The sequence below is a fragment of the Romboutsia lituseburensis DSM 797 genome (genome assembly GCF_900103615.1).
GTDB classification, from domain to species: Bacteria; Bacillota; Clostridia; order Peptostreptococcales; family Peptostreptococcaceae; genus Romboutsia_F; species Romboutsia_F lituseburensis.
The window spans coordinates 1-115,343 of record NZ_FNGW01000003.1 but is presented as its reverse complement, the minus strand read 5'-3'; the positions used below and the strand labels follow the sequence as shown (position 1 = coordinate 115,343).

Sequence of the window (115,343 nt, the reverse complement as noted above, 5' to 3'; positions counted from 1 at the left end):
GTTGCTTGTGGTGGTATGGCTGTAAATATTGGAGAGAAAAATAATGATGCTAAAAATAAAAATCCTGTTGTAACAGCTGTAAGCCCTGTTCTTCCACCTTCTGCTATACCTGCTGAACTTTCAACATAACAAGTTATTGTGGATGTACCTAACATAGCTCCTGCTGTTGTTGCTATTGCATCTGAAAGTAAAGCATCTTTAGCTCTAGGTAATGTTCCATCTTCATTTAATAAATTACCCTTAGATGCAACACCCACTAGACATCCTACTGTATCAAACAAATCAACAAATAAGAATGTAAATACTACAACTACCATATCTAAACTAAATATTTCTGATTTAGGAACTGTGAATGCCTTTAAAAATATTGGATCTAAAGATGGTATACTTGATACTATAGCTTTTGGAAATTCTACTAATCCACAAAACATACCTATAGCAGCTGTTACTATCATAGATAATAAAAATGCTCCTTTTACATTTTTGCACATTAATACTGATGCCAATATAAGTCCTGCTATAGATAATAATACTAATGGAGTTTGCATACTTCCTAGAGTCAAGATAGCTCCACCTGGCTCTACTATACCTGTATTAACTAACCCTATAAATGTTATAAAAAGACCTATACCTACTGTAACTGCATGCTTTAAAAGAGGTGGTATGCAATTTATAATTTCTTCACGAACATTTGTAAGTGTTAAAAGTATAAATACTAAACCTTCAATAAAAACTGCACATAATGCAAATTGCCATGTATGCCCCATCGCTATAACTACAGTATAAGTAAAAAATGCATTTAATCCCATACCTGGAGCCAATCCTATTGGATAATTAGCAAGCAATCCCATAATCATTGAGCCTATAAAAGCTGCTATAGCAGTCGCTACGAATACCGCTCCTTTATCCATACCCGCATCTCCTAAAATATTAGCATTTACAACTAAAATATATGCCATAGTCATAAAAGTTGTAATTCCAGCTAATACTTCAGTTTTAACATTGGTATTGTGTTCTTTGAGTTTAAATTTTTTCTCTAAAAACTCCATATATGCACAACCTCCCTTTAAATTTATCCTAAAAGGCTTTTATCTTATATTTTAAAGATATAGGCCTAAACTAGGGCAAGCTCTATAGCTTCAATGTTAAAAAATTTTCGTCATTTATTTAATTTTAACTGATCCTTAATCTGAAAATTCAAGTTGACTCGTTTTGTACTATAAATTATATGATTAGATTTTTATAAACTTAACTAGATGGCTTGTACTTTGTTTTGAATTTTGCGAATTTTTTTTATATTTTTATGAACTCAAATTTAACTACATCAAACAACCCTCTATCAGTTAACTTTATTTGAGGTATAACTGGAAGTGCTAGAAATGATAATGTCATAAATGGATCTATTTCTTTATTTACATTAAGCTCATTGTAAGCTAAATTTAACATTTTGTTTAATTTATCATTAACAAATTCAATACTTTTATCACTTACTATTCCACCTATTGGAAGTGATAAACTATCTAATATTTTTCCATTAGATGAAATAGATATACCTCCGCCTATTCTTTTAACTTCTTCTATCGCATTTAATATATCTTCATCATTGTCTCCAATTACTATTATATTGTGTGAATCATGTGCTATAGTTGATGCTATTGATCCATTTTTTAATTTGAAATTTTCAACAAGTCCAAGTCCAATATTCCCTGTGTTTTTGTGTCTTTCTATAACTACTAATTTTAATAAGTCTAATTTTTCATTATATTTAAATTCATTATTTTTAATATCAACCTTTCTAACCACTTTTTCTGTTACTAAATTATGAGGAAGCAATCTAATAACATTTACTATATCATTTTCTAAAATAATTTTTAAATTTTCTTTATTAACTTTGCCTATATTGACAGTATCAATAACTTTAGATGTATCAACTAACCTAGTTTCAAATAAAGCTTTTTTATGTTTACCTACTAATTTTCCATTTTTATAAACTTCCTCAATATTAAAATCCTTTAAGTTATCAACTATTAATAAATCAGCCTTATATCCTGGAGATATTGCTCCTACAGATTTTAAATTATAACAATTTGCTGCATTTATTGTTGCTATTTGTATTGCTGTTATTGGATCTATTCCATTTTTAATTGCCAATCTCACATTATTGTCAATATGACCACTGTTTAAAGTATCTTGTGGGTGTCTATCGTCTGTGCAAAATAGACATCTTTGATAATTAAAATTGTTTATACCTCGAACTAATTCTTCTAAATTTCTAGCTGCTGAGCCTTCTCTTATCATTACATACATCCCAAGTCTAATTCTATCTAGCATTTCTTCAACAGTTGAACATTCATGTTCAGTGCACACTCCACTCACTACATAAGCATTTAACTTTTCATCTTTTATATCTGGACCATGTCCATCTATTATTTTATTGCTTTTGTGAGCTAAGTTTAATTTATTTATAACATCGTCTTCTTTATATATAACCCCTGGATAATTCATCATTTCACCAAGACCTAAAACTTTAGGATGATTTATAAATTTTGCTAATTCATCTGAGCTTAATACTGCTCCTGCATTTTCAAAGTTTGTAGCTGGAACACAAGATGGAAGCATAATATAAACATCTAATGGTAATTTTTCACTAGAATTTAACATATATTCTATACCATCTAATCCACAAACATTAGCTATTTCATGTGGGTCTGCAATTACAGTAGTAGTACCTCTTGGAACTACTGCCTTTGCAAATTCTTGGGGTGTTACCATAGCTGATTCTATATGCAAATGTGAATCTATAAGGCCTGGAACTATAAATTTTCCTTCTAAATCAATATTTTCTATTCCATCGTAGCTTCCTACTCCAACTATAACTCCACTATCTATAGCTACATCAGAATTTACAATTTCATGTGAAAATACATTTACTATTTTCGCATTTTTTAACACTAACTCAGCCTTTTTATTTTTCATAGCTAAGTCTATTAAATTTTTAGTGTTCATATATTCCTCCTTATATGAATTTAGCTATTTATAAGATTTATTATTTTATTAGGCGTTAATGGTATTTCATAAGCTCTTTTATCTAACTTACTTGCAACAGCATTTAATATAGCAGGTGCTACATATACTATAACCGGCTCTCCTATTCCCTTAGCTCCAAATGGTGCACTACTTTCTTCATCCTCTACTATTATTTTTTTAAAATCTATTGTATCTAAAGAAGTTGGTATTAAATACTTAGACAACTTATTATTTTTTATATATCCATTTATAACATTTAGATCTTCAAATAAAGTATATCCAACTCCCATAGCAAATCCTCCATCTATTTGACCTTCTATTAGTTGTGGATTTATAGCTTTGCCTACATCTTGAGCTACTACTGCTTTTAATAATTCAACTTCTCCTGTTTTTTCATTTATATCTACTTCAATACCACATGCTCCAAAAGTATATGGCCAATAAGGATCTCCTATTCCTGTTTCTTCATCCATAGTAGTTGTATAAGCAGTAAATGATGCATGCTTAACAAGTTTATCGTCATCCATATTTTTGTATACTTCTTTTAAATCATATTTCTTTATATCGTATTCTTTAGCTATTTCATCTCTTAATTTTTCACATGCTATCTTTATTGCATTACCTGTATTATAAGTTTGACGGCTAGCTGCAGCAGTTCCTGAGTCTGGAGTTATAGATGTATCTTCATTTATAAAAATTACATCTTCTATATTTATTTTTAAGACTTCAGCTCCAATTTGACTCATTATTGTTTTAGCCCCTTGACCTACTTCTGTTGCACCCACATATATTTCTAATTTTCCATATTTATTTATTTTTACGGTTGCATTTGAAATATCTGGAAATCCATTTCCATAACCCGTTCCATAAAACATAATCCCTATACCACAGCCTTTTTTATTTATGTCTATGTGTTTTTTAACTTCTTTTATACATCTTTCTAGAGGAACGCTTTCCTTTAGCATTTGATTGGTAGCTGTTTTACTTCCTTTTCTAAAAATATTATTAAGTCTAAATTCAATAGGATCCATATTTAACTTTTGTGCTAATATATCCATTTGTTGTTCATAAGCAATCGGTACTTGAGTTGCTCCAAATCCTCTCATAGCTCCACTAAATGGATTATTTGTATAAACTGCATAGCTATCGACCCAAACATTTTCTATTTCATAAGGTCCAGTTGCATGCACACCAGCTTTTCTAAGTACATTTATAGCCCAAGACGCATAAGCACCTGTATCACCTATTATAGTTACTTTTATCGCTTTTAGCTTACCATCCTTAGTAACCCCTGTTTTATATTTCATTATCATAGAATGCCTCTTTGAGTGTGCTAAAAATGATTCTTCTCTAGTGTAAACTGTTTTTATTGGCCTTTTTAATTCTTTAGCTGCTAGTGCTAAATGTATTTGCATCATTATGTCTTCTCTCCCACCAAATGCTCCACCAACTGTACAATTTATAATTTTAACCTTATTTGATTCTATTCCAAGTGCTTCAGATACTTCAATTACATCATAATGAGGATATTGCGTTGATATGTATAAAGTTATATTTCCATCTTCATCAATAGTAGAAACACCACTTTCTGGTTGTAAAAATACGTGATCTACTTGCGGTACTTTATATTCATTTTCAACTATAATATCACATTCTTCAAACCCTTTATCAATATCTCCATTTCTAATCTTAAAATGATGAACTATATTACTTTCATTATCATGAACTTTTACTGAGTCGTTTTTCATTGCAATTTCTGGGTCAAACACACATTCAATTTCTTCATAGTCTATCCTTATATATTCTAATGCCATATTTGCAACTTCTTTAGATATTGCTACCACAAATGCAATTGGATCTCCAACTCTTCTAACTTTATTTTCACAAAATACTTGATGATCTTTTAATACAACTCCATGATAGTTATTTTTTATATCTTTTGCCGTAAATATTTTTATGACGCCTTCTAACTCTAAGGCTTTGCTAATATCAACTTTTATATATGCATGTGGCTTGGTTGATCTTAAAGTTGCTCCATAAAGCATATTATCTATATATATATCTTGTGGATATATCGCTTTTCCACTTACTTTATCATAGGCATCTACTCTTTTTACACTTTTACCTACTACATCCACTACTTATCTCCCCTTATCTTCGATGCGTTATATATTGCATCTATAATCTTATTGTAACCTGTACATCTGCACAAGTTTCCAGATATACTTTCCCTTATTTGTTCTTTTGTAGGATTTTGATTTTGGTCTAATATTACTTTTCCACTTAGTATCATACCTGGAGTACAAAAACCGCATTGTACTGCTCCAACATCTATAAAAGATTGTTTTAAATATTCATCTTTTACACCTTCTATAGTTGTTATTTTTTTATCTTGTACTTGAAATGCCATTACTAAGCAAGAGTTCACTATTTCTCCATCTATAATTACAGAACAAGCTCCACACTCTCCCTCTCCACAGCCTTCTTTAGTTCCTGTTAGCTTTAATTTATCTCTAAGTACATCTATTAATCGATCATTTTCATTTATGCTCACATTGTACAAAGTATTATTAATATTTAAATTAATATTTTTCAACACTTCACCCTCTTATATTCAATTTTATACATTCACTTATAGCACTTTCTACTATACCTTTAACTGCATGAGATTTAAATTCAGCGCTTTCTCTTCCTCGTAATTCTTTTTTTACATTATTTTCTATCATATCTATTGCATTATTTATATACTCATCTTTTACTTCTTTTCCAATTAAATAGTTTTCTACATTATACGCTCTTCTAGCTATATTACTTAATGCACCTAAAGATATTCTAACCATGCTAAATTTATTATCTTTTATATCTAAAAAAACACCAGCAGATACTTTTGCAATTGCTAGTGATTTCCTAAAACCTAATTTTGAAAAAGTTACTATTTGGTTTTTCTTAGGTTTTTCAAACTCTATATAGGTTAATATTTCATTTTCTTTAATATCTACTTCGTTTTTATCTAATAATAAATCTTTTAAATAAACTTTTCTTTCATATGATTTTGTTTGTATTCTAACTGCTGCGTCTAACGCTAATAAAGGTACTATAAAATCTGCACTCGGAGAATTATTGCATATATTACCTCCAATAGTTCCTCTACTTCGTATTTGTGGTGATCCTACTGACATAGCAGCTTTTTTTAATCCATATAAATTACTATTTAGTATCTCATTATGTATTATTTGGTTAAACGTTGTACATGCGCCTATTTTTATAATGCCTTTGTCTTCTGATATTTTTTTTAATTCTTCTACATCCGAAATATCAATTAAAGTCTTTTTTTCAACTCTTTTATTCCTCATTTGAACAATTATATCTGTTCCTCCTGCAATAATCATCGAGCTACTTTTAGAATCTAATAATTTTAATGTTTCGTCTAAAGTCTTCACCTTATATACTTCTTCAATCATAAATTCCTCCATAAAAAATTTAGTTTTTATAAATAATTTTAGCCTGAGTGTCTTTTATCTAGTTTAAATAATTTTAAATTCAAAATATAATTCTAAAAATCACATTGAAAACATATTATAAATGTTAAAATATCTTTCTTAAAACATATGAGCATTTTAAGAATTATAGTACTTTTTTATTTGAATTAATTATATTTTTGTAAAAGAATGTTGTATTATCAATTTTAAAATTTGTTCGCAAAATTACGTACATTAAAATTCAACTTTTATTTTTCATAATCCAAAGTTTTATTTTATATTAATTTGTTGATTTTAAAACAATATTCTTGAATATTTTCGAATAAATTTTAATATATATTATTTATATAAAATTAATATTATTGATGTTAGTATAATTTTTTAAAGTAACACGAATTTTTTATTAAGAGGTGTTTTATGAGGATTATTAAAGGAAATATAATTTTCACCCCTACATATCATAAATTTGAAGTTATAGAAGATGGGTATATAGTTTTATCTAACAACACTGTTTTAGATGTATGCAAAAAATTGCCTGAGAAATATAAACATTATGAATTAATTGATTACAAAGATAAGCTTATAATTCCTGGGATGAATGATTTACACTGTCATGCTCCTCAATTTAGAAACCTTGGTATTGCTATGGATAAAGAATTACTTCCTTGGCTTAATGATTATACATTCCCTGAGGAATCTAAGTATGTTGATGTAAATTATGGAGAAAAAATGTACTCTAGATTTGTAAATGAAGTTTATAAAAATGGCACTACTAGGGTAGCTGCATTTGCTACTATACACAAAGATTCTACTTTAAAACTAATAGATTTATTTAAACAATCTGGTATTGGCGCATATATTGGTAAAGTTAATATGGATAGAAACTCTTGTGATACTTTATGTGAAAATACTTATGATTCTATAAATGATACTATTGATATTATAAGTCAAACATTTAATAAGTCAGAACTAGTTAATCCTATCATAACGCCTAGATTTGTTCCTACATGTAGTGAAACTTTACTTAAAGAGTTAGGAGCTATAGCGGTGAAATATAATATTCCTGTTCAGTCTCATTTATCAGAAAATATTGGTGAGATAAACTGGGTAAGAGAGCTTCATCCAGATTCAAAGTTCTACGGAGATGTGTATAATAAATTCAATTTATTTGGTGATACGCCCACATTAATGGCACATTGTATACATTTAACAGATGATGAAATTGACCTTATGAAAAATAAAAATGTTTATGCAGTTCACTGCCCTACCTCTAATGCTAATTTAGCCAGTGGAATAATGCCAATAAGAAAACTACTAGATAATAATGTTAAAATAGGATTCGGAAGCGATGTAAGTGGAGGTCATAGTTTTTCTATTTTTAAAACTATGGTTTATGCTATTGAATTTTCAAAGCTTACTTGGGCTCAAAATAAGGAATATGATTTCTTAAGTTTTAGCGAGGCATTTTATATAGCCACTAAAGGTGGTGGATCCTTCTTTGGAAATGTTGGTAGTTTTGAAAAAGGTTATGATTTTGATGCACTAATTATTGATGATCATGATCTTAACTTTGACAATTATAATTTAATAGAGCGCTTAGAAAGGTTTGTCTATTTAGGAGATGATAGACAAATTTATCATAGATATGTTAAAGGTTCATTAATATAAAAACTTAACTTATTTTTATTTATTAAATTAATTAATGTTCTTTTCATAAAAAAATTCTTGGATTATTTAAATAATCCAAGAATTTATTTATTTATATTTATTTAAATTTTTATATTTTTTCATCCACCATCTTTCTTTAGTATCATTTATATATAGTTCCTTTTCTAAATGTCTCATATGATATGCATATATAGCAAATTCACCTAACTTATCAACTAATTTATTGTTTACATACGCACCTACAAATGCTCCAATACCAGGCGCTAACTGCAACAATTTAGCTAGATCTATATAATCTCTATATTCTTGCTGAAATGACCTCCAATTAAAATCATTTATATCATCTGATAAAGTTTCTTTATATTCATCCCAATGCTCCATCTTTTCAAATATGTAGTTTACATGATTTTGACTTGAAAATGCTAATTGAAATATATTTAATATATATATCCTCTCTCTATAATCATTAACGTCAAATCCATATATACTAGCCAGTTCATATAAAAGTTTTATTTTTATACTCAGTAGTAATGGTAAGTCTGCTAAGCCTATTAATATACCACCTGCTCCTGTTCCTGCCCCTTCTAAAACTGCTGTTGTTTTATAATTTTTAATTTTTTCTTTAGCTAATATATCTCTTTCTTCTAAATCTAAATTTTGTATTGGTGGCTTAGTTGTGTATTTTGATCCTAACAAAACAACTTTTGTCATGTTTTTAATTGCAGTTGTTATTACTTCATGATATTTATCTGGTAAGATAGAGTTTAGTTTGTTTTGGGTACCTTTTGATGCTTTATTTATTATAGATGGTCTTTTCCTCATTTTATTCTGCCATTTAATTAATTCTTTAACTTGTATACTATTATATTCTTTCATTTAATCACCTTTTATCTATTTAGTATATTTATTATATCTCATTTTACGGTCCTAATCACCTACAGTCTTCAATTTATTAATATTATGAAATAAAAATAAGGTTAGAATAACTTATTTATCTAACCTTATTATTTATTTTTATTATTTTTTATATTTTATTACCTACATACATAAGTATTTCCGTCTACAGATTGAACCATCTGTATATTTTGTGCATCCCCAACTATATACAATGTATATATTCTTTCTACTTTATATTCAAATTTTCCTGTTGACATAACATTACCCGTTGTTCCATCTTTTACTGAAATATTGTATATTCCTGGAGGTATGAATACATATGGTGTTTCATCTCGATATGCAACATTATTTAATGATGGTACATCATTAAGTAGCAGATCTATAAATTCTATATTAGGGCATAAATTTACAGTTCTACCTACTGCATCTTGCTTAGAAGGTTGTTGCTCTATATCCTCGTCCACAGCTAACAAAGTTTCTTCTCCTTGATTTCCTGTGAGCGCTATTGTAAAAATTTGGTCTGTAGGTAATCTAAGTGATGTTCTTATTATTGGATTAGATTTAGTACCAGCTTTATAAATATCAACCTTATGAGTACCTATAGGCACATAAAAATAAGATGTAAAATCTTTATATTTTAATTCTGAAAATATGAGTATTCCGTCTCCATATACGTCCACTGGTATATTTATTGGTAGTGCATTGAATACTCTAACTAAAGTTTTTGTTGGTTTAACTTTGAAACAATCCATCTTTTATCCCTCCCTTAAAGTTCTTCTTGATAATAAGATATGTTAACTATTTGGCTTTTGTTCTTTTTATAATTTATATACAAACTATAGATATTATCTATTTCGAAATGTTAGTTTATATTTTTTTTCTATATTATTTTACTAATATCATTTACTTTGTTAATATAATCTAACTTAAATAATTATTTAAATAGAAAGGAAATTCTAATGAAACTTAAATTAAAAACTACATTAACTTTAAGTATTGCTGCACTACTTAGCATATCATTATTATCTGGCTGTGCTAAAAAAGCTGATACTACTCAAGAATCTAATGTCAAAACAATATCAACTAGTGATTTAGAGAAAAAATTAGATGATAAATCTTGGGTAATAGTCGATACTCGTATAAACGATGCTTATAATGGTTGGGCCTTAGATGGTATAAAAAGAGGTGGACACATAAAAGGAGCAGTCGATTTTTCAGCAAATTGGCTAAATGTTGACGCTAAAAATAAAGAAAAAACCTTAGAAAAAGCATTAGAAACTAAAGGAATAGATAAAGATAAGAATATAGTACTATATGATTCTAATGAAAAAGACTCTAAGGAAGTATATGACTACTTAAAAAACAAAGGGTATGATAATTTATATACATATAATGTAAATGAATGGGCTAATGATAAAAATTTACCTATGGTTCAATATAGTAATTATGAAATGATAGTTCCAGCTCAAGCTGTTAAAGAATTGTTAGATGGAAAAACACCTGAAACATTTAAAAATTCTAAAAATGTAAAAATAGTTGAAGCTAGCTGGGGTGAAGAAAAAGAAGCTTATTTAAAAGGACATGTTCCTACTAGTGTTCATATAAATACTGACACTATAGAACCACCACCTAGTTGGATGATGGCTAGTGACAAAGAACTAACTAAATTTGCCAATGACTACGGATTTACTAAAAATGATACTGTAATAGTTACTGGACCTGATGTAATGGCATCTTATAGAGTTGCTGTTGTTCTTAGATATATTGGTATAAACGATGTTAGAGTTTTAAATGGCGGAAATGATGCATGGGTAAGTGCTGGGTATGAACTTGAGACTAAAAGCAACCCTAAAATATCAGGAAATGATTTCGGAGCTACAATACCACAAAATCCTGACTTAATAGTTACTATACCAGAACTTAAAGAACAATTAAAAAATTCTAAATTTACTTTAGTAGACATACGTAGTTGGGATGAGCATATAGGTAAAAAAAGTGGCTATAGCTACCATAACAAAAAGGGCCGTATACCAGGATCTATTTATGGCTATGCTGGAACAAGTTCAACTACACTTGAGGACTATCGTAATATAGATAATACAATGAGAAACGCAGATGAAATTCAAAATTTATGGAAATCACAAAATATAAATACTAATAACCATCTTGCATTTATGTGTGGAAGTGGATGGAGAGCAGCTGAAGTTCTAACTTATGCTAATGTTATGGGATTTGACAATACATCTTTATATAGTGATGGATGGATTGGCTGGAGCAACGACCCTTCAAATCCAACAGAAACAGGAGAACCTAAATAATTTTTAACATGAAAAAAATTAATTTTAAAAATATCTTCTGTGCTTTTGCAACGGTTGTTCAATTAATTTTATTTATAGGTGTTTTTATTTTACAATACTTAACTAATAAAAGTGCTGGTGTAATGCATCATGTATATTATAAAAGGTATCAGTTTGAAAATACAATTTTTTCAAATTCTAACTTAAAAATAAAGAGTTATTTTGTAATTTTTATATCAGCATTGTTTTTGCTTTTACTAGTATGCTCTGTCTTAAAAAATAAAAATCTTAATTTAAAATTGAAAATAATTTTAGGTTTTATACTTTCAGTAGCTCTATATATAATTATGATGAGCGGATTATTTAGTTCACTATTAGCTTTTCATTATTTTATATTTTCATTTGCAGCAATTGTATTTATTCAATTAATTGTTGTTTTAATTAATTTTAAAAAAAACAGTTAACCTTCTTAGGTTAACTGTTTTTTATTTAAATTTTTTGTATACCTTTAAAATAATTTTATATATAGTATCATTTTTAATTAAAATACGCTCAATTATATGCAAGTTTTTACTTGTTTATTTAATGTGCTTTATTAAATATATTTAGTATGAATTATTACTATTTTCATATTACTTATATTGTGGTATATTCATACAGGGAGGAAATCATCATGACAAAATTTTACGCAAAATATTTAACTCTTTTTATTGGTTTGGGTGCTTATAATACATTTTTACCAGTATATTTAGAAAAAACATTAGGATTTAGTTCATCTCAAGTTGGGATGATTGTATCAATACCTTCTATAATTGGTATTGTGTTTGTTCCTATATGGGGCCTTATAAGTGATTTACTAAAAAAACAAAAATCTGTCCTTTGGATTAATATATTGATGTCACTTTTATTTACAGTACTTTATATTATTACAGATTCGTTTATTCCAGTACTAGTAGTTACTACATTCCTTGAAATGTTTAGAAACTCTATACTACCTTTAACAGACTCTATAACTACATCATTTTGTAAAGAAAATAATAAAAATTATGGTAGCATAAGGGTAATTGGCTCTATGTCATTTGCTATTTCATCATTTTTATGTGGTCAGCTTATAAAAGCAACAAATAGCAATATAATGTTTTTATATGTCTTTATAGTTAGTATGATTGGATGTTTATTAATAGCTCCTATATTAGATACTACTAATAAAGTGGAGCATAAGGAAAAATTAAACTTGAAAGAAGATTTACCAAAATTATTTAGAAATAAATCGTATATATTAATATTAGTTTGTGGAGTTTGTGTAGCTTCATTAACAGAAGCTATGATGTCTTACCAAGGAATTCATTTAATGAGTCTTGGTGCTGGTGCTGAACTTGTTGGTCTTCTTACTGTATTTATGGTTATTCCTGAATTATTCTTTATGGTAAAAAGCAAAGATTTAGTTGAAAAATATGGAATGGTCAAAATGATAGGATTTGCAAGTTGTGCTCTACTAATTAGATGGACTGTTTATGCATTAACATCTAACCCTTGGTTATTTATGATTGCTACATCTATGCACGGTATCGCTATTTCTATTATGATAATTTGCGCCTTTGATTTTATAGGAAAAGTAGTTGATAAAAAACTCTATACTACATCTATGACTGTTTATACTTTTACAATCGGTGTTTCTTATTCTCTTATGAAGCTGTTATATGGAACTATGATAGACTTATTTGGAATAAATTCAATATTTATTTTTTCTATAGGTGTTTCATTATTTAGCTTTATTGTTTTAAAATGGATAAGTAATTTAGATATTGTTAAGTCTAAAATGTCAGAAGCTGCATAAAAAAAGTCATAAAATAACTTATTAAAGTTGTTTTATGACTTTTAATATTTAATCTATAAAGGAGGTAATTTTATGCCATTTACACTGACACACCCTGCTTTAGTAGTTTTTAATAAAAATAATAATTTAAATTTATTAGGATTAATTTTAGGATCTATGGCCCCTGATTTTATATATTTTATACTTTTTAACCCAAGCAGTAACTTAGGACATACTTTAAATGGTTTTATTTTTTTTAATTTACCTTTATGTTTTTTATTGGCTTATATAATAACTACGATTATAAAATATCCTTTTATATCAAATTTACCATTTGGTCTATCTAAGTATTATACTTATTTATTAGATGACAAAAATAAATCTATAAGTTTAAAGAATGTTATAGTATTTACCTATTCTAGCTTAATTGGAATGCTGACACATGTATTTTGGGATTCCTTTACTCATAAGACAGGATTTTTTGTTAACAATATAAAGTTTTTAACAGAAAGCTTTAATATATTATCATTTAAAATACCTATCTATAAAATATTGCAGCACGGAAGCACAATTATAGGTTTTTTTATAATCTTAGCTTTTCTTTATAGTATAAAAAAAATTTCTTATAAAAAATTTTATTGTAATAAAGTTAAATATCATTTAATTGCTTTAATTTTTTTAATACTAACTTTAATTTTAGGTTATATATTATTTCATAATTTTGGTATAGGTAGATTTGTTGTTACCACTGTAAATGGACTATTTATTGGATATTTTATATCATCGCTTATACTTATAGGAAAATACTAGATAAAATTTTTAATATCATTGACATAATAATGCTATAATAATAAACTCTAATTAAAATAATAATTAGGAGTTTAATTTATGATCAGCTTAAATTTCAATAAAGATAACAACAAAATCAACTTAAAAGCAAATATATGTTCAAATGATATTTTAAAAAACTATATGGACTTTGATTATTTCACGGGTCTTTGCAAGGATGGCTGCCCTCATTATAATCTAAGCTATACTTGCCCTCCAAATAGTCCTAAATTTACTTATTATACTAAAGACTATGATTACTCTTTAGTTATAGCTATGTACATGGAGATAGATAAAGATCAAACTATCAATGATATTCATCCTTACTTAAGAAGAGTTTTATCTGATCTTCTAATTCCTCTTGAGAAAGAGGTCAATGGTTTATTAACAGATGGAGGTCGATGTCGATACTGTGAATCATGTACATATATAGATAACCTACCTTGTAGATATCCAGACAAAATAAGATTTAGTATGGAGGCTATGGGAATAGATTTGGATAAAGTCTGCAAAGATATACTTAATCATTCTATTGTATGGGATAATAATGAAAATAGCTATTGCACAGTACTTGGTTCAGTTAATTTTAATGATTTATCTTATGATAAAATAGAAAAAATTCTATTAAGTTTAGTTAATTGTATATAATATTTTTTTAATAATATTAATAAATTCTACTTTTGCATATTATAGTAAGGTAGAATTTATTTTTTTAACATTTATGTGCTATTATATTTTTTCTACTTGGCATATAATAAACCTATAATAATTTAACCTTTTTATTACGATTAAATTATTTTATTATTTTTTAATTGTAGAGGTGGAAAATATGATTTCTAAAGATTTAAAATACTTTTTTATAACATTAGTATTTTTATGTATAATCGGATTTTCAGTTACCATATATACTACTAATCAAAATATCTTAACTTATGGTTCACCCATTTTTATGATATTTTATGGTATCTCTGGATACTCCCCTGCTTTAGCTGCTTTAATTACAATAAAAATATTTTCGTCTAATTATAGTTTTATTAATTTTATAAAAAATATTACTAATATAAGAAAAAGTTTTAAAGAATACTTCTATGTTTTAATTGTAACTTTAATTTTATGGACAATTCCATTTATTGTTGTTGAATTTCATAGAGGTAAAAGCATTTTACTTAATGAACCATTAATCTCATTAGTTTGGATAACACCTATTATGATATTTGGTGGAGGATTAGAAGAAATTGGTTGGAGAGGATATTTGCTTCCTAAGCTATTAAAGAAATACTCTGATTTTACAAGTTCTTTGATAGTAGGGTCTATTTGGTCATTATGGCATTTACCTCTTTGGTTTGTAGTTGGAACTCCTCAACAGGGCACTAATTTTATACCTTTTACACTTACATGTATTGCGTCATCTTTTATACTCACTTACATATATACTGAAACAAATAGTATTTGGCTTTGTATCTTATTCCATGCATTAGATAATGCTTGCTCTTATGTATTTAAATATGATGTTGGCATGCATATAGTTGTATCTATAGCTACTTGTACTGCTGGATTTTTTATATTTTATTTTTCTAAAAAATATATTAGACTAAAATCTATTTAAATTGTTAAATAAAGCAAAAAACTCATTTGTAGCGCTTATTATATTTATTACTACAAATGAGTTTTATTTTAATTTTTTTATTTTAAATTTTTTCTTTATATCCCATTAATACCTTTTGGGGAGTTATTGGAAGTGTATTTATTCTTACTCCTATTCCATTATAAATAGCATCTGCAATGGCTGGACAAGGATTATTTATGACAACCTCTCCTATAGATTTTGCACCAAATGGACCTGTCGGTTCATAGCTTTCTTCAAAGTCCACTATAATATTTCCTATATCCTTTCTTGATGGTATTTTATATTGCATAAATGTATTTGTAATCATTCTTCCTTTGTTATCATATATAACATCTTCATATAAAGCCATTCCTATCCCCTGCACAATTCCACCCTCTGCTTGTATTCTTGCTAAGTTCCTATTTATAACTGTTCCACAATCTATTACTGATACAAAATTTACCACTTTTGTTTTTCCCGTTTCTATATCAATCTCAACTTCTGCAAACCCTGCAACAAATGGTGGTGGAGAATCCTCACTACCATATGACCCAAATCCTATTAAACGTTCACTTTTATATCCTACAACTGATTTATTAGCTATTTCACATAAGCTAATAAATTTATTTTCATTATTTTTATCTTTTAAATATTTGCCATCAAATAATACATCACTAGTATCTAAATCTAAATATCTTGCACCTTCTTTTATTATTTTTTCTTTTAAGTCCTTTGCACTTTTTATAACTGCCATCCCAGTCACATATGTTGTAGATGATGCATAAGATCCTGTATCATATGGTGATATATCTGTATCTCCTGAATGAACTACCATATTATCCATAGTTGTTCTTAATTCCTCAGCTGCAATCTGTGCAAGTATTGTATCACTTCCGGTTCCCATATCAGCTGAACCTGTATAAAGTGTGTAGTGTCCACTATCATTTAGCTTTATTTCAACAGATGCACAATCTAACTTTGCAACGCCAGATCCTTGCATCGCAACAGCCATACCTACACTTCTTATTATGCTATCGGATACCTTTACAAATGGATATTTTTCATCCCAATTTATTATTTTTTTCCCTTTTTCTATGCATCTATCAAGAGTTGCACTTCTTAGAGGTTTATTGTATGCTACTGAAATATCTCCTTCTTTTACTATGTTTAAAAGCCTTAATTCAGTCGGATCCATGTTTAATTGACTAGCTAACTTATTCACTGTTGATTCTACAGCAAAAGTACCTTGAGTTGCGCCAAATCCTCTAAGCGCGCCTCCAGGCATCTTATTAGTATACACTACCTGCCCTCTAAACCTTGCGGCCTCTATCCTTGAGTATATCGGTAATGTCTTCTCTCCTGCCAAGTTAAATGTAGTCGATCCATGTTCTCCATGAGCTCCTGAATCTGACAATCCATATATATCTATTGCTTTTATTTTTCCTTTTTTATCTGCTCCAATTTTTACATCTAACTTCATTGAATGTCTACTACTGCTACAACTAAATGTCTCTTTTCTATCATATACTATTTTAGATGCCTTCTTAGTTTTTAATGTAACTAAAGCTGTAAACATTTCTACGCATCCATTTTGTTTTCCTCCAAAGCCTCCACCTATTCTAGGCTTTATAACTCTAACATTTCGAATTGGGATTTCTAATGCTTGTGATAATTGTCTTCTTACATGAAATGGTATCTGAGTTGATGTTGTTACTACTAATCTGTTATGTTGATCTATATAACTAAATGCTCTATATGTTTCCATCATAGCGTGCGCTTGTGCTTGCGTATAATATGAATCTTCAACAACTATATCACATTGTTTGAAAATCCCTTCTATATCTTCTCCAAATGATTTATCATAATCCACTACTATATTTCTATGCCTTTGCATACCAAAATCCACATTATTGTGTAAATGCTCTTTATGCACTATAGTTTCATTATCTATTGCTTCTTCCATATTTAATATGGGATTAAACACTTCATATTGTACTTTTATAAGTTTCATTGCTTTTTTTATAGAATCTTCATTACTTCCAGCTATTATTGCGACTTCTTGCCCTGCATATCTTATATTTTTATCAAGTATTAATCTGTCATATGGAGATGCTTCTGGGTAACTTTGACCTGCTAATGTAAATTTGGTAGTTCCAACATCTTTATACGTCAATACACATTCTATATTTTCTATTTTTAAGGCTTTCGATATTTCAATATTTTTTATAACTGCACTTGCATAAGGGCTTCTAAGTATTTTTATAATTAGTGCATCTGTGGGAACTAAATCGTCTGTATATACTGGTTTTGCCATTGTTATCCCCATTCCATCTATTTTAGGTATGCCCTTTCCGACTATATTCATTGATTCACTTCCTCACTTTTTAAATACTTTTTTATGGCCCTTAATTGTCCTACGTACCCTGTACATCTGCAAAGATTTCCTGCTAAATAATGTTTTATATCTTCATCACTTGGATTTTCTAATTCTTTTTTCATAGCTATAACACTAAGTATAAATCCAGGTGAGCAAAACCCACATTGATCAGCACCTTCTCCTGTTAAAAATGTTGCAAATTTACTAGCTTCTTCTTGTAAACCTTCTATAGTAGTTATTTTTTTGCCATCTGATCTTATAGACAACATTGAACATGATAGTACTGGTTTATCATCTATTAATACACTACATAATCCACAGCATGAAGTATCACACCCTCGTCTTACACTATAGTTTCCTAACCTTCTTAGTGTATCAACTAAGTATTCACCAGGTGTTATTTCAATAGTTGTTTTTTTATTATTTATTGTAGTTGTTATTAGCACTTTTCTACCTCCAATATAGCTCTTTTTACAAGTACCTTTGCAACTTCTATACGATATTCACGACTTGCTCTTATATTGCTTCCAAATTCCAGTTCTTTTGATGCAATTTGTGATGCTTTTATTATATTTTCAATTGTCTTTGGATTGCATGATAAAAATTCACTTGCACTTTTAGCTATCATAGCTCGTTTTGGTCTAGCACCTATACAGATTTTAATTTGTTCACCTTGCTTTGATACACTTACATTTAATATTGGGTAATCACTATTTTCATTCCTCATAGATATGTATTTTGACTTGGTATTATCTTTTTTTATATATATTTGAGTTAATAAATCCTTTTTATATTTTCTTTTTAAAAATTCTTCTAATTTAATTATGCCACCATCAAATAATTTTACATAAGTATCATATGATAAAAGAGAGACTATTACATCTGAAAATCCATATTTTGAAAATACACTAGCTCCTATAGTTGCTATATTTCTAAATTGAACTCCTATAATATCTTTTACTGATTCTGATATAGATTTAAAATTTTTCAAAATTAAGTCATTAATTTCTAACTCTCTAAGAGTTGTCATTGCTCCTATTTCAATATATTCATCGTATTCTTTTACATAATCGAGATTCAAACTAGATAAATCTATTCCTTTATTTATTCTTTTATTGCCCATTCTTAAAAATAAAGTTCCACCTAGTATTGTATTATTTTTTTGAGATATTAGCATATTGTAAGCATCTTCTATAGAAGTTGGCTTATAAATTTCTTTTATAATAAACAATTTTTACCTCCTAAATTAATTTTTAATATATTCATATTTTTAATGATTATATCTGTATGCTACATTTCTGCAAATTGTAAAGTCAATCATTTTGCCTGTATAATATTCAGTATTATACATTGCAACCGCTCCATCTCTTGTATACTCTAATACATCAAATGTTATTAAAGGTGTATTTACATTTAAGTTAAATAGTTTTGCTAATTCTTCATCACATGAAAATGGAATAATTTTAACAACATCATGAGTTATGCTTAAATCACATATTTTTTCTACAATAGGAAATATCGTTGGTTCAAAATATTCCTTATTAAATTCACAATCTGTTTTTAAGTTTTTTGCTGGTATTCTATCTATATATAATGCCACAGGCTCATCACTTGCATAAAGAACCTTTTCTATAACTAAAATCTCATCATTATTACTTTCTTCAATTTGCATTTGAAGCTTTTCGTATTCATTTGCAGTCTTATAATATAAATTAACTACACTAAATCTCACTTCATGACCATGTCTTCTTAATGCACCTTCTACATCACTCCCAGAATCAATTCTATTATCTAGTTTAGTTACAAATGAATTTATTAAAGTTCCTTTACCTTGTATTCTAGATACTAATCCTTCTTTCTCAAGTATAGTTATAGATTCTCTTAATGTAAGTCTACTTACGCCTAAAGCGTTTGCGATTTCATCTTCAGATGGCAATACGCTTATATTACTCTCATCTATGTATTTTCTTAAATTTTCTAAAGCCTTTTGAACAGCACTCACCTTGTTGACCTTTTTTATTTTTTTATTCATATTTATCCCCCATAAATTTAATCTCTACTGTAATCAGGTCATCAGATGACTTAATCTTTTGATTAATATAATTATAATTTTTTTATATAAAACATTTCAACACATTCTATTAGTCATCTTCTAACTAGAATCCCTTTTTTTCTTCATTTTAATTATTTGTATAAAATATGCTTATATAAATATTTATATGTGGCTTGTACCTGTTAAATTTCAAATTTTTTTGCATTTTAAATTATTAACTTGAATATCTATATAAAAAGTCCTCAGATGATTAGACAAAAGGTTTAAAAATTATTTTAGGAGGAATATTACTTGAAAAAAAATATTCAAAATTCATCTATCTTTGAGTTTTACTCTAGGCCGCCATTGTCTAAAGCATTGCCATTATCACTTCAACATATTTTAGCTATGATAGTTGGAACTGTAACTGTCCCAATTATTGTTTGTGGAGTTGTTGATGCTTCATTAGAACAAAAAATGACCTTAATTCAATGTGCATTAATATTTTCTGGAATCTCAACTTTGTTACAACTTTATTCTATTGGCAAAATAGGAGCTAAACTACCTGTTATATTTGGAGTTGGTTTTGCTTATGTTCCAACACTTACAGCAATAGGAGCTAAATATGGAATCAGCGGTATCCTTGGAGCTCAATTGATTGGTGGAATTTCTATGATTATAGTAGGAATGTTTATAAAAAAAATAAGAAGATTATTTCCACCTGTTGTTGCAGGTACTGTTGTTCTCGTTATAGGTCTTTCTCTATATGACATTGCTATAAACTATATGGCTGGAGGAATAGGATCTATTAATTATGGTTCTACTAAAAATTGGCTAATCGGATTTATAACTCTTTTAGTTGTATTGATTGTTAGCCAATTTTGTAAAGGTTATTTAAAATTAGCTTCTATATTTTGTGGAATTTTAGTCGGATATTTAATTTCAATTTTATTTGGAATTGTTGATTTTTCTCCAATTAAAGAAGCTAGTTGGTTTGCTTTTGCTAAACCTTTCGAATTTGGAATGGATTTTAATGCTTCTGCCATAATTTCCATGGTAATAATTTGTGTTGTAAATTCAGTACAAACAATTGGTGATTTATCTGCTACTACTATGGCTGGTTTAAATAGAGAAATAACTGATGATGAATTATCTGGAGGACTTATAGGAAACGGTGTTTGTACTTTAATAAGTTCTATATTTGGAGCATTTCCAACATCTTCATTTAGTCAAAATGTTGGTATTGTGGCTATGACAAAAGTTATAAGTAGATATATTTTAGGCTTAGCTGCACTATTTCTGCTTTTGGCTGGATTTATCCCTAAATTTGGTGCCATTATGACTACTATTCCTTACTGTGTTCTTGGTGGTGCTACTATAACTGTATTTGGTATGATAACATTAACAGGTATTAAATTAATAATTAAGGATGAGCTCTCTACTAGAAACACAACTATTGTAAGCTTGGCATTAGCTCTTAGTATGGGAATATATTTAGTGCCAAACTCTATATCTCAATTTCCTAATTGGTTAATATCTATAATAGGTGATTCGCCTGTAATATTAGCAGCTATTATTGCATTTACACTTAATATAATACTACCTAATAAATCTTTAAAAGATGAAGATAATGAAAGAGAGAATATAGATAAATAATCTATAAAGATAAAACCACCGAATATTATAATATTTGGTGGTTTTGTCTTTACAAACTATTAATTTTATTTCTTAACTCATCTCTTAACTTTACTAATTCTTTATATTTATAAAAAAATCTTATTTTTTCATCTTTTACACTTTTTCCCGTTGGTTTATCTTCTAATACAAAATAACTAAAGGTTTCCGCTATATCTTCACTTGGATCTGTTGATGCATATTCATCTACAAAACTATTTTTATGCCTTTCATAAAAATATAAATTATCATTATTTGAATTTCTGTCATCAATTATATCAGTCCAGAAACTTTTATAAAATTCATTTATATATGAGTTTTTCTTAGATGATATTCCTTCTTCACAGTAATTGCTTGTATCATAATCATAAGTATAAGTAACTTGATTGCTATTTAAACTCATATAATGAAAATATTCATGAATTATAGTTTCATAAAAATAATTTTTATTTTCCTCGTTCAATACATCTTTAGGATCTATATTAAGTATCCATCTGCTTCCGTCTTCATTGTTAGGCATTACATAAGCTAACTCATTATCTTTTCCATCTGTTGAAAAATATATCTCATCAAAGCTTTTAAGCCCCGAATCAGGTAATATATATTTTATATTATTCCAAATGCTTTTATATTCAGTAATATTTGAATTTGACAATTTATCAGGTGTTATATTTTTTATATTTTCATACTTAAGTTCTAGATTTTTATTTATTTTGAAAAATGCCTCTAACTCTAAATTGCTGCCTTCTGTTAGATATGATATTAATATATCTGTATGTTTTAAGCTATAATCTTCAAGTACCCACTCTATATTTTCTAACGACTCATATGATTCGTAGTCTCCATATTCATAAAGTTCTATTTGCTCTTTTAAATAATTATAATCACTTTTACTGACTACTGATTTTAATTTTTCTAGTGTTTTGTTTTGCAAATTATATTCATCATCTATATATTCAAATTCATATCCATTAAGTAGGTATGTTATTGTGTAATCATTTAACTTATCATTTATAATTTTGGATAAATTAAATTCTAATAAATTAGGGTCTATTTGATTTTGATTTAATCCAAGTTCTGATAAATATGTTTTTAATGTTAGCAACATTTTAATTTCATTCTTTTCTCTTGACGTTATTTTATTATTTAACAAACCTAAATTTTCTTCTGTTATTTGGCCTATATCATTGCTAGAATACACATTATATATATCTTTAGTAATTATTAATAATCCTACCATGATTATAAGCACAATAAAAATTGATGTCTTATTACATTTTGTCATACGTCTTTCCTCCATATATTATTAAATACAAAAAACTGCTTTAAAACGTAGTTTTAAGGCAGCTATATTTAGACTAGTTAAAATTTTTGTTTCTAATTTTTTTTAGTTTTTATATTCTTACATTGCATTTTTCTGTTATCAAATATAAATCTAGATATTTCATTTTTTTGTTTATTGCTTAGACCTTCAAATTTAACATGATAAAAATATTTTCCATTAGAAAAATTTTCTCTCTTTTTAACTATATAACTTTTTATTTCATATATTTTATCTTCTATATCAACTTTTAATTTAATATTTTTAGTTTGATATATATTTTCATATGTTTCCATAAGCATTCCTCCAACACTTATGTCTAGCGTACTTCCTTCATATTCAGTAATTTCTTTGGGTAATAATGTATAGGTTAAGTCTAATGAGATTGGCAATCTATAATTATCTCTTCGTTGTTTTTTTTCTATGGGTTGAGTAATTTCACCTTTATAATATGTAATATCCTCTTTTATAATTTTTTCTACTATTGTTACTCTAGTTGTATATAACCCTGTATAACTTACAAAATCTATTTTTATATTGTTTCCATTTTTAAATCTTACATGATCATATTCATTTATAGGACATCTAAAAACTACCTCTCTACTATTTATACTCTCTACATCTGTTGTATACGTCTTTCTATTGTAAATCATACGTACCATCAAATTTATGTCTTCCTCTAAAGTCTTGCTATATTCATCAATTGACCTATCTATAGCTTTTTCTGCGGACTTTTGAGTCATTTTTGAAAATAAATCAAATATCACTTTATCACATCTCTCCTAATTTTATTTAATTGTCTATATTTTAAGTATAATAAATTTTTTATTTTTTGTATATATTCTTTTGTACTACAAATAATTACTTATTTCTACATTTCATTACATTTCAAAATATTTTATTTTTTTAATATTTAAGTCTATTTTTTCTTTAAAATAAAAAGAAACTATATAAATATAGCTTCTTTTTATAATCTAAGTAACATAATCTAAACTATAGGATCTAATATTTCAAAATTGTTAACGTCTATAAGACCTTTATCTGTTATTTTCCACTTTGGACTAGTTGATAGTGCTAAGAAAGATAGATGCATAAATGGAGCATGTAATCTTCCACCTAAATCTTTCTCTACTATCTTTTCTAACTTAGATATTTTTTCACTTACTTCAGTTCCTGTAAGTTCATCTGTTATAAGTCCTCCTACTGGCAACCTAAGTTCTTCTAGTACTTTGCCATTATTGACAACTGCTAACCCTCCGCCCATTTCTATAACTTTATTAACAGCAACTACCATATCTCCTATATTAGTTCCAACAACAGTTATATTATGAGTATCATGAGCTACGCTTTCTGCAAAAGCACCTTTTTTAAGTCCGAATCCTTTAACAAATGCCTTTCCTATATTATTATTTCTACCATATCGTTCTACACAAGCTATATATAATAAATCATTAGCTACATCGCTTTGAACTACACCATTTCTAACCGCAGTTTCCTCTTCTATGCATTCAGTTAAATTTTGATCTGGTATTGCCCTTATACATCTAACTGTAACATTATTTTTTTCACTTCTTATTTCTAAATCCGCATCTATTAACATTTCTCTTTTAACTGAATTTTTTACACAATTTGGATAAGTATATTTAGGTAAATCTACTATTAACTCACCTTCAGCTGCAACTAATTTTCCATCTATAAATACAGCTTCTACATCCATTTCATTTAAATCATTTATAATAGCAATGTCAGCTACTTTAGATGGAGATAATACACCTCTATCTTCTAGACCAAAATATGTAGCAGGGTTTATAGTAACCATTTGTATAGCTTCAATTGGATTTACACCTTGATTAATAGTTCTTTTAACTATTTCATTCATATGGCCTAGTTTTTCAAGATCTTTTGCTACCATATCATCGGTTGCTAATATACATCTTCTAGAATCTAATCCTTCTTCTGTAACAGCTCTTATACACTGCGCCATATTTTTTTGAGTTGATCCTTCTCTCATAAACACATATACACCTTGTCTTAATTTTTCTATACACTCTTCTTTTGTCGTAGTTTCATGGCAAGAGCATTTGCCTCCAGTACATATTATATGAGCTGCTAACTCCTCTCCAAATAATTCAGGAGCGTTTCCATCAACTACTTTTCCTATACTTTTTGCATATGTAGTTGATGCAAGCAAATCTGTTATTATTTCAGGAGTATTTCTATATACATGTTTTGCATTACTAAAACCTTGTAACTCTCCTATTCCTATAATGTTTTTATAGTTTAGCAAGTCTTGCATATCTTTAGAGCTTACATCTACACCTGCAGTTTCTAAACTTGGACAATCTGGAGTTAACGCTGGCACTACAAGTCTAACATGATTTACAACCTTACTTGCTTCATCCGCCATAGCTTTCATACCAATAGGACCTAATGCGTTTCCTATTTCATGTGGATCTGCTATTAATGTTGTGGTTCCTGATGGTATAGAAAGTCTTGAGAATTCAGTTATAGTCAGCATACTACTTTCAAAATGCATATGAGAATCTATGAACCCAGGAGATAAATACTTGCCTTCAACATCTACTACAATAGTATTTTCTCCTATTAAACTTTCGCAATTTCCAACCATTAATATATATTTGCCTTTTATAGCAATATCTGCTTTATATACTTCTCGTGTTAATACATTTACAACTCTCCCACCATACAAAACAATATCTGCATGGTGTTTATCACTCATAAGAGTATCTATTAACTCTTTATATTCCATTGCTTGTTTTATATATTTCAAAATTAATCCTCCCATACGTCTATATTATCAACTATACCTACTATTGCAGCATTTATTGATGAATCATATTTTTTAGCTGCATTTCTAGCAGCTGTTCCTTCTGTAAAAATAACTAACTCACCTATTCCCGCTCCAACTGTATCTACCGCAATTAATGGTTTTCCATCAAATTCACTCTTAAAATTTAAAGGTTGAGTTATCATTAATTTACTTCCAACTAAAGAGTCATCTTTTCTAGTTGCAACTACTGTACCTATCACCTTACCTATTTGCATTATTTCATCCCCTACTTTTATTTAGTAAAAATAACCTCTATTTTCTTTTGTTTTATGTAGTCATTAGCTAATGGAGTTATTATAGAATTTTTAGGTATTATAATTCTTTCTTTTCCAAAATTATTTAAAATATCATTTAATGTTATTATTAATCTTATACTTGATTCCGAGTTTTCTTGTTTATAGTCTTCTGAGTTTATATTATTTTTAACACTAGTATCTATCATTTTCGTTTCTAAATTATTTGCTTTACTTTTATTATCATTTAAAATTTTTATTACTTCATTTGCTTTAGGATGATTTATAGGAACCATTATAAATGAATTTAAATTAAGCTTAACATCATTGTTATCTTTTTTAGCTTCTAAAGGATTTCTGATTTTATTTCCTATATTACTTAAGATACTTTGAGTTAAGCTTTTTTTATTTTCCATATATATTATTCTCTATTAAGTATTACTCTTTCTACTTCTGAATGTGGTCTTGGTATTACATGAACTGAATGAAGTTCTCCTACATTTCTTGCTGCATCTGCTCCTGCATCAACTGCAGCTTTTACTGCTCCTACATCACCACTTACCATAACTGTTACAAGTCCAAATCCTATTTTTTCATACCCCATTAGCGTTACATTAGCTGACTTCACCATTGCATCTGCAGCTTCTACAGCTCCTACTAATCCTTTAGTTTCTATCATTCCTAGTGCTTGCCCCATAAACTTATACCTCCTAAATTTGAATATCTTTCTTTTTATTTAAACTATTACTCTTTATTTTCCTCTTTTTTCTTAGAGTTTTTCTTCTCTTCTTTTTTAGATTTTTTTTCTTTTAAATTACTTTTAAATTCATTTATTAAAAAATCAATTTCTTCATGTGGTCTAGCTATTGTTTTACTTGAAACTATTGTTCCAACCTTATTTCCAGCTTCAACACCCGCTTCAATAGCTGCATTTACTGCCGCTACTTCTCCTGCAATATGTATAGTAACACTAACTGATTTTGCTACCCCTATTACTTTATCGTATCCAACTAGTGTAATATCTGCTGCTTTACTGGCTGCATCTAATGCTGCTATTGCAGTTGTTAAACCTACTGCTTCTATCATACCTAGGGCTTTTCTCATAGTACTCCCCCTTATTTAGCTAAATCTCTTAAGCTAGTTATTTTTTTTATTTGTTTTTCTGATGTATGTTTTGTTATATTTTCTTCACACTTACTATTTAAATTTAAACTTTTAAGACTTTGAGTTTTTATTTTAGGTTTAGTTTTACTAAGAGATTCATTAGTTTTGTTATTAGATTTATTTAGTAAATCATCTATGCTATTTTTTTGAAGTGATTTTTCTTGAATCCTAATATTTGAATTAATATTCTTTTTACTTTCTTTTATACTATTTAAAGAATTTAAACTTACTTTATTTTTATATAATATATTTCTTAAAATATTTTTTTCTTTTTCATTTATATTTTTTACACACTCACCATTAGTAGTTTTTTGTAAATTTCCCTCTATTTTTTTATTTTCTGATTTCTTAGATATATTATTCATTATGGTTCTAGCTAGTGGGTTTGCCATTTATTTCACCACCTATAATATTTTGCTTACCTCATCATGTGGTCTTGCTATTACATTTGTCGATATTATTTCTGCAATTTTTGATGCACTTTCTTCTCCATTTTCTACAGCTGCATTAACTGCTGCAACGTCTCCTTTTACTATAGCCGCAACTATTCCAGATCCTACTAAGTTTATATCAACTAAATCAACATCTGCTGATTTTAACATAGTATCTGCAGCTTGTATTGCACCTATCATACTCTTCACTTCTACAATTCCTAATGCTTTCAAAATTTTCACCTCTCTTAAGGTTGCTTTTAATACTTATTAAACGTCTTTTTTATGTATTTTTATTAAAAATAATTAGTTATATCAATGTCTTCATATTCAGGTATTATAGCTCTTTTAAAGCTTTCTTCATTTAATGGCTTGGTTGCATCTATACCTATTTTGTCACTAAAGCCTTTATATACATGAGATGCTTCAAGTGCACTTCCTAGCGCATTTTTTATTACAACAATGTCATCACTAGCTTGTACTCTAGATGCTAGTGCAAATTCAACATCTTTATATGAGTATATGTCAACATCACTATCAACTATTACTACATGTTTTAAATCCTTACTACTTCCTAGTGATGACAATATTGCACTTTTTCCATCGCCTTCATTTTTTTTATCTATACTAACTATAGCGTGTAATCTACATCCTCCCCCTATAGTTACATTTACATCTTTAATATCTACTACACTACTTAATGCACTAAATATTTCAACTTCTCTTATAAGTCCATTTGATAAATGTTCTTCTCTGCAAGGAAACGCATGCTGAAATATCGGATTATCTCTATGCATTATACATTTTATCTCCATTACAGGGTTCGGTGCTACCTCACCATAATATCCCATTAATTCTCCAAATGGCCCTTCTATTACCTTTTTATTAGGAACAATTTCACCTTCTAATACTATTTCACAATACGCAGGAACTTCTATATCGACGCTATGACATTTTACAACTTCTAATGCTTCACCTTTCAATGCACTGTAGACTTTATGCTTATCTAGCCCATACTTTGATGAACTTATCTGAGATGCTATCAAATATTCAGCATCATATCCTAAAACCACTGCACATTCTACAGGCTTATTACTTTCTTCGCTTTTTCTAACTATTTCTCTCAAATGAGGTGATGCACCTGATATAAGAGTACTTATATTAGTTTTAGAATTTACCTGAAATCTTCTAACTGCCATATGAGTATCTCCTGTTTCAGGGTCTTTAACTAAAAGCATACCTGCAGTTATAAAACTAGAAGAATCTTTCTCATGTGAAGTAGGCGTTGGGAGTAATTTCGTTATATCTATATTTTTAGTTATTATATTTTCTTTGATAGGTCCTGTATAAATTAGTTTTGTTTCTTGTGGATTTGCTATAGCATCCATAAACTTAAAAATTCTATTTTCTTTGTTCGTATTCATAAGGTCATAAAATATTTGTCTATTTCCATAAAGCCCACCAACTAATTGCATATCATAACCTTTGACATTTTTAAATATAATTGGTACTTCATTATCAAAATATTTAAGCACAGCTCCTAACTCAAACTTAGGATCAACTTTTTTACTACAAACTTTTGTGTATCCTAAATTATTTAGCTTATCTAAGGTATATCTTAACATTTGAGTTTCCATCTACTCACCCCATCTTTTAAGTAAATTATGATCTATATCTAACTGATCTAAGCTTCTTCCAACTATAGAAGTTACAATATCACTTAAATCTTGAGGATGATTATAAAAACCAGGTGTAGGGGGCATAATAGTTACGCCTAAATTAGAAAGTTTTAACATATTCTCTAAATGAATAGAGCTAAGCGGTGTCTCTCTTGGTAAAATCACCAGCTTTCTTCTATCTTTTATACAAACATCTGCAGCTCTTGTAAGCAAACTATCACTATATCCATATGCTATAGCAGATAAAGTTTTCATAGAACAAGGAACTATAATCATTCCATCTGTCTTAAATGATCCACTCGCTATAGGCGCTGCTAAGTTATAGTTTTCATGATAAAAATCTGCCATATCTTTAAGCTCGTCTAAATCAACTCCGCACTCATGATTTACTACATACTCACCCATATTAGATACTACTAAATGCGTTTCTATATTAAGGCTTTTCAATGCTTTTAATATTCCTAGCGCATAAATTGCACCGCTTCCTCCAGATATTCCTACTATAATTTTCATATAGTTTTCTCCCATCTTTAATTTACCTGTACTAATATAAATTTTAAGTAAGAAGCTTAGCACAAGCTCCTTACTTAAAATTTATTTACCCTTATTCTACTTTGTTTTCTTTATCTCCACCACCTTGCCATGGATCAATACCTTTCTCCCAAGCATCTATATAATCATCTATTGTCATAATTTTAGTAAATATGCTTAAATCTCTAAGTCCTGCTTCATGCATTTCATCATTTTTAGAATGCACTCCATCACTTAAAGTTATAACTTTATATGCATTATATAAAGCATCACTTGCTGTGCTTCTCACACATACATTAGTCCAAACTCCTGTTACAACAACGGTATCTAAGTTTTCCTCTCTTAAATATAAATCTAAATCAGTATGTGCAAATGCACTATGTCTTCTCTTAGGTATAGTATATTCCTCGCCCTGTGGATATAACTCTTTTATAAAATCAGAACCCCAAGTTCCTTTTACAGCATGAACTGGTCTCACTCTAAAATCAGCATCATTTTTTCTATGTGCTTCTTGTATGTGTATTAACTGAATATCATCAAGACCTCTTGCATTTCTTTCTCTTACCCATGCAAATAATTTTTGTAGATTTGGTATGATTTTTTCTCCTCCTGGACATCTAAGTGGAGCTTTCTCTCCAACAAAATCATTTAACATATCTATAACAACAATACCGTGTCTAGGCATAAATTAAATCCTCCTATAAATTTATATAATTAATTTGTAAATTAAGCCGTGCACTAATTAAAGATTGTATCCGTGCATAGCATAAAAACTGTTAACATAATTTTATTATCTATCTAAAATTTTATTTTTTTATCTAATTTCATTATTTGTTGTCTCTTAGTAAACTTACCAAATCCTGGTTTAACCATTATACCTTTTATATTTTTAACATGGTTTAATATAACTTCAGGATGTTCTTTTCTATAACTTACTTTATATTCTCCACTTGTTAATTCTTCTGGATTATTAAATACTACATCATAGTTATCTAAACTACCTAATGTACCGTTTTCTCCATCTTGATATACTAAATTTCCTCTAACTACAGTTTTAAAAACTTTTCCTTTTAGTTTCATTCCTTCAAGTGGAGTATATCCACACATAGATACCATAGTTTTAGGATCTATCGTCCATTCTTTTTCTAAATCTATTATAGTAAAGTCTGCATCTGAACCTATATTTAAAGCTCCTTTTTTAGGATATAATCCGTAATGTTTAGCTGCATTTGTGCTTAATATATCAACTAATTTACTTAAAGATATTCTACCTTTGTTATAGCCTTCGCTTACAACAACTGGAACCATAGTTTCAACACCTGGTATTCCTGGGAATGAAGTCCATATATTCATTCCTTCTTTGTGTTTTTCACTTTCTATTTCATAAGGAGCGTGGTCTGTAGCTATAAAGTCTATACTTCCATCATTTATTCCTTGCCAATGCTCTTCATTATCTTTTTTAGTTCTAAGAGGTGGAGCTATTTTTGCAAGTGGACCATATTTACTCATAGATTCTTGATAGTTTAATGTTAAGTAATGAGGGCAAGATTCACTTGTTATATCTAAGCCTCTCATCTTAGCATCTTTGACTAATTTAGCTCCTATACCTGTACTCATGTGAACTATATGAAGTCTAGCTCCACTAGCTTCTGCAAAGCTTATTCCTAATTCTATTGCAACTTTTTCAGCAAGTTCCATTCTAGCCTCAGCCCATGCTGGTCCATCAAGTCTACCTTCATTTTTAAATTTGTTAACATAAAAATCACACATTGCAAAATTTTCAGCATGAATTCCTATTGGAAGCCCTGTTTTTGAAACTGCTTTAAAGCATTCATACATCTCAGGGTCTGTTACCCTTGGATATGTTGGAACTGATGGAGTCATATATACTTTAAATGCTACTACACCATAATCTGCTTGTTCTTTAACATTGTGCATCCAACCTTCTCTAACATCTTCACCTGTAACACCACCCCACATAGCATAATCTACTACTGCTTGTGGTCCACATAGGCTTAATTTAGTTTCAAGTTGCTCTATGCTTCTAACAGAAGGAACTGAGCAACATGGCATATCTATTATAGTTGTGACACCACCTGTTGCAGCTGCTGCTGTTCCTGTTAAAAAGTTTTCTCTATGTGGGAATCCTTGATACATAAAGTGAGTATGTGAATCAATACATCCTGGAATCGTTAAATTTTCATTTGCATCTATTACCTCTTTAGCATCTATCATACTTATATCATCAACAAAACCTGCTATTTTTTCATTTTTAACTAATATATTAGTAACTATTGTATTATCACCTTGCGGTATTCTCGCATTTTTTATAATTACATCAACCATAATATTACCCCTCCTACATATCCATTAAATGAGTTTCTAGTACTTGCTCTTTTCTAAATCCTTCTAATCTAAAGAAATACTCAAAACTATCTAATATATAATCTAATTTTATTGGACCTACAAGTTCTGTACCTGTAACCATAACACCGTATCTTTCAGCTTCTCTTTTTACAAACTCAAAAGCTCTATGCATTGGGGTTTTAGAACAGTCTAATAAGTTCATTGAAACAACTACGCCTTCTCTTTCTGGAAATTTTATTCCAACAGCTCTTACTGTAGAGAATCCTCCAGTAGGACCTCTTAATCCTTTAGCTATTTCTTTAGCTATTTGAATATTTTCAGTACCTAAAAATATATTATAAGCAGTAAGCCCATCTGTCTCTGCACTACAAATAGTAGCTCCTGCAGTATCACTTATTAAGCCATCTACACTTAAATCTGGCTTTCTATTTTCATACTCTTGCTTTCTTTCCTCATTATTTTTGCATTCTTTTAATAAATCTCTTACACCTTCATATTGACCAGCTCTTATATAAGCAAATGCCTTTCTTTCTTCATTTCTTGCTGCTTCTCCAGCAAAATATATCGGTATTTTAGTTTTATTATGTAATTCATTTCCTATTTCTTTAGCTAAATCAACACATTCTTCTATAGTTATATCTTTAAATGGGAATATTGGAAGGGTATCTTGAGCACCTATTCTTGGATGTGTACCTTTGTGCTCTCTCATATCTATAAGCTCACAAGCTTTTGCTGCCATATTTACTAGAGCTTCTTTTACAGGCTGTGGTTGACCTATAAACGTAACCACAGTTCTATTAAAGTCATGTTCAGGTTCATAACTCACTAATTTAACTCCACTAACTTTTCTAACTTCATTAACAACAGCTTCAATAACATCATGATCTCTACCATTGCTAAAATTCGGAACAGCTAATACATATTGTTTTTTTTCCATTTCACTTATCTCCTTATCTTTAAAATTTAATTATTAAATAAGTAGATAAATTATTAAAACAAGCAAATCTTCATTTATCTTAACCTCATAAAAACCATGTAAACTAAGGTTTTTTAACACAATTAGAACTAATCTATGTGTTGTAAAAATTAATTAGGCTTTATTTAAATTTTTATTATTTTAAAAGCCCTATAAAAAATTTAAATAAACAAAATGTTCCTTAGGTCTTATTTTATCTAAGTATTCTTTTGTTTAAATATATAGATATCCCTATATAATATACAAAATTTATCTAAGCAGTATGTATTAAGTTCATACTTTACCCAAATAATAGCTTCACTTCTATTACAAGTAAGGTTGGAAGTTAATAAAATTTTTAAAGTGTAGCTATAAACTTTTTATTTTGTGCTTGTTTAATAAATTATATTTTTAAATAACATAATTATTACTAAATTTTTTAACTTTTGAAATTTAATTAATAATTTTATATTTAAAGTTATAGTTATAGTGCTTGTAATTTGATTATATTTTTTTTAGTTTATGAATATGTATTATCAACAACACTTTTAGGAGGAATTTTTATGAGTTTAAAAGTAATTGATTTGTCTCAAGAAATATTTCAAGGTATGTCCGTATTTCCAATGCATCAACCAACATTTATTATGACTAACATGACGCATGAAGAAAATATGGAAAAGACAGGTAGCAAGACACTAGGTTTTTCTGCTAGAAACTTACTTATAAGTGAACATGGTGGAACTCATTGTGATGCTGTTTGGGAGTACAAGCCTAGCGGTAAAACTATTGATTTTATGCCTCTTGATTATTTCTTTGGTAGCGCTATATGTATAGATTTATCACATATTGAGCCTGATAGATACATAGAAGTTGATGATATAAAAAAGGCTGTTAAAAAATGCAAAGAAGAATTGAATAAAGGTGATATAGTTTTAATGTATACAGGCCATTATGATAGAAATTTTGGAACTGAAAAATGGCAAACCGAATATAGTGGACTTAGTTACAATGCCGCTAAATATTTAGCTGAATGTGGAGTTGTAAATATAGGCGTGGATGCTCCTGCTATTGATCATCCTAATGATTTAGATTTTTCAGGCCATCTAGTATGCGGTGAATATGATATCACTAATACAGAAAATCTATGCAACCTAGATAAGGTTGTCAATAAAAGATTCTTGTACTTTGGGCTACCCCTAAAAATAAGAGCTGGTTCAGGTTCACCAATAAGAGCTATAGCTCTTATCGAAGATTAATAAATAAAAAAGCTTAACTATAAAATCATTTGTGATTCTTAGTTAAGCTTTTTTTGTATACATATATACATATGATGTATACATAAAACTTGTTTAAAATGTGTCATTAAAATAAACTTATCACTCTATACTTTAATATCACTAAAAATATATCACTAGCAAAATTAAATATTGAGGAGGAGTATTAATGAATAAAACAGATTCTTCTCAAATGATAAAAGAAGCAAAAAATTCTGGCCTGCTTTATCAAATTGACGATAGACCAGAACTAAAACTTTCTGTGCTTCTAGGTTTTCAACATATTGTTGCTGCTTTTGGTGGTATAGTTGCAGTTCCATTAGTTGTAAGTAGCGCTATTGGATTTGATATCCAGTCTACTGCTATGATGGTAAGCGCTGCGATATTTGTAGCTGGTATTGCAACAGTTATTCAAGCTAGAGGATTAGGAAAAGTAGGTTCTAAATTACCATGCATAATGGGAACAGACTTTACATTTGTAGGTCCATCTATTGCTGTTGGCACCTCAATGGGTCTAGCAGGAATTCTTGGTGCCACAATACTTGGATCATTTATTGAAATGATCCTTAGCCGATTTATAAAACCACTTATGAAATTTTTTCCTCCAGTTGTAACAGGTACTGTAGTTACTCTAATTGGACTTACATTGGTTCCAGTTGCTATGGACTGGTGTGCTGGAGGTGTTGGATCTCCTACATATGGCAGTATGACTAATATTGGTGTTGCTTTAATAGTCATGATAATAGTTATTCTTCTTAATAGATATGGTAAGGGTGTTTTTAGCAGTGCCTCTATACTTATTGGTATGACTTTAGGATATTTATTATGTATACCTCTAGGCCTTGTTGACTTTAATCCTATAAAAGAAGCATCTATTATTGGAGTTCCTGGTATTCCACTAGTTTTGAAATATGGAATTAAATTTAGTTTAGCTGGTTTAGTACCTTTTATAATCGCTTACTTAGTAACTACAATAGAAACTGTTGGATGTCTGATAGCTGTTGGTGAAGCATCTCAAAGAGAACCTAACAGCGATGACTTGAGCCGTGGTGTTTTAGCTGATGGTATAGGAAGCTTTATAGCAGGTTTTTTAGGTGCTGGGCCAAATACATCATTTAGTCAAAATGTAGGACTTATACCTATGACTAGGGTGGCTAGCCGACATGTTGTTGTTATGGCAGGTATAATAATGATGCTTCTTGGCATTTTCCCAAAATTAGGATCTATTGTTGCATCTATACCTAATCCCGTTTTAGGCGGTGCTGGTGTAGTAATGTTTGGTGTTGTAGCTGCTAGTGGTATGAAAACTTTAAGTAGAGTAAAAATGAACAATAGAAATCTTTTAATTATAGCAGTTTCTATTGCACTAGGTCTTGGTATTACAACTAGACCCGATTTATTAAGCAATTTACCTCAATCTCTTCAAATGTTATTTGCATCTGGTATAAGTACAGGAACAATTGCAGCTTTAACTCTTAATATTTGCTTAAAAGACGAAGATTAAGTTTTATTTTAAACAGTAAAAGATGTGTATAAAAGTACACATCTTTTGTTATTTTAAATTTTTTCAAATATATATTAAAGATTAACAATCTTTTATTTTATAAATATTCCCTATAATACTCTATATAATATATGTTTATTATTACTTTGTATTCTGTTCTATGTTTAAATTTTTAAGAAAGTTTTTATTATCATTTATTTTTTCCCAATGACTTTCTAATAAAGCTATTTCTTTATCCTCTTTATCAATTATTTGGTGCATTGCTACAATGTTATCTTCTGATTTTTCAATCTGTGTTTGAACTCTTATTTTTTCACCATATTTTATTTCTTTTTCATATTTTATTTTGATATGATTATTTCTATAATTAGTCATGACTTCAAATGGTATAGTTTCCATAATCCATTTTACATATTGAACATTACCAACATGTAGATTTAAATCAATATCTCCATATCTGATTTCAAATTCTTTTTCATGAGTGATTTTTTCAGGTGCCTTTAGTTTTAATTTTTTAATTGGTTCTTTATTGTCTTCTTCCACACAATATAATTCATAATAATACTTAGGTATAATGCATGGTCTAACTTTTATCATATCTATAAAAAATGCTAATGTTTCTCCTTCTACTATTAAAGTATTACTTTCATCGTATATTTCAAATATTCTAATAGCATAAAATTTTTTAAACCGCTTAACATATGTGACTACATTTAGTTTATCTCTATAGTTTGCATACTTATGTATTTTTATTTTATAATCATAAATCACCCAAGTATGATTGCTCTCTATTAAGTCTGATATAGAAAGTCCTAAAGTAGCTTCTTGACAAAATGCTGCATCTACCATAAATTCCATATACGCTGATAAGTTACATTCTTGCCTTACATTTGTATCTCTATATGTAACTTCATACTTTTTTTCAAATATATGAACCATTTTTTCATCCCCTTAATACTCAGTTAATATACTACCATCCTAGTAACTTATCAATTTCATATGTAGGTTGGTATTTTCCAATATCTAAATCTATATCTAGTTTTTGATCTGCATCTATTATACATTCTAATAATTTTGTGTATAATGGCAAAATATGATCTTCTTTATATCCAAACAACTTTACATTTTCAATTATATCTTCTATCATGTCCAGTTTATCATTATTATATATGGATATCATATCTAATATATATTGAACCTGTTCTTTTTTACTTTCTCGTAGTATCCCATCTCTTAACATTTGATTATACAGATATTGTATTGTATCATTTAGCCTGTATCTATCATTCATTAGTAACTCCCCCCTCATTCTATTTTGTTAAATTTGTTAAATTCTACAAAATATATTAAAATCCTTTTTGTTGAATTTGTCAACTTTTCTACTTTATATATTTCACATCCTAAAAAATAATAAAATAAATTAAAAGGCTTAATACAAATAAGTATTAAGCCTTTATTATAAACCTTTAAGATTCTCTTATATTTAATATGCATCTCTTTCCATGTGTAGTATAACATTTGTTGCAAGATACACATTTTGGCTTTTTATTATCTCCATTTATCCACCTGTTTATTAAGTCTGGCTCAGCTGTTAAAGGTCTCGATAATGAAAAATATTGTATATTAGAATTATTTAATATATCTTCCATGACATCTAAATGTCTATTTCCCCCTATTAAAATAACGGGTATATCAACAATCTTAGATAGCTTAGTTGCATAACTTTTGAAATATGATTCTTTTTCTTTTGATATTACTATTTTAGTTCTAGCTGCTCCCATGTTACTATCTACAACTTCCTTTATAGATTCATTTCCTCCTGTAACTTCTATAGCATTTATGCCTAAATTAGCTAATTTTTTTGCAACATATAAACTGTCTATTTCTGTTAATCCACCTTCTTTAACATAATCATATGAATTTAGTTTTATAAGTATTGGAAAATCATTCCCTACACATTTTCTCATTGCATTGAATATTTCAAATATAATTCTTGACCTATTTTCAATATTTCCTCCATATTCATCTTTCCTTTTATTGTAATACGGTGATAAAAATTGACTTAATAAGTAGCCATGACCTGCATGAATTTCCACTCCATCAAACCCAGATTCTTTTACTCTTTTTGCAGCTTGTCCATATGCATCTACTAGATACTTTATTTCTTCTTTTCTCATTTCTTTAGACCAGGTGCCTATGACTTCATTTTTCATTGTTGATGGTCCCCATATTGTTCTGATTTTTGTATTGTAATCTGTCATAAATCCACCATAAACTATTTGCATTATTATATTTGATCCAATTTTGTGTATCTTGTCAGTAAATTCTTTATATTCAGGTATAAATCTATTTTTCATATTCATATTTAATATTTTTGTTTTATCAAATAAAGTTTTCATATTATGAATCCTACCTTTTCTAAATTAGTAAGATTAGTATAATACTATACAAAATTTTTTTAAAGTACGCACTTTTTAGTAAGTATAATATTCAAATAAATAAAAACTAAAAGTAATATTACTTTTAGTTTTTATTTAAAATTATAATATCTCTCTACATACGCACTAACATCATCTGATAAATTTAAATGATAGTATGAATGAAATAAATATTCAGAATAAAACAAATCACTTCCCACAGGTTCATCAGCTTTTATAATATCTAATAATAAAACTAATTGTTCTATACTCATTTTTAAACTTTCACATATAATCATTAGTTCTCTTCCACATACTTGATCTGGCATTGAATTGTACTGTTCTTTTTTAATTTTCTCAATTTCTATTTCTATAGAGTTTAATTGAGTAACAAAAAAATTTACTTCTCTTTGTATTTTATTTGAACTATTTTTAGCAGTAGATTGATTTACCTTTATTAACGTAATATTGTTTCTTATATCTTCTATTCTGTTGAAAACTTCATTATACTCTGCGTATGCTTTTAGCTCTCTTAAAGATGGGGGCGCTGCGTATATATTCTTAGAAAATATAGAAAATATAAATATTATAGCAATCATACTAAATACTATTTTTTTATTCATAGCAATCTCCTTTTAAATCATTATATTTCTATTTTAATTTTTAAATTTTTTTATAATTTTAATATCTGTTTTAAAAGATGCTTTTATTCATTATAAGTATTAATGAACTTTTATAAAATTTGTATTTTTTGTATTTTTTTTCCTTATTTAACAATAAAAAGTAGGCTAATATTAACTTAGTCTACTTTTTATCATTAAATAATTTAAGGGATATTTTATTTTTAGTCTAATATATATTAATTTTTTTATTACAATTTAGCTATCTGTTCACCATATCTGATACACAATTGTTTATCGTCTCCTTCTGGCATTTCATTTACTATAACTGGTTCAATCGGTATTTCAAAACCATATAGTTTCATTTGTTCTTCCCAGTTTCTCATCCATTCTCCATCGCCCCATCCATAAGATCCAAATAATAATGCTTTTTTACCTTGTCCAAAATGTTCTAATCCTTGTATAAATGGTTCAAATTCACTTTCTTCTAGCATCTCAGCTCCCATTGAAGGGCATCCTAGTATTAAAATATTTTCATTCTTTACATCATCTATATTAACTTTATCTACACTTAATACTTCAGCTTCTTTTCCGCTATTTAAAACACCTTTTGCTATTAAGTTTGCCATAGCCTCCGTATTACCTGTTCCACTCCAATATATTATTTTCATAAACATACCTCCTTATCGCAAATGATTATCTTTATCAGTAATCTTATTTAAATGATAACATTTATCATTTAAATCGTCAACAATTTTTATCCTTTAAATTTATTTTTTCTTTATACAAAAATAGAGCCCAATAGACTCTATTTTATATAACTGATTTCTCTTCTAGATACTTTATTATTTTTGTATCTAAATTTTTAAGTTTAATTAAATCTCCAGTATTATTTGAGCATACATCTATATTATAATCATATACATCCTTTTTCTTTTGAAATATACTTTGTTTGTATCCGATTGATTGTATTTTTTCATCGGGTATAATAGTGCTATACTTATTTATGCTACCACTACTTATTTCTATTTTTCCTTTACCAATTTTTATACTAGTATTTTTATAAAGCCTATATCCACTGATAGTTTGAATTATTAATATCATAGATAATATGGTGTACATTATCCATGAGTACATATCTACATAATAAAATACTGGTAATAATATTATCAGACTGATTAGATATATTTTTATTAGAAACCTGCTTATAGAATGTTTTGGAGGATTTATTTTTTCTCCACAACATTCAAACTCATACACTATATGTTTTATTATTTCCTCTTTTAATGCTTTATTAGCTAATGGATATAATAACGCTTGTGATGCCATGTCATCATCTTGATAGCCTATTACGCTTATATTTATATTACATAAATTCAATAATTGACATGCTAAATTTTGATCAAACGTTATAGAATTAATTTGTTCGATCTTAAAACTAAAGCTCTTTTTGCTAATAAGACCATAATCTATAAATATATTATTATCTATTCTCTGTAATGTAAAATTGTAATACTTTACATAATGATATATAAAACAAATTAAAGTACATAATATGTAAATAAATATTAAAAATGAAATTACTATAAAAATCAATATTGCTATATTACTCTTTGATATATTTTCATATAAATATTCTAAATTTTTGCTATAATCATCTATATATTTACTTACTTTATCTGTTCCGATTAAATCATCTAATATGCTATACAAAAAACTAACCATTAAAATAACATAAATTTTACTTTTAGTTATTGTATATAAACATATATCCTTAAATGTCATTTTGTATAAATTCTCTTTGGATCTATAATCTTCTTCCTTAACTATTAATTCTTGTTTGCATAAAATATTTGTATTATTTGAAACTATTTCTTTTATACATTCTATTTGATATTTTTTTAAAGTAAATGAAAATTCTATATCTCCTGAATTATTTATTGCACCTGTATTTATATTTAACCTTGATGTGTTTAGTAATGTATTTAAAATATTCGTTTTTGTATCTAAAGTAGTTATTTTCTCTATTGGTATTTCTTTTTTTGTTTTTTTAAATATTCCATTTTCTACAAATATAGTATTTTCTTTAACATAGAAAAGGTTGCATCTCCATTTTATTATAATTATTGTTAAATAAAATAATATAAATCCTAGTAAAATAAATACTGCCCCTTCTTTTATCATTTTTAACCCAAGAATTATATAAACAATTGAATTAACTATATTTTCAAAAGTCATAAAAAGCATTTCTGACCAGTGATTTCTAGTTACAGGTATCATTTTCATTTTCCACCTTCGCACTTATTTTAGCTCTTAAATACTCACTAATTTCTTTTGCATCTTTTAATTCTAAGTTTGGTATTGTATGTACGCCTCCGGCTGTATGTATATCTATACTTGCAAGAGAAAATATTCTATTAATAAACCCTTCATTAATTACAATGTGTTGAATCCTAATCATTGGAATTATAGTTCTTTTTACAGAAAATATGCCTTCCTTAAAATCAACTTTATCTTCACTTATCATATACTCCCATTGTTTATACTCTATTATAGGATAAACAAAAGTATTTAATAATAATAGTAATAGTATAATAATTATTATTACATTTATTGGAGTTTTAAACATTAATGTAAATTCCCACTCTAATTTATAATTTACAATCCATACTCCCCCAACTAATAAAATTCCTACTATTATAGTAGCTACTAGCCTCGATAAAAACCAAGACTTTTTTGCTTTTTTACTTAGCTTTTTATATTCCAAAAATATTTCACATCCTTTTTCATAAAATTTTAATTTACATATTTATAAATTTGTTCTTTCATATAATAACATTTAAATTTTTTAATTTCTATATGCATGACATAAATGGATGTTATTTAAGTATAAATAGCTATATAATTTAAAATCTAATTATTTTATAATGAAAGAGCATCTTAGTAATTAAATTTTACTAAGATGCTCTTTAAAGTTAACTAAATCTCGTATTGTTAGATTGTTTATAATTATTTTATGTTCTATTGATATGTTAAACTAGTTCTTGGATATAAAGTAGTACCCCATATTGAAGCATTTATTTCATTTGCTAAAGGAACATTTCTTTCATCTATAATAGTTCTCCACCATTCCCAAGCAAGTCCTGTACATTCTCTCGCAAGGATTTTAATATTCTTTGTATTAGCTTCAATTGGTATTGTTGTTGAGAAATGAGCTGTTTTATCTCTGTTATTTCCACTCCATGTTTTATGAGTTAAGATTTCATTTCCATTCTCGTCGTAATTAAACTCATCCCATGAAACATCAAACTGAGCTACATATGCTCCACTATGATCTAAATTAATTTTACCTTTAGAATACTCTGTAGTTGTAGTTTCTATATAATCTGTTTTATTATGTACAGCTGCAATTGAATTATCCTTTAAAAAAGTACTTGTATATGATATTGGATATGCAGGATTTTTTAAACTAAATTCTGCATTTTCCTTAATTACATTTCGAATTTCATCAAAATCTTTTGTTATTATTTTATTATGTTCTTTTGAATCTCCTCCAAGTACTACTGCTGTAAATGAACTATTCTCAAAAATATCTTTGTATTCTTGCTTACTATTTACATCATTTCCTTTTATAAGACATTTAAATGCAGATTGTACATCTTTGCTTTTAGATGTTGTTTCTAATTTTACATATATAGTTCTACCATATGCTACATTTGATACCATAAGCGGTGGTGTTTCATTACTTACACCTTTACGAGTTAACTCTTTAAAAGTTACACTATCATCAAATAACTCTGATGGATTATTAGGTAGTTGAGCACTTACAGTATAAAAAATTTGTTTATATGCTGCAATCATTACTTTTTTTTCTCCATTTGACACAGCATTAAAATCTATACCTAAAGAATTATCTAAAACTTTTGCATTTACATTAAGTGCACTAGCTATTTGAGATTTACTATAAACCATAGACTCTGTATATTGAGTTCTTGCTGGTAATGTATGAGTTTGAGAGTGTTTTTCACTCCAATTAGATACTAATTCATCTACACTTGATGATACATTTGCATATGTTGGATTTTTTACTGTCATTGTGTTATCTTTTTTAAGACCTGGCAGATCTATACTTATATCTATTGGCTTTCTTTTACACATTAGTAAATTAGGCTTGTTGTCAACAAAGTCCTCATCTGCTAATTGTAAGGCACCTGGATATGTTCGATCTGTTATTGAATCGATTATTGAGATATCAACTGGTGATGTTGTAAGTGATTTTTTACTTCTTTCAACTACTACAAATTTATTATTTGATTTTATTCCTTCTTTTGGAATAATACTTTCTATGCTATCACCGTTAACTGCTAAAACTTCCTTTTTATTATACTTTAGATTGCTTATCCCTAAGTCTATTTCTTCACTATTACTTTGAGGATTTGCAAAACTTATAAATACACTTGTACACATACATAAAACAATTATAACAACACTTAGCAATCTTAATTTTTTAAATTTTAAAATTTGTTGCATAAATTCACCCCCTTATATTTCAAATAATACGGCATAAATTTATTTTCTTTAACCTATATTTTCCAAATAATATATTTTTATATTGCCCAACTTGTTTATATATAAAAAATAGCCAACTTAAATCTATTTTATTTAAGCTAATATAACTTATTTAAATAAATTCATAATGACTATTTTATTAATCTAAATTATGTTTTTAAAACTATATTTATCTTTTGTCTTTCATTGATTGTGGCATTTCTTCTGTTCCCACTAATAGCATAGATGCTGCACCTGAGTCTATCATAACTACTGATAATAAACACATTAATCCACCTATTATTTTTTTTAGTTTCATGCTATTTACCTCCTCAAACTTTGTGTTTTTTATTAAACATAAGACATGAATTTATAAATAATGTCCATGTTATAATGCTGCTATATATTCCCTTATTATATAAAATTAAGGAAACTAAAAATAATATACTCGAACTTAACAATGCTAATACTTTATTTCTGATTATTAAATCATTTCTTGTTAAAGGCATATTATCGTTTATTATAGGTGCTTGGTGATAAATACTAAAAATATTTATAAGATTAAGTAATACAATACTTATTATATTTAAATTATTATTTATAGCTAAAATAATAATTATTATAGATATAATCATTGTAACTACTAGGCACTTAATCTGTGAATTTTCATGATATCCTCCAGTAAAAGGTTTAGTCAAACTCATAGTTAAAACTATACATAGTATTTCTCTAAAATATCCACTGAACGAGAACACCCCAACTAGAATAAAAATTTTTAGTATTTCAAATATAAATATTCTAAAGGTATATTCAATTTCTTCTCTTTGCTGTTGTGAGTATCCATTATACTCACAAATATCTCCTGTAAATTTTTTCATTTTTTGTCTAATCATATTTTACCTATGTCTTCACTTTTATTATCTTTTATATAATTATAACATTTTTTGTATTCTTCTAAAAAATGTTTTTTAATATAAATTACGACATTTTCATTATTTTTTAATATAAAATTTAAATTTTCATTTAATTCATAAAATTCATTTTTTAATAAAAAAACATCTTAAACATAAAGTTAAGATGTTTTTTCTATATGTACTTTACTTATATCTTATATATCCTAATTTTTTTAATATGGGTATTATTTTTGAACCTACTGCAGCTATAGCTAAACTTAATAGCAAATCTCCACCTATACACATTATAAAACCATAAAGAATAGCTAAATATACAGTATATGGATTACCTAAATAAAACTTATTTATAAAATATAAATACGGAACTCCTATGAGATATACACAAAATAAACCAGTCAATACAGCTGATAATATATTTTTTATATTTAAATTTTCCTTATTTTCAGTTAACCTTCCAATTATAAATGCTGCAATTATAAAACCTATAAGATATCCAAATGTCGGCTTAAATATATATCCAATTCCTCCCCCTTGTGTAAAAATAGGAATTCCTATAAGTCCTATACATACATATAATAGTTGCGATAACATTCCTAATTTAGAGCCTAAAAATATTCCAGCAAATGCACAAAACATAAATTGCAATGTAAATGGCACATACGGTAGTGGAATATTTATAAATGCACCTACAGCTGTTAAAGCTGCAAAAAGTGCAACCATTGATAGTTCTTTTGTTTTCATAACCTCACCTCATAAAATATTTTTCTTTTTAATTTTACTACATTTTTTTCTTTAGGTAAACTTTTTTATTAGCTAAAGTTTACATTTCATTTAATTCAATATTTTATTTCTCTTAATGGAAATCTATTTAATTTGTTGCTATAATTTTGTTATACAAATAAATTTGAAACAGAAAGGATTTTTGTATGCTAGATTTATTAAAGCAAAGGAGAAGTATTAGAAAATATAAAGATAAACCAATAGAGAAAAACAAATTAGAGAGACTACTTAAGTCAGTATTACTAGCTCCATCTTCTATGAACAAAAAACCTCTTGAATTTATAGTAATAGAGGAAAAAGAAACCATAAATAAATTATCAAGTTGCAAAACAATGGGTACTTTAGGTCTTAATACTGCCCCTATGGCTATAGCTATTATTGCTAATACTGAAGTTAGTGATGTTTGGATCGAAGACTCATCTATTGCAGCTACTATACTTTCACTACAAGCAGAGGCTTTAGGTCTTGGTTCTTGCTGGATACAAGTAAGAAATCGAGAAAGTGAAAATGGAAGCTCTGAAAATAAAGTGAAAAGCATATTAAATATCCCAGATAAATTTGGAGTATTAGCGTTATTTTCTATAGGATACAAAGATGAATCTAAAAATAGCTACAATGAGTCTGATTTAGATTGTTCTAAAATTCATTTTAATAAATTCTAAATTTTTAAATTTTTATACTATGTAAAGCCTACTCTTTAGGTTTTAGTGACTAACCCCCTTACATTATAAAAAAGTGAGGGATATCCCTCACTTTCTATTCATCTACTAATCTATACCCAACACCAACTTCTGTAATTATATATTCTGGTTGTGCAGGGTCTATTTCTATTTTTCGCCTTATACTTGCCATAAAAACTCTTAATGACTGCGTTTCATTCTCACAATAACTACCCCAAATTTCTTTTATTATAAATCGATGAGTAAGCACTCTACCTCTATATTTTGACATTAGCTCTAACAATTTGTATTCTATTGGTGTTAAGTGTATTGATTCTCCTCTTATATATACTTTGTGTTTTTCAAAATCAATCTCTAATTCTTTTAATTTAAAATTAGAAATTTCTTCACAATTATCTGCATGTTTATTAATATTTCTAAGCCCTACCCTTATTCTTGCAAGTAATTCCGGTACGCTAAAAGGTTTTGTTAAATAGTCATCAGCACCTTTATCTAAGGCTTCAACTTTATCTCTATCCCTGTCCCTTGCTGATACTACTATTATTTTTGCGTTAGTCTTATCTCTTATTTTTTCTATTACTTCAATACCATCTATATCTGGAAGTCCAAGGTCTAATATTATAATATCTGGGTTCATAGAGCAAACTAATGAAACTGCATGGCTTCCTGACTCAGTTTCTATACATTTGTAATTTTGCGTCTCTAATGATACTTTTATAAACTTACAAATAGGTTTGTCATCTTCTACAATTAAAACTAATGGCTTTATCTCCATTTATACCTCTCCTCTTGCTGGCAAACTAAATCTAAATGTTGCTCCACCTAAATTATTATTAAAAACACATATATCTCCATCATGCGCTTCTATTATTGACTTGCATATAGCTAAACCTAAACCTATTCCTCTTTGCTCTCCTTGGTTTGCTTTGGTTTTTGTATAAAATCTTTCAAAAATATTTTCTATATTTTCTTTTGATATTCCACACCCATTATCCTCTATTTCAAATACTATATAATTACTCTCTCTTACTATTTTTATGTCAATAGTAGAATTTTTAGGAGTATATCTAACTGCATTTTGAATTAAATTTACTAATACTTGCTCAATTAATAATCCATCTGCATTTATAAGTATTATATCATCTGGTAATGATAAATTTATATTATGACTTTTAGAAAATTTTTTAACTCTAGAAATCGCTTCAACTACTATTTCATCCACTATTTCAATCTTTTTATTTAATTCTAATCTACCTTCATCTATTCTAGTCATACTTAATATATTTTCAAATGATTGACTTAACCAAACAGTATCATCATATACATTTTTAAGAAGTTCTTTTTTTATTTCACTATCTAATACTTCATCATTATCTATTATAGTTGATACTGAACCCAATATGCTAGTTAAAGGAGTTCTTAAATCATGTGATATTGACCTTAATAAGTTTCCTCTTAATCTTTCTCTTTCTGCTTCTAAGCTAACCTTTCTATTTTTTTCAAAAAGATTTTCTCTTTCAATAGCTAAAGCTATTTGAACAGATATGGATTCAAGCAAAATATTTTCTGTATTTGTTAAGTGATTTTCATCATTTAAATTTATGCCTATTATACCTATTATTTTATTTTGGCCTTTTATTGGATAGTAGTAATTTTTTATATTTTTATAATAATTAGTCCCTAACCCACACGGTATTTTTTGATTAAAAGAATACTTCATAGCTTCTTTATCTATATATGAAATAAACATATCTTTAATTTTAGTATTTTTTTTATAATATATATTTTCTTCTTCTAATATATTATCTTTAGCCAAGCAAATCATCACATCTTTATTTAAAATTTCAACTAGACTTTCACCCGAAAAGTCTGTCACCTGTTTTTTATTTTCAGCTTGAAGTAGTTTTCTATTACTTCTATAAAGTGCTTCTATTCTTTTTTCTCTTAAATTTGCAATCATAGCCTCTTCCTTTACATTAGACGTTAGAGTGCTAGTTATTATTGCTACTATAAGCATTATAAAAAATGTTATAGGATAATCAGCTCTATATGCCAGTAATGTATAATATGGCTCTGTAAATAAAAAATTAAAGGATAAAACACTTATTATAGATGCAACTATTCCAAAAAAATAACCTTCCGTCGTAATTGATATAAAAAAAACACCTAGTATATATATAAGTATAATTGTTGCTTCATTTAAATTCATATTATAAAAAATAAATGACACTAATATAGTTAATGTCATTATAAATGTTGATTTTAATAAATTTATAATTAATTTTTCCTTATTTAATAGCCTTCGACCTTCTATCCTATCATAATCATATAATCCTTCCTTTTCTATATTTAATTTTTTCATTTAATCATCTCCAAAACTTTATTTTTGATTCTTTTTAAGCCTCCCTATATTAAGGCTATCATAAACAATTTTGTAACAGGGTTTATATATTGCTTTAAATTCTCCATAATCAATATTCTCTTCTATATACATATACTTATATGAAGTTACTCTTTCTAGGTTTATATTAGATGCTTGCAATGTTGGGTCTAAATCACTAGACGCCCTGTAGTGTTTAGCTGCTAAGTTTAAATCTCCTTTTTTTTCATACAATATTCCTAATAAGTTATGAACTTCACCTGATGAACCATTTTGACATAAGGCATCATGTAAATAATTCATTGCCTTATCTAAGTTATCTATTTTCAAATTATAAATAGCACTTTTTATACATTCTTCATAATTATTTCTACTTAAATATTGTTCTAACATAAATATTTCTCCTTTATTTTGAAATTAATGCTTTAATAATATAATATCAATTTCAAAATAAATATCGCATAAATATATACTGTTGAGTATAAAGATTTTGTTAATATTTTACATTATATTATATAATATTAATATAAAAAAAGAGTTATATTTTTTTTATAACTCTTTTTTCTCTATCTAGTGCAATAGACATCTGTGCTATTATAGCTTCTATCACACATATTTCTTCATTATTTAATTTTTTTTCTTCACAGTCTATACCAATTACTCCTAGGGTTGATTCAATTCCAACTATAGGCATATAATATCCTTTGGCTCCTGGAAGTGTATTTGTATTATTTCCCGCTACAGATGCATTTGTAAATACCCAATTTGCAACAGCTTTCTCATCTTTATCATTTAAAATACTATCTGTACTATTTATAAATTTAGATTGGCTTTTTAATTCCTTTTCATTTTTAGGTACATAGCAAATAATTGATCTATTTAAACTAATAAATAAAAGGTCTAGCCCTTTGTTTATTATATCTTCTTTTATAAACAATCTAGAAAAGCTTCTACTTATTTGATAAAGCATTTGAGCATCACCTTCTCTTTTACAATAAATCTCCATCTGCTGTTGTATTCTAGATGTTAAAGTAGATGTTATTATACCTACTACACTAAACACTATTAGTGTTATTATATAACTAGGATTATCTATATTTAATGTATAAATAGGACTTGTAAATAAAAAATTAACTATTAATATATTAACTATAGAACTTACAATACCTGTACTATATCCTTTAGTAAATGTTGATACTAAAACAACACCTAGCATAAATATTAATAGTATATTGTCTTTACTAAATCCTAACTTATAAATTATATTAACTAGAAAAGTTGTAAAGAGTGTTATTAAGGCTAATTTTAAAAAATCTACTTTACTAATTTTAAATCTTGATAAAAAGGATTTTTCTTTTTTATTTTCATAAGATTTTATCGAACCTTTTTTATATGGAATTACATGCACATCTATATATTCTACTTCATCTATCAATCTATCAACTAAATCTCTTTTTAACATCTGATAAAATTTTTTGTTTTTATAGTGATTTTTACCTATAACTATTTTTGTTACATTTCTCATTTTTGAAAATCTTAATATTTGTTCAACTACATCTTCTCCATGAGATATTATAACCTCTGCGCCCAATTCCTTAGCCAAGGATATATTTATGTTTAATTGTTTTTTTTGAGATTTATCTAATTTTAAATTCGGATTTTCTATATATAAAACTATCCAATTAGATACGTTTGAACTTGCAATTCTTGATGCAGTTCTTATTACCTTCGTGGATGATGGTGATGGTGATATACATGCAAGAAGAGTCTCACAAGTTGGAACTACAGCAACTTCACCTTTTGATAATCTAGTTATTTCTACTTCTTTATTAACTTTTTCAGCTGTTTTTCTAAGCGCTATTTCTCTTAGAGCTATTAAATTATCTTTGATAAAAAAATTTTCCTGCGCTCTTTTAGCTTGCTCTAATTTATATATCTTTCCATCATTAAATCTCTCAAGTAATGCATCAGGTTCAATATCTATTAGTTCTAACTGGGTTGTATTGTCTAGAAATTTATCTGGTATAGTTTCTTTAACACTTACATTAGTTATAATCTCTACTATATCATTTAAACTTTCCAAATGTTGTACATTAACAGTTGTATACACATCTATTCCTGATGCTAAAATTTCTTCTATATCTTGCCACCTTTTATTATGTCTTACACCTTTAGCATTTGTATGAGCAAATTCATCTACTAATATTACTTGAGGATTTCTTTTTAGAGCTTTATCTAAATCAAATTCTTTTAATTCTATAGATTTATATTGTATAATCTTAAGTTCAATTATCTCTAATCCATCTAAAAGTGCGAGTGTTTCAGGTCTTGTATGTGGCTCAATATATCCTACTACTACATCTATTCCTGATTTTTTTAGACTTTGTGCTGATTCTAACATAGAGTAAGTTTTCCCAACACCTGCTGCATACCCAAAAAATATTTTTAATTGTCCTTTTTTATTTTTTTTTTCTTCTGTATTTACTTTAGCTAATAAACTCTTTGGGTCTGGTCTATCCATGCTATCCCCCCAATTTAATTATTTTTTCAACTTATCAAGATCTAGGTTAAGTTCTAATACATTTACTTTTTCTTCTCCAAATATACCTAAAAGTTTCTTTTCAGTATGCTTATCTATAAGATTGTTTATTTTATCTTTTGATATATTAGAGTATTTAGATACTCTATCTATTTGATATTTTGCAGATTCTAGCGATATGTCTGGATCAAGTCCACTTGCTGACGCAGTAACTAAATCCACTGGTATTTTAGTATCTTTGTCTGGGTTATTAGCTTTGATATAATCAATTCTCTCTTTCAAAATTTTTTCATAATCTTTACCAGTTGGAGTTTTATTACTCCCTGTCGATGCCATTGAATTATATGGATAATCACTTGTAGATGATGGTCTTGACCAAAATTTATCTAGTGATGTAAAACTTTGACCTATATATTTTGAACCTACTGGTTTATTATCTTGATATATTATACTTCCATTAGCCTTATGGTTTACAAATACCTGTGCAAATGCAGTTACAGCTAAGGGGTATGCTACCCCAGTTATAGCTGTCATGATTAAAAGTATTAAACTTGCTCTTTTTATATAACTTATAACTTTCATAATTTACTCTCCTTAACTTAAAAATATTGAAACTATTAAATCTATAATTTTTATAGCTATAAATGGAGTTATAATTCCTCCTAAACCATAAATTAATATGTTCTTTCTAAGCAATTTATCTGCTGGTAATTCTTCATATTTAACTCCTTTAAGAGATAATGGTATTAATGCTATTATTACAAACGCATTGTATATAACAGCTGATAATATAGCACTTTGAGGACTACTTAAATTCATTATATTTAATTTGTTTAACTCTGGGTATATACCTATAAATAAAGGAGGTATTATAGCAAAGTATTTCGCTATATCATTTGAAATACTAAAAGTTGTTAAAGCTCCTCTAGTCATAAGTAATTGCTTACCTATTTTCACAATTTCAATAAGCTTAGTTGGACTAGAATCTAAATCTACCATGTTACCTGCTTCTTTAGCCGCCTGTGTACCTGTATTCATAGCAACTGCTACATCTGCTTGTGCAAGAGCTGGGGCATCATTACTTCCATCTCCAGTCATTGCTACTAAATGACCTTTTCTTTGATACTCATGAATTAAATTCATCTTGCCTTCTGGAGTTGCCTCTGCTAAAAAATCGTCTACTCCAGCTTCTGCAGCAATTGCTGCTGCTGTTAATGGATTATCTCCTGTTATCATTACTGTTTTAATTCCCATTTTTCTTAAATCACTAAATTTTTCTGCAACTCCTGATTTTAGTATATCTTTAAGATATATTACACCTAGAACTCTTTCATCTTTACAAACTACAAGTGGTGTCCCGCCTTTTTTAGATACCTCTTCAACAATTACATCACATTCTTTAGGATAATTGCCTCCTAAATTTTCTACAAATAATTTTATTGCTGATGCTGCACCCTTTCTTATTTTATGTTTTGAAGTATTTATACCACTCATTCTGGTTTTAGCAGAAAATGGTACAAACTCTGCATCTAAAGATGCAAAATCTCTTCCTCTTAGTCCATATAAATTTTTTGCAAGAACTACTATACTTCTACCCTCAGGTGTTTCATCTGGTAAAGAACTTAACTGAGCACAATCTGCTAATTCTAATTTATCTACCCCACTTAAAGGAATAAATTCGCTAGCAGCTCTATTACCAAAAGTTATAGTTCCTGTTTTATCTAAAAGTAATACATCTACGTCTCCAGCCGCTTCTATAGCTCTTCCTGATGTAGCAAGAACATTTTTTCTGTTTAATCTACTCATACCTGCAATACCGATTGATGAAAGTAGTGCTCCTATTGTAGTTGGAGCTAAGCAAACTAACAATGCTATTAAAGATGTTACTGAAACTACTTCACCTACTTTATTTTGATTTACTGCAAAGTAGCTAAATGGATAAAGTGTTACTGTTACTACTACAAATATTGTAGTAAGTGCTATAAGTAATGTTTGAAGAGCTATTTCATTTGGCGTTTTCTTTCTTTTAGATCCTTCGACCATTGCTATCATTTTGTCTAAAAAACTTTCTCCTGGTGAGGATGTTATTTCTATTATTAAATAATCTGAGACTACAACTGTACCTCCAGTTACTGCACATCTATCTCCTCCAGATTCTCTTATAACAGGGGCACTTTCGCCTGTTATAGCACTTTCATCAACAGATGCAACACCTTCTATTACATCTCCATCACCTGGTATTTGTTCATTTACTTCAACTAATACTATATCTCCTTTCCTTAAACTACTTGAATTTATCATTTCAAACTCCGAATCTTTATCTTTTTGCTTTAATTTTTTTGCCATTACATCTTTTTTTGCAGCTCTTAAACTTTTAGCTTGAGCTTTCCCTCTGCCCTCTGCTATTGCTTCTGCAAAGTTTGCAAATAAAACAGTAAACCATAAAAATATAGTTATTAGAAGCGTAAATAATTGATTTTCTTTAGTATCTTTAAAAAATGACATAAAATATATTAATGTAGTTATTATAGAACCTAGATATACCACAAACATTACAGGATTTTTTATCTGTGTTTTTAAACTAAGCTTCTTAAAGGAATCTTTAAGAGCTTGTATAAGCATTTCTTTACTTATAAAATCTTTATTTTTATTACTACTCATATTTATTCCCCTTCTCTTTATAAAACTGAATTCATTCTATATTTAAAACATCATACTAAGATGCTCTGCTATTGGACCTAATGCTAATGCTGGTAAAAAACTAAGCGCTCCTATCATTAATATAACTCCCACTAATAATCCTACAAACATTATATTATTAGTTTGAAGAGTACCTGCACTAGTAGGAAGTATCTTTTTCTGAGCTAAGGAACCTGCTATTGCTAAAGTTAATCCTATAGGAATAAAACGTGCTAATATCATAGCTATAGCTGTCAATAAATTTATAAATACATTATTTGCACTAAATCCTGCAAAGGCGCTACCATTGTTATTTCCTGTTGAACTTAATGCATACAATATCTCTGAAAAGCCATGAGCACCATTGTTATTTAGCAAGATGCTTATATTTGGAAGTAAGCAAACAACAGCTGTGCCTAATAATACTAATACTGGTGTAGCTATAATTAAAATAGATGCCATTTTCATTTCAAATGGTTCTATCTTCTTACCTAGATATTCTGGAGTTCTACCTACCATAAGACCTGCAATAAATACTGTAAGTATTGCAAATGCAAGCATTCCATAAAGACCTGACCCCACACCACCAAATATTATTTCTCCAAGTTGCATAAGTAACATTAAAATCATTCCACCCAGTGGTGTATAAGAATCATGCATAGAGTTTACTGAACCATTTGATGCTGATGTTGTAGTTACACCCCATATAACTGAATTTGTTACTCCAAATCTTACTTCTTTTCCCTCCATATTTCCACCAGATTGATTCTTGCCAATTTGAGTATTTATATAATTATTGTTTGCAAGCTCTGGTGTTGCTTTGTACTCAAAATACATAGAAGATGATAATGATATTATGAAAATAATCAACATAGATGCAAGTAGTGTTTTTCCTTGTCTTTTGTCTTTCACCATTTCACCAAAAGTAAAACATAAAGCAGCTGGTATTAGTATTATTGATACTACTTGAGCTATATTTGATCCTATAGTTGGGTTTTCTAGTGGATAGGCCGAATTTGTTCCAAAAAATCCGCCACCATTTGTTCCTAGTTGTTTTATAGCGATTTGACTAGCTGCAGGCCCACCTGGTATTATTTGCTTTGCCGATCCATCAATCGTTTGTCCTATAGTATATGCTTCTTGATATGGATTAAAATTCTGAACAACACCTTGTGTTGTCAAAAATATTGCAAGTACTAATGATAGCGGTAATAAAATGTATAAAATAGATTTAGTTAAATCTACCCAAAAATTACCTATATTTTTATTTTTAGTTCTTATAAATCCTCTTATTAAAACTAATAAAACACATATCCCAACACCTGCAGATACAAAGTTTTGTACCGTTAAACCTAACATTTGAGTTAAATAACTTAAAGTAGATTCCCCACTATATGCCTGCCAGTTAGTATTAGTGACAAAGCTTACAGCTGTATTAAATGCTAAATCCCAATTTATAGATTGCAACTTTTCTGGGTTTAGTGGAAGTATTTGCTGTACTAACTGAATTATTATAACGAATACTAATGAAATAATACTAAAGCTGATTACACTAAAAAAATACTCTTTCCAATTCATTCCTTGCTTTGAATTAACCTTTAATATTTTGTATATAAACTTTTCTATTGGCATACAAATTTTACTTAAAAATACTCTCTCATTATTGAATACTTTAGCCATATAATGCCCTAATGGCTTTGCTAGTATAATAACTAGTAAAATAAAAAATACACATTGTAAAACAATACTACTCATTCCATTTCCTCCTTAATATAAACATGCATTATATTATTTATGTTTATGATAATCTTATCGGTTATGGCATTAAGGTGGTATTAAGTAATTTTTATAAATATAAAGATTGTGTAAAGATTATTATATTTTTATATCAGTTATAAATTATTTTTAAATAAGACAAAAAAAGATATAGTTATAATCAACTATATCTTTTTTTGTCTTATTTAATTAATTCTTCTATCATATATCTTACAAGCTCTGGAACTATTTCAAAAGAATAATCAACAAGGATTCTTTCAGTAAATTTATGAGGATCTTTACCATGAGGTCCGTAATTTAGTACAGGTACATTTAGTTTTTTTATTTCTTCTAATGGTAAGTTATACTTATATCCTAAACATGGCATATTAGGTTTTAAGTATTTTATAACTTCCTCTCCATCTTGAAGTGCAAAATAACTTAAATCAGATAATCCTTTAAAATACTTTTGAGTTTTAATATCTATATTATAATTTTCTTTAGCTCTTTTTATGACATTGTCTACTACATTTAAAATCTTTTTAGATCTTTCATCCTCTTTATCTATCCCAACATGAGGATAATAAGGTGGTGCAAAAAATATAATTAAAAATGGTTCTTCACTTTTAGCAAATTTACAAACTTCTTTTACTATTTCACAACTTATATCCCTTTCATCTAAATCCAAATTTTTTAAAAGTTCATTTATTTTTTCACTTATAGTATCTTTAAATACTTCTCCTTTTTCATTATAAATTTTATTATAAATTTCATCAAAAGTATAAATCTTAATTTCTAAATCCTCTTCTTTTATAGTTGATTTAGACAACTTTTTGTATTCTAGCTTAGCTTTTTTTACCTTTCTAATAACATCATCACTAGCTTCTTTACAGATATCTTTTAATTTTAATATAATATCTTTTGGATTAGAATGTAGTGTTTGCAAGTTATAATACATTATCGCTGATTGAGGCATTTGAATATTATATACTTCTTTAGTATCTTCATACTTTAAACAAGTTGGTGGCATTGTATTTTCATTATCTATATTTTCGCAAAAACTTGTATTAAAATCTAATCTTGAAAGTATTTCAGCACCTATTAAATTTGGATTTAATCCACATAAGCTTTCTCCAACATGAACCTCTTTACCTACTATAAAAATGCCCGGAAGTAACTTCCCACAAGACCCTGTATATATGTACTTATTGTCATCACCCGGATAAGCTCCAAAATCTGGCTCTGAATTAATTACCGCTACTGGGCTTAAATTATTCTCTTTTATTATTTTATTTATAAAAGGTATAGCACTTATTGCCCCCTTTGAATTTGATTCTTCATCTGGTACTGCTATTAATAATAAATTTCCTTCAAAATCATTTCTTTTACTATATTCTTTTATAAGTTGCATTTGCATAGCAAGTCCCATTTTCATATCCATTATGCCTCTGCCAAATAACCAATCTCCACTTAGAAGATCTTTTTTAGCATCTTCATCTAATAAATCTATATGTTCTTTAAGCTTATCTGTGTACTCATATGGACTTAATATATATTCTTTTAATATTCCAGCATTTTCAATATCCGCAGTATCTATATGTGCTATTGTTAAAATCGTTTTTGAAGTCTTTTTTTTAGATTTCATAAGTGCACATACAAATGATCTATTAAGTTCATCATTGATAGGCTGAATAAATAAATGATTTGGATTTTCTTTATAATAATCTAATTCTTTTAGTTTTTGATATACAAAATTTGAAACATAAGCTTCATCACTAGTCCCAGATACACTTTTTATCCCCACAAGTTCTATTGTTAAATTTAATAATTCTTCTTTTCCTGCATACATATCTATCCCTTCTCCCTGTATAAATATTTATTAATATACAAAAAAATTATATCAAATGTTTATAATTTTATCACCTATTTCATTAGCAAATCCTATGTCATGAGTTATTATGAGAATTGCTATTTTTTTATTTTTAAGTTCATTTATTATATTTATCACTTTTTTTATAGACTCTGCATCTAGTGCTGATGTTGGCTCATCAAAGCAAAGAACCTTAGGTGTTAATGCGCAAGCTCTAGCTATTGCAACTCTTTGTTTTTGACCTCCAGATAGTTCAAAAGGGTAAGAGTTTATCTTATCTTCTAAGTCTACAAGTTTTAATAATTTTTTTGCAGTATTTACGGCTTCTTCTTTTGAAATTTTAGCTACACTTATAGGGGCTTGGATAATATTTTCTAAAACCGACATATGAGGAAATAAATTAAAATTTTGAAAAACCATTCCTGTTTTATTTCTAATTTTGTTAATATCTTTTACATTTTTTATAGAAATATCATCAACTGTTATTTCTCCTCTATCAAATTCTTCTAACCCATTTATACATCTTAATATAGTAGTTTTTCCAGTACCTGATTTTCCAAGTAGTACCCCTATTTCACCACTTTTCAACTCAAAAGATATATCATTAAGTACTTTATTTTCTCCAAAAGATTTATTTAATTTATTGACTTTTAACATACTAATATCTCCTATCTATAATATGAATATCTTTTTTCTATTTGTTTAAATATTTGAGTTAATACTGCAATTATTATAATATATACAAGTCCTGCTTGTATTAAAGGAATTAAACTAGCTTGTTGGTTTTGTTTAATTTGAGCTATCCTCAAAATATCATTCAGTCCTATTGTATATACTATTGCTGTATCCTTTATAAGGGTAATTATCTCATTTGACATAGCTGGAAGTATATTTTTTATTACTTGAGGGACTATTATTTTTTTATACATATCAAACTTGCTAAATCCTAATACTAAAGCACCTTCATATTGGCCTTTGTCTATAGTATTTATACCACCTCTAAATATTTCTGCAAAATATGCTGCATAATTTAATGAAAATGCTATTATTGCAGCTGTATATCTATCAAATACGATTCCTAATAGTGGAAGTCCAAAGAATATGAATATAAGCTGTAAAAGTAATGGTGTTCCTCTTATAATAAGTATATAAGTCTTTGCTAATCTACTTATTAATTGATTTTTAGATAATCTAAAAAAAGTTATAAAAATTCCAAGTGGAATTGATATTATTAATGTCATTAAAAATACTGATATTGTAATACTTAATCCCTGTAACATATGTTTTCTCCTTTATTAAATTTAATTATTTTGTCCAAACCATTTTTGGTATATTTCATTAAATACTTTATCTTTCTTTATTTCTCTTAAGATTTTATTAACTTTATCACAAAGTTCAATGTTATCTTTACTAAATGCAACAACATAATCTTCTTCACCGAGATTTTCATCTAAAATGTTGTATTTTTCTCTGCCAGTTTTATTTATATAGTATTTTGCTAATGTTTCATCAGCTACTAATGCATCAATTCTTTTCGCATTTAAATCTCTAAATACTTTATCGAAAGTATCGTAAAGTATTGGTTCTTTATTAGATAAACTATTCAATAATTTTTTATCTTTTTCTATGGCTTCAAGTCCAGCGGATCCTTGTTGTGTTCCTAATATACTTCCTTTTAAATCTCTTTTATTTTTTATACTTGAATCTTTCAATACTACTATTAATTGTTTGTTTTTCATATACGGTTCTGTGTATGTTACTATTTTTTTTCTTTCTTCTGTAAGGCTGTATCCATTCCAGATTGCATCTATATTTTTTGCTCTTAGCTCAGTTTCTTTCATAGACCAGTCAATAGGTTGAAAACTAACCTTCATATTCAATCTTTTAAAGGTTTCTTTTGCTAAATCAATATCAAAGCCTACAGTATCTCCATTTTCATTCATATATCCCATTGGAAAATATGTATTATCAAAACCTATAACTACTTCATTTTCAATTTTTTCTTTTTTTGTGCAACCCACACTTATTAGTAAAATCGCTAAAACTAATAACATTACCTTTAAAATTTTTAATATCTTCTTCATAACTCTCCTCCTTAATTTTGTAATAAACGAAAAAAAACCATATAGGCTTTATACCTATATGGTTTATAATTTGTTGTTTATATACCACCATAGATACAAGCCTTTTTAATAGCACTAAAAGGGCTTGTATCTATGAATTAATTTTCATACTACAATCCCTTGGTTCTATGATGGTGATGATGATTTAATTTTATGTTTGCTTTTTTATTTGTTGTATTTAATTTAATCATAACACCATTCCTCCTCGTTTTTTAATGTTTTTCTTTTTTTATTTAGGTTTAATCTTAATATAGTTTCTTTTATAAGTCAACTATTATTCTAAAATTTAATTAAGATAAATCTTATATTTTTTTAATTTACTAATTATATTTTTCATATTATTTTTTATTGTATTACATACAATTTCTATATTTAATAAATTCAAGACCTTCATTGTATCCATACATTTACTTTTAAGTTCCTTTTTTTATAAATTGTATTGCTGTGATTTTAAAAGTGTACTACTATTTTTTTAGAAACAAGTCAAACAAAATACAAGGGGGATAAATTTATGAATAGTAGATATGTATTAAATAAAAATTTAGCTCAAATGCTAAAAGGTGGAGTAATAATGGATGTTACAAATCCTAAAGAAGCAATAATAGCTCAAAATGCAGGTGCATGTGCAGTAATGGCACTTGAAAGAGTTCCTTCTGATATAAGACGTGATGGTGGAGTTGCTAGAATGTCTGATCCTAAAATGATAAAGGAAATTCAAGAAGCTGTGACTATACCTGTTATGGCTAAAGTTAGAATAGGTCATTTCGTAGAAGCTCAAATACTTGAAGCTTTAGAAGTAGATTATATAGATGAAAGTGAAGTTTTAACACCAGCTGATAATGTATATCATATAGATAAGTCAAAATTTGAAGTTCCATTTGTGTGTGGTGCTAGAAATTTAGGTGAAGCCTTAAGAAGAATTGGTGAAGGAGCTGCAATGATCAGAACTAAAGGTGAAGCTGGAACAGGTGATGTTGTTGAAGCTGTAACTCATATGAGAACTATGACTTCTGACATAAGAAAAGTTGTATCAATGGGTGAAGAAGAGCTTATGAATGCGGCTAAAGAAATGGGAGCACCTTTTGATTTAGTAAAATACGTTCATGACCATAACTCTTTACCAGTAGTAAACTTCGCTGCAGGTGGAATTGCAACACCAGCAGATGCTGCCCTTATGATGCAATTAGGATGTGACGGCGTATTTGTAGGATCAGGAATATTTAAATCAGATAATCCCGAGAAAAGAGCTGAAGCCATAGTTAAAGCTGTTGCTAACTTTAATAATCCTAAGCAATTAGCACAAATTTCAGAAGACTTAGGTGGCGCTATGAGTGGAATGTCAGTATCAAGTCTTAATGACAATGAAAAATTAGCAGTTAGAGGTTGGTAATATGAATATAGGAATATTAGCAATGCAAGGTGCTTATAAAGAACATATTAATATCTTAAAAACTTTGGGTGTCAATGCATTTGAAGTTAGATATAAAAAAGACTTTGATAATTTAGATGGACTTATTATACCCGGTGGTGAAAGCACTAGCATCGGAAAGCTTATAAAAACTTTAGATATATATAATATATTAAAAGATAAAATACATAATAAACTTCCTGTATGGGGCACTTGCGCTGGTATGATTTTACTTGCTAAAGATATTGAAAGTCAGGATGATAAATATTTATGCGAAATGAATATAAAGGTAATAAGAAATGGGTATGGTAGGCAATTAGGAAGTTTTAATACTTATTCTAATATGAAATATATTGGTGATGATATAAATATGGTATTTATTAGAGCTCCCTTTATCCAAAGTGTAGGAAAAAATGTTGAAGTTTTATCAGTTGTAGATAATAAAATAGTTGCAGCAAAAGAAGAAAACATGCTCGTTACATCTTTTCATCCAGAGCTAACAGATGATTATAGAGTTCATAAATATTTTTTAGATATGGTTTCTTCTAATATTTAAGACATAGCTTTATTAATATATAAATAAAAGACAAGCCCCTCAACTTGTCTTTTATTTATATTAATTGAACTAAACGTTATCCTTTTAGTTTTTTCCGAACCAATTTAGTTCCCCTACTTTGATTATTTACTTATTATTTTTACATCCCTTAATGTTTTATCAACATCTATATAATACAACAAACCTTATGTCGAATTTTGTAATTCTTTGTTATTCCCATAAATTTCTTTATTTTATTATTAAAATATTTATTAAAATCAATATAAAATACCTTATTTTATATTTTTTTTATAAAATATATAAAATAGTTGTATATATACTGTAATATTGGATATAATTTATATATCATAAATTATATACTTACATATAAAATCCACTATATGCTAAGACATTAATCTAATTAAATTTTTATAATATGCTTATATTTGAGACAGGTATCGGAAACCTGTCTTTTTTCTTTATACAATTTAATATAAGCATTTTAATAAACTAAATCATTCTTTCTAAATTTATTATCATATCTAATTTTAATTTTGCTGAATCTATTGATATATTATTTAAGGTAACTGATTTAAAATTACTTTTATCTATAATTACATTTCCATCATTAAACGCTACGACAATATCACTTTCTTCTGAAAACCAGTCTTTTACAAAATTATTAATACCGATGTTTACTATCCACTTAGATACTTTTAAGTCTAAAAATTTAACTTCATCAATATTTAAAACTAAGTCTTTATTTTTATTTAGTGAAGGCTTAATCTTAAACTCAATTGGAGTAACTATATTTTTAGTTATATTATAGTCCACTATTGCTTTTATGTATCCATCGCCTATATCTATATTAAGTTTGCTTATTTTTTCATTCTTACTTTCCTTTAAAAAGTGGTCTATTCCATTTTTAATAGATTCTTTTGGTGCTAAAAATGAACCTTCAAATCCAACTGGATTATCTATTAGTTCTACATTTTCAACTTTTAATCCATGTACTTTCCTTAAAAATTCTATTGTACTATTAGCTTCTTTTGTTTCTATAACTTCTTCTACTTTATGGTTATCTTCTTTTATTTTTTTAACATCTGTAGGTTTCATAAAAATATATCCACCTATTAAAACTACTGTCATTACCAAAATACCTGTTACCAACGTCTTTTTGTTCATAAGTATTACCTCTAACTTTTTAAATTTTTAATAAACTGCTAGCCTTATTATAAGTAATTTTTCCTATAATTTCTATAAAATAATAATATCTTGCTTTTATTTCATTTTTTATCTATAATTACATTCATCATAAACACTAAATAAGGAGGTATATAGATGAAAATTTATTTGCCAAAAATAATATATAATTCACCAACTAAATTGCCAGATTTAGAAAAAAATTTTTTTTATTATGTTATACATAAAATGTTTAAATTAAATAGTGAAAATAATAAAGATTTTAATTTAGAAATTAATATAGATGAATTTATAACGATTATAGATAATTCTACTTTACAATTATTTGATATAAAATCTCAAACTATTAACGCTATCAATAACCTTAATAAAATAAATATAAGTTTAGTAGACAATGGATTTCATATAAAGCTTTCTCCATTTGAAAATGTTTATTTGAGTCACCCTATCATTTATATAACTATTAATCCAATAATTCTTGAATACTTAGATCAAATATCAGTTGGAAATTATGTAGTATTTGATTTAAATACAAATTCTATAGTAAATAATTATAATAATTTTATATAAAATCATTTAGTAAAAAACACTAGATACGTTTTTAATATCTAGTGTTTTTTATTAGCATTGTTCAATTACTTCATTTGGATCAATAGGTAATTTTATTATAAAATTGCTTCCTTCTCCTGGAGTACTTTCTACATGTATTGTTCCTTTATGAAGCTTTATTATATGACTTGTAATTGTTAGCCCTAATCCACTTCCGCATTTGGCTTCATCTTGTTCATCTAATACTTGGTTAAATCTATCAAATATTATCTTATGGTATTTCTCTTCTATACCTACACCTGTATCTTGCACACTAATCATAACTTTATCATCTAAATCTTTTACTGTAACAGTTATACTACCACCTTCCGGAGTAAATTTAGCTGCATTTCCTATCAAATTAATTACACATCTTTCTATTTCATATGGATCACAAGTTATTGTTTTTTCTTCCATTTCAGGATCTATTATAATATCGATTCCTTTTGCATTTATATAATCCGCTAATGTCAGGGCAGTTTCTTCCACTAAGTAGACTATATCAACCTCTTTTAAGTCTATAACATACATATCCTTTTGTAACTTAGCTCCGTCTAATATATTATTAATTAAATTCAATAATCTGTGACAGTTTTTTTGTGACACATCAATATAATGACCTAGTTTTTCTTCTGTTATATAAGCCCCCTTTTTCATTAACCCCATTATTAGTTGATTTGTACTACTTATTACATTTAAAGGTGTTCTTAGTTCATGGGACAGATTTACAAAATAGCTATTCTTATTTTTTTCTAGCTTTATATTTTCATTAAGCAATAGTGTATTTCTTTCCATTTCTTCACTTAATAGCTTCGTTCTTTCCTTTACTAGCTTATCTAATGTTTTCATTCTATATTTGTGTCTTATTATAATTATAACTATTAATATAATATATACAATGTATGCTGATGGACTCATCCAGAATGGATATTTTATCGTAAAGTTTACAAAACTTTTATCTCCTATATTTCCATTGGTATCAATAGCTCGTACTTCAAATGTATAACTACCTGGAGACAAACCTTTATATGTAACATAATTATCTTTAGTAACAGAAGATTTGCCTTTATTTCCTAGTAAATGGTATTCATACATAACTTTATTTTTACTAGAGTATATAGGTGTAAAAAACTTTATTGTTATTGTATCTGTATTTTCACTAAGGTTTAACCCATTTATATCTGAATATTCTTTATCGTTTACATTAAATCCGTCAAATAACACATTTGATTTACTTCCTACCTTCTTTACATCATCTGGATAAAATGAATTTAAACCATTTGTACCACCAAAAAACAGTTCTCCATTTTTATTCTTATATGAAGCATTATTGTTAAACTCTTTGCCTTGTATACCATCTGTAATACTTAAATTTTGTACTTTATTATTTTTGGTATCAATTTTAACAAGCCCAAAATTAGTACTTGCCCAAACGTTATTATCATTATCTATTAACACTTCATGGATGGTATTATTTGAAAGTCCATTTTGTGTTTTATATTTTATAAACTTTTTAGTTTTTTTATTAAATTTATTTAGACCGTTATCAGTTCCTATCCATATGTTTTTCTCTTTATCTTCAATTATGCTCGTTACATAATTACTACTTATACTATCTTGATTTGATTGTTGATGTTTATAGTATTTAATTGATTTTTGATCTGGATTTAATACACATAATCCTCCATCTTTTAATAATCCTAAAAAATAATTACCTTCACTGTCTTGATATATTTCTTTTACATATAAATTTTTTTTTATATATTCATTCATATTGACTACTTTATCATTTTTTGTATTCAATAAACATAAACCATTTGTGGTTCCTATCCATAAATACTCTTTATTATCTAAAAATATATCTTGAACTGACCCTTTAATTAGCCCATCTTTTGTATTGTAATTTTTTATAGTTTTATTTTTTCTATCTATTTTCAAAACACCATTGTCAGTAGCAGCAAATATTACACTTCCACTCCCTGTAATATCATTTATATAATCACAGTCTATTTCTTTATTGGTTTTGCTATTTAAATACATACAAACATTATCTTTTCTATCTATTATATTTATTCCTTTTGATTTTGTTCCAACCCAAAGATATCCATCACCATCTTCATATATCCCATGAATCATGTTTTCACTTAATAGCTGGTCTTTCTCTATACCTGCTTTATAGTGCTTTATATTGTTATTTTTATCAAATATTCCTAAGCCTGAATATGTACCAACCCATATAAGGCCTTCTTTATCTTCCATTAAAGACTTTACATGGTCATATATTAAGCTGTTTTTATCATATACTTTGTTTATGTATGTTTTAAATTTATTATTACTTTCATAATACTTCGCAAGACCGCTTTTCGTTCCTATCCATACATTATCACTGCTATCCCTCATAATAGCTTCTATCTGATTTGATGGAATAGAATCCCTATCATTAGAATTATGCTTATATTCTTTTATTTCATTGTTTTTAGTATTTACCTTATATGCACCTGAAGTATAGGTTCCAACCCATACAATATCGTGATTATTATCACAATATAACGTACTAACCTCGTCTTCGCCTAAATAATGTTTAAATTCAGTTGCTAAATAATTGTTTACAACCTTAAAATTGTTTGAAACTTCATCTATCCCAGAATTAGTTCCTAACCATAAATTACCATAATAGTCTTCATCAATAGAATGTATCTCATTACTACTTAATCCATCTGATTGTTTCAGTATAATATCGAATCTATCATTAAATTCATTGTAAATACCTAGTCCTTTATGAGTTGTAGCTAGGATTTTATTGTCTTTTGTACATATAATATTTTTAATATTTCCATCTGATATATTACCTTTGTCTTCAGTATAATTACTTATTTCCCCTGTTTTTATATCTATTTTATTTATACCTCCAACAGTTCCTACCCATATGTTTCCTTTATTATCTTCTGCTACATCAGTTATTACATTCCCACTGATACTATTTTTATTTTCTTCATTTTTATAAACCTTGAATTCATAACCATTGTAGCGATTTAAACCATCATTTGTTCCTATCCATATATATCCTTTACTATCTTGGAATATGCACTCTATAGTTGATTGACTTATACCTGGTTCTATATATATGTTATTAAAATTTATATTGTTTAAGCCCGCATATGATTTAAACCCACTAAACTTTACTATACAAATAATAAGGAAACAAATTATTATTATTTGTTTTTTTAATACTCTATTCTTTCTCATGCCCTTGCCTTTCAAATATTTTATTTCCTCCCCATTTAAATATTACAATATTTCTTTTTAATTTACAATATTTACCATTTAACCTATTTTTAACTTTAATATTGCTCATTTGATTTTATTATAAAAAAAGCCTTCTACTTAAAAGTAGAAAGCTTTTTTGCTTATTAATTTTTATTATTTTTACTTGATCTTATTGGTGTTCTAAATATTTGCCTCATAAGTGCTATTCTATCAAATGGGTATAAAGGATATAAATATGATTGACCTTCTATCGTTCTATTTGTAGCCATAAGTAAAAATGTAATTATAATACCTGCAATAAATCCCCAGACTCCAAATATTCCTGTAAGAATTAAAAGCAACATTCTACAAATTTTAAGAGCAAAACCTAGTTCTACGCTTGATTGTGCAAAGCTTCCTAAAGATACTATTGCCATATATAATATGGTTTCAGGAACAAACCACCCTGTTTTTATGGCAAAATCACCAAGTATTAACGCTCCTACAACTGACAAAGACATTCCTAATGAACCTGGAGTATTTAAAGACGCTAATTTTAATGCATCAACAGCTATTTCTAATAGTACAAATTGTATAATAATAGGTACTGCAAAACCCTTGTCTGGCTCTATAAATCTAATCCACTGAGGTAGTACATTTATATATTCTAACAAAAGTAAATACATTGGCGTAAGTATAAGTGTCATTAGCAACGTAAAGTTTCTTGTAAACCTTAAATAATTTCCCGTTATTATTGGTTGATAATAATCATCTGCATTTTGCATAAAATCAAAAATACTTGTTGGTAAAATTATGACATTTGGAGAAGTGTCTATGATGATGACTATTTTTCCTTCGTTAATATGAGCTGCTGCCACATCTGGCCTTTGAGTCGTTTTAATTTTAGGAAATGGATTATACCACTTAGATTTGGTTAATGCTTCCACTAAGCTTTGTTGTCCCATCTCTAGTCCTCTTACATTTATATCTTCGAGCTCTTTTTTAACAAAGTCTATAACCTTTTCATCTGCACAACCCTTTATATACCCTATAGATACATCCGTTTTAGTTTTATTACCGATGTTAGTCATTTCAAATACTAATTTTTCATCTCTGATTCTCCTTCTAATAAGAGCTGTATTCATTACAATAGTTTCAACAAAACCATCTCTAGGCCCTTTTAGAGTTTGTTCATTTGGAGGTTCTTCAGTTCCTCTAGCTGGATATGTACGTACGTCAAGAAGCATACATTCATCATATCCATCTATTACGATTGCCATAGGACCTACTAAAACAGATGTAGCTATCTTTTCTATATCACTTTCTTTATCTACTTCTATATGTGCTATATATTTATTCATAAATGATTGTATATTTTTGACTTGATTCATTTCATCATTTGATATATTCATTATGTTGTTTAATATTCTCTCTGTTACATCATCTTTTATAAGTCCATCTACAAAAAACAAGTACGACTTTCTTCCTCCTATATATATCTCTCTTGCTATTATGTCAAAGCTATCTTTTATCTCTAACTTTGATGAAATAATATCGTAGTTTTTATCAATGCTTTTAGATAACTTCATAATATCCTCCTTCACTATTTTATTCATAATGCTATTGTTGGCAATTAACATGGATATTATTATAAAATTAGATATTTATAAGTTTATTAAATAAAAAAACAATGAATAAATCTATAATAGATTTATTCATTGTTTTTTATTCTAAATATTCATTTATATATACGTTTAAATCTTGTTCTGCATAATTTAAATTTGGATTTAATGCTATTATAGCAAATATTATTCCTATTACTAAAAATAAATTAGATAAAATTGATACTGTTTTTTTCTCTTTATTTCCACTAAAACACTGAGTTAAAACTAATATAAACATTATAGTCATAGACACGAATGCGTATATTTTATATACATAATTTGTAAATACCTTTTTAGCAGTTATTATATAATCCTCAAAATACTCTGTATTTCTATTTGTCTCTTCTGTCTTGGTATGATGAGAACTAGTTTTAATATCTAAAACTCGCTTATCATCTTCATCGTATGTTAGTTTATACTCATATTCTAAAAAATTCATATGGTTAGTGAATTTAATTTTACTTGTAAAGTTAACTATATACATTGTAAATCCTATAAATATAGCAAGTATAACTGCTACTAATGTTTTGTTTTTTATTAAAACTCTTTCTATATTTTTTTCTTTGTCTCTTATATTTTTTATATATTTTCTTCCTAGATATGATTCATAAGGTACAAATATTACTAATACTAATAGTAATTCTAACATTGTAAATCCATTATACTTAGTCATAAGTATAGAAAATATTCTAATTACTATATATATATCTACAATTATTATAAACTTTTTTAATCCATTATTATATTTTTGCTCATCAAAAAATATATAATTTTTATATTCTTTTGAATTTTTTAATACAGTTGTAAGTCCTCTATGGCATGCATACGATGTAAATAATAAAGATGCTATTTCCATTCCATTATCTAGGATAATATCTATTATAAACCCTATCGCTATCATTATTCCTATCATTTGCATATCTTTTTTTTGTAGTATTTTCTTACTCATTTTTATCCCCTTCGTTTATTTTATCTTGCATTTATATATTAGCATATTTTTACATATTTTTACATGCAAAACGAAGTATATATTTATTCAATTGTATTTATTTTTAAGCTAATATCACTAAACTTATTATACTTTTGAAGTGCTAAATTTTTATTAATAAAAATATACTCTAAAAATAAAACTAGATTGAAAATCATCATTACTAATATAGTATATACTATTTGATTTAAACTTTTTCCAATATTTATTGGAGATGAACTTATATATGCATAATTAGATCCTAAATATTTGTTTAAAATAACCATCATTATATGAAATATATTTATAAATATAACTATATTCTTAAAATCTACTGCTGACATTCCAATATTTTTTATAAATAGTAAATAAATAGATCCCCATAATAAAAATAAATGCCCTATAAAATATGAAAATTGGGTTATATGAGGAAATATAAATGGATCTAATCCTGGAAACAATAAGGCTGCTATTGAACCAAATATGCCTAAATATGAACCTATTTTCATTATATATTCTTTATTGAATATAAGACCTAAACCTATACATATGATTGCTATCCTACAATGATACAAAGGAAGACCTTCCTTAAATAAATCTATTTCACTCATAAAGTACCAACTATATAAAATAATTTGCTGTAAAATTAGTATTATTCCTATAAAAAGTTCAATCTTACGACTTTCAATTTTTTTCATTAATATTAAAATACTTATAATTGCCATAAAACACAATATAAAAATATGTATTTTTCCAAACATAATAAAATTATTTCGTTCTACATTTCCTCTAAAAAAATACTTAAAACTTTCCATACTTCCCTCCTGGTTATTTCTCTTCGCTTTGTAATATAAAGAAACACATTGTTGTATTATACAACATTTTGTCCGTTTTAGTAAAGTAAGTTTACTTACTGACTATATTCCAAATAAAAATAACCTATAAAGTTAAACTTTATAGGTTATTTTTATTTGGCTTAATTTTATTAATTATTAGCTTCTATCTTCGCTGTTTTTTTTACCATAAGATTTGTACATATTCCACATATTATAAGAATGCCTGCAATTATTTTTATAATCGATATAGATTCTCCTAATATACAAAATGCTAATATCATAGAAAATACAGGTACTAAATTTATGAATAGCGAAGTCTTTGTTGGGCCAATTTTTTTTATAGACATTTGTTGTATTAAATATCCACCAACTGAAGGGAATATAGCCATATAAATTACAGACATCCATCCATTAAAAGTAGTACTTGGAATGTATACCCATGGCTTTTCAAGTATAACTAAAGGTATTAAAATTATCACACATGTTAAAAATGCATAACTAGTTATTTTAATAGGTGAATAAACTTCAAGCACCTTCTTTGAAAGAACTCCATAAGTTGCCCAGCATAACACAGCTACCATCATTAATATATCACCTATATTAAACTTCATGTTAAATAGTACACTTATATTTCCATTAGTAGTTATAAGAATTACTCCTAATAAAGATATTAAAATTCCTAATATATTTTTGTAAGTTATTTTATCTTTTAAAAATACGCATGCTAGTATAGTTGTTACTATTGGATTAGTAGCTCCTATTAATGATGAATTTGTGGCAGTAGTATATTTTAAAGATAGGAAAAAGAATACATGATACCCTACCATACCTACTACGCCTAAAGTTAAAAACGTTTTCAAATCCTGTTTAGTAATTTTCCAATTTTCTTCTGTTTTTATAAGTATTATAAAAATAATTATTGTTGCTATTAAAAATCTAAAAAAAACTAAAGAAAACACTGGGAACTCTCCTATTGAAAATTTCCCTGCTATAAATGCTCCTGCCCAAAATATAGTTGCAAACAACATCATATACTTTTCAAATTTTTCTTTCATTATGTCTCCCCCTTTTATTATTTTGTCAATATATGTAAATTATATCATTAAATTATCATTTCTCTTATTAATGTATAAGTCTTAATTTTCAAAATAGTTATTTTTTTTTAATAACAAAATAAAAAGTAGATAAGCTTAGAACTTATCTACTTTTCTTTCATTTATTTTAATTTTAATTTAGCTTTAACTGTATCTATTATAAGATTTACTTCTTGTACTTTAAGAACTATTATACTAACAGCATATACTATAGCCCCGCACCCAACTGCTACAGCTAAAGTAATAGCTTCTTGTATAAATCCTGCACCTAAAATACCAGCTATAAATTTATATACAAATAATGTTACAACTGCCATAAGGCCTGCTCCTATTAAAGCCTTTATCATTACTGTTGCAATATCTTTTCCACCAAATGGTCCTATTTTTCTTCTTAAACTTATAAATAGTAGTACTATAGTAACTATAGCTGATATACTTGTAGCTAATGCTAACCCTGCTAATTGCATATTAGTAAAATTAACAAAACAAATATTCAGCACTATATTTAATGTCATTGCAAGCATACCATTTATCATAGGTGTTTTAGTATCTTGTAATGCGTAAAATACTTTACCTAATATATCTCTAAGACCAAATCCTATCATACCTATTGAATAGAATATAAGAGCAATAGATGTCATATATGTTGCTCTTGCATCAAATTCTCCTCTTTCGAATAATAGTTTAACTATTGGACTTGCAAGTATTATAGCACCTACTGATATAGGTATTACTAATAATATAACAGTATTTGATGCTGTTCTAATTGATTCATTAAATTTCTCTTTGTTATTTTCAGTAGATAACTTAGATAACATTGGATATATAACAGCCGATATAGAAACTATAAACATACCCATAACAAATTGATTAAGTTTGTTTGCATAGTTAAGAGCTGATATACTACCTTCAACTAATGTAGATGCTATAGTTCTATCTACTATAGTACTTACCTGATTTACCGCAACTCCTATAAGTACTGGTCCAACAAGCCATAACATTCTCTTTACGTACCTATCTTTTAAATTTATGTATGGTTTATATTTATATCCTTTCTTAATTGCAAATGGAAGCTGGAAGAAAAACTGAGATGCTATTCCTATAAGAGCTCCCCAAGGTAATAAGTAAGGACTTATCATTGTACTTATAATTATTGTAGCTATTATAAATATATTATTTGGTATTGGCATTAATCCAGGTATTATAAAGTTTTCTTTAACTTGTAAGTAAGCAGTCATTATATAGTTCATACCTAAAAATGCCATTCCTAGAATTATTATTCTAGTAAAGTATATAGCTTGTTCAAGTGTTTCTCCTTTAAATCCAACAGCAAACATTTTTACTATTGGTTCTGTAAATACTGCACCTATTAATGAAACAAATAAACAAATTAATGCTACTATATTAAATACATTATTTGTAAATTTAATTGATGCTTTTTGCCCATGTTTTGATTTTACCTCACAATAAAGCGGTATAAAAGCAGTTCCAAGAGAAGTACCTACAGCTGTAAATATTACTGCTGGTATATTCATAGCTACTAAAAATGCATCACTAGTTGAAGATGCACCATAAGCTGAAGCTAGTGCTAGTTCTCTACCAAATCCTAACATTTTTGCAAATAAGGTTGCAGCCATAAGGCCGACTGCGGCTTTTGCTACTTTTGACATATTCTTTCTCCTACGTTCTTTTTTGATTAATTTAATTTTTTAACAATATCTATTATATAACAAATTTTGATTAATTCTATAAAAATTTTTCAGAAGCTCGTTTCCAAAACTCATAATTAGATCTTCTAAGTAATTTTATTTTAGTCTCAGACCTGATTATCTCTATGTTTACAATATCATTGAACTTATATTCTACACCATCAACAACTACTAGTATAGAATTTTCAAATCTATACTCTGGAAGTATGCTTATAGTTGAGTGAGCCGATAATATAATGCTTGATGTAAATGACCTATATGCAATAGTGTTCATAGGTGCTAAAGGTGTAAGTTGTAAAGTATCCAAACTTGGGTCTACTATACTACCTCCTGCTGAATAATTGTACGCGGTAGAACCTATTGGAGTTGATATTAACATTCCATCGCCACTAAATTTTTGTATTTTATTTTCATTAACCATTAAATCTAAATGCAACGTCCTAGAACATACACTCTTTATTACTACTTCATTTATAGCTTCTATAGTACTATGACTATCTTTAGTACAAATATTAGCTTTTAAAGGATGTACTTCTTGTATAAATACTTTTTTACTTTTATAGTCTTGTATAAATTCATCAATTTCTGATGGATCTAGCTCTGCAAAAAAACCTAAATGTCCAGTATTAATTACTACTACAGGTATATTAGGAAAATTAAAATCATTTATTGTTTTTAAAAATGATCCATCTCCTCCTATAGATATTATTAACTCTGATTCATTTTCTAATCTATCACTAATGCAAAAACCTGCACTTTTTAATTTTTCAGATAAGATTTTTTTGGTTTCTAATGATTTTTTCATATTATTAGAACTTATAGTAATAATTCTTTCCATAATTAACCTATCCTAACTTTTTAAATGTAGTTTTTACTTATATAATATTACCTTAATTTATTTATATTTCAAATTAAATTTTTGTTAACTTTTTATAAATCAACATAAAATTTAATATAAATTTTTAATTTTTTTGACAATTTATATTTTTTATGAGAAAAGAGTGTCTTTATATATAGACACTCTTTTTTATTTATTATATAGCTATTATCAACCCTACAACTAGAGAACTTAGTACACTTACTAAAAATCCTCCTAACATTCCTTTGAATGCTAATTTAGCTAACACATTTCTTTTTTCTGGACAAAATACTGAGATCCCTGATATACATATACCCATACTAGATATATTTGCAAATCCACAAAGAGATATAGCCATCATAAGACCACTTCTATAACTTAATCCACTTAGCATTGGACCTAACTGACCAAATGCTATAAATTCATTTAATACTAATTTACTTCCAAGTAATTGAGAAGCTGTTAAAATATCTTGCTTTGGTAATCCCATCAAGAATCCTATTGGAGCAAATACATACGATAATATTTGTTCTAATGATATCCCAAATACTCCTAATAAACCATTTACTAGTGCAACTAAAGATATTATAGCTATAAGTGATGCACCTATACCAAGCGCCATGTTAAGACCATCGTTAGCCCCTTGAGATATAGCCGCTATAAGGTTTGCATTATCACCTTTATTATCTATTTTTACCTCTTTAGATGCTGCTGCTTCTGCTTGTGCTAAATCATCTTGTAAATCTTGATCTGCCAGTGAAGGTACAACTTCAGGAAGTATCATCTTTGATACAACTATACTACCTAGAGGAACTAATGCTCCACCTATTAATAAGTACTCCATCGGTATACCCATTCCGGCATATCCCATTAAAACAGTCGCCGACATACTACCCATTCCAGATATTAATACTAACATTATTTCACTTTGGCTCATATCCTTTAAATATTTTGCTACAAGTATTGGTGATTCTGTTTGCCCTAAGAACATGTTTGCAACAGCAACGAAACTTTCTACTTTACTAGTTCCAAGTACACTACCTATAGCCCCACCTATTATCTTAACTATAAATCCTATAATTCCAAGATAATAAAGCGCTCCAACTAATGCAGATATAAATATTATATTCCCTAAAACTTGAATAGCAAATATCATTCCTGTTGGTGCTCCTGCATCAGCTAAAGGCCCAAATAAGAATCCTAAACCTTCTTTACCATAACTTAATACATTAGTTACGACATCTGATACTTGTTGTAAAGCTATTCTTCCTAATGGGAACTTTACTAATAAAAATGCCACTACAAACTGAATTAATAATGCTTTTATTATTAATTTTTTATTAATGTCTTTTTTATTAGATGATAAAAGATATAATGCACCTAATAAAATAACTATACCTAATGCATTTATTAATATTGTCATTTTCTCATCCTCTATTTCTATAATATTGTCATTTGGTGAGTTTAAATTTAAGCTACAAAGAATTTCTATTTTGATGCTTAGCTTAAATTATTTTTAGTCTTACCTTTTATTTATGCTAATTTTAATATTTGCACTTTTAAAAACCTTTATGTATTAAAGCTATAACATCTAATTTTTTGCAATTATGTATTTAACTGTACACTTACTTTTTTAAAGTACTTGCCCCATATGTACTTTGTATACTTAATTTGCTATATAATAATTCTACATTGTATGACTTTATAAGCGTTTTTATAATCAAAAAACAAATTTAAACCCTAAGATTTATTATAACCTCTATTACTTTCTTATGACAAGACTTTTTAAATAGTTTTAAATCTCCTAATTTAAAACAACTTACAGAAAACATTTTCTCAAACTTGAATTTATATTACATAATAAAATCATTTTTTTAAATAATAAAAATATAACTTAGTTATTACTTGTTAAAATAATATTTAAAGGAGAATTAATTATGAAAAAAAATAAATGCTCTTCAAAAGACGATTTAACTTACTTAAATAACTTTGATGATCAGTATAAAGAGATTTTAGATAATGTAGAAATAAATGAAAGTACCGATAGCGAAACAACTAATATTGAAAATTTTAGAGTCATAAATAAGAAAAATCCTTATCCTCTAAAATAGTTTTTGTATAATTAATATGGGTATAACTTTATTAAAGTTATACCCATATTAATTTATTTATTTCTTAACAAAACATATCATTCAATATATTTTTTTAAAAATTACAGTTTTTTATCATTCCTTTATGGGTTTATTATTTTCCAACTTTTCTTCTTTTTTTACATTATATAATTTCCCTAATTTTATTAAAAATACAAATATAGTTATAAGTAATATCCCTTTAAATACACTACTTATTGTTATACTCCACCAAACTCCATTTAATCCAAGCATCTCAGGTTTAGATAAAATATAAGCTAGCGGAACTCTAGCACCTGTCAAAACAATACTTATAACCGATGGTATATATGTTCTTCCAAGTCCTTTGAATGCTCCACTAGTTATTATTTCTATACACATAAATAATTGAGAATATCCTAATATTTTTAGGTATATAGTCCCTTCATATATTGCTTTCTCCTCTTGTATAAATACTGTAAAAATATATTTCCCTAAAAATACTAATATAAGTGTATTAAAAATTCCTAATATTATAGCTATTATAAATGTAGCTTTACACCCTTTGTTTATCCTCTCATATTTTTTAGCCCCATAATTTTGACCTACAAATCCAGATAAAGCCACTGCTAGCCCATCAGCTGTCATCCATGATATAGATTCAATTTGGGATCCTACTTTTTGAACAGCTACTGCAATTGGTCCAAAAGATGCAACAATAACCCCTAACAACATAGAAAATAATGTAAACATTCCACTTTGAATAGCAACTGGTAATCCTAATTTATACAATATTTTATAATACTTAAGCTGTATATTCCTAAATATTTTTATTTTAAAATAACCATCTTTATTTTTCTTTATTCTATATATAAATAAAGCTGAAACAACAACTTGAGCTATTACTGTTGCTATCGCAGCTCCAGCTACACCCATTTTAGGCAATCCAAACCATCCTAGAATAAGTATTGGATCTAATATAATATTTGTAATTAATCCTACTGTATTTATTTTAAATGGTGTTTTACTATTACCCATTCCATTAAATATGGCAGTAAAAACTGGGTTTATAAAATAAAATATCATACCCATAGATATTATATACAAATATGTTCTTGACATATTTATAACGTCTACATCACCTAGTTTAAAAAATCCAATTAAGTACTTATTAAAAATTACTAAAAACATAGTATAAAAAACAGATAATATAATATTTATCTCAATAGATGATTTAATATATAATTTTGTTTTATCTAAATCATTTTCACCAATACTTTGAGCTACCTTTACTTCTCCACCAATTTTAGATATCATTATAAAAGCCATAGCAAGCCATGGATAAAATCCAGCAGTTCCAACAGCTGCTACTGAACTACTTCCAACTTTTCCAACCCAAATCATATCTATCATGTTATAAGCCATTTGAATAAATGAAGTTCCCATTATGGGTAATGATAGCTTAATTAACTTTTCTGTAATTTTGCCTTCAGTTAAATTAATTCTCTGTTCCATATAATCTCCTTTCACATCTAACTTTCACTCTATAATATAAATAATACCCAAATGTTTATAGTATGAAATGTAAATAATTAGTATACATTAAAAACTATTTATACTATCAGTATGAGATTAATTGTAGTAAACTTTTTTAATTTTGCAATAGTAAAAAAACTATATAGTAAATTTAATTAACTATATAGTTTTTTATATTAATTCTCTCTAATTTTATCTAATTTTTTATTGTACATAAACATATATAAAGAAGCTACAAAGATTATAATGTATCCTAATATACTATATTTATCTGGAAATACTCCAAATAATACAATACTTATAATGGCAGAAAATATTATATTTGAATAATCAAATATAGATATTTCTTTGGCCGGTGCATATTTATATGCCCATGTTATACCAAATTGCCCCAGTGTTGCAAATGTACCTGCCAGCATTAAATATGTAAATTGTATTAAAGTCATTGATTCATATGATATAACCATGAATGGAAATATTACAATCAATGAAAATAATGAGAAATAAAACACTATAGTGGCACCTTTTTCTCTCCCACCCAAAACTCTTAAACACGTATATGCAATAGCTGCGCATACAGCACCACTTACACCTATTAATGCAGGCATAACTTGCATATTAAGTTCTGGCTTTATAATAAATAAAGCTCCTAAAAATGCAATAACTACAGCTATTATTTGATTTTTCTTTATTTTTTCTTTTAAAAATAATGCTGAAAAAATTATAACAAAAAAAGGACTTAACTTATTCAACATATTAGCATCAGATAAAACTAATTTGTCTATAGCATAAAAATTAAGTATTATTCCCAATGTACCAAATGTAGCTCTTAAAGTTAAAATTCTTCTATTTTCTTTTTTGCCAAAAAAACTTTCATTTGCTTTAATAACCATTATAAATGCTACTATGCATGATACTAAATTTCTGAAAAAAGTTTTTTGAAAAGTAGGTAAATCTCCAGATAACTTAACAAAAGCAGACATCATAGCAAATCCAAATGCGGATATTACAATACAAATTATGCCTTTTGTTCTATCACTTATATTACTTTTTATATTGTCCATAAATTCCTCCTTAGTAGTTTGAATAACATTAGAATTTTACCATAACAATTAATTTTATTCAAAAGTTATTATGTAAACAGTAAAAAATTCGCTTCGCTTAAGCCACTATGTTGGCGCTGCACTTCATGTCGCCAACGACTTCGTCCATTGATTAAAAAAATAGAAACTATATATTTTACTATATATAGTTTCTACCCAAAATTTATTGTATTAAATTTTTATATAAAGTTACTCACCGGAAATAATTTTTTTTACTGCATTCTCATCTAATCTTTTTATTACCTCTGTTAAAAGTTTAACTGTATTAATATAGTCATCTTTATGAATTATTCCAGCATGTGAATGGATATATCTAGTCGCTATGCCTAAATATAAACAAGGTGCACCCTCTAAGTTTATGTGCATTGAACCAGCATCAGTTCCTCCAAAAGGTATATATGAAAATTGATATGGAATATTTAACTCATGAGCAACTTTAATTACAAAGTTTCTTAAATCACTATGACCAACCATAGAACCATCATATATATTTATTAGTGGGCCTTTACCTAATTCTCCAACAGCATCTCTTTTATTAACTCCAGGTGTGTCTGATGAAACTCCTACATCAATAGAAAATCCTATATCTGGATTTACCATATAAGATGCTGTTTTTGAACCTCTACATCCGACTTCTTCTTGAACAGTACCTACACTGTAAAGTTCATTTGGAAGTTTTTCATCTTTCAAACTTTTCATAACATCTATAGCTATAGCACAACCAACTCTATTATCCCAAGCTTTTGCAAGTAAATAATTTGGATTTGCCATAGTATTAAATTCAAAATATGGAGTTACCATATCTCCAGGCATTATACCTAACAACTCCGCTTCACCTTTACAGTTAACACCTATATCTATGTACATATCCTTCATATCAGGTAACTTACTTCTTTGTTCTATAGGAAGTGTAAAAAAAGGTCTTGAATTAATTACTCCAATTATTTTTCTCCCTCTTGATGTAGTTACCGTAACTCTTTGCGCTCCCATTACATTAGTGCTCCACCCGCCTAAAGGCTGAAATGATAAAAAACCATTTTCATCTATTCCCGTAACCATAAAACCGATTTCATCCATGTGACCGGCTATCATTATCCTTGGAAAATTTTTATCAAATGATTTTTTAGCTATTAAACTTCCTAACTTATCTGTATATATCTCGTCTACGTAATCCTTTATATATTCTTTCATTATTTTTCTAACTTCTTTTTCATTTCCACAAGTTCCATCTGCTTCTGTTAAAATTTTAAGCATTTCTAAATTAATATCCATCCTGACCCCCTTATTTAATCACATATACTTATTTGATTATTTAATATATATGTTAATCAATAAGGTGCTATAACTAACTTAATCAGTTATATTAACTAAATTTTTCATGCTTAAGTCTAATACCTTGCTAGAATGTGTTAATGCACCTATAGATACATAATCTACTCCTATGTTACTGATTTGTTTAATATTATCTAGGGATACATTACCTGAAAACTCAGTTATTGCTTTTTTATTTATAATAGCTACAGCCTTTTGTGCAGTTTCTAAATCCATATTATCAAGCATTATTATATCCACACTAGATTCTAGCGCCTCTTTTACCATTTCTAGATTTTCAGTTTCAACTTCTATTTTCCTAACAAAGGATGCACTTCTTCTAACTAGTTCAACAGCTTTTTTTATCCCACCACATGCACTTATATGATTATCCTTAAGCATTATACCATCAGACAAGTTAAATCTATGATTATTACCGCCTCCAACACGTACTGAATATTTTTCTAATATTCTTAAATTAGGAGTTGTTTTTCTGGTATCTAATATCTTTGTATCGCTGTCTTTAATTTCTTGTACAAATAAATTGGTTAGAGTTGCTATGCCACTCATCCTTTGTAATAAGTTTAATGCTACTCTTTCTCCTTTTAAAATATTTCTAGTGTTTCCTCTTAAAAAAGCTACTTTATCTTTAGGATATACTCTATCCCCATCATTTTTATATAAAGTTACATCCACTTTGCCTAGTATATAAAACACTCTTTTAAAAACTTCAAGCCCTGCAATTATACCTTCTTCTTTACATAATAATTCAATTGTAGATACACTACTTTCACTTATAGTATAGTTTGTACTTATATCATCATTTGGTATATCTTCTTTTAATGCATCTTTTATTATATTATCTATAATCAAATAATTCATCGTCAAACCCCTCACAATTTTCTTTTATAGCTTCTATGACTATTTTTGTATTCTTTTTTCTTATATCATTCACATCTTTTTTTATTTTATCTACGCTTTTTATAGTTATATTAATATCATCTATAGTGTTATTTATTGAATCAGATGCTTTTTTTGAAAAAACTAGTCCTTCTAATAATGAGTTACTAGCTAGTCTATTTGCTCCATGTACTCCGGTACAACTAGTTTCTCCTACAGCATATAAATTTTCAAGAGATGTTTTTGAATCTAAATTTACCTCAATTCCCCCCATAAAATAATGTTGTGCTGGAGAAACTTTTATGTAATCTTTGGTTATATCAACGCCTCTTTTTAAACATTCACTGTATATATACGGAAATCTTTTAATAATATAGTCTTTATTCATAAAAGTTAAATCTAGATTTACATATGATGAATTTGTTTTTCTCAGCTGATCAAATATTGCTTTTGATACTATATCTCTAGGAAGCAACTCATCTATAAATCTTTCACCTTTTATATCAATTAGCTTTGCACCTTCACCTCTAACCGCTTCTGATATTAATAATCGTCTTTCACCTTTTTCCTCTTCAAAAAATGCTGTAGGATGTATTTGTATATAATCTAAATTTTTTAATTTAATATTATGTTTTAATGCTATAGCTATAGAGTCACCATTTAATATTTTTTGATTAGTTGTATTTTTAAAGACTCCACCTATCCCCCCTGTAGCCAATATAACTTTTTTTGCATATATATTAAATTGTATATTATCCTTTATAAGCACTGCTCCTAAACATTTGTTTTTATCTTTTATTATATCTACTAAATATGTATATTCATAAATATGTATATTTTCTCTTTCCTTAACTCTATTTATAAGAGTATCTTCAACTCCTTCACCTGTTTTATCCTTTATATGTACTATTCTATTAATGCTATGTGCGCCTTCCTTCGTATACTTTAAATTATTATTATCTATATCAAAATCTACACCTAAGTTTATTAAGTCAATTATTTTTGACTTAGACTCTTTTGCCAATATTTTAACAGCATCAACATTATTTTTGTATTTACCTGCCTTTAGCGTGTCTTGTATAAATAACTCTATGTCATTTTTATCTCTAGCAGTGGATATTCCTCCTTGTGCTAAAGATGTATTTGTTCTTTGCAAATCAGATTTAGTCGCTAATAATATTTCCAAATCTTCTCTTAAATTCAAACTACTATAAAGACCAGATACCCCTGAACCTACTATTAATACATCTACTATTTTATTTATAATCTTATACATTTTCTTTGGCTAAACAGTGCATATTCTCTAAGCATCTTAATGCATTTTTAGCTACATCATCTTCTACAAATATTTCATTTTTCATATTTAGTAGGGTATCATATAAATTTTCTAATGTTGTTTTTTTCATATCAATACAACATATTGTTTCTCCTGGTATAAAAAATTTCTTATCTGGATTTCTCTTTTTTAGTTCATGAAGTATGCCTTCTTCAGTTGCAATTATAAATTCTATGTTTTCAGATTTTGTAGCATAGCTTATAATTCCACTTGTACTACCTACATAATCAGCAATGTCTCGTACTTCTTTTTTACATTCTGGATGAACAAGTATCTTTGCATTTTCATGTTTATTTTTTAAATTTAATATTTGATCTTTATTTATGTTATTATGATATTTACAGTAACCATCCCATAATATAAATTCTTTTCCCTTAAAGAATTCAGATATATAACCACCTAAGTTTTTGTCTGGTAAAAATATTATTTGTTCATTATCAATATTTCTTAATATATTTAATGCACTTGAAGATGTAACTGCAACATCACAATGAGATTTTACTTTTGCAGTTGAATTTATGTAGCATACTGTAGATGCATTTGGATATTTTTCTTTTAACTTTATTAATTCTTCTTCAGACGCCATATCAGCCATTACGCATCCTGCATCTAATACAGGCATTAATACTTTCTTTTTAGGAGATAAAATTTTTGTACTCTCTGCCATAAATCTAACTCCACAAAATACTATAACATTTTCTTTGCTATCTCTTGCAACTTCACTTAAATAATAAGAATCCCCCACAACATCTGCTAGCTCTTGTATATTTGCTGGTTGATAATAATGAGCTAGTATTATAGCGTTTCTTTCTTTTTTTAATTTTAATATTTCCTCTTTTAAATTCATATTCTTTAAATACACCACTTTCTTTACAGTCTTTATATGTGTCTTTACACCTGTAAAGTTATTGTAGCACTATTTATTTTTTCATTCAATAATTAATACTTTTATAACAAAAAAAACGAAGCTTATATAAGCTTCGTTCTCATTATTATTTACTTTTTTTCATATATTCAATAGCTTTTAAAGTTCCCATTTTTGAATGGTCAAAAGTAAGTCCACCTTGGAAATATACATTATATGGCGGTCTTATTGGAGCATCTGCACTTAATTCTATTGAAGATCCTTGTATAAATGCACCCGCTGCCATTATTACTTCATCATCATATCCTGGCATTGCCCAAGGAACGGGTTTTACGTATGAATCAACTGGAGCTGCAGCCTGTACACCTTGGCAGAATGCTACTACCTCATCAGCATTTTTAAGTCTTACTATTTGTATAATATCACTTCTTGGATCATCATATTTTGGAAGTACTTCATATCCCATTTTTTCAAACATTCTAGCACAATATATTGCTCCCATTACGGCTTGAGATACAACGTATGGAGCCATAAAGAATCCCTGAAGAACCGTTCTACTTGTTCCAAATGTTAGACCACACTCTTTCCCTATACCTGGAGATGTTAATCTATATGATATAAGCTCTACCAAGTCACTTCTACCAACTATATATCCACCAGTTAATGCAAGACCTCCACCTGGATTTTTTATAAGAGATCCTGCCATTATGTCTGCACCTACATCAGTTGGCTCTTGTGTTTCTATAAACTCTCCATAACAGTTGTCAACCATAATTATAACTTCTGGTTTTACACTTCTTACAGTGTCTATTATCTCTTTTATATCTGGTATCGTAAGTGATTTTCTCCAAGAATATCCTTTAGATCTTTGTATCATTACAAGTTTAGTTTCATCTTTTAATTTTGCTTTAATTCCTTCTAAGTCAACATTTCCATTTTCTAAGAAATCAACTTGATCATATGTAACACCAAATTCTTTTAAACATCCTTTTTCTTCTCTTATACCAATAGTTCCTTGTAATGTATCATATGGTGCACCTGTTACTGACAAGATTTCATCCCCTGGTCTAACTAGACCTTGTAAGCATAAACTTAATGCATGTGTACCATTTACTATTATAGGTCTAACTATAGCATCTTCTGCACCAAATACCTTAGCATATATTTCTTCTATTTTTTCACGACCAATATCATTATAACCATATCCTGTAGTCCAGTTAAAATGATTATCACTTAAGTTAGCTTCTTGCATAGCTTTTAAAACTTTATATTGATTGTATTCTCTTACTTCTTTTATTTCTTCAAATCTATCTTTTATTTCTTTCATGACTTCTTCAGATAATTCAAAAGTTTCATTATCTAAGCCATAGAAATTTTTCAATAATTCTTTTGTTTCATTTAGCATTGTTTTCACCTGTCTTTTTTATAATTTCAACATTAGAATTTTATCATATTGCTTTGTTTTGTTCAAGTTATATACTCTTTTCTTTGTTTCTACATAAATAAAAGCACTCAAGTTAAAATTGAGTGCTCACTTAATTTTTCTTAAGTTTATGCTTTAATAGCAGACTTTTTTACAATACTTTTAGGTATTAAATTCCATATATACACTGATAATGAAAAATCTATCATACTGTGTATTAATGTTCCAATCCCTACTAAGCCAAGAACTGAAACCATGAATCCTTGCTCATAATATCCAGGCGTAAGAGTTGACCCAAAATAGAAAGGAATAACTATTAAAACCTCACTAACTGCATGAATTAATCCTATAACAAATGAATATAATATTGAACTTTTAGTATTATTAATAATTGATTTATTTTTATTTAAATATAAAGAACCTATAGTAACAAATACCACATGGCTTAATGCTCTAAGTACAACTGTAATAGGAAATCCTCCTAATAAAAAACCAATTGTAGTTCCAATTGTAACAAATAATGCGGTACCAGGTGAAACAAACATAGCTATAAATATCGCTACATGGCTTGCTAAAGTAAATGATGCTGGCTCTAATATTATTTTAATTGGTGAAAACATAGGTATTATAATTCCTATAGCACATAACAGTGCTGATAATATAATCGATGATGTATTTAATTTTTTATTCATATACTCCCTCTATTTACATGTGTCTTTACACCTTTATTTACAGTTTATTATTTTAAGCAACACTTGTCAATTATTTTAAGCTCTAAAAGAAAAAGGATATTTATATTAAGTTTAACTTAATATAAATATCCTTTTTCTTTTAGAGCTTTTGAAACTAACTTAAATGCTTCCTCATTTTTGCATTTTATGGTGTGAAGATGTACTCCATCGGTTAATCTAGCTAAAGAATTGACTTCTTCTTCTTTTAATTTACTCATAAATGATTTTACATCTCTTCTTGAAGATACATGTAGATTGCCCGTTAGTTGCCCGTACACTCCATGTTCTATAATTACATTTATAACACTCGCACCTTCATCTACTATTGTATTTAATTCATCTTCTATACAATCCTCACTATGTTTGCATGCAATTGTTTTTATTACACAGTCATCATTATTTTCTTTATTATTTAATATATACCCTCTTGGAGTTGATATTATATCTACTCCTGTTGCTCTAAGTAAAGCTACATCTCCAACTATAATTTGTCTGCTAACATTTAATTTTTCAGATAAATTAGTTCCACTAATTGCTTCAGATGAACATTTTAAAATATTTAATATTTCTTCTCTTCTCTCTGCTGCACTCATTTTTGCACCTCATTTTATTATAATTATAAACTTAATTATATACCATTAATCTATAACTATCTAGAGAATATTTTTTATTAATTTAAAAGCTCTGCAAAGTTATATATCTTTGCAGAGCTTTTATAATTTATATTATTATTATATTATTTTTGTTGATTAGGATTTTGGAAACTTATATATTTCCCTGGAAGTATAGTAGACACAGCATGTTTATATATCATGTTTTGTTGTCTATTATCTCCTTCTAATAATATTATATAACTATCAAACCCCTTAACAATTCCTTTTACTTGTACACCATTCATTAAATATATAGTTACAGGTATTCTTTCTTTTCTAGCATTATTTAAAAATAAGTCCTGTAAATTTAATACTGAGTTTTTCATTTGCATATATCCTCCCGAGATCTTAATTAAATTTAAAGATTAATATATATTATTGGTAATTTTATACTATTCCTCTATTATATAATATATAAATTAAAGCATTTTTTCAATATAATTATTGATATCTTTTTCTAAAGCCTTTTTATCTTGGTATTCGTCTAAGTTAAACCATTTTGCATTTTCATATCTTCTAAACCAAGTTAATTGACGTTTTGCATATCTTCTTGAGTCTCTTTTTATTATTTCGATGGCTTCATCTAAAGTGTATTCACCATCTAAGTATTTTATTATTTCTTTGTATCCTATTCCTTGCATAGATATTAGATCCTTAGTATAGCCCATATTTAAAAGTTTTTTAACTTCATCTATTAGCCCACCATCCATCATTATATCTACTCTTTTATTTATTCTTTCATATAAATGTTCTCTTTCTCTATTTAAAACAATTATAATCGGATTATATTTTTCATTAAATTTTAAGTCATTAGAGAAATCATTCATTTTCTCTCCGCTTAAACAAACCTCTAACGCTCTTATAACTCTTTTTGTGTTATTTTTGTGAATTCTATTTGCACTTTCACTATCTAAGGTTCTTAATTTTTCATGCATATATTCAATTCCATGTTCTTCAAGTTCTAACCTTAATTGTTCTCTTAGCTCATTATTAGCGTTAGACTTAGCAAAATCCATATTATATATCAACGAATTTAGATAAAGCCCCGTTCCTCCAGTTACTAAAACATTTTTACCTTTTTCATGAATTTCTTGTATGTATTTATTCGATCTATTTTGAAATTCTGAAACAGAAAATGTATAATCTGGTTTTACTTCATCTATCAAATAATGAGTAATTCCGTTCATCTCTTTTTTAGTTACCTTCGCACTACCAATATCCATATACTCATATATTTGCATAGAATCTGCTGATATTATTTCAGCATTTAAAGATTTTGCTAAGTTTATTGATAAATCTGTTTTCCCAACAGCTGTTGGTCCTGTAAGTATTATAAGTGGTATTTTTTTCATAGTCATCTTCCCATTCTACATAATTCTTTTAAACATTTTTTCTATTTCAGTTTTAGAAATTTCTACTATAACAGGTCTTCCATGAGGACATGTAAAAGGATTTGCACATTCTTCCATTTGTTTAAATAAACTATTTATCTCTAGGTTGTTTATTTTATCATTAGCCTTAATTGCTGATCTACATGCCATAGACGCAAATCGCTCTCCTTTTAGCTCATAATTATTTGTTATTTCCTCTATATTATCTATTATTTGTAGTATAAATTTCTCACTTTCAGGAACTCCAAATACAGTGGGTACACATCTTATCATTATATGATTATTACCAAAGATTTCAATTTCAAAACCAAATTTCATAAATAAATCTAAGTTTTTTTCAACATGTAGCATATCCACAGTTGAGAGTTCCAATACTATTGGATCAAGCAACATTTGCATATTTATTTCACTTTTATAAAACTTATCCATATATCTCTCATACAACACCCTTTCATGAGCGGCATGTTGATCTAATAAATACATTGAATTTCCTTTAGATAAAATTATATAAGTATCAAATATTGTTCCAATTACATTATAACCAGATAATGTAAATTTATTATTTTTTGTATTTTCATCTTCAAAAAATTGTTCCTGAGTGTCTTCTTGTATTTCTATATTAATATTATCTTCATTGTAGTTTTCATTTTTATAGTCATTTAAATTTAAAGCTACCTCTTTATCCATTAAATAACCACTATCTAAATCCTTAACTATACTTTTTTCTATACTTTTTTGTAGTTCTCTACTTCTATCAATTCTATCTGAGTAGTCCTCATAAATATTCTTTGAGTACACACTTTCATGCATATTAGTATAGTCTTTAAATTTTTCTTCACTTTCTTTATTTATTTCTTCTTTTTCATGTTCTATTATATACTCTTCTAACGTATTTATTTTTTTATCAGACTTATCGCTACTTAATAAATCATTGACAGATATAAATGAGCCTATTGGATTAGTATCAACATCGATGACATCAACATCTTTAGTATGATCTAAATCCGCTTTATAAGGTATATATTCTAACCCATTCTTTACTTTTACTTCGCTTTTATTTTGTATTGAATCTTTTTTAGATTGTTCTAGCTTTATGTCCTCTTTAATAGGCTTATCAAATGTTTGATATTTTCCTATTAAATTAGTATTTAATAATGCTCTTTTTAAAAAGTCTCTAAGTTCTATATAAAGTTCTTTTTCATTTTCAAATTTTATTTCTAACTTAGTTGGATGTATATTGACATCAATACTGGATGGATCTATTTCTATACTTAAAAAACATACCGCGTGTTTATTAATAGGTATTATAGCTTTATATGCTTCTGATAAAGCATCTAATATTACCTTACTTTTAACAAATCTTTTATTTATATAAACATGTTGTAAATTTTTATTAGCTCTATATACATTATTATTGCCTATATATCCTTTCACATTAAAATATTTACATTTCTGTTCTACCTTTATTAGATTCTCACATACATCTTTTCCATAAATACTTCTAATAACACTTGTAAGCTTATTGTCTCCTGGAGTATTTAGCATAGGTTTATTATTGTTTATATATTTAAATTGAATATTAGGATTGCCTATAGCTAATTTATTTATTAAATCACTTATATTTATAGTTTCAGCATGTGTTGATTTTAAGAATTTTTGTCTAACAGGTGTATTGTAAAACATATCTTTTATTAATATAGTAGTACCATTTGTAGCACCTATTGGTTCTTTAGAAATTACTTTTCCGCCTTCTACTACAACTTTAGTTCCTATTGGTTCATCTTTAGTTTTAGTAATCATTTCTAATTTGCTAATAGCCGATATAGATGCCAATGCTTCTCCTCTAAATCCTAAAGAATATAAATCATATAAATCATCTATTTTATTTATTTTGCTTGTAGCATGTCTTAAAAATGACTTATCAACTTCACTAGATGGTATACCACATCCATTATCTGTTATTCTAATAAGCTTTTTACCACCATCTACAATTTCTATAATAATTTTAGTACTACCTGCATCCACACAGTTTTCAACTAATTCTTTAACAACAGAGGAAGGTCTTTCAACAACCTCCCCAGCAGCTATTTTATTTATAGTCAAATCATCTAGGATATTAATTCTATGCATAAAAAACCTCCCTCCTTATAAATTGCTTATCTCCCAATTTAATTTTTTAAGATATAACTTTCTAATCAATAAACTTAGTTGAGTACATAAGAGTGTTAATGCATTTTTGCTTTCTTTTGTAACATATAAAGTGCATTCATAGCGTCAAGTGGTGTCATATTTAATATATCTAAATTAACTATTTCATCTGATAAGCTATCATTTTCTATAGTTTCAAAAGATATTTGAGTTATAGCTGATTCCTTTACTACTTGGGCACTATTTATATTTTCTTTTATTTTTAAATTCTCATCATTTAATAATTTATTATTTGCTTTTATTTCTTTGTAGTTTTTATATAATGATTCATATTGAGATTTTAAAGTATTATACTCTTCAACTATTTCTTTATCTTTAAAAGATTCATTTTTTATATTTTCTAATTGATTTTCTAAATTAATCTTATCTTTTCTTATTTTATCAAGTTCTATCTCTAATTCTTTTGCTTTACTTTCTATATCCACATCTACAAAGTTTATTTGTGATATATTATCCTGACTTTTAATTTCTTGATTTATAGATACACTTTCATAAACATGATTTTTTTCTAAATCATTTAATATTTCTCTTGACCTATTGATAACTTCATCTGGTAGCTTTGCTAGTTTTGCAACATATATACCGTAACTCTTATCTGCACCTTGTGGAATTATTTTTCTTAAGAAAATTATATTATCACTATCTTCTTTAACGGCTATTGAGTAATTTTTAACATCATCAAATTCATTTTCTAAATCTGTAAGTTCATGATAATGAGTAGCAAATAAAGTTTTACATTTTATCTTTCCTTGTATATATTCAACTATAGACCAAGCTAAGCTTATTCCATCATAGGTACTAGTTCCTCTACCTATTTCATCAAGTATAACTAAACTTTTATCTGTAGCATTTTTTAGTATATGACTTACTTCACTCATTTCAACCATAAATGTAGATTGACCTTGGCTTAAATCATCACTTGCTCCAACTCTAGTAAATATTCTATCAAGTATTGGAATATCTGCATAATCTGCTGGTACGAATGAACCAATATGTGCCATTAATGCTATAATTGCAGTTTGTCTCATATAAGTAGATTTACCTGCCATATTTGGTCCTGTAATTATATTTATTATATTTTCTCCAGAATTTAAGTAAGTGTCATTTGGAACAAAGTTTTCTTCTCCTACTAAACTTTCAACAACTGGGTGTCTCCCATTTTGTATATCTAATTTATTGCCTTCATTTATATTAGGTTTTACATAATTATTCATATATGCAACTGTCGCTAAAGATACACATACATCAATATTTGCTATTATTTTTGCAGTTTTTTGTATTCTATCTATATTTTCATATATAGTATTTCTTATATTTACAAATATCTCATATTCTAAGCTTTTTATTTTTTCTTCTGCATTAAGTATTTTATCTTCTATTTCTTTAAGTTCTGGAGTTATATATCTTTCTGCATTACTTAAAGTTTGCTTTCTTATATAACTTTCATCAATTTTAGCAGTTGATAAATTTGCTTTTGTTATTTCTATATAATACCCAAACACTTTGTTAAATCCTATTTTTAAAGATTTAACTCCTGTTTTTTCTCTTTCTCTATTTTCTATTTCCTTAATTAAAAATGCTCCATTTTTAGATATATCTCTAAGTTCTCTTAATTCATCATTAAAATCAGACTTTATTATATTACCTTCTTTTATAGTTATACCTGGCTCCTCTTTTATAGCTTCTTCTATTAAGCTATAAATATCATCTAGATTATCCATTTTTTCTATATACATTTTAAGTATATCAGCACTTGACGAATTTATAGTCTCTTTAAGATTTGGAAGCTTTTCTATAGAATTTTTTAAATGAATCATCTCTTTAGGTGTTACTTTTTCAAAAGCTATTTTTCCACATATTCTTTCTATATCATATACGCTTTTTAAAGTTTCTAACAAATCTTCCCTAAGCATGAAATCTTCTTTTATTTCTTCTATAACATTAAGTCTTCTTTCTATTTTATCTTTATTAACTAATGGTTCTTCTACGTATTTTCTAAGAAGTCTTCCACCCATAGCTGTAGATGTCTTATCTAAAACGTGTAATAATGAACCTTTTTTCTTATTTCCTCTAATAGTTTGAGTAAGTTCTAAGTTAACTCTAGTAAACATATCTAATACCATATATTCGCTACTATTATATATATTTATTTGGTTTATATTTGACGTTACTTGCTTCTGAGTATTATATATATAATTTAAAAGAATTGATAAACTATTTTTTATAAATCCATTTTCATCAAATTGTAATTTATCCAAGTAATTGTCCGAGAAATATTCATTTAAAATATTTGTATTAAGATAATTTTGGCTAAAGTTTTCATTTATATAAATATTGCTTAATGTTGCTATATTATTAAGCTTTTCTATATAGTTTAAATCATTAAGAATTATTTCTGTTGGATGAACTTTTGCAATTTCTTCTATTAATTTATCTTCTTTTAAGCACGTTGCATTTACTTCACCTGTACTTATATCTACATAAGTTAATCCTATATTTTCATTTTCTTTATATAAACTCATTAAGTAGTTATTCTTTTTATTTTCAAGCAGACTTCCTTCAAGTACCGTTCCAGGAGTTACTACTCTTATTACATCTCTTTTTACTAATCCTTTAGTAGTTGCTGGATCTTCCATCTGCTCTCCTATTGCAACTTTGTATCCACTTTCAACTAATTTAGATATATATGCATTTGCTGAATGAAAAGGTACACCACACATAGGAGCACGTTCATCTAAACCACAAGATTTGCCTGTTAATGCTATTTCAAGTGTTTTTGATGCTACTATTGCATCTTCAAAAAACATTTCATAAAAGTCACCTAGTCTGAAAAATAATATACAGTCTGGATATCTATCTTTTACTTCAAAGTATTGTCTCATCATTGGAGTTAATTTATTTCTATCTATACTCATTAGTGGATTCCTCCCTTGTTTCTTACTAATTTAAGCTTAATTTTAAAATTAAAATAGACTTTTAATAATTCATTTTTGAATTTTATTTTAGTCTAGTTAATTATTATATCATAACTGAAAACTATTATTAAGTTTATATACAAAATTAGACTATAAAAAATTAACTTATCTTAATATATTATTAAGGGGCTACTATTTACATACCCAATGTCTACTTTGCAAGATCATGCCTAATCACACATGTCCTTAATTAATATTTTATAGTTTTTTAGCATTAAAATAGGAGTTGCATATACAACTCCTATAAAAAAATTACAAAATTGATGGTGTCATTAAAATCAACTCTCTTTAATTAACTCCTCTACGTTAACTTTTATCCCTTTTGACGAGATGAGTGATTATTCATAGAATTATTATGAGTTGGAAGGCCATAATTCATTCTTTCGTACATTGGCTGAGTAGGAGCTATCCATACTTTTCCTTGACCACTAAATGTATTTAATAATCCTTCTCCATTTATAGCTGAACCAAACAGACTCTTATCTGATTTAGTCACACTAAATTCTACACCTTTAGTTCTTGCTATTGCAAAGTTTCCATCAACTTTTAATTCTTCACCTTGTTTTATATCAATTTCTACTAACTCATCTTTAGGAACGTTACATTCTAAAACAACTATTCCGCTTCCATATAGTTCTATTTGGAATATTCCTTCTCCACCTAATAAAGTTGCTGAAATGTTTTTTTGCATGCTTCCTTTTATATTAATATCATCTGAGCAGCAATAAAACATGCCTTTGTCTACTATTATGCTGTCATTATCTAGTTCCATCATTATATAATGTTTGTATGAAGGTTCTAGAAGTATTTCTCCACTTCCACTATATGAAGGCTTTATAGTACTTTCATTTGTTATAGTACCAGATACTGCTTTTTTAAATAGTCCTCCTACTCCACCAACATTAGCTTTTGACTTTATACTACCTTTATAATAGTATAGTGCACCAGCCTCTGTTTTTACTGTAGCATTATTTAATTTAATTCTTACCTGCTTCATTTTAAGTCCAGCTTGATTAGCAAAAAATAACCCCATTGCTGTATCAATACTTTGCGCTCCTTGTAAGTCATTGTATGCAACAACTTCAAACTCTACACCATCATAAGACGCTTTATCAATAACTGTTATATTATTCTCTAGTTTATTCATATGTTCTCCTTTTTTATCGTTGTATATAATAAGATTGTATCATATCCTTTTAACTATTTTAAATTAGATGATATAGAAAATCAATTAATCGAATTTAAAATTCTCTTTAGATCTCTTCCTCACTATAATGAATTTATAGTCGATATATCTAGTACTATGATTAATAAAGATAAATAATATTTTAGAAAAATATAAAACCCTTAGATAAATTTTTATCTAAGGGTAATTTCTTTTTAATTTCTAGGACTAGTTGCTTCTTCTAATTCACTTAAATACTTTAAAGCTTCTTCTTGATTTGATCCACACATTTCTTTACAAGGTTTTAATTCTCCACACACCTTGGGTCTTTTGGGATTTTTAAATATTTTACACATATTATTTTCATCTAACTGTATACATCTAACGCCAGCAGGTTTTCCATTTTCCATTTTAGGTATATTAGATGTTATAGATGGTGCTATACAGCAAGCTCCACAATTTGGTCTACATTCCATAAGCTAAATCGCTCCTTAAGTTGATTTTGATATTTTTATATAGTACCATATATATAATTTTATATCTATACATTATAGTATTTAAATGTTTTTATACTGTTTTCCTGTTATTGTACTGCAATCATGCGAATCTGATCCTAATACAGTATGTATATTGTATTGTTTTACTAATTCTAAAAGATATCCATGTATATATGGCTCTTTGCAATACTGTTTTCTTATCCCTGATATATTAAAATCTAATTCATAGTCTTTTTCTTTCACTAATTTAATAACCTCTTCTAGTGTTTTATTTCCTGTATAATCATATGAAAAAATTTGATTATACTTTCTTACTAGATTTAGGTGTCCTAGTCTTTTAGGTTTATATTTACCTAAATCGCTATTTACAGCAAGTTTTAAAGTTTCATAATATTTATTATAAACATTTTCTAATGATCCTAACTTTTCAATTATTTTCTCAAAACCATCTACACTAGAGTCAATACAGTAATATTTATCTTCTATTTTTAACATATGGCAAGATAAAATAGAGTCTTCTATGTATTTACTGTATTTATCTAATTTAGACTTTATTTCTTCTTCATAGCCTTCTATAAAATCTACCTCTACTCCAACATTTATTTTTATTTTGTCTTTGTATTTATCTTTAATTCTTTTTACATCACTAAAGTAATTCATTAGCAGCCTTTCATCCATAGCACTATCTTTCTTAGGCGAAGGATCTTCAAAATTTTTAGGAAGCGGTAAATGTTCTGTAAATGTAATTTCAGTTAATCCTTTATCTATAGCATTTTTTACATATTCTTCAAAGTCATCATTGCTACCATGAGGGCAGTAAGGTGAGTGTATATGACCATCTTTCATATTCTTTCCCCCTTCTATATATTCATATCTTTATTTTTATATATTGCATAACTACTAATTACACAAATAACTATTATACATACACTAATTATAATATATTTAAGCTCAAATCCATTTTTCATAATATTACTTGGCACAAAGTAATCAAAAGGTGAAATATATTTTAGCCATTCAAAACTTTCCTTTAACTTACCTATCATTCCTATAAAGTATGAAACGAAAAATATTCCAATAGATATAGGAATAGCACCTCTATCAGATTTTATAATTGATGATATTAATAATCCTAATGACATAAACACAAATCCAATAAGTGTGATTCCTATAAATACAGATTTAATTTTAATAATTAAATCTATAACTGTAACATCCTCAGGTTTTACAATATAACAAATTCCCATTGCAAGTATACCTATAATCATAATATACATCAAAAATATTAAAACGATTGATAATAATTTTGATGTAACTATTTTTGTTCTAGTTATTGGTTTTGAATATAAAAATTCAATAGTTCCTTGACTTTCTTCTCTTATAAGAGAATTCACTCCCAATATTGCTCCATATATAGCACTTGCCATTGCTATATATTGAATTGCATATCCTAAATAATCAAATATATTTGTAAAATCAACAGCTACATCAATATTAAATGCCTTAAGTAAATCAACTGACATTCCCTGCATCTTTGAATTAACAATCTCTTTCATACCCATATCTTCCATACTTGGAAATAATGCCATAAACAATACTATTAAAAATCCACAAATTAAAGACCATACTATACCTGACTTTAATAATCTTTTAAACTCAAATCTAAATATATTCATTACTCTATCTCCTTATTTTTGTAATAGTCTAAAAAAGTATCTTCAAGATTTTCTTTTTCTATTAATAGTTCATCAATTTTAAACTTACTTATTTCTTTTATAAGAGTATCTATATCTTTTGAGTATGTAAATGTATATGAATTTTCTTTATTACTTAATAATTTACTACTTAAACCTAAAATTATTTCTTTAGTTATATCACTACTAGTTAAGGTTATCTTTAAGCTAAGTTTAGAAATTTCTTTTTCAATTTCTATTATATCTATGATTTTTCCATCTTTTATAACACATGCTCTGTCACATAAATTTTGAACTTCTGTTAAATTGTGTGAAGATAAAAATACAGTATTACCTTTTTCTTTCTCTTTTAATAAAATATTGAAAAGTTTATTCTGCATTAAAGGGTCTAATCCATTCGTAGGTTCATCTAATATTAATAATTTAGGACTATGAATTAATGCTTGAGCTATCGATACTTTCTTTTTATTTCCAAGACTTAGCTCTCCCATTTTTTTATTCATATCTAATTCTAATTCATTACAAATTTTATCAACATACTCTTGATCTATTTTAGAATAGAAGCTTTTTGAGTATTTTATAATATCTTTAACCTTTACATCCTCGTAATATCTTACTTCACTTGGAACATACCCTATATATTCTTTTATTTTTGAACTATCTTCAACAATATCCATTCCTAGTATTTTACTACTTCCACTAGTTGGATATATAAAATTTAATAATGTCTTTATAGTTGTTGATTTACCAGCTCCATTAGGTCCAATAAATCCAAATATTTCACCTTCTTTAACAGAAATATTTACGTCTTGTATTCCTCTATTCTTTCCATAATTTTTTGTTAAGTTTTTAGTTTCTATTATATTCATAGAATTTTCCCCTTTATTTGTAATTGTACTTTTTAATAGCTATATAATATTATTTCTTATAGTAAGTATACATAAACTTTTGTAATATATCACTAACTTAATACTATTTATTTGCTAAAAATTTTGCTTCGCTTAGGCTCCGATTACAGTAATTATCTATAGGTTATCAAGTGTAATAGTTACCTTAAGAGTAAAAAAGGAGAATACCTATAATTTAAGGTATCTCCTTTTTTATATTTAATTTCCTAATAATTATTAATATAAGTTTGTATATATTTTTATCATTTCTTCTTTTGTTATTTCTACATAATTATTTGCTAATAGTCTTTGTTGAGTACTAATCACGCTATTTGCAAATTCATTTATATCTTCTTTTTTCATTCCAAGATCTCTTAAGGGTTTTTTATTTAACAAATTATTTAGTAAAACTTCTATTTCAAAATAAATATCTTTTTCATTATCTAGTTCTAAAATATTAGCTAATAATTTATTTACTTCTTTTATTTTACCATCTGGATTTTTTATATTATACAATTTAAATACTTCTGTAAACATATGATAGTTGGCTTCTCCATGAGGAACATGGTAAACGCCACCTAGAGGATAAGACATTGCATGTACAGCTCCAACTCCTGTATTTCCAAATGCTATTCCTGCATAATTACTTGCTATTGAAAATTCTTTTAATAAACTTTTTCTATATTCAATACCATTTTTTATTATTTCTTTATAACCTTTTATTATAATTTCAATGGCTTTTATAGCAAATAATTCGCTAAATTCATTTGATTTTGGAGAAACAAAAGATTCTATCGCATGTATTAATGCATCTACTGAACTTGACATAAATACTTTAAATGGTAGGTTTTTCATTAATTCTGGTATAAGAACTGCATAGTCAGGTGTTAATTCATCTGATGCTAATCCTAACTTAGTATTTTTTGATTTAATTTCTGCTATAGATATATTTGTAACTTCGCTTCCTGTTCCACAAGTTGTAGGAATAACTATAAGTTCTTTTTCTTTTATAAGATCTACTTTTCTCTCAAATAGATCTAAGCAATTTTTTGTATCTTTAAATATAAGTAATTTTGATATATCAATTACAGTTCCCCCACCTATAGCTATCACTCTTTTATAATTTATATATTGTATATCTTTTATTATTTCATTTATCATTTCATCACTAGGTTCTCCATTGCCATATTTATTTTGAAGAACAATATTACATTCTAAATTTAAATCTTTTATAAATTCATTATATATAGAACTTCTAGTTAATAATAAGTCATCTTTTCCAATTTTAAATTCATCTACAAATTCTTTAAAACTATCAAATGCATGAATTTCTGTTAATAATTTAAGTTGTTTCATATAAATATCTCCTTTTTACTTTATGTATTTTATAGATTAAAACAAAAGTTGATACTCATATTATAACATTTCATATCTTCATATTGTATACAAAATAAAGATAGTAAAAATGTTGTTTTATATTCTTACTATCTTTATATAATTTTTTATAATTTACATTTTTTATTCCAAAATTTTTTTACCAATTCAATATCATTACTTCTGTTTTTTATTGGAAGAGAATCAAATACAATATCTTTGTACTTACTATTTGATGAGTCCCCTATTCTAGAGTCAAGAATTGCTACAATTCCTTTGTCATCGTGTTTTCTTATTAGTCTCCCTACTCCTTGTCTAAGTTTCACTATCATATAAGGAACGCTAACTTCCATTAAAAAATCATCGCAAGTATTTCTTTTATACTCAATTATTGGATCTGGTACTGGAAATGGAAGTCTAAACACTATAAGATTTGAAAGAGCCTTTCCTGGTATATCAATTCCTTCCCAAAAAGTTCCTGTTGCTAATAATACAGAGTCTTCATCTTTTTTAAATTCTTCTAATATCTCATCTTGTGATGATGACATACGTTGTACAAGTAATTTGTATTTTAAATCTTGCTTACTTAATATATTATATACTTCTTTCAAATCATTTTTTGAAGTAAATAGTATTAATGATTTACCTTTTGTAATTTCTAATAGCTTTATTATCTCTTGTGCCCCTTTTTTTATAAAATCACTTCTTTCATAAGTTGGATGAGGCATATTTTCTAAATAATAAATCATTGAGTTTTCATTATAGTTAAATGGTGAATACTTTTGAGGAGCTAAAAATCCTTCTTTTGCATCAAATCCTGTATTTTTTATAAAATATTCATATTTTTCTTCTTCATTTCCTTTACTTTTATCTGCTATAGTTGCTGATGTTAGTATAGTTGTTTTGGTTTTATCAAAATAAAGTCTACTTATCTCTTTATCTATATCTTTAGGACACGAAAAAATCTCTATACCTTTATTTTTTTCCATCCAGAATAAATTATTTGATTTATCATCTACTAAGTTTTCTAAGAAATATATTAAATTTTCTAATTCCTCAACTATATCTTCACTTAAGTTACTATCACTATAAAATTGTACTTTTTCATGAATGTTTTTAATATTTTTATCAATGTTAATAATTAATTCTTTATGTTTTTTTGTATTTATGAAAAATCTTTCAATTTCATTAGTTTTAAAGTTTTTGTCTTCATTTATCTGATTTTGTATTTGATTATTTAACTCTCCAAACCATTTGTCTAATAAATCATATACTTTTTTTATAGTTAAAGATAAATTATTTTTTATATTATTTTTCTTTATACTATTTCTAGACTCTTTTAATAAGTTTTTTATACTATTTTTAGTGTAGCTCTCTACTAAAGAACTTCTTACTTTATCTTCTAAATTATGGGCTTCATCTATAACTATTAAGTCTATATTGTCACTTAAAAGCCCTTTTTGACCTTTTTTTAATTTTTGAAAATGAACTGTTAATAAATCTTGATTACAAAGAATAACCCCTTTAGTTTCTAGCATATCATTTCTAAGTCTCATAAATCTACAAGTCTTAAAATATTCACATTTGCTGTGATCAGTTGCTTTTATAGATACATTTTCCCAAATATCATCATTTATATCTAAGTTTATAAATCGTCTATCTACTGTCCCACTTTCTATATACTTATAAAGTGTTTCTTCGTCTTCATTTACACCATCTTTATCTTTATAATATTCATCTGATCTTTTTCTGCAGGCAAAGTGAGTCATTCCTTTAGCTAATATTATTTCTGGCCTATGCTTTATATATGAACAAATCTTTTTTACATCCTTTATTAACTGTTCTTGAAGTGCAATTGTTGAAGTTGCTATTAAAACAGGTTTGTTGAATAACATGTTATAATACATTAATGGAACTATATATGCATAAGATTTTCCTATACCAACACCTGCTTCTACTATAGTATGTTTTTTTTCTTTTATCGAATAACAAATATCAAGTGCCATATCTTCTTGGCCTTCTCTTTGCTCAAATCCTAATCTAGGTATCTCATCCATAAAAAAATTCCAAACCAACTTTTCTAATTCTTCATATTTATCAACCTTATCTTTTTTGCTTTTGTTATCTGAAAACCAAAACATGTTTTTCTCCTTAAATATTTATTTTTAAACATTTAGCTTATATTCTATCATTTATATATTTTAGACTAATTATTATATCATAGTTTATCAAAGTTCAATTATATATATTTACCATTTTAATTTCATTTTAAACTAATTATTTTTATGTGACTTTTTAATATTAATTTATAAAATTTCATATTTTTTTAATTTTAGTTGTAACATTTCATACGTTTGTTATATAATATATATAACAAATAGTTTTAACAAACATTAACTTAAATGTGGAGGTGTAAAAAATGATTTTAAATTTAGATTTTAATAGCGATGTTCCAATATATACACAAATTAGAGAACAAATCATAAAATCTATTGCAAGCGGTGACTTAAAAATAAATGAATCTTTACCGTCTGTTAGAAATATGGCTGAAGAAATAGGTGTTAACCTTCATACGGTTAATAAATCTTATAACTTACTTAAAGAAGAAGGTTATATAAATATAGACAGAAGAAAAGGAGCTATTGTTAATTCTCTGCCTTTACCTAAAGATGATATAAATGAAAACAAGATAAAATCTATGCTTGATTTATTAGTTGCTCAAAGTTATCTTTTAGGACTGTCTCGCGAAGAATTTTTAGATTATGCAAGTAAATTATTTAATGATTATGAGGTGAAAGATTATGAATAGTACAATAGCTTTATTAATTAACATTCCAACACTTTTATTGCTTTATGTTTTGATATATTTTACTCAAGCTCTAAGTGGAAAAAGACAATTTTACGGAATTAGTTTAAATAGTGATTATTTTGATAAACCAGACTTTAAAAACTTAGATAAAAGATTTAAATCACTTGTTACTATAGGATTTATCTTGTTTAGTATAATAACGCTAGCTTTAATTTATGGATTTAATGCTTATGTAGCTTCTTCTATTGTACCCATGCTAGGTTTTTGTCTATATCAATTTGTAGTATATGTTCATATACACAATAAAGTAAAAAATTTAAAATCTGAGTTATCTTTAAATGATCCAAAGGTAGAATTAGAAAAAACGAAAATTATTTTAGATACAAAATTTATAAATGAAAAAAACATAATAATAAATAAATTTTCAATAGTTTTAGCTATACCTATTATTGCAGTTGTTTTAGTTGGAATTTATATGTTAATACAGTATAACTCAATACCAAACACTATTCCAACTCATTGGGGTATTAGTGGAGCACCTGATGATTTTGCTGATAAATCATTTGGCTTAATCTTAGCTCAAGTTGTTATGATGATTGGACTTAGTATTGTTATATATATTTCTTCAATATATTCTCTAAAATCTAGAGCTAAGCTATCTACTACTAGTATTGATAATAGTAAAAAACTTCATCTACGTTATTTAAAAAGTTTTGGGTATACATTCTTAGCTTTAAATATAAGCTGTCAAGCCTTATTTATAAATATTTTAATAGCTACTTTAAAAGGTGGAAATCTAAATACTCCTATTATGTTGTCTTCAACTATTATAATTGTATTATCATCTATTTATCTTACTTATTTATACTACAAGTCACCTGCCAAGGCAAAAGATGCTGTTTATTCAATTGATGATGAAGATTGTCTATGGATCTTTGGATGTCTTTATAATAATCCTAATGACCCTTCAATATTTGTAAGTAAAAGATTTGGAGTTGGTTGGACAGTTAATGTAGGAACAACTAAAGGTAAGCTAATATTTATATTACCATTTTTAATAATTCTATTATCTCTTTTATTTTTAACTTAATATAAAAAAGCAGTGTAAATAAATTGTACAATTTATTTACACTGCTTTTTTAATAAAATTTATTTTTTATGTTTTTTGTATTCCCATATACCATGAGCTTATCACTTTCTTGAAATATATAATCAGGTTTAGGAAAATTTATAATTTCATATCCCTGATCAATACTTAAAACTTTAATTTCTATACTACTTAACTTACTTTCTTTTATGCTCTTTCCTATTAAGTCACAGCTTTCTTCTAAATATACTTCACATATAGAATATCCTCTATGCTTAGTAATAAAATTTAAATACTTAGGATTTGATTTTCTCCATAGATAAGATTTTTCTACTAAATGTTCTATTAAGTCTTCTAAAACCTCTAATATAGGGCTTTTAAAAAAAAGTACTGCACATATTACAAATAATATTATTGCTGATAATGATTTTATATTAATTAAACTATTTGACAGCATATTAACTAGAAATGATATAAATGTTAAAGTACTTACATAACTTACTACCATTAATGCACTAGCTAATTTTCTTCTTATTGGATGCTGAGTTATTAATTCACTTTCCCTTGTTGTATATCCTGTACTTGTAAGAAGTGATATTACTTGAAACCTAGCTTTTTCTCTACTTAAACCTGTTAATCTAAATAGTACTGCAAATATATCAATTATTATTAAAAAAATTATCAAACATATTATAAATGTTGCAACAGTTCTCATATAGCACTCCTATTTTAATATATATATTAATTTTATGTAAAGAGTTGTTTATGAGTTACTTTTATAAAAAAACTGCTAATTAGAATTAGTTTAATTCTAATTAGCAGTTTTTTACTTATTTGTTATGCACTTACTTCTTCAACAGTTTTTGCACTTACTATATTAACGCCTGTATTTAATATATTTTCTATTATAACATCACCTACATTTATTGGTGCACTTACTTTTATATTATCTAGCACTTCCATTATTTCAAACATCATATCTTTAGGTATTGAATCTTGTGTTTTGACAGGAAGTAAGTTTAAATATGATTTTTCAAGTTTTACAGTTGAAGTTATAACTCGCTTAGGATCAGTTAATTCTTCTACTCCATATTTTTCCCCTCTCTTACAAGTGTTTCCTTCTACTTTATATCCATCATCTGTTTTAGTTACTACCAATGGACATCCCATTGGGCAAACTATACAAGTTATATTTGCCATCTTTTAAGCCTCCTCTACACTTACAGTTATATCCCCTGTAATATCTTTAAATAAATCTTTTCCTATTTTAATATTTTCCATTTCTGATGGTATCATGTGAGGTCGTCTCTTTTCTAAAATAACTTTATCATTACTTCTTACTACTAATTTTTTATTTTTGAAGATTGATCTTACTCTCATAAATAAGTTAACATCTTCACCACAACTTGTATCTATATTTTGTGGAACTATATATGTTATACCTTCATTAGCAACTGTGCTTACAGTTTCTTTATTCTCTAATTTATTTAAATAGTAAAGTGCAGCATTCTTACCTGCTATTCTACTTTCCTTTGTAACAAAATCAACTAAGTCATGAACATGAACAACATTTCCACAAGCAAATACTCCATCTATATTAGTTTCCATACTATTTCTAACTATTGGTCCACTTGTTCTTGTATCCAATTTAACACCTGCTTCAACACTTAATTCATTTTCAGGAATAAGTCCTACTGAAAGAAGTACTGTATCACATTTTATAAATTCTTCTGTTCCTTCTATTGGATTTCTATTACTATCAAGTTTAGATAAAGTTACACCTTCTACTCTTTGCTTTCCATGAATATTAGATATTCCTGTGCTTAACATTAAAGGTATATTAAAGTCATTTAAACATTGAACTATATTTCTAGTTAAACCACTTGAGTGAGGATTAACTTCTACTACTGCTTTAACTTTTGCACCTTCTAAAGTCATACGTCTTGCCATTATAAGACCAATATCACCTGATCCATATATAACAACTTCTTTTCCTACCATATAACCTTCCATATTACTAAGTCTTTGTGCTGCTCCAGCATTATATACACCTGCTGGTCTATATCCTGGTATATCTATAGCACCTCTAGTTCTTTCTCTACACCCCATAGCTAAAACTACTGCATCTGCTTTGATATTTATTAAACCATCTTCTCCCAATGCTTCTATAGTTTTATCTTCACTTATATTAAGAACCATAGTATTTAACATATAATCTATGTTTTCGCTTTTAGCCATTTCTATAAATCTTTGAGCATATTCAGGACCAGTTAGTTCTTCTTTAAATTCATGTAGTCCAAATCCATTATGAATACATTGGTTAAGTATACCACCTAGCTCTCTATCTCTTTCTATTATAAGTACATCTTTAGCTCCATTTTTTTTAGCTTCTACTGCTGCTCCTAATCCTGCTGGTCCTCCACCAACTACTACTACATTATATTTCAACTAACTCACCCCTTAACTCTTTTACTTTTCCTATAACCATGTTTGATTTTTCATAATCTTTTAAAACTTCTTCTACTGGAATTTTTAATTCTCTAGCTATTATTTCTACTACTTTAGGTCCACAAAAACCTCCTTGGCATCTACCCATACCAGGTCTAACTCTTCTTTTTATCCCATCCACAGTTCTTGCACCACATGGTCTATGAATTGCATCTATTATCTCTGCTTCTGTTACAGTTTCACATCTGCAAATTATTTTTTTATGATTTTCATCTTGTTTTATTACTTCATCTCTTTCTTCTTTAGTCATATGAGAGAATGGTTTATTTTTCTTTCTAATAGGATTAAATTTTTGATTTTTTACAAGTTCTAATCCTTCTTGTTCTAGTATTTCAACTACATATCTAGAAACAGCTGGTGCTGAAGCAAGACCTGGTGATTCTATACCACCTACATTTATAAAGTTTTTGCATTTTTGAGATGCAAATATCATAAAGTCACCTGTACTAGGTGTTGCTCTAAGACCAGAGAAAGATGTAATTGTTTTTCTAAAGTCTATATTTTCAATGCTTTTTCTTGAATTTTCTACGATTTCATTTATTCCATCTCTACTTGTTGATATATCTTCTTTGTCTTCTACTGGAGTAGCATTAGGACCGACTAATAGGTTTCCATGAACAGTTTGAGTTACAAGTACTCCTTTACCCTTTTCTGTTGGACATTGGAATAATGTATGATTTACCATTTTACCTTCTGACTTGTCTAATACTTTGTATTGACCTTTTCTTGATATTATATAGTATTCATCTCCACCTACCATATTATTTATTTTATCTGAGTATACTCCTGCTGCATTTATTACATATTTAGACTTTATAACTTCGTCATTTTCTAATTTTATATTAAAAATATCGTTTTCTTTTTTTATATCTATAACTTTTGCCTGTAGTTTAAGCTCTACTCCATTAGTTATAGCATTTTCCATAAGAGCTACATTTAAATTAAATGGACAAACTATTCCTGAACTTTCACATAACAAAGCTCCCACTACATCTTTATTTACATTAGGCTCTATTTCAATTACTTCTTCTTTATTTAAAAGTTTAAGACCTTCTGCCTTGTTAACTAGTCCTCTATCATAAAGATCTTTTATATGTTTTTTATCTTCTTCATCAAATGCTAATACTAAGGCACCATTTTGCTTAAATTCTACATCTAATTCTTTGCAAAGTTGTGGATAAAGCTTGTTTCCAGCTACATTTAATTTTGCTTTCAAACTACCTTCTTTTGCATCAAACCCACCATGTACTATTGCACTATTTGCCTTAGTAGTACCTTGGCATACTTCTACTCCCTTTTCTAGTACTAATGTTTTTAAGTTGTATTTAGATAATTCACGAGCTATTGAACTTCCACTAATTCCAGCTCCTATTATTGCTATATCATACATTACTTTCCCCTCCTCAGTTTTTTGCAAAAAAACAGAGAGAGCCCCTATACATTGTATAGAAGGCTCTCTCATCTCTTAGCCATAAATATTTTAACATTATTTTTTATAAATAATGAAACGTTTTCTTTTATACCTTAATTATATACTATTTGCCAGTTAATGTCACTAATTTTTCTTAATTTTCTACAGTTGCTAATTCTTTTGCAAATTCTTCATCTTCTCTTGCCCAATCTAAACTTCTTTGAACTGCTTTTTTCCACCCTTTATATAATACATTTCTCTTAGCTTCACTCATATTAGGCATAAACTCTTTATCTATTACCCAAGAGTTTTTAATATCTTCTTTGCTGTCATAGAATCCTACTGCAAGACCTGCTAAATATGCAGCTCCTAATGCAGTTGTTTCGACAACCTTAGGTCTATTAATATTCGCATCTAATATATCAGATTGGAATTGCATTAAGAAATTGTTAGCACTTGCTCCACCATCAACTTTTAGTCCTTTTAATTTAAGACCTGAATCTTCTTGCATTGCATTTAATACATCCTTAACTTGATATGCAATAGATTCTAAAGTAGCACGAACTAAATGTGCTCTATTAGATCCACGAGTTAATCCCATTATAGCTCCTCTTGCATACATATCCCAATAAGGTGCTCCTAATCCTGCAAATGCTGGCACTACATATACTCCATTAGTATCCTTTACGCTTTCTGCGTAGAATTCACTTTGTTTTGCATCATATAAAACTCTAAGTTCATCTCTTAGCCATTGTATACTTGCTCCACCTATAAATATACTTCCTTCTAGAGCGTATTCAACTTTTCCATCTACACCCCAAGCTATAGTTGTTAATAGTCCATTTTTAGACTCAACCATTTTTTCTCCTGTATTCATTAGCATAAAGCATCCTGTTCCATAAGTGTTTTTAGCACTACCTTCTTCAAAACAAGTTTGACCAAATAATGCTGCTTGTTGATCTCCTGCACAACCTGCTATTGGAATTTGTGCTCCTGATAACATACCTTCATCAGTATATCCATATATACAACTTGATGGCTTAACTTCTGGTAACATACTCTTCGGTATGTTTAATATTTCAAGGATCTCATCATCCCATTTTAATTCTTTTATATTATAAAGCATTGTTCTTGCTGCATTTGAATAATCCGTAACATGTACTTTTCCACGAGTTAAGTTCCACATTAACCATGTATCAACCGTTCCAAATAATAAATCTCCATTTTCAGCTTTTTCTCTTGCACCTTCAACATTATCAAGGATCCATTTTATTTTAGTTGCTGAGAAATAAGCGTCTAGTATAAGTCCTGTTTTTTCTTTTATTAAACCTTTGTATCCTTTAGCTTCTAATTCATCACATATTTGAGATGTTCTTCTACATTGCCATACTATAGCATTGTATACTGGCTTTCCTGTATTTTTGTCCCATACTATAGTTGTTTCTCTTTGATTTGTTATACCTATAGCACAAACTTCATCTGGTCTTATTGAGTTAGTTTCTAAAACTTCTCTCATTACACCACTTTGACTTCCCCATATTTCCATTGGGTTATGCTCTACCCAACCAGCATTTGGATAAAATTGAGTAAACTCTTTTTGGGAAGTAGCTACTATATTTCCTTGTTTGTCAAATAATATAGCTCTTGAACTTGTAGTTCCTTGGTCTAAAGACATTATATATTTTTTTTCCATTTGTATTCCCCCAGTAATTTTAAATAAATTATCTTATATAATATAAGTCTTAACAAATAACCTTACTTAATATTATTTTGCGCTTTCTGAAACTTCTTCGTCTTCCATATACTTTCTTACACCTTTATCAAACACAAATCCTGCAAGTAATCCACCTATAATTGGTCCAACTATTGGTACCCAGAAATACATATTAGGCCCTAGAGCATCTACACCCCATCCAGCCATCATAGCAAATAATTTAGGCCCTAAATCTCTTGATGGATTCATTGCAAATCCTGTTAATACTCCAAAACTAGCTCCTATTATAGCTATAGTTAAACCTATCATAATTGGTGCTAAATTAGCGCCTGGTCTGTTAGCATTTTTAGCATCACCTACTGCTAAAATTACCATTACTAAAAACATTGTTATTATTATCTCTACAAATAAAGCTCCTAAAGTACTTATTTGAGCATGTGGATATGTAGAGAATACTCCTGCTGTAGCAAGACCATCTGCGCTAGCTCTTACTATATTATTAGTAGCTTCATAAGATATAAATAGATTTTTAAATAAGAAATACACAGTTGCTGCACCTACAAAGCATCCTAAAACTTGAGCTACTATATATGGTATTACTTTTTTCTTAGGGAAATCCCTATAAACCATTAAGGCTATTGTAACAGCTGGATTTATATGAGTACCTGACACTGCACCTGTTATGTATATTGCCATTGTTACTGCTAATCCCCAGATGATTCCTATCTCCCATTGTGAAATACTTGCTCCATTTAATACTAGCGAAGCTACAGAACCACACCCAATAAATATAAGTATCCAAGATCCTATAAATTCAGATATGCACTCTCCCATTAATGTTTTTTTCAACCCAATTCCTCCTTTTAATATTCATTTTTAGACAAAAAGAGAGAGCTATCCTATAGTAACAAACTAAGGGCTCTCTCTCTCTCCAGCCTAATATTTAATTTAATTAAATAGTACTATGAAAACTTTTTCCCGTCAACATTATTTTGCAATTGTTAATTAATAGACATTCTTTTTTCAAACTTTTTAAAAAATTGGTCTTACCACATATTTTTGTCTGTAGTAGATACTGCCATCCCGCCTGATGATAACACTTTTATAATTTCATCTTTCTCGTTTATCAAGCCTCCGCAGATAATAGGAATGCTAGGAAAAGTTTTATGCATTTTTTTAATTACTTTAGGAATTATTCCTGGCATAATTTCTATAGCTTGAGGCTTAACCCTTTTTAGGCTATCTATTGCATTTTCCAAAGACATTGAGTCTATAAAGAAAAACCTTTGCACGACTCTTAAATCTAATTCTATCGCTCTCTTAACAATATTTGTTTTAGTTGTTATTATTCCATCTAAATCTAAATCTTTTTTTATATAATCTACGATCACTGGGCTTGATGATATACCAGATATCATATCCACATGTACAAATACTTTTTTATTATTTTTATGTAAATAGGCTATTTTTTCCTTTAAAGTTAAAATATCTCCTGTTAATAAAAATACAATATCACAATCTGATTTAATTACATCTTCTATATCCTTATCATTTTTTATAGCTCCTATTATAGGATTCATTTCTAATAGTTCTCTCATATTCCCCTCCAACATTATTTCTCTTATTTATTATACCACCATTTATTATATTTTTTATATAAATATTAAAAGCCAACTATATATTAATATATAGTTGGCTTTTAATATTCCGCTCATATTTAGATTCTCTTTAAATAAAAAATAGGTTTTAATTTGTGTATACCAAGGAGAGTAGTATACTTAAATTAATTGTATTACATCTTAACTTATAATTCATTAATTTTTAATATACTTATTTCTACAAATTATCTTATATAAACTTTAATAAGTCTTCATAGTCCATATCTTTGTTCTTTTCTTCTTTTATAAGTTTCATAAGAGGAATTAAATTCATCTTTGATGTATATAATATTATTCCATCTATATCAAATATAGCACTTTTGTATTTTTTCAGTTTTATCTTTCCCCTATTTTAATGTTTAATTGCACTTTAGATTATATACATATTAATAATTATAAACAATAGATAAAAAGTTTCTATTTTTCTAAATTAGATAAATTATACTTACTCATTTTATCTCTTAATTTTCCAGCTTTTTCTGCACTTATTATATTTTCACTTACCATTTTTTCTATAGTAGTTGGTCTAAGAGCTTTCTTTTGTCTATCGTATCTTTTTAAAGGAGATTCAAATTTATCACTTCTCATTTCTTTATTTAAGTAGTTATTTATATTATTTATATCTATAGTGGTTAAAATATTTTCGTTTTTTAATTCATCTATACAAGATTTCCAAATAAATTGAGCTCTTTTAATTTTTTGTTCTTCTACTGTATACTTATATTCCATGATTGGCTCTTTAGCATAAGAGCAATTTACACTTGTACAAATTAATAATAATGAACACATAATAAACATAATCAACTTACTTTTATTTTTGAATTTCATTTAAAAACCTCCAATATGTATTATTTTACTAATATTATGTGTACTAATTTACAATAATTCTATGGTAATTTAATCCTTTAAAGTAAACTTATAAAAATATTAATTAATAACCAAATTATAATTGAATTATAATTGAATTTATATTTAATATACTTTAGTTTTTTAATTATTTGTATTTATGATATAATAAACCCATAAATTAACATAAGGATGGTAAAAACTATGACTAATAAAAGAAAAAAAGGATTTTTGGCAAGTATACTTGCAGGAGCTTTAGCTTTAGTTGGATGTTCATCAAATGAATCAAGTGTTGATGAAGTAAGAACTCCACCAAAAGAATTACCAGTTGCAACTATAGTGTTTAAAGATTTTGGAACTGTTGAAGCAGAACTTTATCCTCATATAGCTCCTAATACTGTAAATAATTTCATCGAACTATCTAATAGTGGTTTTTATGATGGGCTTACATTCCATAGAGTCATAAAAGATTTTATGGTTCAAGGTGGTGACCCTGCTGGAACTGGTATGGGTGGACCAGGATACAGTATAAAAGGTGAATTTACAAAAAATAAGTTTAAAAACGACTTAGCTCATACTGAAGGTGTTTTATCTATGGCTAGAAGTCAAAGTAAAGATAGCGCTGGAAGTCAGTTCTTTATAGTAACTAAAGATGCTTCTCATCTAGATGGTCAATATGCTTCTTTTGGTAAAGTTACAAAAGGGATGGATATTATTCATAAAATAGAAAATGTTGAAACAGGCGCTAATGATAAACCTGTTAAAGATGTAGTAATAGAGTCTATTAAAGTTGATACTAAGGGAGTTGAGTATCCTGCTCCTAATAAGATGTAATTATTCTTAATTAATAGAAAAAAGTCTATAGATTAATAAATAAAATAATTTATTAATATCTATAGGCTTTTTTATTTTCAAATTAAGTTTTATTTATATAAAAGCTCTTAACCATGCTTTAGTTTCTTCATCTGCAAATGTCGCATCTATACTATTTAAGTATATTTTTTTATAATCTTTATTATTAAACTTAAAGTTATCAGATATTAAGTTTATTTCATCGGTTAAATCTATATTTGAAACTGTTCTATTGTCTGTATTTAATGTAACCTTTATATCATCTTTATAAAAATCTAATAATGGATATTGTTTAAAATCTTCTATAGCTTTAGTTTGTATATTGCTAGTAGGGCACATTTCTAATACTACGTTATTGTTTTTTACTAAATCATAAGCTTCTTTCATATCTTTAATTCTAACGCCATGACCTATTCGTTGAGCTCCTAATAACTTTATTGCATCTATTACATTTTGACCACTTGCAGCCTCACCTGCATGAATAGTAACTTTATAGCCATAACCTCTTGCTTTATCAATTACTGATTTGAATTTAACTGCAAAACCTTCCTCTTCTGGACCTGCTAAATCTATAGCCACTACACCTTTATTTAAAAATTCTTTTCCTGACTCTACTGTTAAGTCAGCATCCTCTACACTCATATGTCTTAAACAAGATAATATAACATTTCCCCTTATGTCATATATCTTTTCAGCTTTATTTATCCCATTTATAACACTCTGTATTATTTCTTTAAAGCTTAAACCTCCTTGAGTATGAAGTTGTGGTGCAAATCTTATTTCTATATATTTAACATTTTCACTAGCTGCATCCTCTAATAATTCAAATGCTACTCTTTCTAAACCTTCCTTAGTTTGCATTATCATATTAGGTAAATCAAATCTTTTTAAATATTCATTAAGTGATGTACAATCCTCAGGTACTTGAACTAGCTTTTTTATTTCATTTTCATCAAAAGATGGTAATGTTATATTTTCATTTTTAGCTATATCTATTATAGTGTTTGCTCTAACGCTTCCATCTAAATGGCAATGTAATTCTATTTTTGGTAATTTTTTCGTCATAATATCGTCCCCTTTTTTATTTATTTTTTATATTTATATTAATTTTATGTATAAAAAAAAATTCTTAATTACAAAGAAGTTTTTCATACATAAATATGTATAACTTCTTCGTAATCAAGAATTATTGGTTCTTGGTAGAGACCCCCAAACCTTATTATTGGGGTTATACGAAAGATTTATTTCTATATACTTTATTATATTTTTTTTATATTGTCAATACAAATTTTCAACTTTTTATTTTAAGCAATGCATATGATTTTTAACATCTTTTGAAGGTACTACATATGCTTGGCCTTTAGAACAAAAGATTGAGTTTGATGTATATTCACTATCTGAATCTTTATTATATCCTGTTTGTTCTATTACCTCTTGACTATTATGGCATATATCGTATCCATCAAATACTAAACTTATAGTTCCATTACCTTTTGTAAATGTAGCTAATTCTAAACTATATTCCATAAAGGTAGCAACAGGCCCTCTACCCTCTATTATTGTTTTATCTTTAAAAGTTTCTGGAGGATTAAATTCTCCATTCATTTTTTGAATGTCTGATAATACTCTTCCCATATTATTTAAATCTACTTCTATTCTAAATTTGTAATATGGCTCCAGTAAAATACTTTCAACTTTATCTAGTCCTTGTCTTAATGCTCTTAGTGTTGCTTGCCTAAAATCGCCTCCACTAGTGTGTTTATTATGTGATCTTCCTATTAATAATGTTATGCTTAAATCAGTTAAAGGATAACCACAAAGTACTCCTTTATGTTCTTTTTCAAATAAATGAGTCCTTATTAAGTTTTGATTTCCAATTGATATATCATCTACATGTGCATTATTTTTAAATGTTATATTAGAATCTCTTTTATTTGGCTCTATTAATAAATGTACTTCTGCATAATGACCTAGTGGCTCAAAATGACCATATCCTATTGTTTTTTCTTTTACTGTCTCTTTATATAATATTTCACATTTTCCAAATTCAATATCTATACCAAATCTATTTTTTATAACATCTTTTAGTATTTCTAATTGAATTTTCCCCATGACATGTATATGTATTTCTTTTAGATATTCATCCCAGACTAGATTTAATGCTGGTTCTTCAGAATCCAGTATTTCAAAAGCATTTAATATATCTTTTATATTTAAAGACTTATCAAATATAACTTTTGATTTTAGCGTTGGAATTATCTCATTTTTATTACTTATTTTATTTATATCGTTTAAATTATAATCAATTTGACATATATAATCTTTTGAAATCGCTTGTGTTATCCCTGTTACTGCAAATATTTGACCTGCTTTTATATCATTTACAGCTTCATATTTATTTGAATTGTAAACTCTAATAGAATTAATTTTTTCACTTAAAATTTTATCTTTATGATTGTATTTTACTTCATCTTTAACTTTAAGTTTTCCTTGAAGTGCTTTTATATAGGTTATTCTATTTTTATTTTCATCGTATTTAACTTTATAAACTTTTCCTATAAATTTTTTATTTTCATCATAAGATGTATAAGTTAAAAAATCTATTTTTTGTAAACATTCATCTATACCTATATCATGAAGAGCTGATCCTTTTAGTAGCGGATATATATTCGATGTTTTTACCATTTCTTTTAATCTATTTATCCACAAATCATTTTCATACTCATCATTTAAGTATTTTTCAAATAATAAATCATCTCTCTCTGCTATGAACTCTATAAGTTTATCACTAAGTTCGTTATTATTTTCTATAGTTAAATTTTCACTTAAATCAATTACATCACTCGTTAAATTGTCTTTTATATCTTGTATTAAAAGCTCTATATCTGAGCCTTCTCTATCTGTTTTATTCGCAAAAAATATTATAGGAATATTATTATTTTTAAGTAGCCTAAATACTGTTTTAGTATGAGATTGAATTTTCTCAACTGAACTTATAACTACTACTGCATAATCCATTATACTTATAGCTCTTTCCATATCCGCAGAAAAATCTATATGACCTGGTGTATCCACTAAGTAGTAATTTGAATTGTTATATTCAAATACACCTTGTTCTGAAAATATAGTTATTCCTCTTTGTCTTTCTATTTCATGATTATCTAAAAATGTATTTTTAAAATCAACTCTACCTCTATTTCTAATTGAATTTGTATGGTAAAGTATTTGTTCGCAAAATGTTGTCTTTCCTGCATCTACATGTGCAAGTACCCCAATAGTCTTATTCATTTTCCACCTCATTATTTTGTCATTAGTTTATGTTAATTTTAGTTACTATAGGTAACCTTTAAAATTTAAATGTGAGTTAAATATATGTCGTTTAGATTCTTCAATATCCTTTTTATTTGCTAAATTGTTATAATAATATAGCCTTAATTTATAATCGGTATTATCTCTATTAAATGCATATCTTTTATGCTCTCCTATGCAAGCTGCAAGTACATGAGCCATTAAATCTATTAGATGAATTAATTTATATGCATTATTTCTTGAATAAAATCTACCATCACCCATTACATGCGCTATATAATTTCTATTAAAATATGAGTTGTCTCTTGCTATTTGATGCTTTGTAAATATTATCTTTTCTGATATATCAATAAATGCTCTTATGTACTCATCAACTATAAATGGATGTGGTATTTTTTCATTAGAATTATTGTATTCTAACTCAGCCCACTTATTTAAAAGTTGATGTTCTTTTGGTTTCTTATCTATAGATCTAAACTCATATAAAGATAATAATATTCCCTCTATTACAGGTGTTAATATCATTACTGTAGATATATATTCTTCTCTAAACAAACTTAAATATGATTGCTCTATTATATGTGAAAACTTATTTATATGATTTGTTTTCATTATTAATGATACCATGTTCAAAGCTCTTAAGTGAGGGCTTATTATGTATGGTTCTAATATTTTTATGATTTCATTTTCAATGTTTTGTGTTTCATATGTATCGTACAACTTATTTAAATCTATTTCTGTACATAGTTTTTCTAATTTTAATATATCTATTTCATTTATATCCTCTGCTATTACAGAGAAACCAAATTTAGTTATTTTTTGATTTATTTTAAATAGTCTTATCTGCAAATCATTATAATAAGATAATTCACAGTTGTATTTTTTAGGCTCTATTAAATTTAGCTTATTTTTTTCTCTTATTTCTTCAAAAACTTCTCTAATTGCTCTTCCCCTACTTTGAGATTGTTGTTTTATACCTAGCTCTTTTATTCTTACAACATATTGATCTCCCTTTTTTTCAAATAACATAGGATATCCAAATACAAATTTATTAAATGACTTATCCATAATTCTCCCCCAATATGTTATTAATTGAATTTAAATATATAAAAAACACCCTTTATTATATATATTAAAGAGTGTTTTAATTTATTAAATTAATATTTAAAGTTAAATCCAGCTAATTAATATGGTTAGCTGGATTTGTTTTCTTAATATTTAATTAAACTTTACTCGTATACCGAGTATAAAACACAGTTATTAAATATAGTATTTTCAATGTTTTCGTTCAATATTTTTTAAAATTGTCAGTAGCTATTGTCAGTTTTTATTCTTAAAAAGTAAAAACCACATATTTATCCACATTTTATCCACACAGTAGGGGCTAGATTACTAGCCCCTATTTTTAATTATATTTCTCTTTCAAATATTGTAAACATAATATATATATTTTTTTATATAAATTAGTTTTTATATATAGACATGCACTTTTTCAATGTCATTTCGCATACGTATATATTAACTAGCAAATAAATTAGTATACGCTTCTAAACTGGTTTAGAAAATT

Annotated in this window: 104 protein-coding genes and 1 riboswitch (1 of these 105 running past the window's edge); of the genes, 17 read left to right on the top strand and 87 right to left on the bottom strand. The window is 27.3% G+C overall.

Annotated elements, in window-relative coordinates:
• From BLP75_RS06360 to BLP75_RS06340, 5 genes are all read right to left on the bottom strand, one after another.
• A protein-coding gene (locus tag BLP75_RS06360; protein ID WP_092724817.1) for an NCS2 family permease crosses the window boundary here: on the bottom strand, positions 1-1,049 show its 5' portion. Its footprint begins 256 nt before the window's first position; only the first 1,049 of its 1,305 coding nucleotides appear in the window; the start codon lies at positions 1,047-1,049; its stop codon lies off the left edge, out of view.
• Positions 1,050-1,293: 244 nt separating this feature from the next.
• Complete coding sequence (gene ade, locus BLP75_RS06355; protein WP_092724816.1) at positions 1,294-3,006, bottom strand: adenine deaminase; 1,713 nt, start codon at positions 3,004-3,006, stop codon at positions 1,294-1,296.
• Between the two features lie 20 nt (positions 3,007-3,026).
• Positions 3,027-5,165 carry a xanthine dehydrogenase family protein molybdopterin-binding subunit gene (locus BLP75_RS06350; RefSeq protein ID WP_092724815.1) on the bottom strand — a complete coding sequence of 713 codons (2,139 nt, stop codon included), beginning with the start codon at positions 5,163-5,165 and terminating at the stop codon, positions 3,027-3,029.
• Entirely contained in the window at positions 5,165-5,626 is a 462-nt protein-coding gene (locus BLP75_RS06345; RefSeq protein WP_334292578.1) for a (2Fe-2S)-binding protein, read from the bottom strand. Before BLP75_RS06345 ends, BLP75_RS06350 begins: the two co-directional genes overlap by 1 nt.
• A gap of 1 nt (position 5,627) precedes the next feature.
• Positions 5,628-6,488, bottom strand: coding sequence for an FAD binding domain-containing protein (locus BLP75_RS06340; protein WP_170139125.1), 861 nt, complete (start codon positions 6,486-6,488; stop codon positions 5,628-5,630).
• 435 nt (positions 6,489-6,923) lie between these two features.
• Between BLP75_RS06340 and guaD the strand changes: the two genes are divergently transcribed.
• Positions 6,924-8,174, top strand: a complete 1,251-nt coding sequence (gene guaD / locus BLP75_RS06335) for a guanine deaminase (RefSeq protein ID WP_092724813.1) — start codon at positions 6,924-6,926, stop codon at positions 8,172-8,174.
• 87 nt (positions 8,175-8,261) lie between these two features.
• Here the strand turns inward: guaD and BLP75_RS06330 are convergent, their stop codons facing one another.
• Together BLP75_RS06330 and BLP75_RS06325 are read right to left on the bottom strand one after the other, a co-directional pair.
• Positions 8,262-9,050 (bottom strand): EcsC family protein, encoded by a 789-nt coding sequence (locus BLP75_RS06330; RefSeq protein ID WP_092724812.1) that lies wholly within the window; start codon positions 9,048-9,050, stop codon positions 8,262-8,264.
• Between the two features lie 158 nt (positions 9,051-9,208).
• The gene (locus BLP75_RS06325; protein ID WP_092724811.1) at positions 9,209-9,823 is read right to left on the bottom strand and encodes a DUF4397 domain-containing protein; all 615 of its coding nucleotides are present in this window, start codon (positions 9,821-9,823) and stop codon (positions 9,209-9,211) included.
• A gap of 207 nt (positions 9,824-10,030) precedes the next feature.
• Between BLP75_RS06325 and BLP75_RS06320 the strand changes: the two genes are divergently transcribed.
• The 5 genes from BLP75_RS06320 (at position 10,031) to BLP75_RS06295 (ending at position 15,618) form a co-directional block, all read left to right on the top strand.
• Positions 10,031-11,389, top strand: coding sequence for a rhodanese-like domain-containing protein (locus BLP75_RS06320; RefSeq protein WP_092724810.1), 1,359 nt, complete (start codon positions 10,031-10,033; stop codon positions 11,387-11,389).
• A gap of 652 nt (positions 11,390-12,041) precedes the next feature.
• Positions 12,042-13,205: an MFS transporter gene (locus BLP75_RS06310; RefSeq protein ID WP_170139126.1), complete on the top strand. Its 1,164-nt coding sequence runs from the start codon at positions 12,042-12,044 to the stop codon at positions 13,203-13,205.
• A gap of 72 nt (positions 13,206-13,277) precedes the next feature.
• Positions 13,278-13,994 carry a DUF4184 family protein gene (locus BLP75_RS06305; RefSeq protein WP_092724807.1) on the top strand — a complete coding sequence of 239 codons (717 nt, stop codon included), beginning with the start codon at positions 13,278-13,280 and terminating at the stop codon, positions 13,992-13,994.
• A 78-nt stretch (positions 13,995-14,072) separates the two neighbouring features.
• Positions 14,073-14,660, top strand: coding sequence for a DUF2284 domain-containing protein (locus BLP75_RS06300; protein WP_092724806.1), 588 nt, complete (start codon positions 14,073-14,075; stop codon positions 14,658-14,660).
• A gap of 181 nt (positions 14,661-14,841) precedes the next feature.
• Positions 14,842-15,618, top strand: a complete 777-nt coding sequence (locus BLP75_RS06295) for a CPBP family intramembrane glutamic endopeptidase (protein WP_092724805.1) — start codon at positions 14,842-14,844, stop codon at positions 15,616-15,618.
• 82 nt (positions 15,619-15,700) lie between these two features.
• Here the strand turns inward: BLP75_RS06295 and BLP75_RS06290 are convergent, their stop codons facing one another.
• From BLP75_RS06290 to BLP75_RS06275, 4 genes are read right to left on the bottom strand one after another with little or no spacing between them, the layout of a single operon-like run.
• Positions 15,701-17,983: a xanthine dehydrogenase family protein molybdopterin-binding subunit gene (locus BLP75_RS06290; RefSeq protein ID WP_092724804.1), complete on the bottom strand. Its 2,283-nt coding sequence runs from the start codon at positions 17,981-17,983 to the stop codon at positions 15,701-15,703.
• Positions 17,980-18,441, bottom strand: a complete 462-nt coding sequence (locus BLP75_RS06285; protein WP_092724803.1) for a (2Fe-2S)-binding protein — start codon at positions 18,439-18,441, stop codon at positions 17,980-17,982. Before BLP75_RS06285 ends, BLP75_RS06290 begins: the two co-directional genes overlap by 4 nt.
• Positions 18,435-19,226: an FAD binding domain-containing protein gene (locus tag BLP75_RS06280; RefSeq protein ID WP_092724802.1), complete on the bottom strand. Its 792-nt coding sequence runs from the start codon at positions 19,224-19,226 to the stop codon at positions 18,435-18,437. Before BLP75_RS06280 ends, BLP75_RS06285 begins: the two co-directional genes overlap by 7 nt.
• Before the next feature lie 39 nt (positions 19,227-19,265).
• The gene (locus tag BLP75_RS06275) at positions 19,266-20,027 is read right to left on the bottom strand and encodes a GntR family transcriptional regulator (RefSeq protein ID WP_092724801.1); all 762 of its coding nucleotides are present in this window, start codon (positions 20,025-20,027) and stop codon (positions 19,266-19,268) included.
• Between the two features lie 312 nt (positions 20,028-20,339).
• Between BLP75_RS06275 and BLP75_RS06270 the strand changes: the two genes are divergently transcribed.
• Entirely contained in the window at positions 20,340-21,683 is a 1,344-nt protein-coding gene (locus BLP75_RS06270; RefSeq protein WP_092724800.1) for a uracil-xanthine permease family protein, read from the top strand.
• Between the two features lie 49 nt (positions 21,684-21,732).
• Here BLP75_RS06270 and BLP75_RS06265 read toward each other — a convergent pair whose 3' ends face one another.
• The 14 genes from BLP75_RS06265 to ftcD form a co-directional block, all read right to left on the bottom strand.
• Positions 21,733-22,986 (bottom strand): zinc-binding metallopeptidase, encoded by a 1,254-nt coding sequence (locus tag BLP75_RS06265; RefSeq protein ID WP_092724799.1) that lies wholly within the window; start codon positions 22,984-22,986, stop codon positions 21,733-21,735.
• A gap of 92 nt (positions 22,987-23,078) precedes the next feature.
• Positions 23,079-23,789, bottom strand: a complete 711-nt coding sequence (locus BLP75_RS06260; protein ID WP_092724798.1) for a flagellar brake protein — start codon at positions 23,787-23,789, stop codon at positions 23,079-23,081.
• A 221-nt stretch (positions 23,790-24,010) separates the two neighbouring features.
• Entirely contained in the window at positions 24,011-25,813 is a 1,803-nt protein-coding gene (gene ade / locus BLP75_RS06255; RefSeq protein ID WP_242872390.1) for an adenine deaminase, read from the bottom strand.
• A gap of 2 nt (positions 25,814-25,815) precedes the next feature.
• The gene (locus BLP75_RS06250; protein ID WP_092724796.1) at positions 25,816-26,088 is read right to left on the bottom strand and encodes a EutN/CcmL family microcompartment protein; all 273 of its coding nucleotides are present in this window, start codon (positions 26,086-26,088) and stop codon (positions 25,816-25,818) included.
• Positions 26,089-26,105: 17 nt separating this feature from the next.
• Positions 26,106-26,522, bottom strand: a complete 417-nt coding sequence (locus BLP75_RS06245) for a hypothetical protein (protein ID WP_092724795.1) — start codon at positions 26,520-26,522, stop codon at positions 26,106-26,108.
• Positions 26,523-26,527: 5 nt separating this feature from the next.
• Positions 26,528-26,803, bottom strand: a complete 276-nt coding sequence (locus BLP75_RS06240; RefSeq protein WP_092724794.1) for a BMC domain-containing protein — start codon at positions 26,801-26,803, stop codon at positions 26,528-26,530.
• A gap of 47 nt (positions 26,804-26,850) precedes the next feature.
• Positions 26,851-27,210, bottom strand: coding sequence for a BMC domain-containing protein (locus BLP75_RS06235; protein WP_092724793.1), 360 nt, complete (start codon positions 27,208-27,210; stop codon positions 26,851-26,853).
• A gap of 11 nt (positions 27,211-27,221) precedes the next feature.
• Positions 27,222-27,662: a hypothetical protein gene (locus BLP75_RS06230; RefSeq protein WP_092724792.1), complete on the bottom strand. Its 441-nt coding sequence runs from the start codon at positions 27,660-27,662 to the stop codon at positions 27,222-27,224.
• A 12-nt stretch (positions 27,663-27,674) separates the two neighbouring features.
• Positions 27,675-27,944: a BMC domain-containing protein gene (locus BLP75_RS06225; protein ID WP_278335047.1), complete on the bottom strand. Its 270-nt coding sequence runs from the start codon at positions 27,942-27,944 to the stop codon at positions 27,675-27,677.
• A 53-nt stretch (positions 27,945-27,997) separates the two neighbouring features.
• A complete protein-coding gene (locus BLP75_RS06220; protein ID WP_092724791.1) occupies positions 27,998-29,338 on the bottom strand; it encodes a UbiD family decarboxylase in 1,341 nt (446 codons plus the stop codon).
• On the bottom strand, positions 29,339-29,893 hold the full coding sequence (locus BLP75_RS06215) for a UbiX family flavin prenyltransferase (protein ID WP_092724790.1): 555 nt from the start codon (positions 29,891-29,893) through the stop codon (positions 29,339-29,341).
• 91 nt (positions 29,894-29,984) lie between these two features.
• Positions 29,985-30,596, bottom strand: coding sequence for a cysteine hydrolase family protein (locus BLP75_RS06210; protein ID WP_092724789.1), 612 nt, complete (start codon positions 30,594-30,596; stop codon positions 29,985-29,987).
• A 113-nt stretch (positions 30,597-30,709) separates the two neighbouring features.
• A complete protein-coding gene (locus BLP75_RS06205; protein ID WP_242872389.1) occupies positions 30,710-32,257 on the bottom strand; it encodes a dihydroorotase in 1,548 nt (515 codons plus the stop codon).
• Between the two features lie 13 nt (positions 32,258-32,270).
• On the bottom strand, positions 32,271-33,215 hold the full coding sequence (ftcD, locus tag BLP75_RS06200; protein ID WP_092724787.1) for a glutamate formimidoyltransferase: 945 nt from the start codon (positions 33,213-33,215) through the stop codon (positions 32,271-32,273).
• Between the two features lie 581 nt (positions 33,216-33,796).
• Between ftcD and BLP75_RS06195 the strand changes: the two genes are divergently transcribed.
• Both BLP75_RS06195 and BLP75_RS06190 read left to right on the top strand, forming a co-directional pair.
• The gene (locus BLP75_RS06195; protein WP_092724786.1) at positions 33,797-34,489 is read left to right on the top strand and encodes a cyclase family protein; all 693 of its coding nucleotides are present in this window, start codon (positions 33,797-33,799) and stop codon (positions 34,487-34,489) included.
• A 187-nt stretch (positions 34,490-34,676) separates the two neighbouring features.
• Positions 34,677-36,011 carry a nucleobase:cation symporter-2 family protein gene (locus BLP75_RS06190; RefSeq protein WP_330385791.1) on the top strand — a complete coding sequence of 445 codons (1,335 nt, stop codon included), beginning with the start codon at positions 34,677-34,679 and terminating at the stop codon, positions 36,009-36,011.
• 141 nt (positions 36,012-36,152) lie between these two features.
• Here BLP75_RS06190 and BLP75_RS06185 read toward each other — a convergent pair whose 3' ends face one another.
• The 11 genes from BLP75_RS06185 to BLP75_RS06135 form a co-directional block, all read right to left on the bottom strand.
• Positions 36,153-36,950 (bottom strand): acyl-[acyl-carrier-protein] thioesterase, encoded by a 798-nt coding sequence (locus BLP75_RS06185; RefSeq protein ID WP_092724785.1) that lies wholly within the window; start codon positions 36,948-36,950, stop codon positions 36,153-36,155.
• 31 nt (positions 36,951-36,981) lie between these two features.
• Complete coding sequence (locus BLP75_RS06180; protein ID WP_092724784.1) at positions 36,982-37,302, bottom strand: hypothetical protein; 321 nt, start codon at positions 37,300-37,302, stop codon at positions 36,982-36,984.
• 175 nt (positions 37,303-37,477) lie between these two features.
• Positions 37,478-38,410: an NADH:flavin oxidoreductase gene (locus BLP75_RS06170; protein WP_092724782.1), complete on the bottom strand. Its 933-nt coding sequence runs from the start codon at positions 38,408-38,410 to the stop codon at positions 37,478-37,480.
• Between the two features lie 131 nt (positions 38,411-38,541).
• Positions 38,542-39,051, bottom strand: coding sequence for a hypothetical protein (locus BLP75_RS06165; RefSeq protein WP_092724781.1), 510 nt, complete (start codon positions 39,049-39,051; stop codon positions 38,542-38,544).
• A 248-nt stretch (positions 39,052-39,299) separates the two neighbouring features.
• Positions 39,300-39,719 (bottom strand): flavodoxin, encoded by a 420-nt coding sequence (locus BLP75_RS06160; protein ID WP_092724780.1) that lies wholly within the window; start codon positions 39,717-39,719, stop codon positions 39,300-39,302.
• Between the two features lie 142 nt (positions 39,720-39,861).
• On the bottom strand, positions 39,862-41,328 hold the full coding sequence (locus BLP75_RS06155; RefSeq protein ID WP_170139127.1) for a PH domain-containing protein: 1,467 nt from the start codon (positions 41,326-41,328) through the stop codon (positions 39,862-39,864).
• Complete coding sequence (locus BLP75_RS06150) at positions 41,312-41,815, bottom strand: PH domain-containing protein (protein ID WP_092724778.1); 504 nt, start codon at positions 41,813-41,815, stop codon at positions 41,312-41,314. Before BLP75_RS06150 ends, BLP75_RS06155 begins: the two co-directional genes overlap by 17 nt.
• Before the next feature lie 254 nt (positions 41,816-42,069).
• Positions 42,070-43,578: a thiol-activated cytolysin family protein gene (locus BLP75_RS06145; RefSeq protein WP_092724777.1), complete on the bottom strand. Its 1,509-nt coding sequence runs from the start codon at positions 43,576-43,578 to the stop codon at positions 42,070-42,072.
• A gap of 208 nt (positions 43,579-43,786) precedes the next feature.
• Positions 43,787-43,915, bottom strand: a complete 129-nt coding sequence (locus tag BLP75_RS18490) for a hypothetical protein (protein ID WP_270940329.1) — start codon at positions 43,913-43,915, stop codon at positions 43,787-43,789.
• Between the two features lie 13 nt (positions 43,916-43,928).
• The gene (locus BLP75_RS06140) at positions 43,929-44,489 is read right to left on the bottom strand and encodes an accessory gene regulator B family protein (RefSeq protein WP_092724776.1); all 561 of its coding nucleotides are present in this window, start codon (positions 44,487-44,489) and stop codon (positions 43,929-43,931) included.
• A 204-nt stretch (positions 44,490-44,693) separates the two neighbouring features.
• Positions 44,694-45,251: a biotin transporter BioY gene (locus BLP75_RS06135; RefSeq protein WP_092724775.1), complete on the bottom strand. Its 558-nt coding sequence runs from the start codon at positions 45,249-45,251 to the stop codon at positions 44,694-44,696.
• A 185-nt stretch (positions 45,252-45,436) separates the two neighbouring features.
• Between BLP75_RS06135 and BLP75_RS06130 the strand changes: the two genes are divergently transcribed.
• Entirely contained in the window at positions 45,437-45,952 is a 516-nt protein-coding gene (locus BLP75_RS06130) for a nitroreductase family protein (RefSeq protein WP_092724774.1), read from the top strand.
• Between the two features lie 94 nt (positions 45,953-46,046).
• Here the strand turns inward: BLP75_RS06130 and BLP75_RS06125 are convergent, their stop codons facing one another.
• From BLP75_RS06125 to BLP75_RS06075, 11 genes are all read right to left on the bottom strand, one after another.
• The gene (locus BLP75_RS06125; RefSeq protein ID WP_092724773.1) at positions 46,047-46,745 is read right to left on the bottom strand and encodes a response regulator; all 699 of its coding nucleotides are present in this window, start codon (positions 46,743-46,745) and stop codon (positions 46,047-46,049) included.
• Positions 46,746-48,332 carry an ATP-binding protein gene (locus BLP75_RS06120; protein ID WP_092724772.1) on the bottom strand — a complete coding sequence of 529 codons (1,587 nt, stop codon included), beginning with the start codon at positions 48,330-48,332 and terminating at the stop codon, positions 46,746-46,748.
• Between the two features lie 18 nt (positions 48,333-48,350).
• Positions 48,351-48,743 (bottom strand): tetratricopeptide repeat protein, encoded by a 393-nt coding sequence (locus tag BLP75_RS06115; RefSeq protein WP_092724771.1) that lies wholly within the window; start codon positions 48,741-48,743, stop codon positions 48,351-48,353.
• Positions 48,744-48,888: 145 nt separating this feature from the next.
• Positions 48,889-50,871 carry a DUF4118 domain-containing protein gene (locus BLP75_RS06110; RefSeq protein ID WP_092724770.1) on the bottom strand — a complete coding sequence of 661 codons (1,983 nt, stop codon included), beginning with the start codon at positions 50,869-50,871 and terminating at the stop codon, positions 48,889-48,891.
• 18 nt (positions 50,872-50,889) lie between these two features.
• Positions 50,890-51,471, bottom strand: a complete 582-nt coding sequence (kdpC, locus tag BLP75_RS06105) for a potassium-transporting ATPase subunit KdpC (RefSeq protein ID WP_092724769.1) — start codon at positions 51,469-51,471, stop codon at positions 50,890-50,892.
• Positions 51,472-51,483: 12 nt separating this feature from the next.
• Positions 51,484-53,550, bottom strand: a complete 2,067-nt coding sequence (gene kdpB / locus BLP75_RS06100) for a potassium-transporting ATPase subunit KdpB (RefSeq protein WP_092724768.1) — start codon at positions 53,548-53,550, stop codon at positions 51,484-51,486.
• A gap of 42 nt (positions 53,551-53,592) precedes the next feature.
• Positions 53,593-55,323 (bottom strand): potassium-transporting ATPase subunit KdpA, encoded by a 1,731-nt coding sequence (kdpA, locus tag BLP75_RS06095; protein WP_092724767.1) that lies wholly within the window; start codon positions 55,321-55,323, stop codon positions 53,593-53,595.
• A gap of 202 nt (positions 55,324-55,525) precedes the next feature.
• Positions 55,526-57,172: a M20/M25/M40 family metallo-hydrolase gene (locus BLP75_RS06090; RefSeq protein WP_092724766.1), complete on the bottom strand. Its 1,647-nt coding sequence runs from the start codon at positions 57,170-57,172 to the stop codon at positions 55,526-55,528.
• Between the two features lie 51 nt (positions 57,173-57,223).
• Positions 57,224-57,850, bottom strand: coding sequence for an amino acid ABC transporter ATP-binding protein (locus BLP75_RS06085; RefSeq protein ID WP_092724765.1), 627 nt, complete (start codon positions 57,848-57,850; stop codon positions 57,224-57,226).
• An 11-nt stretch (positions 57,851-57,861) separates the two neighbouring features.
• Positions 57,862-58,473, bottom strand: a complete 612-nt coding sequence (locus BLP75_RS06080) for an amino acid ABC transporter permease (RefSeq protein ID WP_092724764.1) — start codon at positions 58,471-58,473, stop codon at positions 57,862-57,864.
• A 21-nt stretch (positions 58,474-58,494) separates the two neighbouring features.
• Positions 58,495-59,277 (bottom strand): amino acid ABC transporter substrate-binding protein, encoded by a 783-nt coding sequence (locus tag BLP75_RS06075; RefSeq protein ID WP_092724763.1) that lies wholly within the window; start codon positions 59,275-59,277, stop codon positions 58,495-58,497.
• A 550-nt stretch (positions 59,278-59,827) separates the two neighbouring features.
• Here BLP75_RS06075 and pdxS point away from each other — a divergent pair.
• On the top strand, positions 59,828-60,706 hold the full coding sequence (gene pdxS / locus BLP75_RS06070) for a pyridoxal 5'-phosphate synthase lyase subunit PdxS (protein WP_092724762.1): 879 nt from the start codon (positions 59,828-59,830) through the stop codon (positions 60,704-60,706).
• Position 60,707: 1 nt separating this feature from the next.
• A complete protein-coding gene (gene pdxT / locus BLP75_RS06065) occupies positions 60,708-61,280 on the top strand; it encodes a pyridoxal 5'-phosphate synthase glutaminase subunit PdxT (protein WP_092724761.1) in 573 nt (190 codons plus the stop codon).
• 489 nt (positions 61,281-61,769) lie between these two features.
• Here the strand turns inward: pdxT and BLP75_RS06060 are convergent, their stop codons facing one another.
• Positions 61,770-62,444, bottom strand: a complete 675-nt coding sequence (locus BLP75_RS06060; RefSeq protein WP_092724760.1) for a hypothetical protein — start codon at positions 62,442-62,444, stop codon at positions 61,770-61,772.
• Positions 62,445-62,600: 156 nt separating this feature from the next.
• Here BLP75_RS06060 and BLP75_RS06055 point away from each other — a divergent pair, with 156 nt between their 5' ends.
• Positions 62,601-63,032, top strand: a complete 432-nt coding sequence (locus tag BLP75_RS06055) for a hypothetical protein (RefSeq protein WP_092724759.1) — start codon at positions 62,601-62,603, stop codon at positions 63,030-63,032.
• A gap of 51 nt (positions 63,033-63,083) precedes the next feature.
• Here BLP75_RS06055 and BLP75_RS06050 read toward each other — a convergent pair whose 3' ends face one another.
• The 8 genes from BLP75_RS06050 to BLP75_RS06015 form a co-directional block, all read right to left on the bottom strand.
• Positions 63,084-66,311 (bottom strand): ligand-binding sensor domain-containing protein, encoded by a 3,228-nt coding sequence (locus BLP75_RS06050; protein ID WP_170827936.1) that lies wholly within the window; start codon positions 66,309-66,311, stop codon positions 63,084-63,086.
• A 149-nt stretch (positions 66,312-66,460) separates the two neighbouring features.
• Positions 66,461-67,885: a spore germination protein gene (locus BLP75_RS06045; RefSeq protein WP_092724757.1), complete on the bottom strand. Its 1,425-nt coding sequence runs from the start codon at positions 67,883-67,885 to the stop codon at positions 66,461-66,463.
• A 136-nt stretch (positions 67,886-68,021) separates the two neighbouring features.
• Positions 68,022-68,909: a prepilin-type N-terminal cleavage/methylation domain-containing protein gene (locus BLP75_RS06040; RefSeq protein WP_092724756.1), complete on the bottom strand. Its 888-nt coding sequence runs from the start codon at positions 68,907-68,909 to the stop codon at positions 68,022-68,024.
• Between the two features lie 83 nt (positions 68,910-68,992).
• Positions 68,993-69,742 (bottom strand): YwaF family protein, encoded by a 750-nt coding sequence (locus tag BLP75_RS06035; RefSeq protein ID WP_092724755.1) that lies wholly within the window; start codon positions 69,740-69,742, stop codon positions 68,993-68,995.
• Between the two features lie 170 nt (positions 69,743-69,912).
• The gene (locus BLP75_RS06030; protein ID WP_092724754.1) at positions 69,913-70,818 is read right to left on the bottom strand and encodes a DMT family transporter; all 906 of its coding nucleotides are present in this window, start codon (positions 70,816-70,818) and stop codon (positions 69,913-69,915) included.
• A gap of 161 nt (positions 70,819-70,979) precedes the next feature.
• Entirely contained in the window at positions 70,980-72,527 is a 1,548-nt protein-coding gene (murJ, locus tag BLP75_RS06025; RefSeq protein WP_092724753.1) for a murein biosynthesis integral membrane protein MurJ, read from the bottom strand.
• A gap of 76 nt (positions 72,528-72,603) precedes the next feature.
• The gene (locus BLP75_RS06020; protein ID WP_092724752.1) at positions 72,604-73,404 is read right to left on the bottom strand and encodes an NAD(+)/NADH kinase; all 801 of its coding nucleotides are present in this window, start codon (positions 73,402-73,404) and stop codon (positions 72,604-72,606) included.
• Between the two features lie 196 nt (positions 73,405-73,600).
• Complete coding sequence (locus BLP75_RS06015; RefSeq protein WP_092724751.1) at positions 73,601-74,848, bottom strand: NupC/NupG family nucleoside CNT transporter; 1,248 nt, start codon at positions 74,846-74,848, stop codon at positions 73,601-73,603.
• 514 nt (positions 74,849-75,362) lie between these two features.
• Between BLP75_RS06015 and BLP75_RS18115 the strand changes: the two genes are divergently transcribed.
• Positions 75,363-75,536: a hypothetical protein gene (locus tag BLP75_RS18115; RefSeq protein WP_170827935.1), complete on the top strand. Its 174-nt coding sequence runs from the start codon at positions 75,363-75,365 to the stop codon at positions 75,534-75,536.
• A 114-nt stretch (positions 75,537-75,650) separates the two neighbouring features.
• Here the strand turns inward: BLP75_RS18115 and BLP75_RS06010 are convergent, their stop codons facing one another.
• The 20 genes from BLP75_RS06010 to BLP75_RS05915 all read right to left on the bottom strand — a co-directional run bounded on the left by BLP75_RS06010 (position 75,651) and on the right by BLP75_RS05915 (position 99,723).
• Entirely contained in the window at positions 75,651-77,048 is a 1,398-nt protein-coding gene (locus BLP75_RS06010) for an MATE family efflux transporter (RefSeq protein WP_092724750.1), read from the bottom strand.
• A gap of 197 nt (positions 77,049-77,245) precedes the next feature.
• Positions 77,246-78,133 carry a DMT family transporter gene (locus BLP75_RS06005; RefSeq protein ID WP_092724749.1) on the bottom strand — a complete coding sequence of 296 codons (888 nt, stop codon included), beginning with the start codon at positions 78,131-78,133 and terminating at the stop codon, positions 77,246-77,248.
• Positions 78,134-78,361: 228 nt separating this feature from the next.
• Positions 78,362-79,444 (bottom strand): M42 family metallopeptidase, encoded by a 1,083-nt coding sequence (locus tag BLP75_RS06000; RefSeq protein ID WP_092724748.1) that lies wholly within the window; start codon positions 79,442-79,444, stop codon positions 78,362-78,364.
• A 78-nt stretch (positions 79,445-79,522) separates the two neighbouring features.
• Entirely contained in the window at positions 79,523-80,365 is an 843-nt protein-coding gene (gene nadC / locus BLP75_RS05995) for a carboxylating nicotinate-nucleotide diphosphorylase (protein WP_092724747.1), read from the bottom strand.
• Positions 80,343-81,659, bottom strand: coding sequence for an L-aspartate oxidase (locus tag BLP75_RS05990; RefSeq protein ID WP_330385790.1), 1,317 nt, complete (start codon positions 81,657-81,659; stop codon positions 80,343-80,345). Before BLP75_RS05990 ends, nadC begins: the two co-directional genes overlap by 23 nt.
• A complete protein-coding gene (nadA, locus tag BLP75_RS05985; RefSeq protein WP_092724746.1) occupies positions 81,652-82,566 on the bottom strand; it encodes a quinolinate synthase NadA in 915 nt (304 codons plus the stop codon). The genes BLP75_RS05990 and nadA overlap by 8 nt, the downstream gene beginning before the upstream one ends.
• 145 nt (positions 82,567-82,711) lie before the next feature.
• The gene (locus tag BLP75_RS05980; protein ID WP_092724745.1) at positions 82,712-83,989 is read right to left on the bottom strand and encodes a methionine gamma-lyase family protein; all 1,278 of its coding nucleotides are present in this window, start codon (positions 83,987-83,989) and stop codon (positions 82,712-82,714) included.
• Positions 83,990-84,135: 146 nt separating this feature from the next.
• On the bottom strand, positions 84,136-84,699 hold the full coding sequence (locus tag BLP75_RS05975; RefSeq protein WP_092724744.1) for a hypothetical protein: 564 nt from the start codon (positions 84,697-84,699) through the stop codon (positions 84,136-84,138).
• A 116-nt stretch (positions 84,700-84,815) separates the two neighbouring features.
• The gene (locus BLP75_RS05970; RefSeq protein ID WP_092724743.1) at positions 84,816-85,331 is read right to left on the bottom strand and encodes a transcription repressor NadR; all 516 of its coding nucleotides are present in this window, start codon (positions 85,329-85,331) and stop codon (positions 84,816-84,818) included.
• 143 nt (positions 85,332-85,474) lie between these two features.
• Positions 85,475-85,717, bottom strand: a complete 243-nt coding sequence (hfq, locus tag BLP75_RS05965; RefSeq protein WP_092725235.1) for an RNA chaperone Hfq — start codon at positions 85,715-85,717, stop codon at positions 85,475-85,477.
• Between the two features lie 93 nt (positions 85,718-85,810).
• Positions 85,811-86,743 carry a tRNA (adenosine(37)-N6)-dimethylallyltransferase MiaA gene (miaA, locus tag BLP75_RS05960; protein ID WP_092724742.1) on the bottom strand — a complete coding sequence of 311 codons (933 nt, stop codon included), beginning with the start codon at positions 86,741-86,743 and terminating at the stop codon, positions 85,811-85,813.
• 15 nt (positions 86,744-86,758) lie between these two features.
• Positions 86,759-88,912, bottom strand: coding sequence for a DNA mismatch repair endonuclease MutL (mutL, locus tag BLP75_RS05955; protein WP_092724741.1), 2,154 nt, complete (start codon positions 88,910-88,912; stop codon positions 86,759-86,761).
• A 95-nt stretch (positions 88,913-89,007) separates the two neighbouring features.
• The gene (gene mutS / locus BLP75_RS05950; RefSeq protein ID WP_092724740.1) at positions 89,008-91,905 is read right to left on the bottom strand and encodes a DNA mismatch repair protein MutS; all 2,898 of its coding nucleotides are present in this window, start codon (positions 91,903-91,905) and stop codon (positions 89,008-89,010) included.
• A gap of 373 nt (positions 91,906-92,278) precedes the next feature.
• Complete coding sequence (locus tag BLP75_RS05945; protein WP_092724739.1) at positions 92,279-93,112, bottom strand: AIM24 family protein; 834 nt, start codon at positions 93,110-93,112, stop codon at positions 92,279-92,281.
• A 233-nt stretch (positions 93,113-93,345) separates the two neighbouring features.
• Complete coding sequence (locus BLP75_RS05940; RefSeq protein ID WP_092724738.1) at positions 93,346-93,606, bottom strand: YkgJ family cysteine cluster protein; 261 nt, start codon at positions 93,604-93,606, stop codon at positions 93,346-93,348.
• 81 nt (positions 93,607-93,687) lie between these two features.
• Positions 93,688-94,473 (bottom strand): histidinol-phosphatase HisJ, encoded by a 786-nt coding sequence (gene hisJ / locus BLP75_RS05935; RefSeq protein WP_092724737.1) that lies wholly within the window; start codon positions 94,471-94,473, stop codon positions 93,688-93,690.
• Between the two features lie 14 nt (positions 94,474-94,487).
• Positions 94,488-95,303, bottom strand: a complete 816-nt coding sequence (locus BLP75_RS05930; RefSeq protein ID WP_092724736.1) for an ABC transporter permease subunit — start codon at positions 95,301-95,303, stop codon at positions 94,488-94,490.
• The gene (locus tag BLP75_RS05925; RefSeq protein ID WP_092724735.1) at positions 95,303-96,190 is read right to left on the bottom strand and encodes an ABC transporter ATP-binding protein; all 888 of its coding nucleotides are present in this window, start codon (positions 96,188-96,190) and stop codon (positions 95,303-95,305) included. The genes BLP75_RS05930 and BLP75_RS05925 overlap by 1 nt, the downstream gene beginning before the upstream one ends.
• A 255-nt stretch (positions 96,191-96,445) precedes the next feature.
• Positions 96,446-97,564 (bottom strand): 4-hydroxybutyrate dehydrogenase, encoded by a 1,119-nt coding sequence (locus tag BLP75_RS05920; protein ID WP_092724734.1) that lies wholly within the window; start codon positions 97,562-97,564, stop codon positions 96,446-96,448.
• A 146-nt stretch (positions 97,565-97,710) separates the two neighbouring features.
• Positions 97,711-99,723: an ATP-dependent DNA helicase gene (locus BLP75_RS05915; protein ID WP_092724733.1), complete on the bottom strand. Its 2,013-nt coding sequence runs from the start codon at positions 99,721-99,723 to the stop codon at positions 97,711-97,713.
• Positions 99,724-100,001: 278 nt separating this feature from the next.
• Between BLP75_RS05915 and BLP75_RS05910 the strand changes: the two genes are divergently transcribed.
• Complete coding sequence (locus tag BLP75_RS05910; RefSeq protein ID WP_092724732.1) at positions 100,002-100,391, top strand: GntR family transcriptional regulator; 390 nt, start codon at positions 100,002-100,004, stop codon at positions 100,389-100,391.
• A complete protein-coding gene (locus BLP75_RS05905; RefSeq protein WP_092724731.1) occupies positions 100,384-101,481 on the top strand; it encodes a DUF1648 domain-containing protein in 1,098 nt (365 codons plus the stop codon). Before BLP75_RS05910 ends, BLP75_RS05905 begins: the two co-directional genes overlap by 8 nt.
• 49 nt (positions 101,482-101,530) lie before the next feature.
• Here the strand turns inward: BLP75_RS05905 and BLP75_RS05900 are convergent, their stop codons facing one another.
• The 8 genes from BLP75_RS05900 to BLP75_RS05865 all read right to left on the bottom strand — a co-directional run bounded on the left by BLP75_RS05900 (position 101,531) and on the right by BLP75_RS05865 (position 109,597).
• On the bottom strand, positions 101,531-102,193 hold the full coding sequence (locus BLP75_RS05900; RefSeq protein ID WP_092724730.1) for a TrkA C-terminal domain-containing protein: 663 nt from the start codon (positions 102,191-102,193) through the stop codon (positions 101,531-101,533).
• A gap of 122 nt (positions 102,194-102,315) precedes the next feature.
• The gene (locus tag BLP75_RS05895) at positions 102,316-102,678 is read right to left on the bottom strand and encodes a DUF1667 domain-containing protein (RefSeq protein WP_092724729.1); all 363 of its coding nucleotides are present in this window, start codon (positions 102,676-102,678) and stop codon (positions 102,316-102,318) included.
• A 3-nt stretch (positions 102,679-102,681) separates the two neighbouring features.
• The gene (locus tag BLP75_RS05890; protein ID WP_092724728.1) at positions 102,682-103,926 is read right to left on the bottom strand and encodes an NAD(P)/FAD-dependent oxidoreductase; all 1,245 of its coding nucleotides are present in this window, start codon (positions 103,924-103,926) and stop codon (positions 102,682-102,684) included.
• Positions 103,916-105,376 (bottom strand): NAD(P)/FAD-dependent oxidoreductase, encoded by a 1,461-nt coding sequence (locus BLP75_RS05885; protein ID WP_092724727.1) that lies wholly within the window; start codon positions 105,374-105,376, stop codon positions 103,916-103,918. Before BLP75_RS05885 ends, BLP75_RS05890 begins: the two co-directional genes overlap by 11 nt.
• 175 nt (positions 105,377-105,551) lie before the next feature.
• Positions 105,552-107,090 carry a glycerol kinase GlpK gene (glpK, locus tag BLP75_RS05880; RefSeq protein ID WP_092724726.1) on the bottom strand — a complete coding sequence of 513 codons (1,539 nt, stop codon included), beginning with the start codon at positions 107,088-107,090 and terminating at the stop codon, positions 105,552-105,554.
• A gap of 72 nt (positions 107,091-107,162) precedes the next feature.
• The gene (locus tag BLP75_RS05875; protein ID WP_092724725.1) at positions 107,163-107,960 is read right to left on the bottom strand and encodes an MIP/aquaporin family protein; all 798 of its coding nucleotides are present in this window, start codon (positions 107,958-107,960) and stop codon (positions 107,163-107,165) included.
• Positions 107,961-108,157: 197 nt separating this feature from the next.
• Complete coding sequence (locus tag BLP75_RS05870; protein WP_092724724.1) at positions 108,158-108,709, bottom strand: glycerol-3-phosphate responsive antiterminator; 552 nt, start codon at positions 108,707-108,709, stop codon at positions 108,158-108,160.
• A 477-nt stretch (positions 108,710-109,186) separates the two neighbouring features.
• Positions 109,187-109,597: a hypothetical protein gene (locus BLP75_RS05865; RefSeq protein WP_092724723.1), complete on the bottom strand. Its 411-nt coding sequence runs from the start codon at positions 109,595-109,597 to the stop codon at positions 109,187-109,189.
• 222 nt (positions 109,598-109,819) lie between these two features.
• Here BLP75_RS05865 and BLP75_RS05860 point away from each other — a divergent pair, with 222 nt between their 5' ends.
• Positions 109,820-110,449, top strand: coding sequence for a peptidylprolyl isomerase (locus BLP75_RS05860; RefSeq protein WP_092724722.1), 630 nt, complete (start codon positions 109,820-109,822; stop codon positions 110,447-110,449).
• A gap of 93 nt (positions 110,450-110,542) precedes the next feature.
• Here BLP75_RS05860 and add read toward each other — a convergent pair whose 3' ends face one another.
• The 3 genes from add to BLP75_RS05845 all read right to left on the bottom strand — a co-directional run bounded on the left by add (position 110,543) and on the right by BLP75_RS05845 (position 114,844).
• On the bottom strand, positions 110,543-111,532 hold the full coding sequence (gene add / locus BLP75_RS05855) for an adenosine deaminase (protein ID WP_092724721.1): 990 nt from the start codon (positions 111,530-111,532) through the stop codon (positions 110,543-110,545).
• A gap of 91 nt (positions 111,533-111,623) precedes the next feature.
• Positions 111,624-111,723: riboswitch (purine riboswitch) on the bottom strand.
• A 43-nt stretch (positions 111,724-111,766) separates the two neighbouring features.
• A complete protein-coding gene (locus tag BLP75_RS05850) occupies positions 111,767-113,755 on the bottom strand; it encodes a GTP-binding protein (RefSeq protein ID WP_092724720.1) in 1,989 nt (662 codons plus the stop codon).
• Between the two features lie 45 nt (positions 113,756-113,800).
• Complete coding sequence (locus BLP75_RS05845) at positions 113,801-114,844, bottom strand: hypothetical protein (RefSeq protein WP_092724719.1); 1,044 nt, start codon at positions 114,842-114,844, stop codon at positions 113,801-113,803.
• Positions 114,845-115,343 lie beyond the last annotated feature (499 nt).

Coding starts and splice junctions, on each gene's coding strand:
- ade (WP_092724816.1), bottom strand. CDS start 3,006: ATGAACACTAAAAATTTAATAGACTTAGCTATGAAAAATAAAAAGGCT.
- BLP75_RS06340 (WP_170139125.1), bottom strand. CDS start 6,488: ATGATTGAAGAAGTATATAAGGTGAAGACTTTAGACGAAACATTAAAA.
- guaD (WP_092724813.1), top strand. CDS start 6,924: ATGAGGATTATTAAAGGAAATATAATTTTCACCCCTACATATCATAAA.
- BLP75_RS06330 (WP_092724812.1), bottom strand. CDS start 9,050: ATGAAAGAATATAATAGTATACAAGTTAAAGAATTAATTAAATGGCAG.
- BLP75_RS06325 (WP_092724811.1), bottom strand. CDS start 9,823: ATGGATTGTTTCAAAGTTAAACCAACAAAAACTTTAGTTAGAGTATTC.
- BLP75_RS06320 (WP_092724810.1), top strand. CDS start 10,031: ATGAAACTTAAATTAAAAACTACATTAACTTTAAGTATTGCTGCACTA.
- BLP75_RS06310 (WP_170139126.1), top strand. CDS start 12,042: ATGACAAAATTTTACGCAAAATATTTAACTCTTTTTATTGGTTTGGGT.
- BLP75_RS06305 (WP_092724807.1), top strand. CDS start 13,278: ATGCCATTTACACTGACACACCCTGCTTTAGTAGTTTTTAATAAAAAT.
- BLP75_RS06300 (WP_092724806.1), top strand. CDS start 14,073: ATGATCAGCTTAAATTTCAATAAAGATAACAACAAAATCAACTTAAAA.
- BLP75_RS06295 (WP_092724805.1), top strand. CDS start 14,842: ATGATTTCTAAAGATTTAAAATACTTTTTTATAACATTAGTATTTTTA.
- BLP75_RS06290 (WP_092724804.1), bottom strand. CDS start 17,983: ATGAATATAGTCGGAAAGGGCATACCTAAAATAGATGGAATGGGGATA.
- BLP75_RS06275 (WP_092724801.1), bottom strand. CDS start 20,027: ATGAATAAAAAAATAAAAAAGGTCAACAAGGTGAGTGCTGTTCAAAAG.
- BLP75_RS06265 (WP_092724799.1), bottom strand. CDS start 22,986: ATGACAAAATGTAATAAGACATCAATTTTTATTGTGCTTATAATCATG.
- BLP75_RS06250 (WP_092724796.1), bottom strand. CDS start 26,088: ATGCAAATAGGTAAGGTGATAGGTACAGTAGTTGCAACTAGAAAAGAT.
- BLP75_RS06245 (WP_092724795.1), bottom strand. CDS start 26,522: ATGGAAAATAAAAAAAGCTTAACTCAAAGTATCTTAAGTAATATAGGA.
- BLP75_RS06240 (WP_092724794.1), bottom strand. CDS start 26,803: ATGGGGCAAGCACTAGGAATGATAGAAACTAAAGGATTAGTAGGAGCT.
- BLP75_RS06235 (WP_092724793.1), bottom strand. CDS start 27,210: ATGAGAAAAGCCCTAGGTATGATAGAAGCAGTAGGTTTAACAACTGCA.
- BLP75_RS06230 (WP_092724792.1), bottom strand. CDS start 27,662: ATGGCAAACCCACTAGCTAGAACCATAATGAATAATATATCTAAGAAA.
- BLP75_RS06220 (WP_092724791.1), bottom strand. CDS start 29,338: ATGGAAACTCAAATGTTAAGATATACCTTAGATAAGCTAAATAATTTA.
- BLP75_RS06215 (WP_092724790.1), bottom strand. CDS start 29,893: ATGAAAATTATAGTAGGAATATCTGGAGGAAGCGGTGCAATTTATGCG.
- BLP75_RS06210 (WP_092724789.1), bottom strand. CDS start 30,596: ATGCCTAGACACGGTATTGTTGTTATAGATATGTTAAATGATTTTGTT.
- BLP75_RS06205 (WP_242872389.1), bottom strand. CDS start 32,257: ATGGTTGATGTAATTATAAAAAATGCGAGAATACCGCAAGGTGATAAT.
- ftcD (WP_092724787.1), bottom strand. CDS start 33,215: ATGGAAAAAAAACAATATGTATTAGCTGTTCCGAATTTTAGCAATGGT.
- BLP75_RS06195 (WP_092724786.1), top strand. CDS start 33,797: ATGAGTTTAAAAGTAATTGATTTGTCTCAAGAAATATTTCAAGGTATG.
- BLP75_RS06190 (WP_330385791.1), top strand. CDS start 34,677: ATGAATAAAACAGATTCTTCTCAAATGATAAAAGAAGCAAAAAATTCT.
- BLP75_RS06185 (WP_092724785.1), bottom strand. CDS start 36,950: ATGGTTCATATATTTGAAAAAAAGTATGAAGTTACATATAGAGATACA.
- BLP75_RS06180 (WP_092724784.1), bottom strand. CDS start 37,302: ATGAATGATAGATACAGGCTAAATGATACAATACAATATCTGTATAAT.
- BLP75_RS06170 (WP_092724782.1), bottom strand. CDS start 38,410: ATGAAAACTTTATTTGATAAAACAAAAATATTAAATATGAATATGAAA.
- BLP75_RS06165 (WP_092724781.1), bottom strand. CDS start 39,051: ATGAATAAAAAAATAGTATTTAGTATGATTGCTATAATATTTATATTT.
- BLP75_RS06160 (WP_092724780.1), bottom strand. CDS start 39,719: ATGAAAATAATATATTGGAGTGGAACAGGTAATACGGAGGCTATGGCA.
- BLP75_RS06155 (WP_170139127.1), bottom strand. CDS start 41,328: ATGATACCTGTAACTAGAAATCACTGGTCAGAAATGCTTTTTATGACT.
- BLP75_RS06145 (WP_092724777.1), bottom strand. CDS start 43,578: ATGCAACAAATTTTAAAATTTAAAAAATTAAGATTGCTAAGTGTTGTT.
- BLP75_RS18490 (WP_270940329.1), bottom strand. CDS start 43,915: ATGAAACTAAAAAAAATAATAGGTGGATTAATGTGTTTATTATCAGTA.
- BLP75_RS06140 (WP_092724776.1), bottom strand. CDS start 44,489: ATGATTAGACAAAAAATGAAAAAATTTACAGGAGATATTTGTGAGTAT.
- BLP75_RS06135 (WP_092724775.1), bottom strand. CDS start 45,251: ATGAAAACAAAAGAACTATCAATGGTTGCACTTTTTGCAGCTTTAACA.
- BLP75_RS06130 (WP_092724774.1), top strand. CDS start 45,437: ATGCTAGATTTATTAAAGCAAAGGAGAAGTATTAGAAAATATAAAGAT.
- BLP75_RS06125 (WP_092724773.1), bottom strand. CDS start 46,745: ATGGAGATAAAGCCATTAGTTTTAATTGTAGAAGATGACAAACCTATT.
- BLP75_RS06120 (WP_092724772.1), bottom strand. CDS start 48,332: ATGAAAAAATTAAATATAGAAAAGGAAGGATTATATGATTATGATAGG.
- BLP75_RS06115 (WP_092724771.1), bottom strand. CDS start 48,743: ATGTTAGAACAATATTTAAGTAGAAATAATTATGAAGAATGTATAAAA.
- BLP75_RS06110 (WP_092724770.1), bottom strand. CDS start 50,871: ATGGATAGACCAGACCCAAAGAGTTTATTAGCTAAAGTAAATACAGAA.
- kdpC (WP_092724769.1), bottom strand. CDS start 51,471: ATGAAAGTTATAAGTTATATAAAAAGAGCAAGTTTAATACTTTTAATC.
- kdpB (WP_092724768.1), bottom strand. CDS start 53,550: ATGAGTAGTAATAAAAATAAAGATTTTATAAGTAAAGAAATGCTTATA.
- kdpA (WP_092724767.1), bottom strand. CDS start 55,323: ATGAGTAGTATTGTTTTACAATGTGTATTTTTTATTTTACTAGTTATT.
- BLP75_RS06090 (WP_092724766.1), bottom strand. CDS start 57,172: ATGTATGCAGGAAAAGAAGAATTATTAAATTTAACAATAGAACTTGTG.
- BLP75_RS06085 (WP_092724765.1), bottom strand. CDS start 57,850: ATGTTAAAAGTCAATAAATTAAATAAATCTTTTGGAGAAAATAAAGTA.
- BLP75_RS06080 (WP_092724764.1), bottom strand. CDS start 58,473: ATGTTACAGGGATTAAGTATTACAATATCAGTATTTTTAATGACATTA.
- BLP75_RS06075 (WP_092724763.1), bottom strand. CDS start 59,277: ATGAAGAAGATATTAAAAATTTTAAAGGTAATGTTATTAGTTTTAGCG.
- pdxS (WP_092724762.1), top strand. CDS start 59,828: ATGAATAGTAGATATGTATTAAATAAAAATTTAGCTCAAATGCTAAAA.
- pdxT (WP_092724761.1), top strand. CDS start 60,708: ATGAATATAGGAATATTAGCAATGCAAGGTGCTTATAAAGAACATATT.
- BLP75_RS06060 (WP_092724760.1), bottom strand. CDS start 62,444: ATGAACAAAAAGACGTTGGTAACAGGTATTTTGGTAATGACAGTAGTT.
- BLP75_RS06055 (WP_092724759.1), top strand. CDS start 62,601: ATGAAAATTTATTTGCCAAAAATAATATATAATTCACCAACTAAATTG.
- BLP75_RS06045 (WP_092724757.1), bottom strand. CDS start 67,885: ATGAAGTTATCTAAAAGCATTGATAAAAACTACGATATTATTTCATCA.
- BLP75_RS06040 (WP_092724756.1), bottom strand. CDS start 68,909: ATGAGTAAGAAAATACTACAAAAAAAAGATATGCAAATGATAGGAATA.
- BLP75_RS06035 (WP_092724755.1), bottom strand. CDS start 69,742: ATGGAAAGTTTTAAGTATTTTTTTAGAGGAAATGTAGAACGAAATAAT.
- BLP75_RS06030 (WP_092724754.1), bottom strand. CDS start 70,818: ATGAAAGAAAAATTTGAAAAGTATATGATGTTGTTTGCAACTATATTT.
- murJ (WP_092724753.1), bottom strand. CDS start 72,527: ATGTCAAAAGTAGCAAAAGCCGCAGTCGGCCTTATGGCTGCAACCTTA.
- BLP75_RS06020 (WP_092724752.1), bottom strand. CDS start 73,404: ATGGAAAGAATTATTACTATAAGTTCTAATAATATGAAAAAATCATTA.
- BLP75_RS06015 (WP_092724751.1), bottom strand. CDS start 74,848: ATGACAATATTAATAAATGCATTAGGTATAGTTATTTTATTAGGTGCA.
- BLP75_RS18115 (WP_170827935.1), top strand. CDS start 75,363: ATGAAAAAAAATAAATGCTCTTCAAAAGACGATTTAACTTACTTAAAT.
- BLP75_RS06010 (WP_092724750.1), bottom strand. CDS start 77,048: ATGGAACAGAGAATTAATTTAACTGAAGGCAAAATTACAGAAAAGTTA.
- BLP75_RS06005 (WP_092724749.1), bottom strand. CDS start 78,133: ATGGACAATATAAAAAGTAATATAAGTGATAGAACAAAAGGCATAATT.
- BLP75_RS06000 (WP_092724748.1), bottom strand. CDS start 79,444: ATGGATATTAATTTAGAAATGCTTAAAATTTTAACAGAAGCAGATGGA.
- nadC (WP_092724747.1), bottom strand. CDS start 80,365: ATGAATTATTTGATTATAGATAATATAATAAAAGATGCATTAAAAGAA.
- BLP75_RS05990 (WP_330385790.1), bottom strand. CDS start 81,659: ATGTATAAGATTATAAATAAAATAGTAGATGTATTAATAGTAGGTTCA.
- nadA (WP_092724746.1), bottom strand. CDS start 82,566: ATGAATTTAAAAGAGGAAATATTAAAATTAAAAAAAGAAAGAAACGCT.
- BLP75_RS05980 (WP_092724745.1), bottom strand. CDS start 83,989: ATGCTAAATGAAACAAAAGAATTATTGAAAAATTTCTATGGCTTAGAT.
- BLP75_RS05975 (WP_092724744.1), bottom strand. CDS start 84,699: ATGAATAAAAAATTAAATACATCATCGATTATATTATCAGCACTGTTA.
- BLP75_RS05970 (WP_092724743.1), bottom strand. CDS start 85,331: ATGAGTGCAGCAGAGAGAAGAGAAGAAATATTAAATATTTTAAAATGT.
- hfq (WP_092725235.1), bottom strand. CDS start 85,717: ATGAAAAACTCAGTATTAAATTTACAGGACTTATTTTTAAATAATGCT.
- miaA (WP_092724742.1), bottom strand. CDS start 86,743: ATGAAAAAAATACCACTTATAATACTTACAGGACCAACAGCTGTTGGG.
- mutL (WP_092724741.1), bottom strand. CDS start 88,912: ATGCATAGAATTAATATCCTAGATGATTTGACTATAAATAAAATAGCT.
- mutS (WP_092724740.1), bottom strand. CDS start 91,905: ATGAGTATAGATAGAAATAAATTAACTCCAATGATGAGACAATACTTT.
- BLP75_RS05945 (WP_092724739.1), bottom strand. CDS start 93,112: ATGAATAAACTAGAGAATAATATAACAGTTATTGATAAAGCGTCTTAT.
- BLP75_RS05940 (WP_092724738.1), bottom strand. CDS start 93,606: ATGGAATGTAGACCAAATTGTGGAGCTTGCTGTATAGCACCATCTATA.
- hisJ (WP_092724737.1), bottom strand. CDS start 94,473: ATGAAAGATGGTCATATACACTCACCTTACTGCCCTCATGGTAGCAAT.
- BLP75_RS05930 (WP_092724736.1), bottom strand. CDS start 95,303: ATGAATATATTTAGATTTGAGTTTAAAAGATTATTAAAGTCAGGTATA.
- BLP75_RS05925 (WP_092724735.1), bottom strand. CDS start 96,190: ATGAATATAATAGAAACTAAAAACTTAACAAAAAATTATGGAAAGAAT.
- BLP75_RS05920 (WP_092724734.1), bottom strand. CDS start 97,564: ATGAAACAACTTAAATTATTAACAGAAATTCATGCATTTGATAGTTTT.
- BLP75_RS05915 (WP_092724733.1), bottom strand. CDS start 99,723: ATGTTTTGGTTTTCAGATAACAAAAGCAAAAAAGATAAGGTTGATAAA.
- BLP75_RS05910 (WP_092724732.1), top strand. CDS start 100,002: ATGATTTTAAATTTAGATTTTAATAGCGATGTTCCAATATATACACAA.
- BLP75_RS05905 (WP_092724731.1), top strand. CDS start 100,384: ATGAATAGTACAATAGCTTTATTAATTAACATTCCAACACTTTTATTG.
- BLP75_RS05900 (WP_092724730.1), bottom strand. CDS start 102,193: ATGAGAACTGTTGCAACATTTATAATATGTTTGATAATTTTTTTAATA.
- BLP75_RS05895 (WP_092724729.1), bottom strand. CDS start 102,678: ATGGCAAATATAACTTGTATAGTTTGCCCAATGGGATGTCCATTGGTA.
- BLP75_RS05885 (WP_092724727.1), bottom strand. CDS start 105,376: ATGTATGATATAGCAATAATAGGAGCTGGAATTAGTGGAAGTTCAATA.
- glpK (WP_092724726.1), bottom strand. CDS start 107,090: ATGGAAAAAAAATATATAATGTCTTTAGACCAAGGAACTACAAGTTCA.
- BLP75_RS05870 (WP_092724724.1), bottom strand. CDS start 108,709: ATGAGAGAACTATTAGAAATGAATCCTATAATAGGAGCTATAAAAAAT.
- BLP75_RS05865 (WP_092724723.1), bottom strand. CDS start 109,597: ATGAAATTCAAAAATAAAAGTAAGTTGATTATGTTTATTATGTGTTCA.
- BLP75_RS05860 (WP_092724722.1), top strand. CDS start 109,820: ATGACTAATAAAAGAAAAAAAGGATTTTTGGCAAGTATACTTGCAGGA.
- add (WP_092724721.1), bottom strand. CDS start 111,532: ATGACGAAAAAATTACCAAAAATAGAATTACATTGCCATTTAGATGGA.
- BLP75_RS05850 (WP_092724720.1), bottom strand. CDS start 113,755: ATGAATAAGACTATTGGGGTACTTGCACATGTAGATGCAGGAAAGACA.
- BLP75_RS05845 (WP_092724719.1), bottom strand. CDS start 114,844: ATGGATAAGTCATTTAATAAATTTGTATTTGGATATCCTATGTTATTT.